A 115,047-nucleotide genomic window follows, 5' to 3' on the forward strand; every position below is an offset into this window, starting at 1 on the left:
GCGCCTTGGTACGGCGTCGAGATGACCTCCAGGAAATGCTGCAGATGGAGCACAACCGCCTGGACGTTGCCGATATCTCGGTCCAGCAAGGGATCAAGGATGTGATCCGGACGTTGGAAGAGCAGATCAAGCAGGTCCAGAAGGCGATTGAGGACCATATCGATAACGATCCGGACCTGCGCCGGCGTCATCAACTGCTTACCAGCATCCCCGGTGTAGGCAACACCAGCAGTGCCCAGCTGTTGGCCATGCTGGGGGATCTAAGCAAATACAGCGACGTGCGCCAGGTGGTTGCCCACGCGGGCCTGAATCCGGCCCAGCGTCAATCAGGAAACTACGAAGGCAAATGCCGGATATCACGCGTCGGCGACGCCAATTTCCGCAAAAAGCTGTACATGCCGGCGCTGACCGGGAAGACCCACAACCCCACACTGAAGTCCTTTGCAGACCGGCTCAGCGCGAAAGGCAAGCCCTTCAAGGTCGTCATGTGTGCAGTGATGCGCAAGCTCATCCATCTGATTTGGGGCGTACTGAGAAGTGGCCGACCCATTGAGCCTGACGTCGCCCTTGCCTAGGCGAGGGCGACACGGTATCTACATGGACGCTGCAGACCGCCCCATACGCGACGGATGGGTGACGTGGCGCCGCCGACCTGTTAACTTGCGCGCCACTTTCGTGGTTTACAGCATTCCCGCATGTCGCTCTCGCCGTACCGCCCCACCCCGTCGCTGCTGTTTCTGGCCGTATCCCTCGGCCTCTCCTCCATCGCCGCCGCGGCTCCGCAGGCCACCACGCTGGATGCGGTGCAGGTCACCGCTGCCGATGCCAGCGCGCAGGCGCGCGATGCGCTGAAGCGCGTACCCGGCGCCAGCAACGTCATCGACGTAGCCAAGGCCGACAGCCGCTTGTCCAGCAGTGCCGATGTGCTGGCCCACCAGCCGGGCATCAGCGCGCATTCGCCGGGTAATGAGGGCACCAAGGTCTCGATCCGTGGCTCGGGCATCAATCGTGGTCCTGGCGCGCATGCCTCGGGTATTGCAGTGTCGATCGACGGTCTGCCACTGACCGGCCCGGGCGGCACGCCCTACGAGCTGCTGGAACCGCTGTGGCTGTCGCGCGTGGAAGTCCTGCGCGGCGCCAACGGTTTCGAGCGTGGCGCGCTGGCGCTGGGCGGTGCCATCGACTACGTCAGCCGCAGCGGCCGTGATTCGGCCGGCGTGCAGCTGCACTACGAAGCCGGCAGCCGTGGCTACCAGAAGCGCGGCATCAGCTGGGGCGGCGTCAATGGTGATGTCGATTACTTCCTGGCCTACACCGATACCGAATTCGATGGTTATCAGCGCCATGCGCGCGGCGATGGCAAAGGCGCGATGGCCAACATCGGCTGGCAGATCACGCCCGACCTGCAGACGCGCTTCTTCGTGCGCTACCGCGAGACCAATCACGAAACGCCCGGTCGCCTGACCCGCGATCAGATCCGCAACGACCCACGTGCCGCGAATGCGGCCAACCTGGCCATTGATGCGCGCCGCCCGCAGCCGGGCAGCACCTGGGTGGGCAACGTCACAACGCTGCAGATCGATGAAAATTCCTCGCTGCAGGCCGGGCTGGTCTATCACACGTACCCGATGGACTTGAACGAGAGCCTGTACCGGCAGCAGCTGGACTACGCCAACCTCAACGCCACGCTGGACTACCGCCGCCGCCACCAGCTGTTCGGCCTGGACAGCGAAACCACGGTCGGCCTGCGCGTCACCCACGATCTGGACGCCGATGTGCGCGAGTCGCTGCGCTTTGCCAGCAACGGCTATGCTGCCGGCACGCGCACACGCGCCTTCCGCCACCACGGCACCGACAGCACGCTGCACGTCGGCAATACCCTCACCTTCAATGACCGCCTGCGCATGCAGACCGGGCTGGCACTGATCAACACCCGTCGCGATGTGCAGGTGACCTGGCCGAGCAGCGGCGGCCGTCTGCGAGACCACGACTGGGACTATGCGCCGCGACTGGGCTTCACCTGGCAGCACAGCGCGCAGACGCAGTGGTTCGGCAACCTCAGCCGCTCGGTGGAAGCACCGCATCCGTGGTCGATGATCTGGGGTTCCAACCAGTACTTCGGGCCGGGCAATGGCCCGTCCAGCGGCCGCCAGCGCGCGCCGGTACCGATGCAGAACCAGACCGCCACAACGCTGGAGCTGGGCGCGCGCGGTGACGCGGCGCTGGGTCGCTGGGAACTGACCGGCTACTACGCGCACGTAAACCACGAACTGCTGAGCGTCGAACTGCAACCAGTGCCGAACCTGTTCATCGCCGAGAACAACGCCAGCCCCACCGTGCACCGCGGCATCGAAGCCGGGCTGGACAGCACGCTGTGGCAGGCCGCGCCGGGCCGTCTGTCGTTGCGCCAAGCGTACACCTTCAATGATTTCCGCTATCGCCATGATGCGCGCTTCGGCAGCAACCGCCTGCCCGGCCTGCCGCAACACGCCTACCAAGCCGAACTCCGCTTTGACCACGCATCCGGCCTGTACGCCGCGCTCAATACCGAATACGCCTCGCGCATCGCCGTGGACTACGCCAACAGCTACTGGGCCGACAGCCATGTGATCTTCGGCAGCCGCATCGGCTACGACGCACCCAACGGACGCTGGCAGGCCTGGGCGGAGATGCGCAACATCGGCAACCGCCACTACGCCGCCACGGTTACGCCGGGCTACGACGACGCCGGCAAGGATGTCGCGCGCTCAACACCGGGCGAAGGCCGTGGCATCTACGCTGGTGTGCGTTTGCGCTTTGACTGATGACCGCAGGCGGCGCCGGGCGTGATCCAGCGCCGCCGTTTCAATGTCAGCTGATGCGCCACGCGGGCAGGCGCTCGCTGCGCTTCCAGATGGAAGGCGCGAAGCCGATCAGCACCACCGACGCCAGCCACTTCGGTGAGGTATTGAGCAGTGTCGAGGTGAGCGAACCATCGACGGGGGCGGCCATTTCCTGCCACGGGTTGTAGCCCAGGTAGACGATGCTGCCAGCCCACCACAGCAACGCTAGGCCGATGCCCACCAGCAGCAGGGCCAGCGTGCGGCAGGTCCATCGTTGCGAGGTGGTGCCCCATTCGCGGGATACTGCCACCAGAAGGCCCACCACCAGCAGCGAAATCAGGGCCACCAGGCCGATATCGACCTTATGCCCGATGCGCTCATAAGTGCAGGCGCGGCAGTCTGTCTCTTCAGCTGCGACGGCAGCTTCGGTGCTATCTGCCTGCCCAGCCGCTGCGGGTGCCGACTGCGCCAGCGCTGCAAACGGCATCAACACCGCCAGCAGCACCATCATGGTCCAACGAAACAACGTCCTGTTGCTGTGTGTAGCGACATCCATGCGCTCTTCCTCGTCAGTGGTGGTTGAAGCCGGACCACATTCTGTGGCCTCGGCGCGGATCATAGCGCAGGGTCGGCCAGGAACGAAAAACTGGGCTCGGCCATCCACATGGGCCGCTACAGCGCCCGAAATGCCTGGGCCAGACTGACTGCACCTGGTGCCAGCTCCTGTGCGAGCCATCCAACAACGGTGAAAAACACCAGCAACCCGAGCAACGGCCAGATCGTATGCGACACGCATACCCGCCACCAGCCTTGCTGCTGCATGCCCTGCATGCGCCGGTACAGGCCACCGGCAATGGCTGCATCCACCAGCAGCTCGGCCATCAGCACCGGTGCCGACCACACCACCCACACGCTGGCCAGCAGAACGGTCGCCGCCAGTGCGACGATGCCGAGAATCGCCAGCAGTGGCAGGCCGGCTTCGTCTTCGGCCAACCCGGTCAACGGCAGCTCTCCGGCATCACCAGCGATCACCGGCGCCGACTCATTCCACGAGGCCGACGCACCACCGCCGCCGGAACGGCCACCGACGCCGCTCCACGGTGATTCCACGGCACTTCCACGAGGCGATGGGCTACCACTGCCCAGATCCGGCGACAGGCCATCCAGCACGTTGTCCCAGCGCCAGCGGATCCAGATCCACATCAGCAGCAGGAATACGCCATACGCCAGCAGCACGGCCATCGGGTAGCGCAGCAGCATCGCGTCGATACCGGCCAGTCGCAGCAGGTGCGAGGCAAGGAAACCGGCCGCACCGGTCAGGGCCACGATCAGCGCCATCTGCAGGCGCGGCCAGCCGTGTTGCTGCAGATCCTGCCGCGCGCGCACGACTTCGCTGCCGCGGTTCAGCGGCAATTTCAGTGGGCCGCGGGAAAAGTGGCCAGAGCGCTTCATGCCGCCGCCAGTGGGCGGGAGACATCGCGGTCAGGGAACTCGGGAACCTTATGTTGCATGCGGACATCCTTGCCGAGCACGCGTAGGTGGTGATGGGCGGATTCTAGCGCGATGGGGCCCCGGATCCATCACCCACGGGCCGGACTGGTGCCTGCCTTGTACCCGCGCGCCAGCGGCTGGATTATGATTTTCCACCAGAAAAAGTATGCGCCGCGGCATGCACGCCTCCCAGTTCACCCGCTCCACCGCCCTCGTGATGTTCGTTCCAATGATTGGCCTCGCCGGTTGGGGTTCGTGGTTTGGTAGCCACTGCTTCAGCGATGGCTGCCTCGGCGTCCTGGTGGCATGGCTTGCCGCCGTGGTTACCTTCGCGGTGCAGGCGTTGCTGGTACTCCCGGTACATGCCTGGGTCATCAAGCGGCAGGGAGCGCCCGCCTCCCGCAGCTACCTTCGTTGGTTGGGCGCGTCGGCCATCGCTGCCCTCCTGCCGATCTTGCTCGGCTGGGGCTACATGATCGTCTTCAGATGACCAGCTACGCGTCTCCCACACACGGATAGCCGGATCAAGGCCGCGCGGCGGCCTTCAGCAACTGCGCGGCCACCTGGTCGAACGGGGCGATGTCCTGCAGTGCGCGGCACATCGCCACCGCACCTTCCACACTGGCAATCACCAGACTGGCCAGCCCACCCGCGGCGGCCGGATCGTGTCCGTCGGCGACGAACGCTGCGGCCAGATGGCCGTGCCAGCGCATGAACACTTCAGCAGCTGCCGCACGGGGCTGGCTCGGCACGGCCTCCACCGGCTCCTCAACCGCAGCGGCCAACACCGGGCAGCCAGCGCGGAACCCGGAGCGCAGCAGGCGCTCGCGCCACATCGTCAGGAACTGCTGCAGGCCCTGCACTGCCCCGCCCTTCAGCAGCTCCACCAGCAACGCTTCGACCTTGTCGCCGGCCATATGGGTGGCGCGCGCCAACAGCTCCTGCTTGCCGCCGGGAAAGTGGTGATAGGTGGAGCCAAGCGGTGCCTCGGCCAGCTTAGTGACCTCACGGATGCTGGTGGCATTGAGACCCACGCGCGCCAGCATCTGTGCCGCAGCATCAATCACGCGTTGTGGCGCATCAGAGGGACGCGGGCTCACGGCAGGCTCCTTGCCAGGACAGTCGTCATAGATTAGCGTACCGACGATTCTATAACAGTCGTCATAACCATGAATCTCTGGTTCCGCCTGCTCCACCTGCTGCTGTGCAGCCTGTTCCGGCCCAAGCTGGAGGCCCCGTTCGGGGTCTCGCGTCTGCAGTTCCGGGTACTGCCCAATGATCTGGACAGCAACCTGCACATGACCAACGGCCGCTACTGGAACATCTTCGACCTGGGCCGGCTGGACCTGATCCTGCGCATGGGCCTGGGCCGGGTGGCGCTGCGCGAGAAGTGGGCACCGATCGTCGGCGCCGGCACCATCCAGTTCCGCCGCGAGCTGAAGCCGTTCCAGCGCTTCACCCTGGAAACGCGGCTGGTGGGCTGGGTCGGCTCGCGCGGCATCATGGAGCAGCGCGTGCTGATCGGGGCCGAGCAGAAGATCGCCACGCGCGCGCTGCTGGTCACCGGCATCTACGACCGCCGCGCGCGGCAGTTCCTGGGCATGCCGAAGATGATGGAAGCGATCGGCGTGGTCGCCCCGCCGTCGCCGCCGCTCAGTGCAGCCGCCGAGGCGCTGCTGGCTGCCGATGCGGCGTTGAAACAGGACGACGCCTGAGGCGCATCAGCCTACCTTCGGCATGTTCTTGGTCACGCAATGGATGCCGCCACCACCACCCGCGATGGCATCGATATCCACCTGCTCGATCACGCGGCCGGGATACATGTCTTCCAGTAGTTCGCGGCAGAATCCATCGGCTTCGTCGTCACCGAACTGCGGCGCGACCACCGCGCCATTGATCGGCAGGTAGTTGATGTAGCCCATCGCCAGATCATTGTTGTCGCGGGTATGCACGTTGTCGCGCCCGTCCAGCGGCGGCGGCAGCGTATGCACCTGCAGGCGACGGCCATCGGCATCGGTGGCCCCGCGCAGAATCCGCAGATGCTCGCGGGTCAGATCGTAATCGTAGGACTCCGGATCGTTGTCCAGATTGGCGATCACCACGCCCGGGCGTACGAAGCGCGCATAGAAATCCACGTGCGCATCGGTGATGTCCTTGCCGGCGATACCGGGCAGCCAGATCACCTTGCGCACACCCAGGTGATGTTTCAGCTCGGCCTCGATATCCGCGCGCGACCAGTCCGGATTGCGGTTGCGGTTGACCCAGCAGCTTTCGGTGAGGATGGCCGTGCCGTGGCCGTCGACTTCGATGCCTCCGCCCTCGCCCACCAGATCGCTTTCCAGCAGCGTCGCACCGGTCACCTGCGCCAGCCACGGCGCCAGCGCGCCATCGTTGCGCGCGCTCTGCTTGCCACCCCAGCCGTTGAAGTTGAAGTCGACCAGGCCCAGGCCGCCCTTGTCATTGGTGACGAAGCAACCACCGTAATCGCGCACCCAGATGTCATCCAAGGGCACGTCCAGGAACTCGATGTTGTCACGGCCACAGCGATCCTGCGCCTGCTTCAACTGCGCCGGACGGCACAGCACGCTGATCGGCTGGTGGCGCGCGATGGTACGGGCCAACCGCGCCACGGCGGTGTTCACCGCATCGGCTTGCGCGCCCCACACCCGCGGCTGCGCGGCGAAGGCAAGGAACACGCGTTCCTGTGGGCCGTGCTCGTCCGGCATGCGCCAAGTCCCCGCACCTGGCCCTGCTGCAGCCACGCGACCCGGCAGCCCGGCCAGGCCCAGAGCAGCCAGGCCGCCAAGGCCGGCGGCGCCCGCCAGCTGGGTGAGGAAGTGACGACGGTTGCTCATGACAGGCTCCATGGCCGGTGTGGGATGGGCGCTATGCTGCGCTTGCCGACACATAAGAACAAACGATAGATTCAGGCATCAATTGAACAGTTTTACTTATTTGAAATGCTCAAGCACTGGCCACCACTGAACGCCCTGCGGGGTTTCGAGGCCGCCGCCCGGCTCGGCAGTTTCCACCGTGCGGCAGAGGAACTGCACCTGACCCAGTCGGCCATCAGCCAGCAGATCCGGGGACTGGAGGCGTCGCTGCAGCAGCCGCTGTTCTTCCGGCAGGGCCGCAGTGTCACCCTCACCGACGCCGGCATCGACCTGCTGGAAACAACGCAGGCGCTGCTGCGGCAGCTGGCCAGCGGCATCCGCCGGCTCGATCAGTACCGCAAGCCCAATCAACTGATCGTCAACACCAGCCCGGCCTTCGCCCGACACTGGCTGGTGCCACGCCTGGCCGGGTTCCACCGCCTGCACCCCGACGCCGATCTGTGGTTGCTGACCAGCGAGGAAGCGCCGGACATGACCACGCAGACGCTGGACGTAGCGGTACGTGATGACCTCGACTCACAGGCGCAGTGCCAGCATCGCGTGCTGCTGCAGGATCGTCTCTATCCAGCCTGCCATCCGGCCCTGCTCGCCACACCGGCGCACGAACGCCTCACCCTGCATGGCGAGCGCGAGATGGACTGGAGCCAATGGCAGGTACAGGGTGGCGCCGATGTCGGCCAGCGCCGCGAGGGAATGAATTTCTCCGAGCCTGGGCAACTATTGGATGCCGCGTGCCAAGGGCTGGGTATCGCCTTGGTCAGCGAGCTGCTGGCAGCCCGAGCCTGCGAACAAGGCCTGCTGCAACCATTGGATGATGCACGCGTGCGCGGCCCACGCTGGAGTTGGCTGGTACATGAGGAGAGTGCAGCCGATCCGCTGGTGATCAGTTTCTGCGAGTGGTTGTTGGCAAGCCTGCCCGGCGGAGCTACTTCTGCTGCAGCGCGCGCTTGACCGCCGCCTCGGCCAACGGCGCCATCACCGCATAGCCCTTCGCCGTAGGATGCACGCCGTCCTCCGCCAACTGCGGGTCCAGTCCGCCGATCGCATTGGCCATCGGCGTGTAGTAGTCCAGATAGACCAGCTGCTGTGCATCGGCATAGCGCTTCAACGCCGTGTTCAATGCACGCACCTTGGGCGCAGGTGCTGTGCCCGGCAGCCACGGGTAATCGCTGACCGGCAGCACTGATGCCAGCACCACGGCGATGCCATGTGCACGGGCCAGGTCCACCACCGCGTGCAGGTTGTCTTCGATCATCGCCTGCGTGGATGGTCCGGTGTTGCCTGCAATGTCGTTGGTGCCGGCGAGGATCACCACCACCTGTGGTTTCAGTGCCAGCACGTCCTGCGGGAAACGCACCAGCATCTGCGCCGTGGTCTGGCCGCTGATGCCGCGGTTGAGCCAGCCCTTGCCGGGGAAGAAACCGGCACTGCCCTCCCTTCCCCAGCCTTCGGTGATGGAGTCGCCGAAGAACACCACGCGCGGCTGGCCCGGCGCCGCCGCAGGCAGTTGCGCGTTGGCATCACGATAGCGTTGCAGCTCCGGCCAATCGGCCAGGCGCTGCTGCATGAAGCGCACTTCGTCGGGACGAAGCTGGTCAATGGGCGTCTGCAGCAGCGGATTGACCGCACTCGTTTCAGCGTCTACGGCCGCAGTCAAGGCGATCCCAAGGACCATGGCGGCAACGCTGGCAAGCACAACAGGAATACGCATGGAGCTCTCCCAAGACACGGGCCCCCAGTCTAGCGCCCTGCCCTGCGCTCAGCGTGCAGCCGTACGCGCCGCCACACCCGTGACTTTCGCCGGCATCCACATGCCCGGCGTCCAGCCGCTGGCGGCCAGGATCGCCTTCGGGTTGTCCTGCTGGATCAGCGCGCGCACCGCGCCCCGCTTGTCCTTGGCCTGCAGGTAATAGGCCTTGGCGATGCGGTAGCCCACCCAGTAACCCAGGTCATAGGGCTCCTGCGAGCCCGGCTTGTAGTTGTACAGCCACGGCGACAGATCGGTGCTGTCCAGATCCAGCGCGAACGCGCTTTCGATATGCACTTCCCGGCCGCGCGTCCACGCCGCGTGGCGCCCATTGCCGACGTTGCCGGAAATCAGTTCGGTGATGAACTCGGCGATGCCTTCGCCCAGCGACACGCGCAGCACGGTCGCGCGCGGATCTCCCGGTTCGAAGTCGCTCAGGCCGGTCTGCTGGATGTGCACGTACTCGTGTGCGATCACGTGCACGAAGCGGTCCTGCACATTGGGATTCATGAAGTCGGCCGCGCACAGCGCTTCCAGGCCGATGATCACCCCACTCTTCGAGGTCAGCCCCACAGGCCGGCCACGGCCCACTGCGATGGTCACCGGCGGGAACCGGGTCTGCGGGTAGATCGCCTGCAGGTTGGCGAACACCTGTACCAGGCGCTGCTTGACCGCCGGCAGCTCGGCCAGGCAGCTTCGCCCCTGCGCATACAGCTCGGGCTGGCTGGCAATGGACTCGGCCATCCGTTCGGGAGTGACCCGACGCGCCTTGGCCAGCTCGGCCAGGCCCGTCGAACCTTCGGCCATGTATCCACGCAGCTGCGCAATGCTGGGCTTACCGCCGGCACTATCGTAAAGCGCATAGAAACGACTGACATCCTCGGTGAGGATCTGCGGCCCCGCCGGAACTGCCGCCGTGGCCACGCCCATCGCCCCGGCACAGGCCAGGGCCAACAGGCCGCGCAGTATCATGGACATCGCTCCGTCCTTGGTGGAGTGCATGCGAAGCGCGCAATCTATCACTCCGCACGGCCAACCGCAGCAGGCGGATGCGGGCACCCCGGCGCTGTGCCAGACTCGCTTTGGCACCTGCCACGGAAGATGGAGCACCGCACGATGATGATCGTTCCCGCGTACTGGGCCGAAGCCCGCCTGCAGGCTCGTTTCCGCGGCCGGCCGGTGGTCGTGCGCCGCTTCGGCTGGTCCGATGAGGGCCCTGCCGAGGCCCAGGGACATGCCGACCGCCGCGCCAATGAAGCCCTCAATGCCATCCTCGCCGGGCAGGTGCTGCCGCGTCGCGAAGTGCGCAGCAACTACGGCGTGGAGGGCGTGCCGATCCGCGAGCAGATCGTGCTGCGCGACGGCGACGTCATCATCACCCGCAACAGCTATGGCGCACTGTGCCTCAACAGCCCGGACGTACTGTTCGCCGACATCGACCATGCGCAGCCGCCAGCCGGCTGCGTGATGCCGGCCATCGTTGCGGCGGTCGTGCTGCTTGCCGGCGCCGTCACCGGCACGCTGCTGTGGCATTGGCTGGTGGGACTGGTGCTGGGCGTGGCCGCGGTGGTTCTGGTCAATGCGGCATTGCTGATGCGCCGCAGGCAGCGCCTGGCCGCTGCCGGCGGTGCTGAAGGGCTTGCGCTGAAGCGCGTGAAAGCCTTCAGCGAACAACACCCCGACTGGCATCTGCGCGCCTACCGGACGCCTGCGGGACTGCGCGTACTGGCGATGCATGCCACGTTCTCCCCGGAGGACGAGCAGCTGCAGGCATTCTTCAAGGCACTGGGCACCGATACCCTGTACGCGCGCATGTGCCGGCTGCAGCATTGCTTCCGTGCGCGACTGACACCGAAGCCGTGGCGCGTCGGCCTGAAGTACCGCATCCGCCCGCCAGTGGCCGCGTGGTCATCCGAACAGGCCAACAATCCGGATCGACTGGCCTGGATTGCCGAGTACGAAAAAAAGAGCGCCGGCTTCGCAGCCTGCGCTTATCTACGCAGTTTCGGCGATACCACCCGGGTGCATGCCAAGGCCGAGCACGTGCGCGACCTGCATGACCGGATGTCGCACGCGCAGGACCGCCTACCGCTGGCGTGAGGGCGGGTGCTCAGTCAGCGCTCTGCACGAACGGCTGCCCTGCCAAGGTAGTGCCCAGCCGCACCGTGATCTGTTGACCGTCCTTTTCGAAGGTCGTCGCACACTGCTTTCCGTCCTTCTGGCATCCGACTTCCGGAAAGCCCTCCAGCGACTCCGGCGCGCCCTGCGCGGGCTTCGCCTGCCAGCCTGCGGCGTCCAGCAGGCGCTTGGCCTTGGCATAGGGCATGCCGGCGACGATGCCCAATTGCGTCAGCTCAGCAGGAAACGACTGAGCATATGCCGTTGAAACCAGGGCCAACGACAACGTTGCAGCAAGGAGAATGGCTTTCATTGCACCGACCTGGAACGAGCGATCAGGTTCAGCCTAGACCATTTGCGTGGCGTGCGAATGTGCCGGTAACACGTCGTTACCGAGTCTCCACAGTTGATTGCAAAGCACGTGCATCTGTTTACATGCGAACAGCAGCCGAGCATGGGCTCGGCTCTACATGATGCAGGAAGGCCGCCCTGAGGCGGCCCTCTGCAACGCAGTCGCGCAAGCTCGACTCTACTTTGCGTTCTTCACGTAAGTGTCGAACCAGTTGAGCATTTCCGCCACCAGCTGTTCGTTCGATTCCAGCGCGGTATACCAGTGCGGTTCGTTCGGCAGCATCACCAGGCGGGTGGTGCCGCCGTTGCCGCGGATCGCCTGGTACAGCTTGCGCGACTGGAATGGCTCGGTGCCCGGGTTGGCATCGTCCTCACCGTGAACCAGCAGCAGCGGCAGCTTGATCTTGTCGGCATAGAAGAACGGCGAGGCCTTCAGGTACACGTCCTGCGCCTGCCATACCGAGCGACGCTCGTTCTGGAAGCCGAACGGGGTAAAGGTCTTGTTGTACGAACCGCTGGTCGCCACCCCGGCCTTGAACAGGTTGGTGTGGGCGATCAGGTTGGCGGTCATCAGGCCACCGTGGCTGTGACCGGTCACGCCGATGCGGTTGCGGTCGACCACGCCCATGTCCACGGCCTTGTCCACCGCCGCCTTGGCGTCGGCTTCCAGCTGCTCCAGGTAGGTGTCGTAGGCGTTCTTCGGGTCACCCACGATCGGGAACGAGGCATTGTCGATGATCGCGTAGCCGGCCAGCAGCATCAGACGGTACGGCTGCAGCCGGGTGAAGGTCTGCTGCGAACCGGACACCTGGCCGGCCTGCGCGGCATTGGCGAAGTCGGCCGGGTACGCGTACAGGATCGCCGGCACGCGCTGGCCCTCCTTGTAGCCCGGCGGCGTGTACAGAGTGAACGACAGGTCCACGCCGTCGGCGCGCTTATAGGTCACCAGCTGCTTCTTGATCTGGCGCACTTCCGGGGTCGGGTCGACCAGTTTGGTCAGCGCGGTCGTGGTGGAGGCGAACTGCGCCTCGCCGGCCTTCGCATCGGCCACTGCCTCACCCTGCTGGCGGATGAAGGCGTTCGGCGGATCGATCACCGACTGGTGCCAGGTCAGGTAGCGCCCCGGCGTGTTGCTGAAGCCGAGGAACTGCTCGTAGGCATCGGCACTGCTGCGGAACAGGCGCTCGCTCTTCAGCGTGCCCAGGTCCAGGCGGTCGAGGAACGGGCGGTCACCCTGCGGTGAGGCGCCACGGCCGCTGAGGAACACGTGGTTGCCATCCTGGCGTACGACCTGCGCGCCATTCGGCAGGCGGGTGAAGACCAGGTTGCCGGGATTGCCGTACAGCTCATCGCTGGACATGTCCCACAGCAGCCGGCCTTCCTTCTTCGGCTGGTCCACATCGACGATGCGGGTCTGCATCCAGTGACGGTTCTCGTCGTTCTCGTACTGGAAGGCTACGGCCGGATCGGCGGTCCACGCAAAGCCCTCGAATCGCTGCGCGGTACGGGTGATCTCGGTCGGCTTGCCGTTGAACGGGGCCTTCAGCATCAGCACGCGGTCACGGTGCGGCACGCTGACTTTCCAGTCGCCCTTGTCCAGCGCTTCGGCATAGACCAGGGTGGCCGGATCGGTGGCACGCCAGTCGAAACCGCGCGGGCCTTCCGGTACGCCGTGCACCGGCACGCGATCCGCCAGCGGCAGGCTGGCGATCGGCGTGCTGCGGCCATTGCTCACGTCCAGTACGGCCACGTCATTGGCGAAGCGCTGGTAGGTCACCGCATGCGAGTACGGTGCCTTGATCGATTCGGTCAGCACGTGCACGCCATCGGGCGCGGCGCTGACCTCGTTGAACAGTGCAGGCTGCCCGACCGGGCGCACGCTGTTGGCGGCGGTATCGACCACGGCCAGCTGCGACGCGCCGTAATAGGCGAACAGTTTCTCGTCATGCACGCTGGTCAGCGTGTCGCGGGCTTCGTAGGTGCTGCTCTCGCCACTGCTGCCCAGCGACTCCTGCGCATCCGGACCGGTCGGCACGCCACCGTTGGACGGCGCCGGACCCTGATTGGCCGGTACCAGCTTCACCAGCAGATTCTGGCTGCCGCCCAGCCATTGCACGGTGTAGCCGAAGATCGGGTTCAGCTGCACGTTCGGCACCTGCTTCACCTGGCCGGTGGCCGCATCGCCGACCCACAGCTGCACGCTGGTATCGACCGCATTCTGGAAGGCGAAATGGCTGCCGTCGGCCGACCACAGCGCGCCGGTGGCGCAGCCCTGTGGCAGGTTGACCTTGGTTTCCTTGCCGCTGCCGATGTCGACCATGGTGAAGTCGGCCACGCAGGCCGGAATACCGTAGCCGCCGGGAGTGTCATGGCGACTGCGGTTCTTCGGCTCCAGGCGTACACCGGCCAGCTTCAGGTACGGCTGGGCCACGCGGCTGATCGACGGGTAGGTCTGCGCGGTGGTCAGCAGCAGGCGCTGGCCGCCCGGGGCCACGTTCGGTGCCGGCGGCGGCGGTGCCTTCAGCACCTTGAGCAGGTGCTCCGGCGGCTTCGCGTAATCGGCAAGCGCCGGGCCAGCGGCCAGCAGGCCGACGGTGGCAACGGCAACGGCCGCTGCCAGAGAGGTTCGACGGATCAGCATCCTTATCCCCTGGGGTGTGAATGGGTACCCGGAATCGGGCATGGCCCCGAATCTAGCACCGCAGGGGTTGTCGTGAATGGGCCGGAAGGGCTAGTGGCCGGATGGGGCAAAGTGCAGCTCCGGCAGGTGCCGGGGAGCTGCCGGCACCTGCCAGGCATGGCCTGGCACTACTGCTGGGCGTGCAGGTCCCAGGCGGTGAGATAGTCCGGGTCGACCACGATCATGCCGCTGTTGCTCATCCGGTACTCTCCCGGCTGGGCCGGCAGGTACTGGTCGAGCATCGGCGGCAGATAACGCTCGTGGCCATCGTTCTCGTCGGCCAGCACCACGCCTTCATCGGCACTGATGCGCAGCACCGTTCCCGCGTACTGCTCCAGTCCCTGCACCTGGCCGTCGCCGCCGTAGCGGGTCACCCCGACCAGCACCAGTTTTCCGATCATTTCCTCGACCTTGGCATCGTCCAGGGCCGGCAGCATTCGTTCGTATTGGTCGCTCATCGGTGCACCTCCAAAGCCTGCAGGATCATCATGGACAAGCCAGCCTCCGCGCTGCGAAGGCCATCGGGCAACGCAGGGGACAATCTGGCGGGCGTATGCCTGTATTGCAGGGCCGGCAAGAGCATGCCGGGACCGCATCGGGTGAACAGTGGCAGATGCTGTGGGTGGCGGCCATCCGTGCCGGCAAAGTGGCCGTATCAGACCAGGGTCAACACCACGCGTTGCATTGCATGCAGGGTAAAGCGTGACAGCTGCGCAGTTGTTGCATGACGGCCTCCTGTTGAAGGTCACACGCGAAGTTGATGCTCCATGGACCCGATGCTGACATCGCGCGCGGAATGGTCAAGTGAAGAATGCGCACCCGTTCACCTTTTGTAACGCATTCGGGTGCCTCGATTACGCTTAACCTCTGCTTCATCCGGCTGGCCCTAGGGTCAGCCTTCAATCTGCAAGGAACGCACATGCCCCGGTACGCATTCATACGGCCGTGGACGCTCGCACTTTCAGCGGCCACGCTCTGCGCCTGCGCACATGCCGCCGACCGCACGCCGACTTCTCAAGGAACCGACACCATGGCCCCCGCCGTATCCGAGACCACTTCGCCCTCCCCGCTCAATGCCGAGCAGTTGCTGCTGCGCCTGTTGGACCTGATCAAGGCCACGACCTCCACCCGCGAGCTCACCGCCGAGCGCCTGTCCGCGGCAATGCAGGCGCCGGCGCAGGTCTTCGGCCCCGGCCACTTCGGCTATGGCGGCACGCTGACACCGGAATGGGGCTATGGACTGGAAGTGCAGCGGGCCGGCACTGCCGACGCGCGGCTGGACCTGAACTTCATGGACACCAGCAGCGATCGCAAGGCCTCGGCTGCGGCGATCTGCCAGGTCGACTTCAACCACTTCGCTTCGGCACTGGATGCCGCCGGCTTCAAGCGCGAGACGGTGCGCGGCGAACACGGCCGGGTGATCTACGACCGCTTCGATCGACTGCAGCTGAGCATCAAGGTCGACACCATGCCGGAGAACCCCCACGCCCTCGGCGACGCCACGCATGCTTGCGTGCGTCTTGTCACCGTGCAGTAAGGGGAGCCATCAATGACAATCCTTTCCGCAGAAACGGAACGCCTGCTGGGCGAATTCGCCGGCAAGACCGACGTCACCAGCGACCAGGTCGACAATCTGCGCAGCGTCATCGCGGGCTCGCCCGTACTGGCAAAGCAGGTGGACGCCGCCATCGCGGCAGGCTATCTGGAACGCTTCGAACTGTTGCCCGCCACAAGCAATGCGGGTGGTACCTACGAGACCGGCACGAAATCCATCAACCTGCCCGCCAGCAGCTTGTCGACCCCGGCTGCGCCGGACAGGTTCGACGCGGCCGAGGTCACCTTTGTGCTCGGTCACGAGATCCAGCATGGCTTCAACGATGCTGATGTCGAGCGCGCCTACGTGCAGTTCGATGCCGACGTGGAGCAGATCGCAGGCCGTACCACCAGCCATGATTACACCGAGGCGATCGGCACCCTGCTCGCGGCCAACCGCCGCGATGAGGCCTCTTCGAACATCGCAGGCTGGAATGCGCTGGTCAGCCAGGTACGTGCCAGCAACCCGGACGCTACCCTGCGCGACCTGTATGAAGCCAGCACCCGCTCGACAGACGTCATCCAGTCGCGACCCGGCCCGCCGATCACCTATGCACCGCACCCGGAGCTGACCCTCAATGCGGACCTGACCATCTCCCCCACCGCAGCCAACATCGAGGGAATGGCCAGGCACTATTACGATCAGGGCGTCAGCACCGGCCTGGGCCATCATGGGAATTCGGACTACCAGAATTTCTACGGTGTCCAGGCGATCGAACTGGCCAGCGGATACGAGGCCGCGAATCCAGCGCCCGACGGCGTCAGCCGGATGGAAGTGAACATGAAGAAGCTGGGCCTGGACGAGCGCCTGCTGGAGCAGAACGGGCTCAACCTCGGTGAGGGTTCGCCCCCGCGCCAGCCTTACTTCGATACCAGTACCTCGCCGTCGACGCTGCATTACTTCGACCACACTGAGGGCACGCATACGCATGTGCCGATCACCACACAGCATGCGGTGGAGGGCGATGGCGTACCGGCGCTGCTTGCGGAAGGGCGTGACCGCTCCCTGCACGAACAGATCCGCGGCAAGGTAGCGGAGCTGGATGCTGCCAATGGGCGTAGCTTCGATGCGTCCAGCGAGCGCCTGAGCGCCAGCCTGCTGGTGCTGGCCCGCGAGAACGGGCTGGACCGGGTGGACCACGTGGTATTGAGCAGGCAGGGCGGCGATGCGGGCGCAGCGCAGAACATCTTCGTGGTGAAGGGGCCGCTGGATGATCCGGCCTCGCTGCGCGCCTCCTCGCCCACTGCCGAGGCCGCACAACGCCCCGTGCAGGAAAGCCTGGACACGCTGGCCGTGGTCAACCGGCAGGCCGATCAGGCATCGCAGGAACAGGCTCGCGTGCAGGAGCAGCAGCGCGGCGCGCTGACGCACTGACGGGGAACGGCATGGAGCCGCCGGGACGCACCCGGCGCTCCCCACGCTAGAATGCGCACATGCGCACCGTACATGCCCTCCGCTACATCACCCCCTTGCGGGAAGGTGGCTCCCTGCCGGCCGTGGTCGAGACCGACGACGACGGCATGGCCGTGCTGAAGTTCCGAGGCGCCGGCCAGGGCCCGAAGGCACTGATCGCCGAGCTGATCGCTGGTGAAATGGCGCGCACGCTGGGCTTGCCGATTCCGGAAATCCTGTTCGTGGAGCTGGACCGCGAGTTCGCCCGCACCGAGCCGGACCCGGAGATCCAGGAACTGATCCGCGCCAGCGAAGGTTTGAACCTGGGCCTGGACTACCTGCCCGGTGCGATCAACTACGACCCGGCGGCGATGCCGGTGGATGCCGACCTGGCCTCGCGCATCGTCTGGTTCGATGCGTTCACCAGCAATGTCGATCGCACCACGCGCAATCCCAACCTGATGGTGTGGCATCGAAAGCTGTACCTGATCGACCACGGTGCGGCCATGTACTTCCATCACGACTGGGCCAATGCTGGCGATGCCTGCGAAAAGCCGTTCGTGCTGATCCGCGACCACGTACTGCTGTCGTTCGCCAACCGCATCGCCGAGGTGGACGCCGAACTGGCCGCACGCCTGACCGATGCCGAGATCGAGCGCATCGTCGGCCTGGTGCCGGACAGCTGGCTGGTGAATGAGCCCGCGTTCGACAGCCCGCAGGCGTACCGCCAGGGCTACATCAGTTATCTCAAGCACCGCCTGAAAGTGCGTGCGGTGTTCGTGCAGGAGGCCATCCGTGCCCACGCTGCACACGTATGACTACGCCGTCATCCGCGTGGTACCGCGGGTGGAGCGCGAGGAATTCATCAACGTCGGGGTGATCGTCTCCTGTCCAGGCGCGCGTCATCTGGAGGCGGCCATCGAGATCGATCCGGCACGCCTGCACGTGTTCGCCCCAGCGCTGGACCAGGAGGCGCTGCAGCCGTGGCTGGATGCGATAGTGGCCATCTGCCGCGGCGATGCCAGCGCCGGGCCGATTGCACAGCTGCCAGCGCGTGCGCGCTTCCATTTCCTCACCGCCAAGCGCAGCTCGGTGGTGCAGATGTCGAGCACGCATGTGGGCCGCACGGCCGACCCGGCGGGTGTAGTGGAACATCTGATGACGAAGATGGTGCGGGTGCCGGAATGACCGGCACCTGCCGCGGTCACAGCGGCACTCTACGCGCGATGTAGTTGACCACGTTGCCGATCGCATCCGGATCGACATTGGCCAGGCCAACGATCACATAGCCCTGTGCGGGCAGCACCACGATGGCGCTGTTGGAGCCGGGCGCACCGCCTTCGTGGCCGTACTGATGTTCCCTGCCCTCGCCCTGCACCACAAAGCCATAGCCATACCAGCCCTTGTGATTCTGCGCCGTGGTGGCATGCTGCAGCAATGCAGGTGAGACCAGCCTTCCACTGCGCAATGCCTCGGCGAATTTCACCATGTCGGCCACCGTGCTGTAACCACCACCGGCCGACATGCCACGCCAGGGCAACGACTTCGTTTCACGGATCCATTGCCCATTCTTCTTCGTGTAGGCGACGGCACGCTGCGGGACGTTCACTGTTTCCGGCTCGAAGCCGGTGCCGGTCATGCCTGCCGGGCGCAGGATGTGTTGCTCCACATAGGCGTAGTACGACTGCCCGGAGACGGCCTCGATGATCCGCCCAAGCACGATAAAGCCATAGTTCGAGTAGCTGTCCTGGCTGCCTGGCGTGAACTGCGGCGAATCCTTGGCAAAGCGCTGCACGTAGTCGTCCAGCGTCCTCAGCGAAGCCGAGTAGCTTTCAAAATCATCGCCGAAGAAATCACCGAGGCCGCTGGTGTGGGTCAGCAGCTGGCGCACGGTCACGGTGCCGGCAACGGCCTTGTTCGGATAGTCCGGCAGATGCTTGCCGATGGTGTCGTCCAGCCCAAGCCTGCCATCCTGCACCAACTGCAGGATGGCCACCGAGGTGAACATCTTGTTGGAGGAGGCTAGGCGGAACTGCGTATCCACGCCCACTGGAATGCCCGCGGCGCGATCGGCATCGCCACCGCGCCAGTCCAGCAGCACATTGCCGTTCTGTGCCACCTGCAACGCACCCGACAGCGCGTCCTGGGCCCGCAGCGCCTCCAGTTTGGCTGTGGCATCGGCCATCAACGCAGGCAAAGCAACCCTCTCCGGCTTGAACTTGTCCGGCGTTTCAGTGCCTTCGATCTGGAACTGCTTCACATGCGCCGGGCTGGTCGCATCCATGACGGCCGTCACCCACATCGCGCGTTCGCTCAGCTGGCCCATTACCAGCAGCTTCGCCTGGCTGGGCGCGCTCTCGAGTGTTTCCAGCACGCGTAGTGGGCCGGTGCTCTCGCGGAACTCGAGATAGTCCCTGGGAGTGCTTCCCTCCCGCTTCGCATATCTGTCGGCGAATGCCTGCAACGCCTCGAGGCTGCCCGCATTGAAGGCCGCCAGCCAGTCGTCGATGGCATCCTGCGCACGTGGATGCGCATGCTCGGCAGATGTTGCGCCAACTGCCGGAAACGCCAAGGCGATCACCAGGACCCCGCAGGCCAGCGCATTGCAGAGAAACAGGCGTCCAACAGCCCTCATGGCAGTTCCTTTGCGGGGATCCCTGGACGCATCCTAGACGAAGGAACCACCCGCCGCATCCACGCTAGGGGCTCTGCCGCAACACCTCGACGGTGACGTTGAATGCCTCGATGCGATGCCATTCGCTCCGCTCGTGCGGCAGCGATTCCGCACCCATGCTGATCTGGTATCTCACCGAATCCGGACCTTCGCGCCAATAATAAGGTGCGCCGTTGCTCCAACCACAACAGACGTAGTGCAATGCAGGCAGGCCGAAGGTTGCATGCAGGAAGGCTTCGACCTTCGCTGCGTGGGCACCCGCAACGCGGTAGTGGGCTTCGATCGGCTTGATGTAGGAGGCATCGTCCTGGCTGCAACCCACGTATTCCAGGCCTTCTGTTTTCCGGCCCATTACCTGCAGAAAGTCCTGGCAGACCGTGTCAGGTCGGGCCAGGCCATCGGCACGACCGTGCGCTTCCCACTCCGCCAGCGCCTGCGCTGGAAGTTCGGCAGCCTGCAATCCGGAGCTGAACAGCAATGCAGGCAGCACCTGCAGCAGGAAGCGCGCGACACGTTGCGGCCATGGAAGCGACATGAGGATGCGATCCTTCGCAGTTGATGGGGACCATGCTAACCGACAGCCTCGCTATCGCCACGCCATGCTCTGTTCGTTGAAACGCGCCAGACAGAAGTCCAGGAAGCTGCGCAGCTTGGGGGTCAGCTGGCGGTCGCGCGGGTACACCAGGTTGATCCAGGTCGACACCGGCACATGGTCCGGCAGCACTTCCACCAGCTCACCACGCGCCAGCGCGGCGGCAAGCATTTCGTAGGGCTGCAGGATCAATCCCAGTCCGCCCACGGCCGCAGTCAGCAGCGGCTCGGCCTGGTTGACCATGAAACGGCTGGACACCGGTACGGTCAGCACGCTGCCGTCGGCATCGCGGAAGCTCCAGCGGGTACGGATGATCGAATGCGCGAAACCCAGGCACTCATGACGGCTCAGATCGGATGGGTGCGCGATGGCCGGACGCGATGCCAGGTAAGCCGGCGATGCGCACAGCACCAGCGGGTACGGCCCCAGCCGTCGCGCCACCAGCCCGCTGTCGGCCAGATCACCTGTACGGAACACCAGGTCGTAACCGTCTTCGACGATGTCCACCAGGCTGTTGGACAGGTTCAGATCGACCTGCACGTCCGGGTACTGCTGCATGTAGGCGACCACCGCCGGACCCAGTGCGTGCACACCGAAGGTGACCGGCGCGCTGATGCGCAGGCGCCCCATCGGCCGCCCGCGCGCCACCTCAGCCAACTGCTCGGCGCCCTCCACTTCTTCCAGGATCACCCGCGCCCGCGCCAGATAGGCCTGGCCGAAGTCGGTCAGGCTCTGCTTGCGCGTGGTGCGGTTGAGCAGGCGCACGCCCAGGTGCTGCTCCAGCGCCTGGATGTGCTTGCCGACCAGCTGCGGCGACAGGTCCAGTGCCTCGGCAGCGGCGGCGAAGGAGCCGACCTCGGCCACCTTGGCGAAGGTCCGCAGGGGAACGATCAGGTCCATTGCAAACAATTGTTTTTCAATGAAACGCCAGATTACCCCTTATTCTGGATGCAGACTACGCGCACAGTAGCGCTCACCCTTTCGCCGGCGCCCTCGCCGGCCCTTCCTCGGAGCCCCCCATGAGCCAGGTTGTCCGCATCCACGAATATGGCACTGCCGATGTACTGCGCATCGACGATATCGACGTTCCCGCCCCCGCCCCTGACGAAGTCCAGATCCGGGTGAAGGCGATCGGCCTGAACCGCGCCGAGGTGATGTTCCGTAACGGCGCCTACCTGCAGGAAGCGCAGTTCCCCAGCCGCCTGGGCTACGAAGCGGCCGGCGTGGTTGAAGCCGTCGGCAGTGCAGTGAGCGGATTCACTGCGGGCGATGCGGTCAGCGTAGTGCCGCCGCTGGATATCGCGCGCTGGGGCACCTACGGCGAACTGGCCAACGTGCCGGCACGACTGGTAGTCAAGCATCCGCAGGCACTGGACTTTGAAACGGCCGCCGCGGTGTGGATGCAGTACGTCACCGCCTGGGGGGCGCTGTTGGAGCAGGCGCACTTGTCCGCCGGGGATTTCGTCATCATCACCGCCGCCAGCAGCAGCGTCGGCCTGGCCGCCATCCAGATCGCCAATGCAGTCGGCGCCACGCCGATCGCTGTGACCCGTGGCCCGGGCAAGCGCCAGGCCCTGCTCGACGCCGGTGCCGCCCATGTCATCGCCACCCAGGAACAGGATCTGGTGGCCGAAGTGGCGCGCATCACCGGCGGCGCAGGTGCCCGCGTGGTGTTCGATCCGATCGGTGGTCCGCAGTTCGTACCGCTGACCGAAGCCATGGCGCGTGGCGGCATCCTGCTGGAATACGGCGCGCTGAGCAGTGAACCCACCCCGTTCCCGTTGTTCAACGTGCTGGGCAAGTCACTGACGCTGAAGGGTTACCTGTACTCGGAAATCGTCTCCGACGATGCCGCGCTGGCACGTGCCAAGGCCTTCATCGTCAACGGCCTGGACCAGGGCACGCTGGCGCCAAAGATCGCCAAGGTATTCCCGTTCACGCAGATCCAGGACGCACACCGTTACCTGGAATCGAACGAGCAGATCGGCAAGGTGGTAGTGACGGTGTGATCCAGCGTCATGCAACGGGGGCGGCCCACCGCCCCCCTTGCGGTTACCTCGGCAACGCAAACGCCATCACGTAATCGCCGTTCGGGGTTTCCATGAAATGGTGGCCGCCGGCCATGATCACCACGTACTGGCGCCCGCCCTGCTCGTACACCATCGGGTTCGCCTGGCCACCGGCAGGCAGCTTGGCGTGCCACAGTTCCTTGCCGGTCTTCAGGTCGATGGCACGCAGCAGATCATCGGTGGCGGCGGCGATGAAGATCAAGCCGCTGGCGGTCACCACCGAGCCGCCATTGTTCGGCGTGCCGATCTCGATCGGCAGGCCGGAGCGGATGCCGAAGGGTCCATTGCCACGTGCACTGCCGAACGGGCGGTCCCACAGCAGTTTGCCGGTGCGCAGGTCGATGGCACGGATGCCACCATAGGGCGGCTGCTTGCACAGCAGACCGGTGAACGGCAGGCGCCAACCGGCATTGACCTGGATGGCATAGGGCGTGCCCACCTGTGGGTCGCCCGCGCCCTCAGCGCCGCCCTTGTCGAACCGGATCTTTTCGCGCGGCAGCCAACCCAGGCGATCGGCCTCGGCACGCGGCACCAGCCGGTTGTAGTTGGGCATGTCGTTGTAGTTGGCCACGATCACGCCACGACGCGTATCGATGGACACGCTGCCCCAGTCCGAGCCGCCGTTGTAGCCGGGGTACTCGATGGAATGGCGGTCACTGCTCGGCGGCGTGTAGAAACCTTCGTAGTAGGCCTTGCGGAACTGGATGCGGCAGACCAGCTGGTCGATCGGGGTGATGCCCCACATGTCGCGCTCGGTCAGCTCATGCTCGCGGCGCAACGTGTGATACAGCGAGAACAGTTGCGTGGGCGAGCGCTGCTCGGGCTCAACACCACCGATGGGCACCTTGCGCTCTTCGGCCGCGGTCAGAAGCTGGCCGTTGCGGCGGTCGAGGATGTAGATGTCGCCCTGCTTGGTCGGCAACAGGATCGCCGGCACTTTGCCGGCAGCGGTCGGGTAATCGATCAGGCTGGCCTGCGAACCCAGGTCGTAATCCCACACGTCCTTGCGCACCGCCTGGAAATGCCAGGCCGGCTTGCCGGTGGCCACGTCGATCGCCACCAGCGAGGTCGAATAGCGGTTCTGGTTTTCGCTGCGTGAGCCACTCCAGTAGTCGCCCGCCGAGTTGCCCAGTGGCAGGTAGACCAGGCCCAGCGCCTCATCGCCGGTCGCGGTGGTCCACATGTTCGGCGTGCCACGCGTGTAAGTCTGCTCGCGCGGCGGCAGGCCGTTGCGCTCGGGCTGGTCCATGTCCCACGCCCAGCGCAGTTTGCCGGTGATCGCGTCGTAGGCCTGGATCACGCCCGAGGGCGCGTCGCGGCGCTGCCCATCCAACACCTGGTGACCGGTCACGATCACGCCTCGCACGATTGCCGGTGGCGAGTTGATCGACACGTAGCCAGGGGGCACTTCGCCCATGCCAAGGGTGATGTCGACCTGGCCGTTGTTGCCGAAGTTGGCGCACGGACGGCCGCTGTCTGCGTCCACCGCGATGATGCGGCCGTCCAGGGTGCCTTCGATGATGCGGGCCCAGCACGCGGGATGACTGCCCGGCGTAGCGCTGCGGGTGACGCTGGGCGGTGGTTCGGGCAGCGCCAGATCGGCCGCGACATCGGCCAGCGCCGCATCGGCCATCGTAGGCGCGCTCGGCTGCTCGTAGTAGCTCACGCCACGGCAGGCGGCGGTGTACGGGATCGAGGCGTCCTTCACCTTCGGATCGAACCGCCACAGTTCCTTGCCACTGGCAGCATCAAGCGCGATCAGACGGTTGCGCGCGGTGCACAGGTACAGGCGGTCGCCGACCTTCAGCGGCGTGGTTTCCGCGCCCCAGCGCTTCTTCGGCAGGTCACCGGTGCGGAACTGCCAGGCCGGCTGCAGCGTGGCCACATTGGCCGGGGTGATCTGCTGCAGGGGCGAATAGCGGGTGCCCGCATTGCTGCGGCCCCACGCGGGCCAGTCGCCCTCGGCGGGCTGGTCAGCCGGCTGCAGACCGGTGGTGTCGCGCGTAGGTTCCAGCCCGGCGCTGACTGCGCCTTCCGGGAACGGCAGGTGCCCGTCCACTTCACCATGCGGGGCGAAAGCCAGGCCAAACGCAGCCACGAACACCAGCATCAGCACACCGGCGACACTGCGCGACAGACGTTTTGAAACCGGCTCGCGCAGCGTCGGCGCCAGCAGCGCCAGCACGATGCCCAGCGCGGTCACCAGGCCCAGCCGTGGCACCCAGCGCCAGTAGTCGCTGCCCGATTCCCACCAGGTCCACAGCAACGTGCCCACGAACACCAGTGCGTACAGCAGTGCGCCACTGCGGCGGTTGCCGAACAGCAGGATGCCACTGACCAGCAGCCCCAGGCCGGCGATGGCGTAGTACGCCGAGCCACCGAGGCTGAGCAGCCACGCACCGAGCCCGCCGATGACCAGGCCGAGCACGACCAGCAGCAGCGACAGCACGGTGACCAGAGGATGGCGGGGCGGAGGCGCGGAAGCAGACTGCGGCGTGGCGGACATCGTCGATCTCCGGGGGCAGCATGCGCCGTTATCCCACCGCCGATGTGAAGCGCGCGCGTATGTGCAGGCATCGGATACGACGACGCCGGCACAGGGCCGGCGTCGTCGGGTACCTCAAGCGCGCGGCAGGATCACTCCTGTGCGGCGTCCTCGCTGCTGGCAGCAGCCGGGGCGCCGTCGGTCGCGGCCGGGGCGGCGACAGCCACCTCGTCCTCGTCCTCGTCGATCGAGGCATCCATGCGCTCCACCGCCTGCAGCTTCTCGTCCTTGGACAGGCGGATCAGGGTCACGCCCTGGGTGTTGCGGCCGACGCGGCTGATTTCCGAGCCACGCGTACGCACCAGGGTGCCACCATCGGAGATCAGCAGGACCTCGTCGCCCGAGCCCATCAGCACCGCGGCGACCAGCTTGCCGTTGCGCTCGGTGGTCTGGATGCCGATCACGCCCTGCGTGCCGCGGCCCTTGCGCGGGTAGTCCGGCAGCGGGGTCCGCTTGCCATAGCCGTTTTCGGTGGCGGTAAGGATGTACTGCACGCTGGCGTCATCGGCGCCGTCGATCACCGCATCGCCATTGGCCGCGGTTTCCTCGACACCGTTGTCGTCCTCGTTCTCGTCCTCGCTGCCACCGGCACTTTCGGCCACGATCAGGCTGACCACTTCCTCGCCGGCCGGCATCTTGATGCCGCGCACGCCGGTAGCGGTACGGCCCATCGAACGGACCTTGTCCTCACCGAAGCGCACGGTCTTGCCGTTGGAGGCGAACAGCAGGATGTCGCGCTCGCCGTCGGTCAGGCCGACGCCGACCAGGGCATCGCCCTCGTCGAGGTTGATCGCGATCTTGCCGCGCGCCAGACGGAAGGCGAACTCGCCCAGCGGGGTCTTCTTGACCGTACCGTTCTTCGTGGCGAAGAACACGAACTGGCCATCAGCGTACTCACGCACCGGCAGTACGGCCTGCACGCGTTCGCCCGGCTCCAGCGGAATCCAGTTGATGATCGGACGGCCGCGGGCATTCGAACCGGCTTCGGGCAGCTGGTAGACCGGCAACCAGAACACCTTGCCCGAACTGGTGAAGGTCAGCAGCGTGTCGTGCGTGTTGACCAGCCACAGCTGTTCGATGAAATCCTCTTCCTTGGTGGACGCTGCACTGCGGCCACGGCCACCCCGGCGCTGCGCGCGGTACACGCTCACCGGCTGGCGCTTGACGTAGCCGGCGTGGGAGACGGTGACCACCACGTCTTCCGGCGCGATCAGGTCGAGGATGTCCAGGTCTTCTTCGCTGTGGCGGATTTCGGTACGACGCTCGTCGCCGAACTCGGCCTTGACGCTGATCAGCTCTTCGCGGATCACCTGCAGCAGGCGATCGGGATCTTCCAGGATGTGGATCAGCCCGGCGATCACTTCCAGCAGCTGCTTGTATTCCTCGGTCAGGCGGTCCTGCTCCAGCCCGGTCAGGCGGTGCAGGCGCATTTCCAGGATCTGGGTGGCCTGGATCTCGGTCAGCTGGTAGCCGCCTTCGATCAGGCCCACACCCTTGGGCAGGTCATCCGGACGCGAGGCTTCGGCACCGGCAGCGCCCAGCATCGAACCGACCAGGCCCGGCTCCCACAGGCGCGCGAGCATGCGCTCACGGGCTTCGGCGGGGTTCGGCGAGGTCTTGATCAGTTCGATCATCTCGTCGATGTTGGCCAGCGCGACGGTCAGGCCTTCCAGCACGTGGGCACGGGCGCGCGCCTTGCGCAGCTCGAACACGGTGCGGCGGGTGACCACTTCGCGACGGTGGCGGACGAACGCCTCCAGCATCTGCTTGAGGTTCATCAACTGCGGGCGGCCATCGACCAACGCCACCATGTTGATGCCGAACACCGATTCCATCTGGGTCTGCTGGTACAGGTTGTTCAGCACAACCTCGGCAGATTCACCGCGCTTGATCTCGATGTAGATGCGCATGCCGTCCTTGTCGGACTCATCGCGCAGCTCGCTGATGCCTTCGATCTTCTTTTCCTTGACCAGCTCGGCGATCTTTTCGATCAGACGCGCCTTGTTCACCTGGTAAGGAATTTCAGTGACGATGATCGATTCGCGGCCGTTGTCGGCCACTTCGATGTCCGCTTTGGCACGGATGCGCACGCGGCCACGGCCGGTGCGGTAGCCGGCGATGATGCCGGCGGTGCCATTGATGATGCCGGCAGTCGGGAAGTCCGGGCCCGGGATGTACTCCATCAGGCCGTCGACATCGATTTCCGGGTTGTCGATCAGCGCGATGCAGGCGTTGATCGACTCGGTCAGGTTGTGCGGCGGGATGTTGGTGGCCATGCCCACCGCGATGCCGGCCGAACCGTTGACCAGCAGGTTCGGGAACCGGGTCGGCATGACCGTCGGCTCCAGTTCCTTCTCGTCGTAGTTGGGCTGGAAATCGACGGTTTCCTTGTCGATGTCCGCCATCAGCTCATGCGCAAGGCGCGACATGCGCGCCTCGGTGTATCGCATCGCCGCAGCGGAATCGCCGTCGACCGAACCGAAGTTACCCTGGCCATCGACCAGCATGTAACGCAGCGAGAACGGCTGCGCCAGGCGCACCAGCGTGTCGTACACCGACTGATCGCCATGCGGGTGGTACTTACCGATGACGTCACCGACGATACGCGCCGACTTGAAGTAGGGCTTGTTGCTGTGCGCGTTCAACTCGTTCATCGCGAACAGCACACGACGATGCACCGGCTTGAGGCCATCGCGCGCATCTGGCAGCGCGCGGCCCACGATCACGCTCATGGCGTAATCGAGGTAGCTCTTGCGCATCTCGTCTTCCAGGTTGACCTGGATGATTTCCTTGGCGGTTTCTGCCATTCGGGTTCCGTTGTCTGGTAGCGGTCCAGTCCGGCGCAGCCCTCTGCGGGAGGGGGTCGTGCCGGAACCTCGATTCAACCTGTGGATACTACCACAACAGGCCGTTCCCTGCCTCCATTTACGGGGATTTTACCGGCACAAATCAGGAACTTAGGGGGGCTGCCGGCCAGCGGCCGGCACTACCGGGGGCGGAGCTCACGCTGCCCCCTCCCCTGTGCCTCAACCGCCGAAGGCGGCGCGCATGTTCCCGGCGGTCGGGTTCAGGATCACGCCACGCTCGGTCACGATGGCGTCGATCAGCTCACCCGGGGTCACGTCGAATACCGGGTTCCAGGCGGCGATGCCCTCGGCCACGGTGCGGGTGCCGCCCACGCCGTACAGCTCGCCCGGGTCACGCTGCTCGATCTCGATCTGGCTGCCATCCACGGTCTCCATGTCCACCGTGGAGGACGGGGCCACGACCATGAACTTCACCCCATGGTGGCGGGCGGCGATGGCCAGCTGGTAGGTGCCGATCTTGTTGGCGGTATCGCCATTGGCGCAGATGCGGTCGGCGCCGACGATCACCCATTGCACCGCGCCGGTCTTCATCAGGTGCGAAGCCGCCGAGTCGGCGATCAGCGTGGCGTCGATGCCATCCTGTTGCAGCTCCCACACGGTCAGGCGCGCGCCCTGCAGCCACGGCCGGGTCTCGCCAGCGAACACGCGGGCGATGCGATGCTGGGCCATGCCGGCGCGGATCACGCCCAGGGCGGTACCGAAGCCAGCGGTAGCCAGCGAGCCGGTGTTGCAATGGGTCAGCACGCCACTGCCCGCTTCGATCAGGCCCGCACCGAGCGCGCCCATGTGGCGGTTGGCGGCCAGGTCTTCCTCGGCGATGGCCTGCGCCTCCGCCTCCAGCAGCGCCTTCCAATCGGCACCGGCGGCACTCAGGCAACGACGCATGCGCGCCAACGCCCAGGCCAGGTTCACCGCCGTCGGGCGCGAAGCATTGAGCCGCTGCAGCGCAGGTTCCAGCTGCTGCAGGGCATGCGCGCCATCGGCAGCCTGCACGTCCCGCGCAGCCAGCACCACACCCCAGGCAGCGGCAATGCCGATCGCCGGCGCGCCGCGCACGGTCAGCGCATGGATCGATGCAGCAACCTCGTCGCTGTCATGGCAGACCACGTGTTCAACCACGAACGGCAGCTTGCGCTGGTCGAGCAGTTGCAGGGCTTCGCCGGTCCACAGGATCGGGCGGATGTGGTCGTAACGGGCGTAGTCGATGTCGGAGGCAGTGTTCATGAGCCCATTGTAGGGCCAGGCCCCGCGTGGTTGGAGCCTGCCCGGACTCAATTCACCGAGAATTCGGCACGGCAGCCGCCGTCTACCCAGATCCCGTTGCGGCTCCAGCCCCAGGTGCTGCCCTCTTCGCACGGCGTGCTGGACAGCTGCTGGGTAACGACCGCTCCAACGGAGATGCTGGCACCGCAGAAGCGGCGCTTCTTCGACTTCGATTCGCAGGTCAGACGCCGCGGCACGTCGACGAAACGACCCTCGTCGTCGGCCACTTCGAAATCGCCCTGGCAGCCACGCGTGGTCCAGACTTCATTGCGCTTGTAGCCCCAACCCTGCCCTTCCCGGCACGGAAGCACCGACAGCTGGCGCAGCAGGCGTACCGGGGCGCCATCGAGCCGCACCGGGCAGCTCTGCGGGCGACCGTTGGACTCACAGCGCACAACCCGGCGCACGAGGCGCTTGCCCTGGGTGCTGGCCGGTGCTGCCGCCCCCTGCGCACGGCGTGCGCGGAATTCGGCACGGCAACCAAGGGTGACCCACACACCACTGCGGTCGGTCCCCCACTCACTGCCGCGGATGCAGCTGTTGCTGGACAGCTGGCGGACCAGGTCGATGCCGTTGCTGACATCGATATCGCAGTGCACCCAGGCCATGTCACGCGATTCGCAGGTCACCACTTCGCCGTCATAGCCGGCCTGCTGGGCCAACGCCGACGACGGTGCGAACACCCCCCATATCGCGAGGGAGTACACCGGTGCAGCGACGACCGCGAACCACTTGACCAAAGGCTTCCCCACGAGACTGGATGAACTGCCATGCCAGTGTGAGGCACGTGGGATGATGAGAGCATCATCCTGCTTGCTGAATCAAGCGCGAAATCCGTCGATTCCGTTCAGCCTGAAGATTTCAGAAAGACCCGAAAAACTCAGGCGCGGGCAAAATCGTAGGCAAGCACATCGGCGATGCGCGGTGTGCGGTTCATCGCCATCAGCAGGCGATCGATGCCCACTGCCACGCCGGCACAGGCCGGCATCGACGGCAGCGCTGCCAGCAGCGCCTCATCCAGCGCCGGCTGCACCTGCCCACGCTCGTGCCGACGCTGCAGATCACGCTGGAAGCGCACACGCTGCTCCTGCGCGTCGTTCAGTTCGTGATAGCCGTTGGCCAGCTCCACCGCCCCCAGGTACAGCTCGAAACGCTCGGCCAACGGCGGCGTGCCGGGGCGGATGCGCGCCAACGCGGCCTGGCTGGCCGGCCAGTCGTGGACCACGGTCATGACCGCGTCATCGAAGTGCGGTTGGATGTGGTGGGTCATCAGCAGGTCCAGCCAGTCGTCGCGGGTCAACCCGACCGGATCGATATGCACGTCGCCCAGTGCGGCACGCAGCGCGGCTTCATCGGCACCGAACGGATCCACGCCTACATGCTGCTGGAACAGCTCGCGATAACTCAACACGCGCAAGCGGGCGCTGCGCCCGACCAGCGCCAGCGCCAGCCCGACCAACTCGGCGGTTTCCTGCACCAGCCTATGGTGATCCCAGCCGACCCGGTACCACTCCAGCATGGTGAATTCCGGATTGTGGCGACCACCCGCTTCGCCATTGCGGAACACACGGCCCAGCTCATAGCAGTCGCCGACGCCCGCAGCGAGCAGGCGCTTGAGCGGATACTCCGGTGAGGTGCGCAACCAGCGGCGGCGGCCACCGGCATCGACATGCCCGGTGAAATCGGTGTGGAAGCTGTCGATGTTCGGCTCGGTGTTGCCGGCCACCGACAGGATCGGGGTTTCCACTTCCAGCACATCGCGCTCGGCGAAGAAGCGGCGCAGCAGCGCGTTCAGCGCGGCGCGCTGCTGCAGCGCGCGCAGCAGGGCCTCGCTCACAGGATGCCCTCCGGGCGCGGATGGTCCAGCGGCAGGGTCAGCAGGTCACGGGTGTCGTCGATGTAGCCGCTGGCCAGGTACAGGCGTCGGGCCAGTTCGTTGTGGTGGTTCACTTCCAGGCGCAGGCGGCTGACGCCACGACCGCGTGCGCGCTGTTCGCAGATCGCCAGGGCCTGTTTGCCGCGACCACGACCGCGCGCGCGATGGCTCAGGTACAGCTCGTCCAGCAGCATGAAGTGACCGCCCTGCTCCAGGCTGAAACCCATCGCGATCACCGCATAGCCGACCACCTCGCCGGCTTCGTCCAGCCACAGCAGTACTTCACCGTTGCGCGGGTCGGCCAGCAGTGCATCCACGCCGCGACGCACGCGGGCGTCGTCGAAGTCGATCTTGTCTTCGGCGTAGAACTCGCGCATCAACGCGATCAACAGTTCCTCATCGGCACGGGTGGCCAGGCGGAAATCCAGCGGGGCGGTCTGCATCGGTGTTCCTTTGTATTTCATGCCGGGCGCAGAAGCGCCCGACGGGGGCTTCATTCGTGTTCGGCGAGATAGGCCAGCAGGCGGTCTTCGTCCCACACCGGCACGCCCAGCGACTGCGCCTTGTCCAGCTTGGAGCCGGCCTCGGTACCGGCCACCACGAAGCTGGTCTTCTTCGAGACGCTGCCGGAAACCTTGGCACCCAACGCTTCCAGGCGCTCCTTGGCGGCATCGCGGGTGAGCTGGGCCAGGGTGCCGGTCAGCACCACGGTCTGCCCATCCAGCGGGCCAGCCACGATCTCCGCAAGCGCGGGGGCCTTGGCCAGAATCTGCCGCATCGCTTTCTCAGCAGCCAGCAGCATCGCGCCATGGCCCTCGGCATCGAGCCACTCGGCCAGTCCGCGTGCGGTGTCGTCGGGCAAGCCGGCGTTGACGAACTGGCCATGCTCGGCGTCGAGCACTGCCTGCGCGCTGGGCAACGCAGCGACCAGTTTTTCCGCACGCAGGCGGGTGATGCCGGGAATCTCCGATTCCACCAGCAACTGCGCCAGGTCCAGGCCCTCGCGCAGCTTGGCGCTGGGGGCATGTGCATCGCTGATGCGCACCTGGCCGACCTGCAACAGATCATCGATGGCCTGCTGGTTGCCCTGCTGTTCGAAGAAATGACCGAGCGAGCGGGCTACTTCGCCACCGATGTCCGGCACGCGCTTGAACAGCGGCCACGGCAGATGGCGGATCAACTCCAGATCGCCAAACCACTGCGCCAGCGCCTTGGCCGTGCTTTCGCCGACGTGTTCGATGCCCAGTGCGAACAGCAGGCGTTCGAGCGTGGCAGCACGACTGGCGTCGATCGCCGCGATCAGGTTGTCAGCCCACTTGGTGGCGATCTTCTTCGTGTTCCATTCAAAGCTGGCCGGCTGCACCAGTGCCTGCGCGCGCCAGCCCGGATCGTTGCCGTCCAGCTTGAGCACGGCATTGAGCACCGCGCCGCTGCCTTCGGCAGGCAGATGCAGCTTCAGTGCGGCAGCCAATGCCGAAGGATCTTCGGCATCCAGCACCAGTTTCAGGTGCAGCAGCTGGTCACGGCTGAGCCGGTACAGATCGGCCACGCCCTTGACGATGCCGGCGTCGACCAGGGTCTCGATGTACTTGTCGCCGAGACCGTCGATGTCCATCGCGCGGCGCGAGGCGAAGTGCGCGATGGCCTCCTTGCGCTGCGCTGGGCAGGACAGCTCGCCCGAACAACGCCACGCCGCCGCTCCCTCCTCGCGCACGATCTCCGAGCCACACACCGGGCACTGCGTCGGCATCTGCCAAGGCGTGGTGCCCTGCGGACGGCGGTCGAGGATGACGCTGACCACTTCCGGGATCACGTCACCGGCACGGCGCACGATCACGCTGTCGCCGACGCGCACATCGAGGCGCGCGATCTGGTCGGCATTGTGCAGGGTGGCATTGGAGACGATCACACCGGCCACGGCCACCGGCGCCAGGCGCGCGACCGGCGTGGCGGCACCGGTGCGGCCGATCTGGATCTCGATCGCTTCCACGGTGGTGCTCTGTTCCTGCGCCGGGAACTTGTGTGCGATGGCCCAGCGCGGTGCGCGCGACACGAAGCCCATCGCCTGCTGCCCGGCGCGGTCGTCCAGCTTGTAGACCACGCCGTCGATATCGAACGGCAGGCCGTCACGGCGCTCGCCGATGTCACGGTAGTAGCCAAGCAGGCCATCGGTGCCATCCACCACCCTGCACAGCGCACTGACCGGGAAGCCCCAGCTGCCGAGCTGTGCCAGCGTGCCCGAATGGGTATCGGGAAGCTCGCCCCCCTGCACCTCGCCGGTGCCGTAGGCAAAGAAACTCAGCTTGCGCTGCGCGCTGATCTTCGGGTCGAGCTGGCGCAGCGAGCCGGCCGCAGCATTGCGCGGATTGGCCAGCACCTTGCCACCCTGCAGGCGCGCACGCTCGTTGTAGGCCTCGAAGTCGGCGCGGGCCATGTAGACCTCGCCGCGTACTTCCAGCACATCCGGCCAGTCCTTGCCGTTCAGGCGCTTGGGGATATCGCCGATCTCGCGCAGGTTGGCCGTCACGTCTTCGCCGGTGCTGCCATCACCGCGGGTCGCGCCCAGTACGAAATGCCCCTCTTCGTAGCGCAGGCTGATTGCCAGGCCGTCCATCTTCGGCTCGGCCGAGAACTGCAGGCTGCGGCGGCCCAGGCGCTCATCGATGCGACGCACGAAATCGGCCACTTCCTCATCGCTGAAAGCATTGGACAACGACAACATCGGCACCGCGTGGCGCACCTCGGCGAAACGGCCCGAGGGACGCGCTCCTACCTGCTGGGTCGGGCTGTCGGCACGGGCCAGTTCCGGATGCTCGCGCTCCAGCGCTTCCAGTTCGCGCACCATCCGGTCGTAGTCGACGTCGGGGATCTCCGGTGCATCCAGCTCGTGGTAGGCGCGGTTGGCCTGGGCGATCTGCCGGCGAAGGTCTTCGGCGCGTTCGGCGGGGCTGGGGCTCATCGGGATCCGGTGGTTCTGGGATGGCCGGGAATTCTACCGCGCCCGGGCGTCAGGCCCTGTAACACCACCGCCTTTGTAGCGTCGAGCTTGCTCGACTGACGCTCCCCCGCTCCGGTAGGTGCCAACCATTCCCCGCTCTGGTAGGTGCCAACCACTCCCCCGCTCTGGTAGCTGCCAACCTTGGTTGGCACATCTGCAGTCGAGCACGGCTCGACTCTACAAAAAACGGGCTTGCCGCCTGCCCCCACCAGCGCTAGCGTGCAGCAGCTACCCTTCGGAATCGCACCCGTGACCCTGCCTGCCTCCCGTCGCCGTTTCCTGCAACTGGCCGGTGCCGGCCTTGCCGTGGCCGGCAGCAGCCTGCCCCGCCTTGCCCAGGCCCAGCCTGCTGCGGCCGCAACGGCGCCGCCCAGCGAGGGCGCGGTACTGCTGAACTTCAATGAATGCCCATACGGCCCCTCGCCCGCCGCCCAGCAGGCGGCGTGCGACAGCATCGCCAGCTGCGGCCGCTACCGCTTCGAGCTGGCGGGCCAGGTGCGCGACGCTTTCATCGGGCAGGCCGGCATCCCGGCCGATCATGTGCGCCTTTACCCCGGTTCCAGCGAACCGCTGAATCGTGCCGCCACGCTGTGGACCGGCCCGCAGGCGGGACTGGTAGTTGCCGACCCGACCTTCGAAACGCTGGGTGAGGTGGCCGCCGCGCACGGCGCGCACGTGCAGAAGGTGCCGCTGCGCGATGACGGCGCACACGACCTGCGTGCGATGGTGGCTGCCGCGCATGCACGCCCGACCGGGCTGCTGTACGTATGCAATCCGAACAACCCCACCGGCTCGATCAGCCCACCGGTCGAGCTCGCCTGGCTGCTGGCCCACAAGCCTGCGGCCACCCGTGTGCTGGTCGACGAGGCCTATCTGCAGTACAGCGAACAGCCCAGCCTGATCGCGCAGGTGGCCCAGCGCGATGACCTGATCGTGCTGCGCACGTTTTCCAAGCTGTACGGCATGGCCGGCCTGCGCCTGGGCGTGGCCGCTGCACATCCGGACCGGCTGCGTGAACTGGCCAGCCTCGGCGACAATCCGCTGCCGGTACCGGCACTGGCAGCGGCACTGGCCAGCCTGCGCGATCCGCATCTGATCCCACAGCGGCGCCTGCAGAATGCCAAGGCACGTCAGGCCACCGTCGCCTGGCTCGGCAAGCGCGGCTTCAACTGCGTGCCTTCGGAGGCGAACTGCTTCGTGGTCGACGTCCAGCGTGACGGCGGCGCGTTCGCCAAGGCAATGGCGGAGAACGGCGTGGTGATCGGTCGCAGCTGGCCGATCTGGCCGCAGCGCGTGCGGGTGACCGTGGGCACCGAAGAAGAGATGGCGGCGTTCCGCAAGGCGTTCGCGAAGGTGGCCGGCGTACCGGCGTAGACCGCATCCACGCATGGCGTGGATCTACTGTTGTGGGTGCCGACCGTTGGTCGGGGTGGGTGCCGACCGTTGGTCGGCACGCCATGGCGCTTACCAGCGCGGGGTCTTGGTCAGCGGCGGTGCCTGGTGCTGGCGATCATAGGCACGCAGCTCGTCGCGGATGTGTGCGATGCGCTGACGACCCAGGGCATTGCGGCCGTCATCCAGCACCACGCCGTCGAGCAGTTCGGCCATGCGCTGCACGGTCGGCAGCATCTTCTCCCAGGCATCCAGCGCGGTCAGCGGTGCCGGCAGGGTCAGGAAGAAGGCGATGGCCGGAGTCTCCATGGCGCGGATGTTGGCCATGTCGAAGCTGCCCGGATTGATGACGCTGGCCATCGAGAAGATCGGTCCGCGCTCGGGGTAGCCCTCCACCAGGCGGTGGAACACGTTCATATGGCCGAAGACCAGGCCAGTCTTCTCTGCGGCCACCACGATGTCCTCGCCGCGCAGCTGTTCGCCGGCTCGGGCCGCCACCAGCAACGAAACGATCTTGTCGAAATCCTGGGTAGCGCGCTTGCCAAGATCGCTGGCTGCGCCCAGGTCGGTGTCGGGAAGACCGAGTTCGGCCTGCTCGCCTTCCCCGCCCATGCCCGGTTCAATGCGGCCATCAGCCACGGGGACGCCGTCATCGCCCAGCACCGGCTCGCGGCGTTCACCGCTGGTCGGTTCCGCGCCTTCCACGCGGCGCCCCTGGGGCTTCTTTTTCGGACGGCCAAACAGGAAGATCGCGGCGATCAACAGCAGGCCGGCGGCCAGGATGCCGATGCGCAACAGTGCCGTGTCGGACATTCGATAGGTTCTCCGGCTAGTTCATTCAGGTAACTAGGATGGCACGTCAGGCCGCGCCCGCCAATCGTGCGGCTTCTTCCAGGTCCACGCTGACCAGGCGGCTGACGCCCGGCTCGCGCATGGTCACGCCCGACAGCTGGTGCGCGGCCTCCATCGTCGCCTTGTTGTGGCTGACGAACAGGAACTGCACCTTCTCGCTCATTTCCTTGACCATGTTGGCCAGGCGGCCGACGTTGGCCTCGTCCAGCGGCGCGTCCACCTCGTCCAGCAGGCAGAACGGCGCGGGGTTCAGCTGGAAGATGGCGAATACCAGTGCCACGGCGGTCATCGCCTTCTCGCCACCGGACAGCAGCGAGATGCTGGACACGCGCTTGCCCGGCGGGCGCGCCATGATGGTCACGCCAGTGTCGAGCAGGTCTTCACCGGTCAGTTCCAGGTAGGCATGGCCGCCACCGAACAGGCGCGGGTACAGGGCCTGCACGCCGGCATTGACGCGGTCGAAGGTGTCCTTGAAGCGGCCGCGGGTCTCGCGGTCAATCTTGCGGATGGCATCTTCCAGGGTCTCCAGCGCAGTGGTCAGGTCCACATGCTGCGCGTCCAGGTACTCCGAGCGCTGCGAGGCCTCGCCGTACTCGTGGATGGCAGCCAGGTTGACCGGCTCCAGCCGGCGCATGCGGCCGTCGATCTGGTGCACGGCCTGTTCCCAGTCGCCCAGGCGAGCTTCTTCGGGCAACGCGTTGAGCACATCCTGCATCACGAAACCGGCCTTCTCCACCGCAGCCTGCAGCGTGTCGGCACTGAGCACCAGCGCCTGCTGGTCCAGCTTGCGCTGGGAAATACGCTCGCGCTGGGCCAGCGCCTGTTCGTCGCGTTGGTGGCGGGTCTGCTCGTAATTGCGCAGTTCGGCATCAATGCCGTCCAGCAGCGTACGCGCCTCGGTCAGCACACGGTCGGCACGCACGCGCTCTTCCAGCGCGTTCTGGTGCTCGGCCTGCAGCGATTCGACCGGCGAATCGCCCTCATCGAGCTGCGAGTGCAGTTCGCCCAGGCGTGAATCCAGCTGGCCACGCTGGGTGCTCATGCGCTCCAGTGCCTGGCTCAACGAGGCGAGCTGTGCACGCTGCGATTCCAGGGTCAGGGCCAGCGAATGCGAACGCTCGCGCACCGCGCGTGCGGCTTCACGGGCCAGGTCGCGCGCGTCGGTCAGCTGGCGTCGTTCGCTTTCCAACCCTTGCCGGGTCGATTCCAGATTGCCCATGCTGCTGACCGCGTTTTCCAACCGCGAACGCGCCTCGCGCACCTGTTCGTTGTTGGCATCCAGCGTTTCCAGCAGCTGCTTCAGCTCGCCCTCGATACGATCGATGCGCGTGCGCGCGGCTTCCACCTTGCCCTGCTGGCCCTGCAGCTGGCCGGCCAGCTCGGACACCGCACGGTGCGCCTGGTACAGCGCCCGTTGCGCATCTTCGCGCTGCTGTTCGGCGGCCCGCAGCTGCTCGCGGAAGCCGGACAGCTGTTCTTCCAGCTCGGCCTCGCGGTCCTGCAGCGCCTCGATCTGCTCACGCAGCTCGTTGATCTCGCGTTCGCGCAGCAGCGCGCCCTGCTGGGCCGCACCGGAGCGCGCGACGCGCAGCCAGCCCTGACCCAGGCGCTCGCCGCCCTGGGTGATGATCGAATCGCCTTCTGGCAGGCGGGCCTGCAACGTTTTCGCTTCGGCCAGATCGCTTGCAGCGTGCAGATGGGCCAGCAGGCGACGGATCGCCGCCGGGCCACGCACACGAGCGGCCAGCGAGGTAGGGGCAACCTTCAGATCTGCGTCGCCGCTGGCAACCAGCGCGATATGGCCATCGCCGAGTTCACCCAGTGCATCGACCAGGCTGGACGGATCGTCCACCAGCACGCCTTCGATCAACTGGCCAAGCGCGCTTTCCACCGCATTTTCCCAGCCGGCGTCGACATCCAGCCGCTCACCGACACGCGCGGCCGAATCCAGCCCGCGTGCCTTCAGCCAGGCCACGGCGGCGCCCTGCTCCTGGCCAAGCGCGGCCTGCTGCAGGGCCTCCAGCGAGGCCAGCCGGCCACGCAGGCCGTTGACCTGCTTGTGCAGCTCGGCCAGCTCGTTCTGTCCGTTGCGCTGCTGTTCCTGCACTGCCGCCACGCCCTGCTTGCGCAGTTCGACGTCTTCACTCAACTCATCCAGCGCGGTCTTCTGCGTGTCGTGCTGCAGGTGCAGCTGTTCGAAGGCTTCTTCCAGCGCATCCACGTCCAGCCCTGCGCGCTCGGCCACCAGTGCCTCGCGACGGCGGTCGGCATCGAGGACCTGCTTGTCCAGGTAGTCCACGCGCGTGCGCTCGACATCGCCGGCACGCGAGGCTTCGGAGCTCTGCGAGGTATGCTGCTCCCAGCGCTGCTGCCAGTGAGCCAAGCGCTCTTCCGCTTCGCGCAGGCTCTCCTGCTTGATCTCGTTTTCTTCCTGCAGCGCTTCAAGCTGCGGAGTCGCGGCGTCCACCGCCTCACGCAGCACCATCAGCTTGGCCTCATCGCCACTGATGTGCTGGCCGAGCTCGGACAGCGCCTGGCGGGTTTCATCACGCGCCTTGTGCAGGCGCTGCGACAATTCGCGCTGATGCTGGATCTGCTGTTCGACACGGGCCAGCGTGCTGCCGACCTGATAGACCGCGGCCTGCGCGGTGTTGAGCGCATCGGCGGCCTCTTCACGGCGCACCCGCGAGGTCTCGATGCGGGCCTCGGCGTCGCGCTGGTCGGCGATCAGCTGCTGCAGCCTGGTCTCTTCCTGCGACAGGCCTTCGCGCAGCTTGGACAGGCGTCCATCCAGGCCACGGAACTCCAACGCCTTCCACTCCGCGTCCTTGACCCGGCGTTCTTCCTGCAGCGCCTGGTACTGCTCGGCCTGCCGGGCCTGGCGCTTGAGGTGCTCCAGCTGCTTGCTGATCTCGTCGCGCAGGTCGCCCAACCGGTCCAGGTTCTCGCGGGTGTGGCGGATGCGGGTTTCGGTCTCCCTGCGGCGCTCCTTGTACTTGGAGATGCCGGCGGCCTCTTCCAGGTACACGCGCAGGTCTTCCGGGCGCGCCTCGATGATCTGGCTGATCATGCCCTGCTCGATGATCGAGTAGCTGCGCGGGCCCAGGCCGGTGCCGAGGAACAGATCGGTGATGTCGCGGCGGCGGCACTTGGTGCCGTTGAGGTAATAGTTGCTGGTGCCGTCGCGGCTGACCGTACGCTTGACCGAGATTTCGTTGAACGAGGCGTATTCGCCCGAGATGGTGTGGTCGGAGTTGTCGAAGATCAGCTCGACGGTGGCCTGCGAGACCGGCTTGCGGGCATTGGAACCGGAAAAGATCACGTCGGTCAGCGAGTCGCCACGCAGGCGGCTGGCCGAACTCTCGCCCATGACCCAGCGCACAGCGTCGATGATGTTCGACTTGCCGCAGCCATTGGGCCCCACCACGCCGGTCATGTTGGTCGGCAGGTGCAGGGTGGTCGGATCGACGAACGACTTGAAGCCGGACAGCTTGATCGTGGAAAGACGCATAGGGTTTCCGGACTGGGGCCGGCGAGCGGCCTGCGTTTACCCTCCAAGTCATTGATCCGATTGGGATCGCTGGCCGTGGAACGGATGTGACGCCCTGAGTATACCGATGTGGCCGTGTTCTACGAATGGGCGTGGAACATTGCCCCGCCGGGGGCGCCGGTCGGGCGTCGCCCGGCGCCACGGATCAGGCATTCGCCCAAAACAAAACGGGCACCCTCGCGGGCGCCCGTTCTGCGGTGATTCCAGGCCTTGCGGCGCGGGATCAGGCCTTTTCGGCTTCGACCACAACCTTGACGGTGGTTTCGACGTCGGCGTGCAGGTGCACCAGGACGTCGTACTCACCGATGTTGCGGAAGGCGCCTTCGCCCAGGATGACTTCGCTCTTGTTCAGCTCGAGGCCGGCAGCGGTGAAGGCATCAGCGATTTCGCGGGCGCCGACCGAGCCGTACAGCTTGCCTTCGGTCGAAGCGTTGGCGGCGATGGTCACACTCGCGCCTTCCAGCTTGGCCTTGCGGGCGTCAGCGTCGGCGTGGATGGCCTGGGCCTTGGCTTCGTAGTCGGCGCGCTTGGCTTCGAACTCGGCCTTGTTGCTCTCGGTGGCCGGAACGGCCTTGCCCTGCGGCACGAGGAAGTTACGGCCGTAGCCCGGCTTCACGTCGACCAGGTCGCCCAGGTTGCCGAGGTTGGTGACTTTCTGCAGAAGGATCAGCTGCATGGTATTGCTCCAGATGAGTTATTCGTTAGCGAGGCGATGGCCCCGCAACAAAGGCTGTCCGAATAGCTGGCACAGGGGGGCGGCACGCGGCCGCCCCGCCGGCATCAGATGTCGTGGTTGTCGGTGTACGGGATCAGGGCCAGGAAGCGAGCGCGCTTGACGGCGGTCGCCAGCTGACGCTGGTACTTCGACTTGGTACCGGTGACGCGGCTCGGCACGATCTTGCCGTTCTCGGTCAGGTACTGGCGCAGGGTGTTGAGATCCTTGTAATCGATCTCCTTGACACCTTCAGCGGTGAACTTGCAGAACTTGCGGCGACGGAAGAACTTGGACATGTCAGTGCTCCTTAGGCGGCCGAAGCGGCGTCGTCGCCGGCATCGTTGTCAGCGGCGGGGGTGGTTTCGCCTTCTTCGTCATCACGACGACGACGCTCACCACGCTCGGGCTTGTCGCCCTTCTCGTCCTTGCTCTTCATGATCAGCGACTGCTCGGTGTCAGCCTCGTCACGCTTGATGACCAGGTTGCGCAGCACGGCGTCGTTGAAGCGGAAGCTTTCGGTCAGCTCGTTCAGCACGGCCTGGTCGGCTTCGATGTTCAGCAGCACGTAGTGCGCCTTCACCAGGTTCTGGATCGGGTATGCCAGCTGGCGGCGGCCCCAGTCTTCCAGACGGTGGATGGTGCCGTTGCCGTTCTCGACCAGCGACTTGTAGCGCTCGATCATGGCCGGGACCTGCTCGCTCTGGTCCGGATGGACCATGAACACGATTTCGTAATGACGACTCATGTTTTTTCTACCTTTCGGATGTGGCCTTGCGGCCGGACAGCCCCCCGCCGTTGATACCGCGGTGGGGCAAGGATTCCCGCCAGTAAGGCAGGAAGCTGCGCATTATGGCGCAGATGGGGTGGCCGGGCAACCGGCGGGTCACAGGGCAACCTGAACCGGGGACCAGCCTTCATGCCAGCCAAGGCTGGCCGCTACCGGAGCCCCGCACAGTCCACGAATCCGCCTGGATTCACCCCAGGTCGACGTGAAGGCGATGCTGGCCGCATTCCAGGCACTGGAACAGGCAGCCGACCATCATCCCGTCCCGGCTCAGGTGCGCCAGCACCCAGTCGGCGTCGCGTGGATTGACTGCCGCCACATCGGGCCGGACCTGATCGAGGATGGGCAGCAGATCTTCGCTGCCGGCGAAGCCGAGGAAGGCACAAGGCCGCTCACAATGGCTCAGCCAGACCGATTGCTGCCAGGACGAGTAGCCCGGGGTGCGCTCGCAGATCTCCAGCAGCAGCTCGCGGGCGATGGTCGGCGGCGGATCGGCCGGATCCGGGGATACCCCCTCGATATCGCTCCAGCCGGTGAATTCCCCCTCGTAACTGGCCGCTGCCCTGCCATCGGCGATACACCAGGGGCACAGGTAATCGGGACGCAGATGTGTGTAGAACGGCCCCCGGTAACGAAGCGTCCGCGCCTGACCGCAGCAGTCACAGATTCCGTCGACCTCTTCGAAGGAGAGGGCGTAGGCATTGGGTTGATAAATGAAAAGCGGTCGTTCCATCCGTGGATCCCTTCCCTGCCGACCAAGGTCGGCATCTACCTGAGCAGGTTCCGATAGCGCCGGACCACGTCCGGCGGACGCCAGAACCGGCGGTCAGGCCTTGTCGGCGTCGGTGGTGAAGCTCTCGCCGCAGCCGCACTCGGCGGTGGCATTCGGGTTGCTGAACGTGAAGGTCTCGCTCAGGCCGTGCTTGCCGAAGTCGATCACGGTGCCGTCCACCAGGGCCAGGCTTTTGGCGTCAACATAGATCTTCACCCCGTCCTGGTCGAACACGGTGTCGTCCGCGCGCTCGTCGCGGGCCAGGTCGGTGACGTGGCCCCAGCCGGAGCAGCCGGTCTTGGTCACGCCAAAACGCAGGCCCAGCGCGCCGGGGGTCTGGGCGACGAAGCGCTGTACGCGCTCGAAGGCAATTGGGGTCAGGCTGACGGCCATGGGGATCACTCCAGAGGTACCGGGACATTATAGGGACCGGAGGAGCGCAGAAATGCCTCGCAAGCAGAACGCTGCAACCGGTAAACTCCCGTGTTCACAGATCGAGTCGATCAGCAGAGGATTCAAGTCATGACGGTGGTCAGCGTTGAACATGCGCTTGCCGGGAAAATCCCGGAAGGCGGCGAAGTCACGGTACGCGGATGGGTGCGCACGGTGCGCGGTTCAGCAAATCTGGCTTTCGTGAATGTGACCGACGGCTCCTGCTTCGCCCCGATCCAGGTCGTGGCCGGCGACGCGCTGGCCAACTTCGACGAGATCAAGCGCCTGACCACCGGCTGCTCGCTGGTGGCCACCGGCACGCTGGTGAAGTCGCAGGGCAAGGGCCAGTCGTTCGAGATCCAGGCCAGCGCGGTCGAGGTGGTCGGCTGGGTCGAAGACCCGCTCACCTACCCGATCCAGCCCAAGCCGATGACGCCGGAGTTCCTGCGTGAAGTGGCGCACCTGCGCCCGCGCACCAACCTGTTCGGCGCGGTCACCCGCATCCGCAACTGCCTGGCCCAGGCCGTGCACCGTTTCTTCCACGAGAACGGCTTCAACTGGATCAGCACCCCGATCATCACCACCTCCGACGCCGAAGGCGCCGGCCAGATGTTCCGCGTGTCCACCCTGGACATGGTGAACCTGCCGCGTGACGCCCAGGGCGGGATCGACTTCAGCCGCGATTTCTTCGGCAAGGAAACCTTCCTGACCGTGTCCGGCCAGCTGAACGTCGAGGCCTACTGCCTGGCGCTGAGCAAGGTGTACACCTTCGGCCCGACCTTCCGCGCCGAGAACAGCCACACCACCCGCCACCTGGCGGAATTCTGGATGATCGAGCCGGAAATCGCCTTCGCCGACCTGGCCGAAGACGCACGCCTGGCCGAGGAATTCCTGAAGTACCTGTTCCGCGCGGTGCTCAACGAGCGCGGCGACGACCTGGCCTTCATCGCCGAGCGCGTGGACAAGAACGCGATCACCAAGCTGGAAGACTTCATCAACGCGCCGTTCGAACGCATCGACTACACCGATGCGGTCAGCCTGCTGCAGAAGTCCGGAAAGAAGTTCGACTTCCCGGTCGAATGGGGCCTGGACCTGCAGACCGAGCACGAGCGCTGGCTGACCGAGGAACACGTCGGTCGCCCGGTGGTGGTGACCAACTACCCCGAGCACATCAAGGCCTTCTACATGCGCCTGAACGATGACGGCAAGACCGTCGCGGCGATGGACGTGCTGGCCCCGGGCATCGGCGAGATCATCGGTGGCAGCCAGCGCGAAGAGCGCCTGGACGTGCTGGATGCACGCATGGCGCAGTTCGGCCTGGATCGCGAGCACTACAGCTGGTACCGCGATTTCCGCCGCTACGGCTCGGTACCGCACGCCGGCTTCGGTCTGGGCTTCGAGCGCCTGGTGGTGTACGTCTGCGGCCTGTCCAACATCCGCGATGCGATCCCCTACCCGCGCGCCCCGGGCAGCGCGGACTTCTAAGCCCACACGCACGACCACGGAGGTACTGCCCCCATGACCCTGTTCTTCGCCCTGTGTTTCGTCGGCGTTGCAGTGGCCGGGTTCAGTGCCTTCGTGATTTTCTGGCCGCTGACCCTGGTACATGTGCGCGATCGCCATCCGGCGCTGGCGCAGCGCTTCGGCAGTGGCGCCTTCCTCAAGCCCGATGCGCTGGGCTGGCTGCTGCGGCGCGAATATCGCACCCAGCCGGACCGCTCGCTGTCCGGGCTGGCGACGCCCGCCTGGGTATCGCTGCTGACCCTGCTGGCCGGACTGGGCATGGCTGCCCTGCTCTGGCTGGCCTCGCTCTGGTAAGACACACATGAACGAACTTTCCCACGTCCGCGACAGCTGGTGGCTGGCCAGCCTCGGCAACACCCTGATCTGGGCACGCCTGCGCATCCGCGAGGCCGGCACCGCCGAAGTGCTGGACAGCGATGGCAATACGCTGAGCTACGACAGCGAAGACACCGCCCGCTCGCAGCTGTTCGATGCCGAGTTCGTCGAGTACGACGGCCTGGATGAAGAAGATGCCCTGGTGCGCGGTTTCTCGCTGCATGAAGTGCAGCCACCGCAGGCAGGCAGCGACGAAGGCCTGCGCGGGCGCATGGTGCAGTCGCTCGGCAGCCGCGCCTGAGGCCAACCGATGTTCACCCCGCGCGCTTTCGCCGAGACCGACCTGCTGTGGCTGGATCGCCTGCTGGCACGTGATCCGTTCGTCACCGTGCTGACCGCCGGTGGCGATGGCCTGCCGGAACTGACCCGGATGCCGGTGCTGTTCCGCCGCGACGGTGATCGCATCGAACTGCTCGGCCACTGGGCCCGCGCCAATCCGCAGGCAGCGCAGAGCGGGCCGGCCAAAGTGCTGGTCGATGGCCCGCACGGCTATGTCTCGCCCAGCTGGTACCCGGACAAGGAACAGATGGCACGCGTGCCAACCTGGAACTACGCCGCCGCCGAACTGCGCGGCCAGCTGCATCACTTCGATGACGAGGACGCGCTGGCGGACCTCGTTGCAGGCATCAGCGACCATTTCGAGGCCAGCGTCGGCCAGGGTTGGCGGTTTGAACCGGCGCGCGACACGCATCGCCGCCAGCTGCGCGGCATCGTCGGTCTGCGCTTTGAAGTCCAGCAGGTGCAGTTGAAGATGAAGCTGAGCCAGAACCATCCCGAAGCCAACCAGCTGGCGGCGATCATCGGACTGGAACGGCTCGGCAATCCCCATTCCACCGAACTGGCGCAGTGGATGCGCCGGTATCGCGACGAAGCCGCCGCAGGCAGCTGAGCGCCCTGTTTCCCGCGACGACGCGACCAGAACGGCCGCGCCTTGCCCCCACCCGACGTCAGGGACCCCGAACATGAAAGACATCCACAAGCTGCTGCAGAACAACCGCGAATGGGCCGACCGGATCGAGAAGGAAGATCCGGACTTCTTCCATCAGCTGGCCAAGCAGCAGCATCCGGAATACCTGTGGATCGGCTGTTCCGATTCGCGCGTGCCGGCCAACCAGATCATCGGTATGGCCCCGGGCGAGGTGTTCGTGCATCGCAACGTGGCCAACGTGGTGGTGCATACCGACCTGAACTGCCTCAGCGTGATCCAGTACGCCGTGGACCAGCTGAAGGTGAAGCACATCCTGATCGTTGGCCATTACGGCTGCGGCGGCGTGCACGCCAGCCTGAACAACACGCGGGTGGGCCTGGCCGACAACTGGCTGCGCCATGTCGGTGACGTGGCACAGAAGCACGCCGCGATCATGGATGCGATCGAGGAGCCGGAGCTGAAGCATGCCCGCCTGTGCGAACTGAACGTGATCGAGCAGGTGGTCAACGCCTGCCGCTCGACGATCGTGCAGGACGCCTGGGCCCGCGGCCAGAAGCTGATGGTGCACGGCTGGGTGTACAGTCTGAAGGACGGCCGCGTGCGCGAAATGGGCATCGACGTGGGCGCACCTGAAGAACTGCAGCCGGCCTACGAGAAGGCCCTGTCCTACGTTCCGCGCCGCGGTCGGCGCGACTGACCCTCCCTTACGGACACCCCCATGCTTGCCTCCCCCATCAACCTGTTGGGCTGGATCGAGGAAAACCGGCATCTGTTGAAGCCGCCGGTCGGCAACAAGATGATCGACAACGGCGATTTCATCGTGATGGTGGTCGGCGGGCCGAACAGCCGCACCGATTTCCACTACGACGAAGGCCCGGAGTGGTTCTACCAGCTCGAAGGCGAGATGGTGCTGAAGGTGCAGGAGGATGGCGCGGTGCGTGACATCCCGATCCGCGCCGGCGAGATCTTCCTGCTGCCGGCGAAGGTTCCGCACTCGCCGCGGCGCCCGCCCGGTGGCATCGGCCTGGTGGTCGAGCGCAAGCGCCTGCCGCACGAGATGGACGGCGTGATCTGGCATTGCGAACTTTGCAACCACAAGCTGCACGAAGAGTTCTTCCCGCTGCAGAACATCGAAACCGACCTGCCGAAGGTGTTCGCGCGTTACCACGCCAGCCTGGAGCTGCGTACCTGCAGCCAGTGCGGGCACGTGGACCCGCTGCCGGCGCCGGCGGCGGGCTGAACGTTCGCCGGGCATGGCCCGGCGCTACCGGGACGTGTGATCTCCGGGTAGCGCCGGGCCATGCCCGGCGAGCGCACCGCGCGGCATCACGCATGCCCCAGGCGCTACACTGGCGGTCCCGTTGCAGCCTGTTGCCCGACCATGTCCGACCTGCTCAGTCGCACCCACGCCATCGCCCTGGACGCCGCCGATCCGCTGCGCCCGCTGCGCAGTGAATTCCTGATTCCGCGCCATGGTGGCGGCGAGCAGACCTACTTCGTCGGCAACTCTCTGGGCCTGCAGCCGCGCGGCGCACAGGCCGCCGTGCAGGAAGTGATGAAGCAGTGGGGCGAGCTGGCCGTGGAAGGCCACTTCACCGGCCCCACGCAGTGGCTGTCCTATCACCGTCTGGTCAGCGCACAACTGGCCCGCGTGGTCGGCGCGCTGCCCAGCGAAGTGGTGGCGATGAACACGCTGAGCGTGAACCTGCACCTGATGATGGTCAGCTTCTACCGGCCAACCGCCGAGCGTCCGGTGATCCTGATGGAGGCCGGCGCGTTCCCGACCGACCGCCACGCCGTGGAAGCACAGATCCGCTTCCATGGTTTCGACCCGGCCGAGTGCCTGGTGGAAGTGCAGCCGGATGAAACCAACGGCACGATCTCGCTGACCGCGATCGAGCGCGCCATCGCCGAGCACGGTCCGCGCCTGGCGCTGGTGCTGTGGCCGGGCGTGCAATACCGCACCGGCCAGGCCTTCGATCTGGATGCGATCACCCGCGCCGCCCGCCTGCAGGGTTCGCGCATCGGCTTCGATCTCGCCCACTCGGTCGGCAACCTGCCACTGCGCCTGCATGACGTGGCCCCCGACTTCGCCGTGTGGTGCCACTACAAGTACCTCAACAGCGGCCCGGGTGCGGTGGCCGGCGCCTTCGTGCACGAACGCCACCATCGCGACAGCAGCCTGCCGCGCTTCGCCGGTTGGTGGGGGCACGAGGAATCCACCCGCTTCCAGATGGCGCCGCAGTTCACCCCGGCCATCGGCGCTGAAGGCTGGCAGCTGAGCAATCCGCCGATCCTCGGCCTGGCACCGCTGCGCGCCTCGCTGGACCTGTTTGAGCGCGCCGGCATGGAGGCGCTGCGCAGCAAGTCGCAGGGACTGACCGGCATGCTGGAAGCATTGGTGCGTGCGCGCCTGGCCAACGTGCTGGACATCATCACGCCGGCCGAACCTCAGCGCCGTGGTTGCCAGTTGTCACTGCGCGTCATCGGTGGCCGCGAGCGTGGCCGCGCCCTGTTCGAGCACCTGCGCGGCATTGGCGTGCTCGGCGACTGGCGCGAGCCCGACGTGATCCGTATTTCGCCGACCCCGCTCTACAACCGCTACCTGGACGTGCACCACTTCGTCGAGGAAGTGGAAGCCTGGGCCGGCCTCTAAGCCAGCCCTTCCCCTACTGCTGGACAGTTCGTTGATCGCACACGCATCCCGCTCGTTGAGCATTATCGGTGCCGGCCTCGCCGGGTCCCTGCTGGCCATCCTGCTGTCACGCCAGGGCTGGCGCATTACCCTGTACGAACGCCGCGGCGATCCGCGCGTGGCCGACTACGAGAGTGGCCGCTCGATCAACCTGGCGCTGGCCGAGCGTGGGCGCAACGCGCTGCGCCAGGCCGGCGTGGAAGACGAGGTGATGGCCCGCGCGGTGATGATGCGCGGGCGCATGGTGCACCCGCGCGAGGGCGAACCGCAGCTGCAGCGCTACGGCCGCGACGACAGCGAAGTGATCTGGTCGATCCATCGCAGGGATCTGAACACCACGCTGCTGGAGCTGGCCGAGCAGGCCGGCGCCACCGTGCACTTCCACCGCCGCCTGCACACCGTCGATTTCGATGCGGGTTACGCACGCTTCATCGATGACCGTGACGACAGCCCTCACGACATCCGTTTCGACACCCTGATCGGCGCCGACGGGGCCGGCTCGTCGCTGCGTGCGGCGATGAACCGGCGCGCACCGCTGGGCGAGGACATCGCCTTCCTCGACCATTCCTATAAGGAGTTGGAGATTCCGCCGGCCGCCGACGGCAGCTTCCGCATCGAGCGCAACGCACTACACATCTGGCCGCGCGGCCACTACATGTGCATCGCCCTGCCCAACCACGAAGGCACCTTCACCGTCACTCTGTTCCTGCCCAACCAGGGTGATCCCAGCTTCGCCACGGTCAACACCGGTGCACAGGCCGAGGCGCTGTTCGCACGCGAATTCGCCGACACCCTGCCGCTGATCCCCGACCTGCGCGCCGACTGGGAACAACACCCGCCGGGCCTGCTTGGCACGCTCACGCTGGAGCGCTGGCATCAGCAGGGCCGTGCCGTACTGATCGGCGACGCCGCACATGCGATGGTGCCGTTCCACGGCCAGGGCATGAATTGCGCGTTCGAGGACTGTATTGCGCTGGCCCGTCACCTGACGGAGGCCGACGACCTGGAAGGCGCGTTCGCCGCGTTCGAGGCCGAGCGCAAACCGAATGCCCGGGCGATCCAGCAGATGGCATTGGAAAACTACCTGGAAATGCGTGACCGCGTGGCCGATCCCGCCTTCCTGCTGCAGCGCGAGCTGGAACAGGAGCTGCAACGGCGCTGGCCGACGCGCTTCGTGCCGCACTACACCATGGTCACCTTCCTGCACACACCCTACGCCGAGGCGCTGCGCCGCACCGACCTGCAACGCGGGATGCTGGTGGCGGCAACCACCGGCCACACCACATTGGACAACATCGACTGGGCCGCACTGGAAGCGCAGATCCACGCGCAGCTGCCGGTCCTGGAGGGCGCGCACTGATGGCCGACAGCTTCCTGTTCTACGACCTGGAAACCTTCGGCCAGGACCCGCGGCGCACGCGCATCTCGCAGTACGCCGCGATTCGTACTGACGCCGACCTCAACGAAATAGACACGCCGGTCAGCTTTTTCGTGCGCCCGGCCGATGATCTGCTGCCCTCGCCGATGGCCACGCTGGTGACCGGTATTACTCCGCAGCAGGCACTGGCCGAAGGCATCAGCGAAGCCGAAGCCTTCGACCGCATCAACGAGCAGCTGTCGCGGCCGGGCACCTGCGCGCTGGGCTACAACACCCTGCGCTTCGACGATGAGTTCGTCCGCTACGGCCTGTTCCGCAATTTCCACGACCCGTACGAACGCGAGTGGCGCAACGGCAATTCACGCTGGGACCTGCTGGACATGCTGCGGCTGATGCGCGCCATGCGCCCGGAGGGTATCCAGTGGCCGCTGCGCGAGGATGGCGCCACCTCGTTCAAGCTCGAACACCTGGCCGAAGCCAACAACGTGCGCGAAGGCGATGCGCACGAAGCGCTGTCCGACGTGCGCGCCACCATCGGCATGGCGCGGCTGTTCAAGCAGTCGCAGCCACGCCTGTGGGACTACGCCCTGAAGCTGCGCGACAAGCGCTTCGTCGGCAGCCTGCTGGACGTGGCCGCGATGAAGCCGGTACTGCACATTTCCATGCGCTACCCGGCCAGCCGCCTGTGCGCGGCACCGGTGCTGCCGCTGTCGATGCATCCCACCGTCAACAACCGGGTAATCGTGTTCGACCTGGACGGTGACATCGACGACCTGCTGGAACTTCCGGCCGAGGTGATCGCGCAGCGCCTGTACATGCGTGCCAGCGAACTGCCCGAGGGCGCGACGCGGGTGCCGCTGAAGGAAGTACAACTGAACAAGGTGCCGGCGCTGATCGCCTGGAACCACCTGCGTGCCGATGACCATGCGCGTCTCGGCCTGGACGTGGCCGCGATCGAGGCCAAGGCCGAGCGCCTGCGTGCGTTCGCCCCACAGCTGGCCGAGAAGGCACGACAGGTCTACAACCAGCCGCGCGTGGCCAATGTGGCCGACGTCGATGCCTCGCTGTACGACGGCTTCCTGGGTGCCGGCGACAAGCCACTGCTGGCACTGGCGCGCACCACCGCGCCGGAGCAGCTGGCCGCGCTCGAAGGCCGTTTCCGCGACCCGCGGCTGCCGGAGCTGCTGTTCCGCTACCGTGCGCGCAACCATCCCGACAGCCTCGCACCGGATGAACGCCAGCGCTGGCAGGATTACCGCCGCCAGCGCCTGCTCGGAGACGGCGGCCTGGGCGAACTCAACCTGCCCCAGTACCAGCAGCAGCTGGATGCACTGGCTGCCGAAGCGCCCGATGACGCGCGGCGCCAGGATCTGCTGCAGTCACTGCGCGACTGGGGCCAGCACCTGCAGGAGACCCTGTGAGCACATATTTTTCGGATGCCAGCTTCAAGTTCCTGCGCAGCTTGGCGCGGCACAACGACAAGGCGTGGTTCAACGATCATCGCCAGCAGTATGAAGACCATGTGCGGCAGCCGTTCCTGCGCCTGCTGGGCGACCTGCAGCCGGCACTGACCGAGGTCAGCGAGCACTTCCGCGCCGACACCCGCGGCGTCGGCGGTTCGCTGTTCCGCATCCATCGCGATGCGCGCTTTTCCAACGACAAGTCGCCGTACAAGACCTGGCAGGGTGCGCGCCTGTTCCATGAGCGCCGCCGCGAAGTGGCCGCGCCCTCGTTCTATGTGCACCTGCAGCCTGGCGAGAACTTCGTGGGTGCTGGCCTGTGGCATCCAGAGCCGGAAACCCAGCGCCGCGTGCGCCACTTCATCCTCGACAACCCCGGCAGCTGGAAAGCCGCCGCGCATGCACCGGCGCTGCGCAAGCGCTTCGACTTCGAGGAAAGCGAGAAGCTGGTTCGGCCGCCGCGCGGCTTCCCGGCCGACTTCGAGTTCATCGACGACCTGAAGCACCGCAACTGGGTGATGTGGCGCTCGCTGGACGATGCCACGATGACCGGCCCGCGCCTGCTGTCCACGCTGGGCAAGGACCTGGCCGCGCTCGGCCCGTTCGTCGACTATCTGTGCGCGGCGCTGGACCTGGAATTCTAGGTCGCATCACCTGCCGTTCACCACTGGCTGCGGCAGTTGCGGCAGTCTGGGCGGCATGAAGAAGCTCAGCGCACTCGTGGTCCTGCTGGTCCTGGCACTGGCCGCCTGGTGGTTTGGCGGCCCGTACATGACCGTGCACGGCCTGTCCAAGGCCATCGAACAGCGTGACACCGCCCGATTGGAGCGCTACGTCGACTTCCCGCGGGTACGCAGCAGCGTGCGCGCCCAGCTCAACGACTACCTGGTGCGCCAGGCCGGTCCGGATGTGGCAGCCAGCCCCTTCGGCGCCCTGCTCTACGGGCTGGGCGACCAGCTGGGCGGTGCGGCGGTGGAGACGCTGGTAACTCCGACTGGCATCGGCGCGATGCTGCAGGGCCATGTGCTGTGGAAGCGTGGCCGCAATGAACTGCAGGGAGGCGATGCATTCGGTCCGACCGAACCGGCGCGGCCGCTGAAGCATGCCGAGCACCATTTCGAAGCACTGGACCGCTTCGTGATCGACGTTGATCGTGGCCCGGGCCAGCCGCCGCTGAAGGTGGTGCTGGAACCGCAGGGCCTGCGCTGGAAGGTGGTGGACCTGCAGCTGGGGATGTCGGCCACCCAATAACCGGTAGCCGCCCACCTTGGTGGGCGCCGTTCAACCGAGGTGCCAACCAAGGTTGGCAACTACCGGAAGCACGGGACTCTGGTAGATGCCCACCTTGGTGGGCGCCGATGCATGGCAGTGCCAACCAACGGTTGGCACCCACCCGGCATGGTTTCAGCCTTCGTTGGCGACGCCGTGCGGCACGTGGCCAGCCGCCACATGCTCGCGGGCACTGTCGATGTTGTGCTGCGAATCATCGAAGAAGATGTCGGCACCAAAAGCCTGCAGGAACGGGCCCTTGTGGCGGCCGCCGAGGAACAGGGCCTCGTCCAGGCGCACACCCCATTCGCGCAGGGTGCGGATCACCCGTTCGTGCGCAGGTGCCGAGCGCGCGGTCACCAGCGCGGTACGGATCGGCGCACTATCACCCGCCGGGAACACTTCCTGCAGCGTATGCAGGGCCGACAGGAAACCGCGGAACGGCCCGCCGCTGAGCGGCTCGCGCGCACGCTCCCGCTCATGGCGACCAAAGGCTTCCACGCCCTGCTCGCGCGAAATGCGCTCACTCTCGTCACCGAAGATCACCGCATCGCCATCGAAGGCGATGCGCAGCTGCCCGGCCGGCCGTGTGATATCGATCTGGTCGGCGGCCGCGGCTGCAGTTTCGCCCGGCGGTTTGGGCAGGATGGTGGCCGCAGCGATCCCATGGCGCAGCGCGCTGCGCACCGATTCCGGGTTGGCCGACAGGAACAGGTCGGTGCCGAACGGCTTCACGTACGGCCAGGTCGGCTCGCCGGCGGTGAACGTCGCACGGATGATGCCCAGGCCGTAGTGCTGGATCGAGTTGAAGATGCGCAGGCCGGTATCGGCCGAGTTGCGCGACAGCAGGATCACCTCGACCCGAGGGTTCTCGGGGCTGGCGCCCTGGTTCAGCGCCAGCAGCTTGCGCACCACCGGGAACGCCACGCCGGGACCGAGGATGTCGTCCTCGTGCTGGCGCTGGAACTCGGCATAGGCCGCCACGCCATCGCTCTCGAACAGCGCGTGGCTTTCCTCGAGGTCGAACAGGGCGCGCGAGGTCACCGCGACGGTCAGCAAACGGGGGGAGTTGTCGCCCATCGGTGGGGGTCCTTCAAAGCGATCGGCGGGGCCGGCGGCCTATTGTCCTCAAAAAACGAACTGTTCGCTCAGGATCCGGTCTTCCAGGTTGTGCTCCGGGTCGAACAGCAGGGTCACGCGCCGGTCCTTGGACTCGCGGATGGTGACTTCGACCACATCACGGGTCTCGTGCGAGTCGGCAGTGACGCTGACCGGGCGCTTGTACGGATCAAGCACGCGGAAGCGCACCTCGGTGTCGGCCTTGAGGATCGCCCCGCGCCAGCGCCGCGGCCGGTACGGGGCCAACGGCGTCAGCGCGATGGTATGCGAGCCCAGCGGCAGCACCGGGCCATGCGCCGAATAGTTGTAGGCGGTGCTGCCGGCCGGGGTGGCCACCAGTACACCGTCACCGATCAGCTCGGCCACGCGCTCCTGGCCGTTGAGATCGATGCCGATATGCGCTGCCTGCCGGGTCTGGCGCAGCAATGACACGTCGTTGTAGGCCAGCGAACCGGTGCTGGTGCCCGATTCGGTCAGCGCCACCATCTCCAGCGGCCGCAGGTTGGCCGGCTCGGCACGGGCGATGCGCGCCTGTACGTCATCGTCGCCGCGGTACTGGTTCATCAGGAAGCCCACGGTACCCAGTTTCATGCCGAACACCGGCTTGCCCAGGTGACCATGCCGATGCAGGGTCTGCAGCATGAAGCCGTCGCCGCCCAGCGGGCACAGCACGTCGGCCTGCTCCGGCGCGTGGTCGCCATAGCGCGAAACCATCGCCGCGCGGGCCATCTGCGCGGGCTCGGTGGTGCTGGCCAGGAAAGCGATGCGGGGGGTGTCGCTCATCGGTGGATCCGGGTGGGTATGCCAACAAGAGCATACCCGGTAGTGCCGGCCGCTGGCCGGCAATCGCCCATGCGCGGAGATGCGGTTGCCGGCCAGCGGCCAGCACTACCCTTAAAAACAAAAAAACGGCCCCGCTTTCGCGGGGCCGTTCTGTCCAACGCACGCCGGGCATGGCCCGGCGCTACATCACTTACGCACCATGTGCAGCCAGTTGGCCCAGGCGCTGCACCGCGACCGAGACGGTCGGATAATCCAGGGTCTTCTGCTCAGCCAGTTCGGCCAGCATCGCCAGGGTGAAGCGCAGGCTGCTGTCGTCACGACCGATCCACGCGGCCACCTTGGCTTCAGCGGTGCTGCCCTTGGTGCCCAGTGCCTGGCCGGCCAGGCTGCGGTGGTGCGCAGCCAGCTCGTCGCGCAGCACGCCACGTGCCACCGCGTGCCAACGGCCATTGACCTCCAGCGCGTCGATCTGCTCGAACAGCCACGGCAGCTGCAGCGCATCGCCCAGGCGGAAGTGAATCTTGGACACATCCACAGGCTTCAGCTTGCGGGTACGGGCCAGTTCGATGATGTCGAACGCCGGCTCCAGGAAGTGCAGCTCGGCCAGCTGCTGCGCCAGCGCAGACGGCAGGCCCTTTTCCTTCCACTCGGCCACAAGGGCTTCGTAGGTCGGACGCTGCGAATCCGGCAGCACACCCGAAGCAACGCGGATGTCGTTGAACGGACCCTGGTAGCGGTTGACCGCCTCGGTGATGCCCGGCATCGGGCCCGGGCGCGACAGCAGCCAGCGCACGAACGAACGCTGCAGCTTCCAGATCACTTCCAGCGCATCGATCTGCACCGACTCCGGCAGGGTGCCGTCGAGGGCGTCGATCTGTGCCCACAGCGCGCGCGCGTCCAGCGTTTCGCGGCTGATGGTGTAGGCCTTGGCGACCTCGGCGATGGAACGGCCGGTGTCTTCCTGCATGCGCATCAGGAAGGTGGCGCCCATGCGGTTGATGGTCTGGTTGGTCACGGCCGTGGCGATGATTTCGCGCTTCAGGCGGTGACGCTCCATCGCATCGGCGTACTTCTTCTGCAGCGGCGTCGGGAAGTAGCGCTGCAGTTCCTTGGACAGGTACGGATCTTCCGGGATGTCCGAATCCAGCAGCTGGGCAAACGCCACCAGCTTGGAATAGGACAGCAGCACCGACAGTTCCGGACGGGTCAGGCCCTGGCCGCGCGCCTTGCGCTGGGACAACTCGGCATCGGACGGCAGGAACTCGATCTGGCGATCGAGCAGGCCCTGCTGTTCCAGGGTACGGATGAAGTGCTGCTTGGAACCCAGGCGCTTGACCGCCATCCGTTCCATCAGGCTCAGGGCCTGGTTCTGGCGGTAGTTGTCGTTGAGCACCAGCGCGGCCACTTCGTCGGTCATCGACGCCAGCAGCTTGTTGCGCTGTTCAACGGTCAGCTTCTTTGCCCGCACCACATCGTTGAGCAGGATCTTGATGTTAACTTCATGGTCGGAGGTATCCACACCGGCCGAATTGTCGATGAAGTCGGTGTTGAGCAGCACGCCGGCCTGGGCAGCTTCGATGCGGCCAAGCTGGGTCATGCCCAGGTTGCCGCCCTCGCCCACCACCTTGCAGCGCAGCTCACCACCGTTCACGCGCAGTGCGTTGTTGGCACGGTCGCCGACATCGCTGTGCTGCTCGCTGGCCGCCTTGACGTAGGTACCGATGCCGCCGTTCCACAGCAGGTCGACCGGCGCCTTCAGGATCGCGCTCATCAGATCGTTCGGCGACAGCGCCTTGACACTCTCGTCCAGGCCCAGCACGTCACGCACCTGCGGGGTGATCTCGATCGACTTCAGGCTGCGCGGGTACACGCCGCCGCCCTTGCTGATCAGCTTGGCATCGTAGTCCGCCCAACTCGAACGCGGCACGGTGAACAGGCGCTCACGCTCGACGAACGTGGTGGCCGCATCCGGGTTCGGGTCCAGGAAGATGTGGCGGTGGTCGAACGCAGCCAGCAGGCGGATGTGGCGCGACAGCAGCATGCCGTTGCCGAACACGTCGCCGGACATGTCGCCGACGCCGACCGCAGTGAAGTCCTGGCTCTGGCTGTCACGGCCCAGCGCACGGAAGTGGCGCTTGACCGACTCCCACGCACCGCGAGCGGTGATGCCCATGCCCTTGTGGTCGTAACCGACCGAACCACCGGAGGCGAAGGCATCGCCCATCCAGAAGCCGTGCGCGATGGCCAGGCCGTTGGCGATGTCGGAGAAGGTCGCGGTGCCCTTGTCGGCGGCCACCACCAGGTACGGATCGTCCATGTCGTGACGGACCACATCCACCGGCGGCACGATCTTGTTGTTGACGATGTTGTCGGTGATGTCCAGCAGGCCCTGGATGAACAGCTTGTAGCAGGCCACGCCGTTGGCGAAGATCGCATCGCGATCGCCGTTCACCGGCGGCATCTTGGCGAAGAAGCCGCCCTTCGCGCCGACCGGCACGATGACGGTGTTCTTGACCATCTGCGCCTTGACCAGGCCCAGCACCTCGGTGCGGAAGTCTTCGCGACGATCCGACCAGCGCAGGCCACCACGGGCCACCGCACCAAAGCGCAGGTGGGTACCTTCCACGCGCGGGCCGTACACGAAGATTTCGCGGTACGGACGCGGCTTGGGCAGGTCCGGCACCAGCGCCGAATCGAACTTGAAGCTGATGACATGGCCGTGCTGGCCATTGGCATCGGTCTGGTAGTAGCTGGTACGCAGGGTCGCATCGATCACGCCCATGAACGAGCGCAGGATGCGGTCCTCGTCCAGGCTCGACACGCGGTCCATCAGCTTCAGCAGCGCATCGCGCGCGGCCTGCATCTGCGCATCGCGGTCACCCTTGCGGGCATCGACCACGGTCTTGAGCACCTTCAGCGTGGCCTCGTCACCTGCAGCCAGCACATCCAGGTGTGCCTTCAGCTGGGCCTGGCCGGCGGCGATGTCGTCCTTGCTTTCGTGGCCGGTGGCCGGATCGAAGCGGGCTTCGAACAGCTCCACCAGCAGGCGTGCCAGCAGCGGGTAACGGGTGAAGGTGCCTTCCACGTAGGCCTGCGAGAACGGCACGCCGGTCTGCAGCAGGTACTTGCAGTAGCCACGCAGCATGGCGACCTGGCGCCAGTGCAGGCCGGCAGCCAGCACCAGGCGGTTGAACGCATCGTTCTCGGCATCGCCGTGCCAGACGCGGGCGAAGGTCTCGCCGAAGGCTTCATCGACGCTGGCGGCATCGATCGCACCAGCGGTCGATTCGACCTCGAAGTCCTGCACGTACACCGGCGCGTTGTCCACCGACAGGCGGTAAGGACGCTCGGCGATCACGCGCAGGCCCATGTTTTCCATCATCGGCAGCGCGTCCGACAGCGGGATGTCATCCAGCTGGCGATACAATTTCAGGCGCAGGCCATCACCGGATTCACGCGGCACCGCCTGCAGGCTCAGGCGCAGGTCGTCCGGGCCGGTCAGAGCATCGAGCTGGCTGACATCGTTGGCGGCAACAGCGGTGCTGTTGTCTTCGATGTAACCGGCCGGCAGCGCCTTGCCGATACGCGCAGCGATACGCAGGCCTTCGGCTTCACCATGGCGGGTAACCAGCGCTTCGCGCAGATCGTCCTGCCAGTTGCGCAGCACCTGGGCCAGCTTCTGCTCCAGTTCGGCGGTATCGACGTCGAGCATCTGGCCCGGCTTCGGGCGCACGATCAGGTGCACCTGGGCCAGCGGCGATTCGCCCAGCACCACCGAGCTGTCCACGTACTCACCGTGCAGCGCTTCCTTCAGCATCGCTTCGATGCGCAGGCGCACGTCGGTGTTGAAACGCTCGCGCGGCAGGTAGACCAGCGCGGAAATGAAACGGCTGTACTTGTCACGGCGCAGGAACAGGCGGCTGCGCACGCGCTCCTGCAGGCCCAGCACGCCCATTGCGGTGCGGAACAGTTCGTCCTCGCTGGACTGGAACAGTTCTTCGCGCGGCAGGGTTTCCAGGATATGGCGCAGCGCCTTGCCGCTGTGGCTCGAGCCGGCCAGGCCGGACTGCTTCATCACGTGTTCGTAGCGCTGGCGCACCAGCGGAATTTCCCACGGGCGACGGTTGTAGGCGCTGGAGGTGAACAGGCCGAGGAAGCGCTGCTCGCCGATGATCTTGCCCTTGGCGTCGAATTCCAGCACGCCGATATAGTCCATATAACCGGCGCGGTGCACGCGCGAACGGGCATTGGTCTTGGTCAGGATCAGCGCGTCCTTCAGCCCGGACGTGGTGTTCAGGCCCTGCGCGGCCAGGGTCTTGACCGGACGTGCGGCAGACTTGTCCTTGCCGCGCATCAGGCCCAGGCCGGTGTCGTTCAGCGGCGCCAGCACGTCTTCCTTGCCCTGCTTCTCGACGCGGTACTCGCGGTAGCCGAAGAAGGTGAAGTGGTTATCAGCGGCCCAGCGCAGGAATTCCTGCGCTTCCTTGCGCGAGGCATCGTCGACCGGCAGCTGGCGGCTGCCAAGGTCGTCGGCCAGCGCCAGCGCCTTGTCCTGCATCGGCTGCCAGTCGCGCACGATCGCACGCACTTCATCCAGCGCCTTGTTGATCGCCTGCTCGATGGCGGCCATGGCCTCGGCCGGCTGGCGGTCGATCTCCAGCAGCATCACCGATTCCAGCTGGCCGTCACCGACCTTGACCAGCTTGCCGGCCTTGTCGCGGGTGAAGCGCAGCACCGGGTGGCCCAGCACGTGGACGCCGACGCCCTGTTCGGCCAGCGACATGGTGACGGTGTCGACCAGGAACGGCATGTCGTCGTTGACGATCTGCAGCACGGTGTGCGGCGATTCCCAACCGTTGACCTTGGCAGTCGGATTGAACACGCGGACGTTGGCCTTGCCGGCCTTGCGGGCACGGGCGAACTCCAGCGTCTCAGCCGCGAGCGCGGCCCACTCTTCAGCGCTGTGGTGCGGGAACTCGTCCGCCTCCATGCGCTTGTAGAAATCAGTGGCGAAGGCCACTGCTTCGGCCTGTGCGGCCGCCGGGTAGCGCTTGCGCAAAGCCGTGTACACCGGCTCCAGGGAGAAACCAGCGGTCACTGCGACCTCCGACTCTGCTGGTTTGGTCTTGTTTTTCACGGTCTTGGCTGCGGTCTTTTGCGGTTTCATGGCAGAGCGGGGCGCTTGCTCAGTTGGGAAAATGAAATTGTAGCCCTACCGCACGAAAAGGCCTTGCTGCAGGACGGAATAAGTAGATTCGGGTTTGCTGCGGTTTAGACGCCTATTCAGTTCGCTCCGGTATGGAGTGATCAAGGCACGCAGCACTGCCGACAGGATCGGCAAAGCGTGTTACCGGAAGACACACGCGGCGACGACTGTGCGATTCCACAATCCTGAACTGGACGGTATAGTCCACCGCGTGAATCCGGCCTACCTCCCCGTTGCCCTCGACGCGCGCGATGAGCGCGTGTTCGACGCCGTGCGCGAACTGCTGGCCCAACAGGGCATGCAGATGAGCATGGACGCGGTGGCGCAGCACGCCGGATGCTCCAAGCAGACCCTGTATTCGCGCTACGGCAGCAAGCAGCAACTGCTGCGCCGGGTGATGCAGCGCCATGTCGGCCACGCCACCGGGGCCATGGTTCGTGCACTCCGCAGTGACGACCTGCGTGCCAGCCTGCTCCAGTTCGCCACCGACTTCCTGGAGCATTTCAACCAGCCGCACGTAGGACAGGCCTGTCGGCTGATTGCCGCCGACGCGTCCCAGTTTCCCGAAGAGGCGCGTACGCTGTACCGGCATGGTGCCGGCGCGTTGACGCTTCATCTTGCTGAATGGATTGAAACCGTTTGCAGGAGTGGTCAGCTCCGGCATGACGACCCGCACTTCATGGCCGAACTGCTGCTGAGCATGATCGCCGGTCAGGATTTCGACAAACAGCGCTTCCATACCCCCCATCGTGATGACGCGCAGCTGCGTCGGCGCTGGGCAGAGTTCTCCGTCGACAGCTTCCTGCGCGCCTTTGCGCCACAGCCGTCGCCGGCCCCGTCTACAAACCAACCCCGGAGTTCCTCCTGATGACCGCCCCACTCCGCACCCTTGCCCTGACGTGCGCCGTTGCTGTCGCGCTGGCTGCCTGCAAGAAGCCGGAACAGCAGATGCCCCCGCCGCCGGAGGTGGGCGTGATCGACGCCAAGCCGCAGACCTTGCCGCTGCAGCGTGAGCTGGTCGGCCGCCTGTCGCCGTTCCGCAGCGCCGACGTGCGTGCGCGCGTGCCGGGCGTGCTGCTCAAGCGCGTCTACCAGGAAGGCTCCCAGGTCAAGCAGGGCCAGACCCTGTTCCTGATCGATCCGGCCCCGTTGCGCGCCTCGCTCAATGCCTCCGAGGCGCAGCTGGCCTCTGCCCGTGCAACCTACGCCAACGCCAAGGTCGCCGCCGACCGTGCGCGCTCGCTGGCCCCGCAGCAGTTCGTTTCCAAGTCCGACCTGGACAACGCCGAATCGGCCGAACGCACCGCGCTGGCCGCGGTCAAGCAGGCCGAAGCGGCAGTGACCTCTTCGCGCATCAACCTGGGCTACACCGAAGTGACCGCGCCGATCAGTGGCGTGGCCAACAAGCAGCAGGTCACCGAAGGCGCGCTGGTCGGCCAGGGCGATGTGACCCTGCTGACCACCGTCGACCAGCTCGACCCGCTGTACGTGAACTTCTCGCTGAGCGTGGATGAGCTGACCCAGCTGCGCGCGCAGCAGGCCAAGGGCGCGCTGGCGCTGTCGGGCGACGGCAAGGCCACGGTCAACGTCAAGCTGGCCGACGGCAGCACCTACAGCGAACCGGGCACCCTGGACTTCTCCTCGACCACGGTCGACCCGGCCACCGGCGCGGTGTCGCTGCGTGCGCAGCTGCCGAACCCGCAGCAGATCCTGCTGCCGGGTGCCTTCGTCAGCTTCCAGGCCAACCTGGGCGAACGCAACAACGCCTACCTGGTGCCGCAGCAGGCGCTGCTGCGCGACACCACCGGCGGCTACGTGATGGTGGTCGGCACCGACGGCAAGGTCGTGCGCAAGAACGTCAAGACCGATGGTGCGCAGAACGGCAGCTGGCTGGTCAGCGACGGCCTGGCCGCCGGTGACAAGGTGATCGTGGCCGGCGTGCAGAAGGTCAAGGAAGGCGCACCGGCGGTGGCCAAGCCGTGGACACCGGGCCAGGATGCCAACGGCAAGCCTGCCGCTGGCGGCGCCGCTCCGGCGGGCGCAGCACCGGCCGCAGCCAAGGCACCGGCCGCATCGGCCAAGCCCGAGCAGGCCGATGCGGCCAAGCCGGCCGCCACCGATTCGAACAAGCAGTAACGGGAACCTTCCGTCATGCCTAAATTTTTCATCGAACATCCAGTCTTCGCCTGGGTGGTTGCGATCCTGATCTCGCTCAGCGGCGTGATCGCGATCCTCAACCTCGGCGTCGAGTCCTATCCCAACATCGCCCCGCCGCAGGTGACCGTCTCGGCCACTTACCCGGGCGCCAGCGCGGATACCACCGAAAAATCGGTCACCCAGGTGATCGAGCAGCAGCTGACCGGCATCGATCACCTGCTGTACTTCAGCTCCTCGTCCGCCTCCAACGGCCGCGCCTCGATCACCCTCACCTTCGAGACCGGTACCGATCCGGACATCGCCCAGGTGCAGGTGCAGAACAAGGTGTCGCTGGCCACGCCACGCCTGCCTTCGGAAGTGACCCAGCAGGGCGTGGTGGTGGCCAAGGCCAACGCCGGCTTCCTGATGGTCATCGCACTGCGTTCCGATACCCCGACCATCAACCGTGACGCGCTGAACGACATCGTCGGTTCGCGCGTGCTCGACCAGGTCTCGCGTATCCCCGGCGTCGGCAGCACCCAGCAGTTCGGTTCCGAGTACGCCATGAACATCTGGCTCAACCCGGAAAAGATGCAGGGCTACGGCCTGTCGGCCAGCCAGGTGCTGGCCGCGGTACGCGCGCAGAACGTGCAGTTCGCTGCCGGTGCGCTGGGTTCGGACCCGTCGCCGGAAGGCCAGCACTTCACCGCGACCGTCTCGGCCGAGGGCCGCTTCAGCTCGCCGCAGGAGTTCGAGGACATCATCCTGCGGGCCAATCCTGACGGCTCGCGCGTGCTGCTGAAGGACATTGCGCGCGTGGCCTTCGGCGCCAACAACTACGGCTTCGATACCCAGTACAACGGCAAGCCGACCGGCGCCTTCGCGATCCAGCTGCTGCCGGGCGCCAACGCCCTGAACGTGGCCGATGCGGTGCGCGCCAAGATGGACGAGCTGCAGCCCAGCTTCCCGTCCGGCGTGACCTGGTTCTCGCCGTACGACAGCACCACCTTCGTCAAGATCTCGATCCAGGAAGTGGTCAAGACCCTGTTCGAAGCGGTGTTGCTGGTGTTCCTGGTGATGCTGATCTTCCTGCAGAACTTCCGCGCCACGCTGATCCCGACCCTGGTCATCCCGGTGGCCCTGCTCGGTACCTTCCTGGGCATGTGGATGATCGGCTTCACGATCAACCAGCTGACCCTGTTCGCGATGGTGCTGGCGATCGGCATCGTGGTCGATGACGCGATCGTGGTGATCGAGAACGTCGAGCGCATCATGACCGAGGAAGGCCTGGCGCCGAAGCCGGCCACGCAGAAGGCGATGACCCAGATCACCGGCGCGGTGGTGGCGATCACCGTCGTGCTGGCGGCGGTGTTCATCCCGTCAGCCCTGCAGGGCGGCGCCGCCGGTGAAATCTACAAGCAGTTCGCGCTGACCATCGCCATCTCGATGGCGTTCTCGGCATTCCTGGCGCTGGGCTTCACCCCGGCGCTGTGCGCGACGTTCCTCAAGCCGACGCACAACGACAACCCGAACATCATCTACCGCACCTTCAACAAGTACTACGACAAGATCAGCCACACCTATGTGGGCCACATCACCTCGGCGGTGCGCCACGCCCCGCGCTGGATGATCCTGTTCGTGGTGCTGACCGCGCTGTGCGGCTTCCTGTTCACCCGCATGCCGGGCAGCTTCCTGCCCGAAGAAGACCAGGGCTATGCGCTGGCGATCGTGCAGCTGCCGCCGGGCTCGACCAAGGGCCAGACCAACGAAGTGTTCGCGCAGATGCGTGGCGTGCTGGAAAAGCAGGATGGCTATGAAGGCATGCTGCAGGTGGCCGGCTTCAGCTTCGTCGGTTCCGGCGAGAACGTGGGCATGGGCTTCATCCGCCTGAAGCCGTGGGAGGAACGCAAGTTCACCGCGCCGGAGTTCATCCAGAACATGAACGGCGCGTTCTACGGCATCAAGGAAGCGCAGATCTTCGTGGTCAACCTGCCCACCGTGCAGGGTCTGGGCCAGTTCGGCGGCTTCGACATGTGGCTGCAGGACCGCAGCGGTGCCGGCTACGAACAGCTGACCCAGGCGCGCAACATCCTGCTCGGCCAGGCCGCGCAGAAGCCGGACCATCTGGTCGGCGTGCGCCCGAACGGCCTGGAAAACGCCCCGCAGCTGCAGCTGCATGTCGACCGTGTGCAGGCACAGTCGATGGGCATGTCGGTGTCGGACGTGTACAGCACCATCCAGCTGATGCTGGCCCCGGTGTACGTCAACGACTTCTTCTACGAAGGCCGCATCAAGCGCGTGACCATGCAGGCCGATGGCCCGTACCGCACCGGCCAGGAGTCGCTGAAGAGCTTCTACAGCCCGTCCAGCCTGGTCAAGAACGCCGATGGCACCAACTCGATGATCCCGCTCAACACGGTGGTCAAGTCCGAGTGGGTCTCGGCACCACCGTCGCTGAGCCGCTACAACGGCTACTCGGCGATCAACATCGTCGGCTCGCAGGCCCCGGGCACCAGCTCGGGTGAGGCAATGCAGACCATGGAGGCAATCGTCGCCGACGACCTGCCGGCCGGCTTCGGCTATGACTGGTCGGGCATGTCCTACCAGGAAATCCTGGCCGGCAATGCCGCGACCCTGCTGCTGGTGCTGTCCATCGTGGTGGTGTTCCTGTGCCTGGCCGCGCTGTATGAAAGCTGGTCGATCCCGGTAGCGGTGCTGCTGGTGGTTCCGCTGGGCGTGCTCGGTGCACTGGCGCTGTCGATGATGCGTGGCCTGCCCAACGATCTGTTCTTCAAGATCGGCCTGATCACCGTGATCGGCCTGGCCGCGAAGAACGCGATCCTGATCGTCGAGTTCGCGGTGGAGCAGCGTGCCGCAGGCAAGAACCTGCGCGATGCGACCATCGAGGCCGCCCGCCTGCGCTTCCGCCCGATCCTGATGACCTCGTTCGCGTTCATCATGGGCGTGATCCCGATGGCGATCTCCAGTGGCGCCGGCGCCAACTCCCGCCACGCCATCGGCACCGGTGTGATCGGCGGCATGTTGTTCGCCACCCTGCTCGGCCTGCTGATGATCCCGGTGTTCTTCGTGGTCGTGCGCCGCATGCTGGGCGACAAGCTGGATGAACCCTCCAAGGAGTTCATGGAACGCCAGCGCGACGCGGAAACCGCACACCGCCCGGATCGTTGATCCGATGGTGAGCTGAAATGAAAAGGCCCCGGAGCGATCCGGGGCCATTTTCTTTGCTGCCTGGTAGATGCCAGCCTTGGTTGGCGCTCTCCGATCCGTGCCAACCAAAGTTGGCAACTACCAGGGCGGTGTCTCAGCGCAGCCCGGTCTCGTTGCGGGCGATCACCAGGCGCTGGATCTCCGAGGTACCTTCGTAGATCTCGGTGATCTTGGCATCACGGAAGTAGCGCTCCAGCGGCATTTCCTTGGAGTAACCCATACCGCCGTGGATCTGCACGGCCTGGTGGGTGATCCACATCGCCGCTTCCGAAGCGGTCAGCTTGGCAATGGCCGCTTCATTGCTGAAGCGCTTGCCCTGGCCCTTCACCCACGCCGCGCGCAGGGTCAGCAGCAGCGCTGCGTCCAGCTTGCACTTCATGTCGGCGATCTTGGCCTGGGTCATCTGGAAGGTGCCGATTGCGGCGCCGAATGCCTTGCGCTCCTTCACATACTCGATCGTCGCTTCATAGGCGGCGCGGGCGATGCCGATGGCCTGCGAAGCAATGCCGATGCGGCCAGCATCGAGCACGCCCATGGCGATCTTGAAGCCCTCGCCTTCCTGGCCCAGCACGTCTTCGGCCTGTGCCACGTAATCGTTGAACTCGATCTCGCAGGTGGCCGATGCGCGGATGCCCAGCTTCGGCTCGGTCTTGCCGCGGCCGAAGCCCGCCTTGTCGGTGTCGATCATGAACGCGGTAATGCCACGCGCGCCCTTGTCCGGCTCGCTCATCGCAAACAACACGATGTACTTGGCCACCGGGCCGGAGGTGATCCAGCTCTTCTTGCCGTTGATGACGAAGGAGCCGTCGGCCTGCTTGACCGCGCGGCAGCGCATGGCAGTGGCGTCAGACCCGGACTGCGGCTCGGTCAGCGCGAACGCGCCAATGGCCTCACCTTCGGCGATGGCACGCACGTACTTCTGCTTCTGCGCTTCATTGCCGTGGGTGAGGATGCCGTTGCAGAACAGCGAATTGTTGACCGACATGATGGTCGAGTGCGCAGCATCACCGGCGGCGACCTCCACCATCGCCAGCACGTACGCAATCGGGTCCATGCCCGCGCCGCCGTACTCGGCCGGCACTTCGATGCCCATCAGGCCGTTCTCGCCCAGCAGGCGGATGTTGTCCAACGGGAATTCGCCGGTGCGGTCATGGTGCTCCGCGCTGGGGGCGATCTTCTCCTGCGCGATGCGCCGCGCCACGTCCTGCAGCATCAACTGCTCTTCAGTAAAGCTGAAATCCACAACACCCTCCCGGGTACATGATGATGTGGGCCGCACACGGCGCGCCCAGGTGCCCAGATTGTAACGGGGCCGAGGGCTTCCGTACGCCAGCGACTTGACCGGGACAGGCAACCTCAGCGAATATATCTCTATATCGCGATAGGTAGATATTTATGGATCTGGAAGACTGGTCGACACGCCTGAAGGTGTTCGCCGATGCCACCCGCGTGCGCCTGCTGGCGCTGCTGGAGCAGGAGGAGCTGACCGTGGCCGAATTGTCGGCGATTACCCGGCTGGCGCAGCCGCGCGTGTCCACTCACCTCGCGCGCCTGAAGGAAGCTGGCCTGGTGCGCGACCGCCGTGCCGGCGTGTCGGCCTACTACCGCTTCGACGAGGCCCAGTTGGACCCGGCGCAGCGTGCATTGTGGCATGCATTGAGCAACGGAAGCGACGACCCGCTGCTGCGCCAGGATGCTGAACGGGTTGCCGCCGTGCTGGCCCACCGTGCCTCCGACCAGAACTGGGCCGACAGCGTGGCCGGCGACATGGAGCGCCACTACTCCCCGGGTCGTACCTGGGAAGCGCTTGCACGCACCGCGCTGCCGCTGCTGGAAACCGGTGACGTGCTCGATATCGCCTCCGGTGACGGCGTGCTGGCCGAACTGGTGGCCCCGCATGCCAAGCGCTACATCTGCATCGACACCAGTGCGCGCGTGGTTGCCGCCGCCAGCGAGCGCCTGCGCCGCCTGCCCAACGTGGAAGTGCGCGAAGGCGACATGCATGCCCTGCCGTTCAAGGACCGCAGCTTCGACCTGGTGGTGCTGATGCACGCGCTGACCTATGCCAGCAAGCCGGCGCAGGCAGTAACCGAAGCCGCGCGCGTGCTGCGCCCCGGCGGCCGCCTGCTGCTGTGCAGCCTGGCCCGGCACGAACACAAGGCCGCGGTGGAGGCCTACGGCCACGTCAACCTCGGTTTCAGCGACAAGGAACTGCGCAAGTTCGTCGACAAGGCCGGCCTGCAGGTGTCGAGCCTGGAGACCGTCACCCGCGAGAAGCGCCCGCCGCACTTTGAAGTGATTTCGCTGATCGCCAATAAGCCCTGAGCCCGAGACCGCCATGCCCGCCCTGCCCTGGTTGCATCCCGATCGTGCCAATGCCCTGCTCGATGCCCTGCGCGAGCGGATCCTGATCATCGATGGCGCGATGGGCACGATGATCCAGCGCCATGGGCTGCAGGAAGACGACTATCGTGGCGAGCGCTTCGCCGGTGGCTTCGACCATGCCCATGGCCCCGGCTGCGACCACGTAGCGCAGGAAGGCCATGACCTGAAGGGCAACAACGATCTGCTGCTGCTGACCCGGCCGCAGATCATCGCCGACATCCACACTGCGTACCTGGACGCTGGCGCGGATCTGGTCGAGACCAACACCTTCAACGCCACCTCGGTCAGCCAGGCCGACTACCACCTTGAACACCTGGTGTACGAGTTGAACAAGGCCGGGGCGGCAGTCGCACGCGCCTGCTGCGATGCCGTGGCCGCGACCACGCCGGGCAAGCCGCGCTTTGTCATCGGCGTGCTCGGGCCGACCAGCCGCACGGCCTCGATCAGCCCCGACGTGAACGATCCCGGCTTCCGCAACACCAGTTTCGACGAGCTGCGCGGCACCTATCGCGAAGCCATCGACGGCCTGATCGACGGTGGTGCAGACACCATCATGGTCGAGACCATCTTCGACACGCTCAATGCCAAGGCCGCCCTGTATGCCGTGGAGGAAGCCTTCGATGCACGTGGTGCACGGCTGCCGGTAATGATCTCCGGCACCATCACCGATGCATCGGGACGCACCCTGTCCGGGCAGACCGCCGAGGCCTTCCATGCCTCATTGGCGCATGCGCGGCCGCTGTCGATCGGCCTGAACTGCGCGCTGGGCGCCGATGCGATGCGCCCGCATGTGGAAACCCTGTCACAGGTGTCGGACTGCCATGTCAGTGCGCATCCCAACGCAGGCCTGCCCAACGCGTTCGGCGAGTACGACGAAACGCCTGAAGAAATGGCCGCGACCCTGCGCGGCTTCGCCGAGGCTGGGCTGTTGAACCTGGTCGGTGGCTGCTGCGGCTCCACGCCCGACCACATCCGCGCGATCGCGCAGGCGGTGGCCGGTCTGCCGCCGCGCGCCCTGCCCGGCGCGCAGGAACAGGCTGCATGAACGTCGCCGCCACCGTCCCGCATTTTCCGCCCTATTGCTGTTGAGCCGCCGCCAACCATGACGCCTGTCCGCCCTACCCGCCTGTCCGGCCTGGAACCTCTGGTCATCACCCCGGACCTGCTGTTCATCAACGTCGGTGAGCGCACCAACGTCACCGGCAGCGCGCAGTTCCGCAAGCTGGTCAAGGAAGGTCGCTACGAAGAGGCGGTGGACGTGGCCCGCCAGCAGGTGGCCAGCGGCGCGCAGATCCTCGACGTCAACATGGACGAGGGCCTGATCGATTCGGAAGCGGCGATGACCCGCTACCTCAACCTGATCATGTCCGAGCCGGACATCGCGCGCATTCCGGTGATGGTCGATTCCTCCAAGTGGAGCGTGATCGAGGCCGGCCTGAAGTGCCTGCAGGGCAAGAGCGTGGTCAACTCGATCTCGCTGAAGGAAGGCGAAGCGCTGTTCCGCGAGCATGCGCGCAAGGTGCTGCGCTATGGCGCGGCCGCGGTGGTGATGGCCTTCGACGAGGCGGGCCAGGCCGATACCTGCGCGCGCAAGGTCGAGATCTGCACCCGCGCCTACCGCCTACTGGTCGATGAGATCGGTTTCCCGCCGCAGGACATCATCTTCGACCCGAACATCTTCGCCGTCGCCACCGGCATCGAAGAGCACGACAACTATGCGGTGGACTTCATCGAAGCCACCCGCATCATCAAGCAGACCCTGCCGCACTGCCATGTATCCGGCGGCGTCTCCAACGTCTCGTTCTCGTTCCGTGGCAACGAGACCGTGCGCCAGGCGATCCACTCGGTGTTCCTGTATCACGCCATTGCTGCCGGCATGGACATGGGCATCGTCAACGCCGGCGCCATGCCGATCTACGACGAGCTGGAGCCGGAACTGCGCGAGCGCGTCGAGGATGTGATCCTCAACCGCCGCAGCGACGCCACCGAGCGCCTGCTGGAGATTGCCGAGCGCTACAAGGGCAAGAAGGGCGCAGCGAAGACCGAGGACCTGGGCTGGCGCGAGAAGCCGGTCGCGCAGCGCCTGGCACATGCGCTGGTGCACGGCCTGGACGCCTGGGTCGAAGAAGACACCGAGCTGGCACGGCAGGCATCGAGCCGCCCGCTGGACGTGATCGAAGGCCCGTTGATGGATGGCATGAACGTGGTCGGCGACCTGTTCGGCGCCGGCAAGATGTTCCTGCCGCAGGTGGTGAAATCCGCGCGGGTGATGAAGAAGGCCGTGGCCTACCTGCTGCCTTACATCGAAGCTGAAAAGGCACGCAGCGGCGATACCGCCAAGAGCAACGGCCGCATCATCATGGCCACGGTGAAGGGCGATGTGCACGACATCGGCAAGAACATCGTCGGCGTGGTCCTGGCCTGCAACAACTTCGAGGTGATCGACCTTGGCGTGATGGTACCGGCGCAGAAGATCCTCGACGCCGCGCGCGAGCACAATGCGGACCTGATCGGCCTGTCCGGCCTGATCACGCCCTCGCTGGAGGAAATGAGCCACGTCGCCCGCGAGATGGAGCGCCAGGGCTTCGACCTGCCGCTGCTGATCGGCGGCGCGACCACCTCGCGCGCGCACACCGCGCTGAAGATCGACCCGCACTACAAGGCGCCCACGGTGTGGGTGAAGGATGCCTCGCGTGCGGTCGGCGTGGCCCAGTCGCTGATCTCGCGCGACCTGCGGGAGGCCTTCGTCGCCGCCAACGAAGCCGACTACGCCGAGATCCGCGCGCGCCACCGCAACCGCGGCGATGCCAAGCGCCTGGTCTCGCTGGAACACGCTCGTGGGCAGAAGTTCCAGGGCGGCTGGGACAGCTATGTACCGCCGGCTCCGAACCAGCCCGGCCTGCACGTGTTCGACGATTACCCGCTGGCCGAACTGGTGCCCTACATCGATTGGACACCGTTCTTCCAGGCCTGGGAACTGGCCGGCAAGTACCCCGCCATCCTCACCGACGAAATCGTCGGCACCCAGGCCAGCGATCTGTACAAGGATGCCCGCGCGATGCTCGAGCGCATCGTCGGTGAGAAGTGGCTCACCGCCAAGGCCGTGTTCGGCCTGTGGCCGGCCAACAGCATCGGCGACGACGTGCGCGTGCAGCACCCCCGGGGCGAGACCACCCTGCACTTCCTGCGCCAGCAGGTGGACAAGCCCGCCGAGCGCCCGGACTTCTGCCTGGCCGACTTCATCGCACCGGCCGACAGTGGCCGCCAGGACTGGATCGGTGCATTCGCGGTCACCGCCGGGATCGGCATCGATGCACACGTGGCCCGGTTCGAGGCCGACCACGACGACTACAACGCGATCCTGCTGAAGGCCCTCGCCGATCGCTTCGCCGAAGCGCTGGCCGAGCGCCTGCACCAGCGCGTGCGTACCAAATTCTGGGGCTACGACCACGCCGAGACGCTGGACAACGAGGCGCTGATCGACGAGCAGTACAGCGGCATCCGCCCGGCTCCCGGCTATCCCGCCTGCCCGGAGCACAGCGAGAAGCGCCGCCTGTTCGACCTGCTGCAGGCAGAAGCCAACGCCGGCATGGAACTGACCGAAAGCTTCGCGATGCTTCCCACCGCAGCGGTATCCGGCTACTACTTCAGCCATCCGCAGAGCCAATACTTCGTGGTCGGCCGGCTCAGCCGCGAGCAGGTGGGCGACTACGCCCGGCGCAAAGGCGTGGATCGCGCCCAGGCCGAGCGCTGGCTGGCCTCCAACCTCGACTACGATCCCGAATGATCCGGTAGCGCCGGGCCATGCCCGGCGTCATCTCCTGTCCACCGGGCATGGCCCGGCGCTACCGTGCATTATTCTGCGATGACCGTTCCCGTTGCCCGTCTTTCCAGCTTCTACCTGTTCTACTACGCGGCGCTCGGTGCGTTCACTCCGTACTGGAGCCTGTTCCTGACCGCGCGCGGCATGAGCGTCACCGCCATCAGCGTGATGATGGGCCTGTGGTATGCCACCCGTGTGGTCGCTCCCAGCACCTGGACCACGCTGGCCGCGGCCTCGCCACGACCGATCCGCCTGCTGCGACTGGGGTGCGTGCTGGCCCTGATCAGTTTCACCGCCTTCCTGCTGCCGCTGCCACAGCCATGGATGTACCCGGCGATGGTGGTGTTCTGCTTCTTCTACAACGCGGTGATGCCGCAGTTCGAGTCGATCACCCTCACCCACCTCGGCAGCGACAGTCATCGCTACGGCCTGATCCGGGTCTGGGGCTCGCTCGGCTTCATCGCCATCGTGACCCTGTTCGGCTGGTTGATCGAGGGCGATGGCAGCGGCAACCGCGCCGCGCTGCTGCCGTGGATGATGCTGCCGTTGTTCGTGTTGATGGTTGCCTCGGCCTTCAGCAACCACTATGCACGTGACATCAGCAAGGCCGACGGCGATGCCACTGGTTTCTGGCAGATCGTGCGCCGGCCACCAGTGCTGGCGTTCTTCCTGGCCGCGTTCATGGAGCAGCTCTCGTTCGGACCGTACTACACGTTCTTCTCGGTCTACATGGACCACCACGGCTACCGCACCTCCACCCTCGGCCTGCTGTGGACCATCGGCGTGGTATTCGAGGTCGGCGTGTTCTTCACCATCGGCCGCTTCTTCCGCCGCTACGACGCCAGCTGGATGCTGCTGATCGCCCTGGTCAGCTCCTGCCTGCGCTGGGCGGTGACCGCGTTGTTCCCGCAGAACCTGCCGGTGATGCTGGTCGCGCAGAGCGCCCATGCGCTCGGCTTTGCCGCCTTCTTCGCGGCAGCGATGCAGATGCTGGCCACTTATTTCCCGGGCCGCCTCAACGGCCATGGCCAGGGCCTGCTGTATGGATTCTCGTCCGGCGTCGGCGGCGTGCTCGGCGCGCTCATCGCCGGCCAACTGTGGAAGATCGACGACGGCCGCACCGCGTTCCTGGCCGGCAGTGCTTTCGCCCTGATAGGTGCCCTGCTGTGCTTCTTCGCGCTGAGCCTGCCGCTGATCCGCGCACGCCGCACCGGCAGCCGCGCCCAGCAATGAAAACGCCGGGCATTGCCCGGCGTTCCCATCAACCAACCGCACTCATTACCAGACCAGGTCGTCCGGCACCTGGAACTGCGGGTCGGCGTACGGATCTTCCTCGGCCGGCGCATTCGGATCGACCTTCAGCGCCACCGATGCGGCAAACACCGCCTCGGACTGCGCCAGCACTTCGGCGGTGACCAGCAGGTAGCGGCCATTGAGCTGGACCACGCCCAGTTCACCGGCATTGAGCGCAGTCAGCTGTTCGGCGGTCACGTAGATGCGCTTGATCTTGCCGCCGTACGGGAAGTGGCGGGCAATATCGGCCTCCTCGGCATTCAGGCCCTTGTCCTTCAGCAGCTCTTCCAGCTTGGCCTTCGCCTCGCGGCGCACGCGCGCTTCTTCCTGCTTCAGGCGCTCGGCCTGGATGCGCTCTTCCTTTTCCTTCTGCGCACGGATGGCATAGGCCTTGGCCAGATCCATCTCTTCGGCACTGCGCGGCTTGCGCGGGCCCTGCTGGCCCTGGCCACGCGCCTGGCCGCCGGGCTTGCCGGCTCCAGCGTGGTGGCCATGGCCACGGCGCTCGCCGGGCTTGTGCTCGCCCTTGCCTGCGCCCTGCGGCTTTCCATTGCCATTGCCACCCTTGCCCTGCGGGCGGCCATCACGGCGGGGGCCATCATTCTTGCGCTCGGGCTTGGGCGCTGGCTTGAAGCCCAGGCCCATCAGCTGGTCGCGGAGGGTATCGCTCATAGAGTTCGGATCAGTAGTGCGGCGGCGGCGGTTCGCTCGCCGGATCGGAAGAATTCAGAGCGTTGCGGACCTTGCCCAGGTCTTCCAGCAGCACGCGCAGGATGCCGGCATTGCGGCTGCCTTCCATGCGCGCGTCGGCCAGTGCATCGCTCAGTTCGGCAAGCGCGTGTTCCTGGAAGGACACGCGCATTTCCAGCTCGACCAGGCGCGCTTCCAGCGCCTGCTCGCGTTCACTCGGCAGCTCAGACATGCAACGAACGCCCCCGGCCGATGCCGTAGTAGGCCAGGCCTGCAGCTTCCACCTCGGCCGGCTCGTACAGATTGCGGCCATCGAACACCGCCGCGTCCTTCAACTGCTCGCGCAGCTTCTGGAAATCGGGGCTGCGGAACTGCTTCCACTCGGTCACCACGACCAGCGCGTCGGCACCCTGCAGCGCTTCGTCGGCACTGCTGCAGAACACCAGGTCGTCACGCTCGCCGAAGATGCGCTGCGATTCGTGCATCGCTTCCGGGTCATACGCCCGCACCGTCGCACCACCTTCCCACAGCTGCGCCAGCAGGCGACGGCTGGAGGCTTCGCGCATGTCGTCGGTGTTCGGCTTGAAGGCCAGGCCCCACACCGCAAACGTCTTGCCGCGCACGCCTTCGTCCTCGCCCTTGTCATAGTGGCGCTGGATGAGGGCGAACAGATGGCCCTTCTGTGCATCGTTGACCGCTTCCACCGCGTTCAGCAGCTTCGGCTCGAGGCCGTACTGCTGCGCGGTGCGGGCCAGCGCCTGCACATCCTTGGGGAAGCACGAGCCGCCGTAGCCGGCACCCGGATAGATGAAGTGCCAGCCGATACGCGGGTCCGAACCGATGCCCTGGCGGACCTGCTCGACGTCGGCACCGACACGCTCGGCGATGTTGGCGATTTCGTTCATGAACGAAATCTTGGTCGCCAGCATCGCGTTGGCCGCGTACTTGGTCAGTTCGGCCGAACGTACGTCCATTTCCACCACGCGGTCGTGGTTGCGGTTGAACGGCGCATACAGGCGACGCATCACCGCCACCGATTCTTCGCTGGTCGCACCGATGATGATGCGGTCCGGGCGCATGCAGTCGGCAACCGCGTCGCCTTCCTTCAGGAACTCCGGGTTGGACACCACATCGAAGGCGATGTCCGCGTTACGCGCAGCCAGCTCTTCGGCAATGGCCGCGCGCACCTTGTCGGCGGTACCCACCGGCACCGTCGACTTGTTGACCACCACGGTCGGCACACTCATGTACCGGCCAATGGTGCGGGCCACGGCCAGCACGTACTGCAGATCGGCGCTGCCATCCTCGTCCGGCGGCGTGCCGACGGCGATGAAAACGACCTGGCCGTGATCGATGGCAGCCTCAGCGTCGGTGGTGAATGCCAGCCGCAAGGCGGCATGGTTGGCCTTCACCATCGGCTCCAGGCCCGGCTCATAGATCGGGATGATGCCCTGGTTGAGGCCATCCACCTTGGCCTGGTCGATGTCGACGCAGACCACCTGATGGCCGACGTCGGCCAGGCAGGTGCCGGTCACCAGTCCAACGTAGCCGGTACCAAAAATCGCAACGCGCATGTCCGTGCAGGCTCCGTGGTCGCTTACGGCAGGACGCCCAGCAGCTCGACGTCGAAGGTCAGAGTTGCGTTCGGGCCGATCGGGCCGCCCGGGGTGCCGTTTTCGCCATAGGCCAGGTTGCCCGGGATCCAGAAGCGGTACTTCGAACCGACCGGCATCAGCGCGACGCCCTCGGTCCAGCCCTTGATCACCTGGTCCAGGCCGAACTCGGCCGGCTGGCGGCCGTAGGAACTGTCGAACACGGTGCCGTTGAGCAGCTTGCCTTCGTAGTTCACGCGCACCTTGCTGCTCGGCAGCGGACGCTCGCCACTACCCGGGCGGATCACCTGGTACTGCAGGCCCGAGGCAGTGGTCACCACGCCCGGCTGGGTCTTGTTCTTGGACATGAACGCATTGCCTTCCTCGCGGTTGGTCTGCGCGGCGGCGGCGGCCTTGGCCTGCATTTCGGCCTGCTTGGCGCCCATGAACGACTGGATGGTGGCGGTCGCGTCAGCTTCCGTCATCTTCGGCTGGCCCTTGCTCAGGCCGGTGCTGATCGCGTCAAACAGCGAGGCGACATCGATGTCGTCCTTCAGCTGTGCCAGCGACGGACCGACCGAATAGGAACCGATCATCTGCGCCACCTTGACGCGGTCCACCTTCGCCGGCTGCGAACCCGGCGCCACACCCGGCACCTGCTGGCCGCTGCGGGCCATCACCACCTGGCGCAGCGCGGCATCGGTGGCCTTGGCCTGTTCCTGGGTGATCTGCGGCTGCAGGCCTTCGAAGGAGCGCTCCACGGCGGTGCGCAGGGCAGCCACGTCGATTTCATCGGCAATCGGAGTGAACGACTTGGCCACGTCCAGGCCGATGGCGTAGCCGAGCTTCTGCTTGGGGGAATTCAAGGTTGCGGTCTCCTTGGCGGCTGCAGGGGCAGCCGGTTGTTGCGACAGAGCGACACCCGAAGTGCCCATTGCCAGAATCAGAACCGACGCCGCGGCGCCGCGCATTCCCATCTTCATTCGCTGCATTCCTGAAAGTGTCCGGGCGCCGACGTCGGCGCGAAAAGAGTCATTGTCGCACGCATGCCGTCGATGTCGAGGCATACATGCCGGATATCAATGCGTGGCGGCAGCGGCCAGCGCCTTGTCGATGGCGGCGGTGAGCTGTGCATCATCCGGCGTCACCTTGCTGGCGAACTGGGCGATGACCTTGCCATCGCGGCCGACCAGGTACTTGTGGAAGTTCCAGGCCGGGGCTACGCCGGTGGCTGCGCTCAGCCGCTGGTAAAGCGGCGTTGCCTGCGCCCCCACCACATGCACCTTCTCGAACATCGGGAACTTGACGCCGTAGGTCAGCGTGCAGAAATCCTGGATCTGCTTCTCGTCACCCGGCTCCTGGCCCTTGAAATCATTGGACGGGAAACCAAGCACGGCGAAGCCACGCCCCGCATAGCGCTTCTGCAGCGCTTCCAGCCCTTCGTACTGCGGGGTATAGCCGCACTTGCTGGCGGTGTTGACCACCAGCAGCACCTGCCCCTGGTAGCGCTGCTGCAGGTTGACCTGCTGCTTGCCGGCCAGCGGCCGGTAATCCAGGTCGAGCAGATCGGCAGCAAGGGCACTGCCGGAACCAGCAGCGCCGGCCACCATCAGGACCAGCAGGGACAGGCCGCGCAGGCGGCGCGAGGAAACAGTCGGCAGGGGCATCAGGAGCGGTCCGCGGTAGCCATTCAACAGGGGCCCGGCCAGCACCGGCCGGGGATCGGCCGAACTATAGCACCGGGCCTTTGCGGCCCAGATTGCGGCAGCCCGCCGCCACTTTGCGCGGCATGGCCTTTGGATGGAGCGTTCTTCAACCCCGGCGGAGTAATGACATGGTATGCACATCACTGAATGCAAGGTCGACCTGGGTTGCTCACCCGAATTATTTTATTTCCCTTCAAAATCAAAATCTTGAATGGATGTTTCAGCACCATGACCACCCCTGCCATCAGTTGGGGCCGGCAAGGACTTGCACGACGGCGTGCCGGTGTTATAGTTGCATACAACACCAGTCACCTGAGACAGGGGGAAGCCATGAACGCCCGGATACGTCGCAACCTCACCGCACCCGCGGCCGCTGCCGTTTCGACCCTGATCGTGCTGGCCTGGCTGGCCGCGCCAACCTCCCCCGCTTCAACCGACAGTGCGCAGGACGCGACCACTTCACCGGCAGGCAATGCTGCCCCCTCCCCCCCCCCCCCGCGTCGGCTGCACAGCTCCCTGTCCATGCCGTACTTCTCGTTCGCCCAGCCGCTGACCCCACGGAGCTGAATATGAGCGACATCCAGTGGAGCGACGGTGCTCCCATCTACCGTCAGTTGAAGGAGCGCGTGATCGCCATGATGCTCGACGGAATCCTCAAGCCGGGCGATGCCCTGCCTTCGGTGCGCCAGGTGGCCGCCGACTACCAGCTCAACCCCATCACCGTTTCGCGCGCTTACCAGGAACTGGCCGACGAAGGCCTGGTCGAAAAGCGCCGCGGGCTGGGCATGTTCATGACCGAACAGGCGGCCACGCAGCTGCGCAGCAGCGAACGCGAACGCTTTCTCAATGAAGAATGGCCAGCGGTCCTGGAGCGCATCCAGCGCCTGGGCCTGAGCCTCGACGAATTGCTGCCCCAGGGGAAATTCTGATGAATGCCAGTCCCACTACTGCTGCATCCGGCGATGCCGTCATCACCGCCAAAGGCCTGCGCAAGGCCTACAAGACCACCGTCGCCCTCGACAATGCCAGCTTCAGCATTCCGAGCGGGCGCATCATCGGCCTGATCGGCCCCAACGGTGCCGGCAAGACCACTGCCCTGAAAGCCGTGCTCGGCCTGACCTCGGTGGAAGGCGAGCTGAGCGTGCTCGGCCGCGATCCGCGGCTGCATCGCGATGAGCTGATGAACGACATCTGCTTCATCGCCGATGTCGCCGTGCTGCCGCGCTGGCTGAAGGTCCGCGAGGCGATCGATTTCGTCGCCGGCGTCCATCCGCGCTTTGACCGCGCCCGCTGTGAGCGCTTCCTGGCCAACACCAAGCTGCAGCCGAAGCAGCGCGTGCGCGAACTGTCCAAGGGCATGATCGTGCAGCTGCACCTGGCGCTGGTGATGGCCATCGATGCCCGTATCCTGGTGCTGGACGAGCCCACCCTGGGCCTCGACATCCTGTACCGCAAGGAGTTCTACCAGCGCCTGCTGGAAGACTACTTCGATGAGCAGAAGACCATCATCGTCACCACCCACCAGGTGGAAGAGATCGAACACATCCTCAGCGACGTGATGTTCATCCGTGACGGCCGCATCGTGCTTGATGCGGAAATGGACGAGGTCGGACGGCGCTACACCGAGCTGCTGGTCAACGCCGATCAGCTGGATACCGCGCGCGCCCTGAAGCCGATCGACGAACGCAGCCTGACGTTCGGCAAGACCGTGATGCTGTTCGATGGCGTGCCGCGCTCCCAGCTTTCCACCCTTGGCGAGACCCGCAGCCCGGGCCTGGCCGACCTGTTCGTCGCCATCATGAAGGGGACCTACGCATGAATGCCGTCAACCACCCCGTCAGCCCACTGGGCACGCTGCGCTGGCTGCTCAAGCGCGAGTACTGGGAAAACCGCGGAGGATTCCTGTATGCCCCGCTGATCGCCGGCCTGATTTCGCTGGTGATGAGTACCGTCGGCATCGCCTTCGGCCTGTTCGCGCTGAATCGCGCCGCGCGCAACGGCGGATTCCATGTCGATGGCGAAAGCGTGAACGTCAACGGCCTGGACCTGGCACTGCTCACCCGCAACATCGACAGCAAGGACCTCACCGACCTCGGCAACGGCCTCGACCTGACCCTGGTGCTGAGCTCGGCATGGCCGTTCCTGGTGCTGGCCTTCGTGGTGTTCTTCTACTGCCTGGGCGCCCTGTACGACGACCGCCGCGACCGCAGCATCCTGTTCTGGAAGTCGCTGCCGCTGTCGGACACCCAGACAGTGTTGTCCAAGGTGATCAGTGCACTGGTGGTGGCACCGCTGATCGCGGTGATCGCCGGCATCATCACCATGTTCGGCTTCATGCTGATCATCAGCATCGTGGCCCTGATGCATGGTGGCAGCCCGATGACCCTGATCTGGGGTCCGGCCAGCCCGCTGACCCTGGCCGCCGGCCACCTGTCCTGGATTCCGGTCTATGCCCTGTGGGCACTGCCTACCGCAGGCTGGCTGCTGCTGTGCTCGGCCTGGGCCAAGAGCAAGCCGTTCCTGTGGGCGGTAATGCTGCCGCTGTTTGCCGGCGTCATCGTCAGCACCACCAAGATCATGCCGCTGTTCGGCCTGAGCACCGGCTGGTTCTGGCAGAACATCGTCGGCCGCCTGCTGCTGGGCGGCGTGCCGGGCATGGACCTGGTGTACCGCCTCAGCGCCGGTTCGCGGCGCGACCTGGATTCGGTGGTCAGCCTGATGTCCCCGGCTTCGCAGCTGAAGTCACTGGCGATGCCGGAACTGTGGATCGGTGCTGCCGTCGGTGCAGTGTTCATCTTCCTCGCCATCCGCCTGCGCAAGCGCGCCGGCGAGATCTGATTCCATCCACCCGGAGGCACCACCCATGCGTTCCCTGCTCGCCTGTACCGCGTTGTTGCTGTTGCCGCTGTCGGCCCTTGCGACCGATGCACAGAACTGCAAGTTCACTGCCGCCCGCACGTTGAAGCTGGACGTGGCCGGTGCCAAGGCGGTGGTGTTCGAGGTCAACCAGCATGACCTGAAGGTGGTCGCCAGCGCTGGCGGCGGTCAGCTGGACGGCCGCGCCTGCGCGTCCAGCCAGGAATGGCTGGACCAGCTGGTGCTGGAGCAGCGCAAGGTCGGCGACAAACTGGTGGTGAGCCTGCGCCGCGACGGCCGCCAAAGCGGCATCAGCTTGGGCAACAGCTACGCCTGGCTGGATATCCGTGGCAGCGTGCCGGACAACATGCCGCTGCAGTTCAAGATCGGCTCGGGCGATGCCAGCGTGGAGAACGCACAGTCGCTGAGCGTGGACGTGGGTTCCGGTGACGCCGTGGTCCGCGGTACCCGGGGCAGCATCCATGCCGCGGTGGGTTCGGGCGACCTCGACATCGATGGCGGCAGCTCCCTGAATCTGCTGTCGCTCGGCTCGGGCGACGTTACGGCGCGCAACATCGGCGGCGATGCCATTGCCGGCACGGTCGGCTCCGGTGACCTGAAGATCACCGACGTGCGTGGCAACGCGCGGCTGGACACCGTCGGCTCGGGCGACATCGAGTTCAAGCGCGTGCAGGGCAATGTCGAGGTGGGCGTGGTCGGCTCCGGCGGCGTCGATCTCACCGACATCGGCGGCAATGTGCACGTCCGCAGCCATGGCTCGGGCGACATCCAGGTCGATGGCGTGCGCGGCAGCCTGACCGTCGACCACAGCGGCAGCGGTGACGTCGGCCACCGCAATGTCAGCGGCAAGGTCACCCTGCCGCGCAACAAGTAACTCTCAGCCAACCGATCCCAGGGGAATACCATGAACCTGTTGCGCCTGCTGCCTGCCACCCTGTTGTGCCTGCCGCTGATCGCCTGTGGCGGCACCTCTTCCTCGTCTGACAAGACCGTCGGCAAGAGTGTTGCCGAGGCCACCAGCGGCGTCGGCGAGACCGTCAAGGACGCCATGAACGATGCCCGCAAGGACATCGCCCAGGGCAACATCAAGATCTCCGCCGACAAGCAGCCGCGCGCGGAAATCACCCCGGACGGCCACCTGCTGATCGCGGGCAAGGACGTCGTTGCCAACGACGCGCAGCGCCGCCAGTTGCTGGAGTACCGCGGCCACGTGGTCGCCATCGCGATGGACGGCATGGACGTCGGCCTGGCCGGTGCCAAGCTTGGCGCCAGTGCCGCCGGCGAGGCGCTGAAGGGCATCTTCAGCGGTGACAGCGAAGGCGTCGAGAAGCGCATCAACGCCGAAGCCGCCAAGATCGAGGCTCAGGCCAAGCGCATCTGCGACCGCCTGCCCGCGATGCTGGCCAGCCAGCAGGCGCTGGCGCGCGAACTGCCGGCATTCAAGCCCTACGCGACGATGGACCAGAGCGACGTGGACGACTGCGGCAAGGACACCGGCAAGGGCCACACCGTCAATCTCTGACTGCGGCAAATGAGCGCACCCGGCCGGCAGCGCGCAAGCGTTGCCGGCCGACGCTGCCTGCGCGGGCTTACAATGGCCGCCCCGGATGCACCCGATCAAACCGCCATGAAGAAACTGTTCCTGCTGCTGGCCGCCCTGCTCTGCCTGGGCCTGGTTGGCTGTGACAAGGATTACCGCAACCACCGCGCCGAGCGCGGCAAGCCCAAGATTTCCGTGAGCGAAGGCATGGTCACCGTGCGTCGCCCACCCGCGCCGAACATCATCATCCTCGCCGATGGCACGATGAAGATGGACGAAATCCAGATTCCGCTGGACGACGCGCAGAAGCAGATGCTGCAGACCATGTTCGGCAAGCTGCAGGTGTTGCGCCAGAACACCCTGGTGGCCGCACCGGCCGATCCCAACATGCAGCCGGTGAAGATCCAGCCGCCCGAAGGCATGGAAGTGATTCCGTCTGACCTGATCCAGCGTATCCCCGAGTTCAAGGACTACACCGACACCTTCGGCAACATCGTCGCTGACCGTCGCTGAAAAAAGAAACGCCGCCCGAGGGCGGCGTTTCTCATTGACCCGGTAGCGCCGGGCCACGCCCGGCGAGCGCAGCGCGCGGCCCTCCGGCGGTTCGCCGGGCATGGCCCGGCGCTACACAACCGGTAGATCAACCGCCCGCGCCACCACCACCGGCCTGGATGCCACCGGCGGTCAGCGCGGTCGGATCCAGCAGGCGGCGCAGCTCGGCTTCGGCCAGGCCACTGTCTTCCAGCGCCACGTCCAGCACCGGGCGCTGTTCCTTGTAGGCGCGCTTGGCAATCGCCGCGGCCTTCTCGTAGCCGATGATCGGGTTCAGTGCGGTGACCAGAATCGGGTTGCGTGCCAGCGCCTCGGCCACGCGGTCCTCGCGCACCTTCAGCCCGGCAATCGCGCTGTCGGCCAGCAGGGTGGACACATTGGCCAGCAGGCCGATGCCATCGAGCAGGTTCACCGCGATCAGCGGCAACGTGACATTGAGCTGGAAGTTGCCGGTCTGGCCGGCCACGGTAATGGCGGTGTGGTGGCCGATCACCTGTGCACAAGCCATCACCGTCGCTTCCGGAATGACCGGATTGACCTTGCCCGGCATGATCGAGCTGCCCGGCTGCAGGGCCGGCAGTTCAATCTCGCCCAGCCCAGCCAGCGGACCGGCGTTCATCCAGCGCAGGTCATTGGCGATCTTGATCAGTGCCACCGCCAGCGCATTGAGCTGGCCGGACAGTTCCACCGCATCGTCCTGCGCGGCCAGGCCTTCGAACTTGTTCTCGGCACTGTCGAACTTGAAACCGGTCTGCTGCTTCAGCGCCTTCGCCACCTGGGTACCGAAGCGCGGATCGGCGTTGATACCGGTGCCGATGGCGGTGCCGCCCAGCGGCAGGCGACGCACGCGCTTGAGGCTGTCTTCGATACGCTCCTGCGCCGACGCCAGCTGTGCCGACCACGCGCCGAACTCCTGCTCGAAGGTCAGCGGCATCGCATCCATCAGGTGGGTACGGCCGGTCTTGACCACCTTGCGCAGGCTGCGGCCCTTCTTGTCCAGGGTCTTGCGCAGGTGTACCAGCGCCGGCAGCAGCTGCTCATGGGTCGCCAGCACCGCCGACACGCGCAGCGCGGTCGGGATCACGTCGTTGGAGCTCTGCCCCTGGTTGACGTGGTCGTTGGGGTGCACGCTGGTCTTGCCCGCCTTGCCGGCACGGTTGGCCAGGGTGGCGATGACCTCATTGGCATTCATGTTCGACGACGTGCCCGAACCGGTCTGGTAGACGTCGATCGGGAAATGCGCGTCCCATTCACCGGTGGCCACTTCGGCCGCGGCGGTCTGGATGGCCTTGGCCACGTTCTTCGGCAGGTGGCCCAGCTCTGCGTTGACGCCCGCGGCGGCGCCCTTGACCAGGCCCAGCGCGCGGATGAAACCGCGCGGCATGCGCTGGCCCGACACCGGGAAATTCTGCACGGCACGCTGGGTCTGTGCGCCCCACAGGGCGTCCGCAGGCACCTGCAGCTCGCCCATGCTGTCGTGTTCGATTCTGAAACCCTTGCTTGCAGCTTTGCTCATTGCATCAACTCCGCACTACTTCAGTTGGGGAAAGGGAAGCGGCGGCTGGCAGGGTGTCGCTTCCCGGGCTGGCGGCTGCGCCAACGATACTCCCTTGCCGGTGACACGGGATGACGGGGACGGGCCAGATCGTTCCGTCCGCAGGGTCGTTTACACGGGTAGCGCCGGGCCATGCCCGGCGAGCGCACAGCTCGGCCACCATCCGCCGGGCATGGCCCGGCGCTACCGAGCATGCGAAAGCCACGCGTCGTAGAATATGGCCCCCGCCGCTCGCCCCAGCCCTGCCGACATGTCCGATTCCGCCCTGCTCGCCCTGTCCCCGCTCGATGGCCGCTATGCCGGCAAGGTCGACGCCCTGCGCCCGATCTTCTCCGAGTACGGCCTGATCAAGGCCCGCATCACGGTTGAGGTGGAATGGCTGCTGGCCCTGGCCGCCGAGCCGGGCATCGTCGAGCTGGCGCCGTTCTCCGACGCCGCCATCGCCCGCCTGCGCGCCCTGGCCGCCAGCTTCAGCCCGGCCCAGGCCGCGCGCGTGAAGGAGATCGAGCGCACCACCAACCATGACGTCAAGGCGGTGGAGTACTTCATCAAGGAACAGCTGAAGGACGACGCCGAGCTGGCCCCGGCGCTGGAATTCGTGCATTTCGCCTGCACCAGCGAAGACATCAACAACCTCAGCTATGGCCTGATGCTGGAACAGGCCCGCCGCGAGGTGCTGCTGCCGACCCTGGACGGCATCGCCAACAGCCTGCGCAGCCTGGCCCACGCCCAGGCCGGCCAGCCGATGCTGTCGCGCACCCACGGCCAGACCGCCTCGCCGACCACCCTGGGCAAGGAACTGGCCAACGTGGTCGCCCGCCTGGAACGCCAGCGCAAGCAGATCGCCGCCGTCGAACTGACCGGCAAGATCAACGGCGCGGTGGGCAACTACAACGCCCACATCGCCAGCTACCCGGACGTGGACTGGCCGGCTTTCGCCGAGCGCTTCGTGACCGGTCTGGGCCTGGTGTTCAACCCGTACACCACGCAGATCGAGCCGCACGACAACATCGCCGAGATCGGCGATGCCGCGCGCCGCGCCAACATCATCCTGATCGACCTGGCGCGCGACATCTGGGGCTATGTTTCGCTGGGCTACTTCAAGCAGCGCCTGAAGGAAGGCGAAGTCGGCTCGTCGACGATGCCGCACAAGGTCAACCCGATCGATTTCGAGAATGCCGAAGGCAACTTCGGCATCGCCAACGCGCTGTTCGAGCACTTCAGCGCAAAGCTGCCGATCAGCCGCTGGCAGCGTGACCTGACCGACTCCACCGTGCTGCGTGCACTGGGTACCGCGTTCGGCCACAGCCAGGTGGCATTGGATTCGCTGGCCAAGGGCCTGGGCAAGCTGGAAGTGAACCCGCAGCGCCTGGACGCCGATCTGGATGCAGCCTGGGAAGTGCTGGCCGAGGCCGTGCAGACGGTGATGCGTCGCCACGGCCTGCCGAACCCGTACGAACAGCTGAAGGCGCTGACCCGCGGCCAGGGCATCACCGCCGAGTCGATGCGCGCGTTCGTGCAGGGGCTGGAGCTGCCGGCGGATGCGAAGCAGCGCCTGCTGGAGATGACCCCGGGCAGCTACACCGGTCTGGCCGAGTCGCTGGCGAAGAAGATTTAAGGGGTTTCCTTTGCGGCGGCGGCCGCGGGCGCTGCCTGCGGCAGGCAACAGCAACAGCAACATCAACGTCAATAGCGGCTCTGGGTTTTTGCCGTGCTTGGCGGGGCGGGTTGGATTCGCGGGACACGCCGTGAACCCGTCCTTGGGGGCTCGATGGCGCCATCCATGGCGCCAACGGTCCCGCGAACCCAACCCGCCCCACCTCTGACAGATTCCCGGTGACGGATCGAAGAGCGGTGGGTTGTCGGGACGGAATTTGAAAGAGGGACGCGGCTTCGCCGCGTCCCTCTTTCGTTTGTCCGATGGGGTCAGATCCCTTTTCCATTGGAAAAGGGATCTGACCCCACGAGCGCAGGAGCATGAGCAAGCGCAGCGCGCGACCCGCTTTTGCCTTGCTTTTCTTCTTCCATTCCGTGGCGGGCCGCGCAGGAAACTGTCAGGGGCCGGGCGGGTGGGCCATGCAGGGGCGTTGGCGCCATGGATGGCGCCATCGAGCTTACAAGGACGTACTTGCAGCGTCCCCTGCATGGCCCACCCGCCCGGCCAAGCGCGGCTTTTGCTTTCAGCGACCAACCCAACCACCCGCCACGAGGGGCTCCGCCGTTGGCCGGACACCCCGCGACAAACCCGCGCACGTGCGCAATCCCGGCGAACGTCGGACAATGGAGGCCTTGGCGGCCCGCCGCGCCGCCCCTCCCGCTTTCCGCTGCAAGGATTCCCCCATGGCCGCCCGCAAGTCCTCCGCCCCCCTCATCGAAGTCACCGCCCGCCCCGGCCAGCCGCTGGGCATGGCGCCGGCCACCTTCCTGCGCGATTTCTGGCAGAAGCGCCCGCTGCTGATCCGCAACGCCTTCCCGGATTTCCAGACCCCGGTGCAGCCGGAAGACCTGGCCGGCCTGGCCTGCGAAGAAGGCGTGCTGGCCCGCCTGATCGAGCATGACAAGACCCAGGATGGCTGGCGCGTACGCACCGGCCCGTTCCAGGAAGAGATCTTCCCCGCCCTCCCCGACCGCGACTGGACCCTGCTGGTGCAGGACGTGGACAAGTGGGACAAGGACGTGCGTGCGCTGATCGAGCACTTCAGCTTCCTGCCGCGCTGGCGCATGGATGACGTGATGATCAGCTTTGCCGCCACCGGAGGCTCGGTTGGTGCCCACGTCGACCAGTACGACGTGTTCCTGCTGCAGGCCCAGGGCCACCGCCGCTGGCAGATCGATGCCAGTGAATCGATCAAGGGCAAGCAGCCGCCGCTGGGCTTCCGCCCCGACGTGGAGCTGAAGCTGCTGAAGGTATTCAAGCCGACCCACGATTGGGTGCTGGCACCGGGCGACATGCTGTACCTGCCGCCGAACGTGCCGCACCACGGCGTCGCCGAAGACCCCTGCCTGACCTTCTCGTTCGGCATGCGCGCGCCAGCGTCGGCCGAGCTGATCAGCGACTACCTGGACACCCTCATCGCCGATGCCGACGAGAACATCCGCTACCAGGATGGCGACCTGAAGGTACCGGCCGACCCGAACGAAATCGACACGGTGGCGATGGCTCGGGTGATCACCGCGCTCAACGCCATCCGCATGAACGATCCGGACAAGCTGGGTGACTGGTTCGGCCGCTTCATCACCACCTACCGTGCCGCCGGCGAAGTGATGCCCCACCAGGCTGCTCCGGCCCCGGAGGAAGTGATCGAGGCGCTGGCCTCCGGCCTGCTGCTGCAGCGCCACCCGTGGGCACGCCTGGCCTGGCGCCGGGCCAAGCGTGGCGCCAGCCTGTATGTCAGCGGCCGGGACTTCGCGCTGCCGGTCAAGGACGCGCAGCGCCTGGCCGGTGCCGAACAGCTGGACGCCGCCGCTTACCGCGGCCTGTCCGACAAGGGCCGCGCTGCGGTCCAGCAGCTGCTGGTCGGCGGTGTGTTCCAGCTGATCGACCCGAACGAGATGTATGAGGCCGAAGACGAGGACGACGGTGAGGATGCCGTGGTGCTCGGCGAAGTCGTCGAAGGCCGTGACCGCGTGGATGCGATCGACGCTGACGCGGTGTCCGACGATGTCCACTCCGTGACCGTGCACGACGACGGCATCGAGGTTATCGTCAACTTCGAGGACGACGAGGAAGACGACAGCGGTGCTGGCCGCGCCTGAGTCGCCACCATGATCCGGGTCCAGCAGGTCAGTCACGCCGATGCCCACGTCGCCATCCACGAGGTACGCCAGCGCGTGTTCGTGCAGGAACAGGGCATCGCCGCCGAGCTGGAACGCGACGCGCTGGACCCGGTCAGCGCCCATGTGCTGGCGCTGGATGGCGACGGGCAGCCGGTCGGCACCGGCCGGCTGGCCTCGGACGGCCGCATCGGCCGCATGGCGGTACTGGCCAGCCATCGCAGCCATGGGGTGGGCGAGGCTTTGCTGGAGGCGCTGGTCGAGGCCGGGCGGCGGCTCGGGCTGGCCGAGCTGCACCTGCACGCCCAGCTGCCCGCCCGCGATTTCTATGCCCGCCAGGGCTTCCTGCCCGAAAGCGAGGTGTTCGAGGAGGCCGGCATCGGTCACCAGCAGATGCGCCGCCGGCTGGACGCCGCCAGCGCCATCGACAGCCGCGCCGAGGCGCTGGCCATCACCACCGCCATCATCCATCGCGCCCGCCGCCAGCTGTGGCTGCACAGCCGCCAGCTGGATCCGGGCCTGCTGGATGCGCCGCCGGTGCAGGCGGCCCTGCGTCGCTTCGCCACCGCCCGCCACGACAAGCAGCTGCGGGTGATCGTGCACGATGCGGCTGCGATCGCCTCAGCCGGAGCGCCACTGCTGGCGCTGGCCCAGCGTCTGCCCAGCGTGATCCAGTTCCGCGAGGTCACCGACCCGGTCGACCGTGCGCTGGCTTCGGCCTGCCTGCTCAATGACGCAGGCGACTTCTACTTTCGTCTGATCGGGCATCGTCTCGACGGCGAAGCCGGCATCGCGCTACCGGCACGTTCGCAGCCGTTCGAGCAGCAATTGCAGCGCATCTGGGACCGTTCACGCGATTGCAGTGAACTGCGCGCGCTCGGCATCTGAGCCAGCGCAGCTGACCCAACCTGTCTGGAAGCGGCACCGGGGGACGCGCGATGCCCTTGGTGGTGCCCCTTCGTGTCCGGTTGGGGGTACAATTTGGCTGTTTGAACGCGCCCGTGCATGGCTATTCATCTTCGTGCCGGGTCCTTCTGAAGCCATACCCCACAAAGCGAATCAGCACCCTCCATCGTGGACAATCAACTGAAGCAGTTTGCGCAATCTTCGCAACTCGCCGGCGGCAACGCCTCCTATGTCGAGGACCTGTACGAGCAGTACCTGGTCTCCCCGGATAGTGTCGATCCCAAATGGAAAACCTACTTCGACGGCTTCAAGGGCCGCGAAGCAGGTGACATTCCCCACTCGGCTGTCATCTCCCACATCGCGGACGCAGCCAAGGATGCGCTGAAAGCTGGCACCGGCACCGGTGCAGGCGACGAGCGTGAGCGCAATGTCGGTCGCCTGATCACCGCCTACCGTTCGCGCGGTCACCTGGACGCCCGCCTGGATCCGCTGGGCCTGGCTGCTCCGGTCAACACCCCGGACCTGGGCCTGCCGTTCCACAGCCTGTCCGATGGCGACCTCAACAGCGAGTTCAGCACCGGTGGCGTCGGCGGCCAGCCGCGCATGAAGCTGCGCGACCTGCTGGCACGCCTGAAGGCGACCTACACCGGCTCGATCGGTGCGGAGTTCATGCACATCTCCGAGGTCGAGCAGCGCCAGTGGATCTACAAGAAGCTGGAACTGGCCGGCGGCAACTACCAGCTGGACGCTGACACCCAGCGCCGCACGCTGGAGCGCCTGACCGCAGCCGAAGGCCTCGAGCGCTACCTGCACACCAAGTACGTCGGCCAGAAGCGTTTCTCGCTGGAAGGCGGCGACTCGCTGATCCCGATGATGGACACCATCATCCGCAGCGCCGGCAAGGATGGCGTCAAGGATGTGGTGGTCGGCATGGCCCACCGCGGCCGCCTGAACGTGCTGGTCAACACCCTCGGCAAGAACCCGCGCAAGCTGTTCGACGAATTCGAAGGCAAGTTCGAGCACGACGAGCACGCCTCGGCCGGTGACGTGAAGTACCACATGGGCTTCTCGGCCGACGTGGCCACCGAAGGTGGCCCGGTGCACCTGGCGCTGGCGTTCAACCCGTCGCACCTGGAAATCGCCGACCCGGTCGTGGCCGGCTCGGTGCGTTCGCGCCAGGAACGCCGCAAGGACACCGCGCGCAAGCAGGTGATGCCGATCCTGATCCACGGCGACGCGGCCTTCTCCGGCCAGGGCGTGGTCATGGAGCTGTTCCAGATGTCGCAGGCCCGCGGCTTCGCCGTCGGCGGCACCGTGCACATCGTGGTCAACAACCAGGTCGGCTTCACCACCTCCAACCCGCTGGATACGCGCTCCACGCGCTATGCCACCGACGTGGCGAAGATGATCGCCGCCCCGGTGCTGCACGTGAACGGCGATGATCCGGAAGCAGTGGTGTTCGCTGCACAGCTGGCCTTCGAATTCCGCCAGAAGTTCGCCAAGGACGTGGTCATCGACCTGATGTGCTACCGCCGTTGGGGCCACAACGAGGCCGACGAGCCGGCGATCACCCAGCCGCTGATGTACCAGGTGATCCGCAAGCACGCCACCACCCGCGAGATGTACGCCGAGCAGCTGGAAAAGGCGGGCGTGATCGCCGCTGGCGCAGGCAAGGCGATGGTCGATGCGTACCGCGAGAAGCTGGATGCCGGTGAAGTGACCACCGAGCTGGCGAAGGTCGAGAAGACCCCGCCGAGCAGCCCGCTGTTCGTCGATTGGCCGAAGCTGCTGGAAGGCAAGCTGTCCGATCCGATCTCGACCAAGGTCGAGAAGAACAAGCTGGTCGAACTGGCCAAGCTGATCAACACCGTGCCGGAAGAAGTGCAGCTGCACTCGCGCGTGTCCAAGGTCTACGACGACCGCCGCAAGATGGCCGCTGGCGAGATCCCGGGCGACTGGGGCTTTGCCGAGAACCTGGCCTACGCCACCCTGCTGGACGAAGGCAATGCACTGCGCCTGGTCGGCCAGGACGTCGGCCGCGGTACGTTCACCCACCGCCACGCGATCCTGCACGACCAGAAGACCGACAACTACTACCTGCCGCTGCGGCAGCTGGTGGATTCGCCGGAAAAGGCCACCATCATCGATTCGCTGCTCAGCGAAGAAGCGGTGATGGCCTACGAATACGGCTTCTCGACCACCGATCCGAACACCCTGTGCATCTGGGAAGGCCAGTTCGGCGACTTCGCCAACGGCGCCCAGGTGGTGATCGACCAGTTCATCGCCGCCGGTGAAGCCAAGTGGGGCCGCATTTCCGGCCTGACCCTGCTGCTGCCGCATGGCTATGAAGGGCAAGGCCCGGAACACAGCTCGGCGCGCCTGGAGCGCTTCCTGCAGCTGTGCGCGCTGGAGAACATGCTGGTGGTGGTGCCGTCGACCCCGGCGCAGGCCTTCCACATGCTGCGTCGCCAGCAGCACCTGACCACCCGCAAGCCGCTGGTGGTGATGTCGCCCAAGTCGCTGCTGCGCCACAAGCTGGCCGTGTCGACCCTGGACGAGCTGGCCAATGGCGAGTTCCAGCACCTGATCGGCGATGCCAATGCCGATGCCAAGAAGGTCAAGCGCGTGGTGCTGTGCTCGGGCAAGGTCTACTACGACCTGCTGGAAGACCAGACCAAGCGTGGCCAGGACGACGTGGCGATCATCCGCGTGGAGCAGCTGTATCCGTTCCCGCGTGCGCTGCTGGCTGCCGAACTGAAGAAGTACGGCAAGGCCACCGACGTGGTGTGGACGCAGGAAGAACCGCAGAACCAGGGTGCGTGGTACCAGATCCGCCACCACCTGCAGTTCTGCCTGGCCGATGGCCAGAACCTGCACTACGCCGGTCGCGCACGTTCGGCTTCGCCGGCTGCCGGTCACATGGCTGACCACGTCCGCGAACAGCAGCAGCTGGTCGCCGATGCACTGGTCAACCCGTTCAACGACTCGTTCGCTGAATAACTCTCCCCCTATTTAGAAGACAAACCAGGAAGCTCCCGCATGGCCACCGAAGTCAAAGCCCCGGTACTGCCCGAATCCGTCGCCGACGGCACCATCGCCACCTGGCACAAGAAGGTGGGCGACGCCGTCAAGCGCGACGAAAACCTGCTTGACCTGGAAACCGACAAGGTCGTTCTGGAAGTGCCGTCGCCGGTCGATGGTGTGATCAAGGAAATCAAGTTCGCCGAAGGCGCGACCGTGACCTCCAGCCAGGTCGTGGCGATCATCGAAGAAGGCGCCGTGGCCGCTGCTCCGGCGCCGGCCGCTGAAGCCGCTCCGGCTGCTGCCGCCGCTCCGGCCGCTGCTGCGCCGGCTGCCGCCGCTGCTCCGGCTCCGGCTGCCAAGTCGGCCGCTGACGCGCTGCCGCCGGGCGCCCGCTTCACTGCCATCACTGAAGGCGTGAATCCGGCTGACGTCGATGGCACCGGCCGTCGCGGCGCGGTGACCAAGGAAGACATCGTCAACTTCGCCCGCAACGGCGGCGCCGGCAAGGCCGGTGGCGCACGTCCGGAAGAACGCGTGCCGATGACCCGCATCCGCAAGCGCATCGCCGAGCGCCTGATGGAGTCGAAGAACTCCACCGCCATGCTGACCACCTTCAACGAAGTCGACCTGTCCAAGGTGTCGGCCGCGCGCAAGGAACTGCAGGACGAGTTCGTCAAGGCCCACGGCATCAAGCTGGGCTTCATGAGCTTCTTCGTGAAGGCCGCTGCCAACGCGCTGCAGCGCTTCCCGCTGGTCAACGCCTCGATCGACGGCGATGACATCATCTACCACGGCTACTCGGACATCTCGATCGCCGTGTCGACCGAGAAGGGCCTGGTCACGCCGGTGCTGCGCAACGTCGAGCGCATGTCGTTCGCCGACATCGAGCGCACCATCGCCGACTACGCCAAGAAGGCCCGTGACGGCAAGCTGAGCCTGGAAGAACTGCAGGGCGGCACCTTCACCGTGACCAACGGCGGCACCTTCGGTTCGCTGCTGTCGACCCCGATCATCAACCCGCCGCAGAGCGCCATCCTGGGCATGCACGCCATCAAGGAGCGTCCGATCGCCCAGAACGGCCAGGTCGTGATCGCGCCGATGATGTACCTGGCGATGTCCTACGATCACCGCATCATCGACGGCAAGGACTCGGTGCAGTTCCTGGTGGACATCAAGAACCAGCTGGAAAACCCGGGCCGCATGCTGTTCGGCCTGTAAGAAACCTCCCGCCCCTCCGCGCCTGCGCGGAGGGGTTCTGGTAATGCATCAAGGAATAATTCAATGGCTGAACAATTCGACGTCGTCGTCATCGGTGCCGGCCCGGCCGGTTACCACGCTGCCATCCGCGCCGCACAGCTGGGCCTGAAGACCGCCTGCATCGACGCAGCGCTGGGCAAGGACGGCAAGCCGGCCCTGGGTGGCACCTGCCTGCGCGTGGGCTGCATCCCGTCCAAGGCGCTGCTGGATTCCTCGCGCCAGTTCTGGAACATGGGCCACATCTTTGGCGACCACGGCATCAGCTTCAAGGATGCCAAGATGGACGTCGAAGCGATGGTTGGCCGCAAGGACAAGATCGTCAAGCAGTTCACCGGCGGCATCGCCATGCTGTTCAAGGCCAACAAGGTCGCCACCTACTACGGCTTCGGTGAACTGCAGCCGGGCAACGTGGTCAAGGTGAAGCAGCACGACGGCTCGGAAGTCGAGCTGAAGGGCACCAACGTCATCATCGCCGCCGGTTCGGATTCGATCGAACTGCCGTTCGCCAAGTTCGACGGCGATACCATCGTCGACAACGTCGGCGGCCTGGACTTCACCGAAGTGCCGAACCGCCTGGCAGTCATCGGCGCCGGCGTGATCGGCCTGGAACTGGGCAGCGTGTGGAAGCGCCTGGGCGCTGAAGTCACCATCCTCGAAGCACTGCCGGAATTCCTGGCCGTGGCCGACGCCGAAGTGGCCAAGACCGCTGCCAAGGAATTCAAGAAGCAGGGCCTGGACATCCGCCTCGGCGCCAAGGTCTCCAAGACCGAGATCACCGGCAAGGGCAAGAAGAAGGAAGTCGTTGTCACCTACACCGACAGCGAAGGCGAAAAGACCCTGACCGTGGACAAGCTGCTGGTGGCCGTTGGCCGTCGCGCCGCCACCAAGGGCCTGCTGGCCGAAGGCACCGGCGTCAAGATCAACGAGCGTGGCCAGATCGAAGTCGATGCGCATTGCCACACCGGCGTCAACGGCGTGTGGGCGGTCGGCGACTGCGTGCGCGGCCCGATGCTGGCACACAAGGGCTTCGAGGAAGGCATCGCGGTGGCTGAGCTGATCGCCGGCCTGCCGGGCCACGTCAACTTCGACACCATCCCGTGGGTCATCTACACCGAGCCGGAACTGGCATGGGTCGGCAAGACCGAAGCCCAGCTGAAGGCCGAAGGCATCCCGTACAAGGCCGGCAGTTTCCCGTTCGCCGCCAACGGCCGTGCCGTGGCGATGATCGAGCCCGCAGGCTTCGTGAAGATCCTGGCCCATGCCGAAACCGATCGCATCCTCGGCATGCACCTGGTCGGCGCCAACGTCTCCGAGCTGGTGCACGAAGGCGTGCTGACCATGGAGTTCAGCGGCTCGGCCGATGACCTGGCCCGCATCTGCCACGCCCACCCGTCGCTGTCGGAAGTGATCCACGACGCAGCGATGGCGGTCAGCAAGCGCGCCATCCACAAGGCGAACTGATCTGCATCCAGGTGGGTGCCGACCGTTGGTCGGCACACTCCAGCCAAGAAAAAACCCCGCCTCGGCGGGGTTTTTTCTTGGCGCTGATGATGTAGAGCCGAGCCCACGCTCGGCTATCCCGGGAGAAGAGCCGAGCATCGGCTCGGCGCTACACCTTTTCAGCCGGCTTCTTCGGCGGATCATCACAGATCCGGTGCTGGACCACGGTTTCACCCGCCTTCCATTCCTTCACTACCCGGCAGTGCTCCTTGGGTTTGACCGCGTTGGCCGCCGCTGCATCCGCCTCGTCGGCAGCGGCAGTCTGCTGGCGCTCCAGCCACACCGATGGCGGTGCTGGAGGTGAAGCCAGTGCCGGCCCCGCGAGCAGCGCCAGCGCGGCCAACAGCACCGCCCTCATGCGGCCACCGGACCGCCACCGAGCAGGCGCGCCGGCAGCATGAACAGCGCGCGCAGGAACGCGAACAGCGCCGAGAAGGTGATGCCGACCAGGCGGAACGGCAGGCTCAGCAGCCAGACGAACGGCCAGGCGATCAGGGCGAGGATCGCCAGCGGCCAGCACAGCACGAACAGCAGGCACCACACACCGAGCGCGAACAGGGTCTTCATCACGGTCTCCTTGTGGCGGCACCTTGCCGCCTGCGGACACCATGGCGCCCTGCCCCCGCCGCCCGCAAACGGTTTGCGACGAAACCGGGCTGGGGGCGATGAAACCGGTGGTGGGGAAACCGGAGATTCATGAGGTTGCCGGCCAGCGGCCGGCACTACCGCAGGGATTTACACCGGGACCGCGCCCGGACTGCCGTGGGTCACCTGGAAACGGGCCGCTGTACGCACCGCCGCATCCGCACGCAGCACGCTGTCGGCGAAGCGCAGCTCGGCGTCCACGGTCTGCCGGTTCAGCTGCAGCTTCCACCAGCCACGGCGGTCGCCGTCGAAATAGCGGATGTGCGGGTTCTGCGGTATCGACGGCCCGTAATACGGTCCATACGGTGTGTCGTCGCCGCCACTGTTGATCGCCGGGGCGATGAATTCGGTGGCCACGACCGACGCACTGGCCGCGTCAAAATCCAGCTTCAGATCGTTGACGAAGGTGGAATGCCAGTCGCCACCCAACACGATGGCATTACCCTGCCCGCCCGCCTGCATTGCCTGCAGCAACCGGATACGTGCGGCAGGATAGCCATCCCAGGCGTCATTCCAGAAGCGCTCGCGTGGCGTACCACCGTCCAGCCGCAGCTGCGCCATCAGCAACTGCTGCACCACCACGTTCCAGCGCGTGCCCTGCGCGGCCGCCATCGACTGCGCGAACCACGCCTCCTGGCCCGTGCCGAGCATGCTCATGCGCGGGTCCAGTGCAGCATCACAGCGTGGCGACTCGCCCACGCCACAGGGATTGGCCGGGCGGAACTGGCGGCAATCGAGCAGGGTCAGCTGTGCCAGATCGCCGTAGCGCAGCCGCCGGTGTACGCGCAGGCCACCATTGCCCGCCGGCGAGCTGCGCATCGGCAGGTGTTCGTAGAACGCGCGGTAGGCGGCGGCACGACGCACGATGAAGTCTTCGGTCGATACACCAGGCTTCTCCGGATGGATGCCGGAATAATCGTTCTGCACCTCGTGGTCATCCCAGATCACCGCGAACGCATGCGCGGCGTGCGCAGCCTGCAGATCCGGATCGAGCTTGTACAGCGCGTACTGGTCGCGGTAGCGCTCCAGGCTGACGGTCTCGCCGCTGAAGCGCTCGGCATCCAGTGCGCGCCCACGTGCGTTCTGCAGCGGGCTGTACTCGTACAGGTAGTCGCCAGCATGCAGCACCAGGTCGATATCGCTCTGGGCGATATCGCGCAGCACCGGGTAGTAGCCGCTGTTCCAGGCCTGGCAGGTACACAGCGCCAACCGCAGCTGCTGCAGCTGCGTGTCCGGCAGCGGCGCGGTGCGGAAATGACCGACCGCGCTTTCCTCATCGCCATCGCAGGCGAAACGATAGTAGTAGTCACGGCCCGGGCGCAGGCCGCTGACTTCCACATGTACCGAATGGGCCAACTCGGGCACCGCTGCAGCAACACCGCGCTGCACCAGCCGGCACATGCCCGGATCTTCGGCCACGAACCAGCGCACCGGCACCGCCCGCGATGGCATGCCACCACCGTTGAGCGGGTCCGGGGCCAGCCGCGTCCACAGCACCGCGCCCTGCGGATCCGGATCGCCGGCGGCAACGCCGAGGGTGAACGGATCGCGCCCCAGCCGCGGCCGAGGGCCGGCCGTGGCCAGCCCCGGCATCGCCGCCAGCGCGATCGCCGCCCCCGTGCCCTGCCACGCCATGCGCAGCAGGCGACGACGGCTTTCCGGATCGACAGGCCCGCGCATCAGAAATGCACGGTGGCGGTGGCCATCACCTGGCGCGGCGCGCCGACTTGCATGGTCGCCAGGCTGCGGGTCGGGTCAGCGGCGTAGGTGCCATTGGTGTTGATCGAGGACAGGTAGCGCTTGTCGGTCAGGTTGGTCAGGTTCAGCGCAACAGTCAGGTTCTGCGCCGGACCCAGCTTGCCGAAGTCATAGGCCACCGAAGCGTTCACCAGCCAGTAGCTCGGCACCGACACGTCATTGGTGTAGGTCACGTAGCGCTTGCCGACGTGGTTGGCGGCCAGGCGCATGTCCCACGGGCCTGGGGTCCAGGCCAGGGTGCTGGCGAACATCCATTCCGGGGTATCGACGGTCTTCTTGCCACGGGTCGGCACCACGCCGTTGTTCACATAGTCGTTGTCGTAGGTACTGTCATTCCAGGACAGCGCATTGGACCAGGTCAGGTCCTGCATCGGCTTCAGCTGCAAGGTTGCCTCGGCGCCACGGCTGGTCACCGAACCGACGTTGGAGAACAGCGCCGGGCAACCGAGGATGCCCACGCACTGCGCGATGGCCAGCAGGCGGTTGTCGAACTTGACGTCGTACACCGCCACCGAGGCTTCATAGCCGCGGCCGTAGCCACGCCAACCGAGCTCGATGGTGCGCGACTGTTCCGGCTTCAGGTTCTTTGCGCTGCTGTCGAAGGCGGCCTGCGGCACATTGAACGGACTGCCGACACCCAGTGCATAGGCGGCGATGTTCTTGGCGAACGAGCCGAAGATCTCATTGCCTTCGTTGAGCTTGAAGTTGAAGCCGGCCTGCGGCAGCAGCCCCTTCTTCGAGGTCAGGCTGCTGTTGTTGGCGTAGCTGCCCAGCGGCGTGCGCACGCTGGTACGGGTGTGCGGCGACTTCGCACCGATGTCGATGGTCAGGCGATCATCGAACAGGCGGAAGCGATCCTGCACGTAGAACTGGCGGGTGATGGTGGTATAGCGCTGGTGCCACACACGCTGGTCCGGATTGCGCAGGAAGAAGTCGTCGGTGATCGGGCCGTCGATGTAGTAGAAGTTGCGCTGCACGCTGTGGCCGTTGTCCTCGTACCACAGGCCGGCCTCCAGCTCGTGCCCGCCCACATTCCAGGTGAACGCCGAGGTCACGCCGGTGCGGTCGATCGCGTACTCGGTGGTGCGAATCGAGATCGGAATCTCGCGGCTGGTGCCCGGGTTGGACGGATTGGACGGGCTGAACCAGTGGCCCTGGCCGCGGTTGCTGTGGTTGTAGACATTGACCTTCAACCGCATCGATTCATTCAGGCCGAAATCGCCGGCGATGCTGGACAGGTCATCGTTGCGCAGGCCGTGGCCGGAGTAGTACGCATCCCATGGGCTGTTGACGCCGCCGCTGAATTTGCCGCGTGCGGCGGCGACCGCGCGATCCCAGTCCGGCGCGTAGTTGTCCCAGTCCCAGCCGAGGCGGTCGATCATCTCCAGCGACAGATCCTGGTAGTCGGCCTCGACGCGGCGAGACGCATTGAACAGCGCGGTGATCCTGCTGTCCACGCCGAAGTTGTAGGTGGCCTTGCCGTTGAACTGCTTCAGTTCCTGCGAGCCCTTGCCCTTCCACTTGTCGCCTTCGGAATAGACGCCTGACAGGTAGGCAGCGAAGCCTTGATGGTCGCCGGTATCCAGCCGCGCATAGCTGCGGCGCGCACTGTCGCTGCCGAAGCTCTGTGCCAGCACCACGCCGTACTCGGTGGACGGATCGATCGAATAGAACTGGAACACGCCGCCGAGGTTGCTGGTGGACGGCGTGCCCAGCGCACCGATGCCGGTGGAGACCTCGGCACCGCCCAGGTTCTCGCTGATCACCGCGCGGCTGATATGCAGGCCGTTGCTGTTGCCGTAGGCCATGTTGCCCAGCGGGATGCCATCGAGGGTGTAGCCAAGGCGGTTCTGGTTGAAGCCGCGCAGGCTGATGGTGGTCGACCATTCGTAGGCGCCGGTGGCATCGGCCGACTCAAAATGCACGCCCGGCTTGGTTGCCAGCAGCTTCAGCGGGTTGGCACCGGGCGGCAGCACCTTCATGTCCTCGGCAGTGACGCGCTGCACCTGGCGTGCTTCGCCGCGGCCGATCACCGAGACCGAATCGAGGGTGGTGGCCGACTGCACGTCGGCGGCGGGGGCGGTTTCAGCGGCAGCCAGAGACGGGAGCGAAGCACAGACCAGCAGGGCCAGCAGATTGCGGCGGAGCGGAGCGCGGGACGGCATGGAGGCGGATTCCTTGGGCACGCTGGACGCCGAAGGGCGGCGTCGAAGGGCAGCAGCGGCGGAATCGTAAAAGCGTCGCGTTACATGTCATTTACACGCCACATACGGAACGTTGGCGTTCCGAATGGTTGGGGCCGGCCTGTGTCCGTGCCCCAAACGAACGTCCGTTACTCGAACGAACCGACCGAATCGTGGGCCAGGTTGTCGAAGCGGGTGTACTCGCCGAAGAACTTCAGCTTGCACGAGCCGGTCGGACCACCACGGTGCTTGCCGATGATGATCTCGGCCAGGCCCTTGTCCGGCGAATTTTCCTTGTTGTAGTAATCGTCGCGGTAGATGAACACGATCATGTCCGCGTCCTGCTCGATAGCGCCCGATTCGCGAAGGTCGGCCATCACCGGGCGCTTGTCGGTACGCGTTTCCAGCGAGCGGTTGAGCTGGGACAACGCGATCACCGGTACGTGCAGCTCCTTGGCCAGGCCCTTCAGCGAACGCGAGATTTCCGAGATTTCGGTCGCGCGGTTCTCGCTGTTGCCCGGCACGCTCATCAGCTGCAGGTAGTCGATCACGATCAGGCCAAGATCATGTTCACGCTTGAGGCGGCGGCACTTGGAACGCAGCACTTCCGGCGACACGCCCGGCGTGTCGTCGATGAAGATCTTGGTTTCCTTCAGCATCTTGATCGCGCTGGTGACGCGGCTCCAGTCCTCGTCTTCCAGCTGGCCGGTACGCAGGCGCTGCGCGTTGATGCGGCCGTTGGAGGAAATCAGGCGCATCGCCAGCTGCGAGGCCGACATTTCCATCGAGAACACCGCCACGCCCTTCTTCGACTTGATCGCCGCATACTCGGCGATGTTCAGCGCGAAGGTGGTCTTGCCCATGGCCGGGCGCGCAGCGAGGATGATCAGGTCGGTCGGCTGCAGGCCGGCGGTCATCGCGTCGAAGTCGTTGTAACCGGTCGGCAGGCCGGTAATGTTGCCGCCGTTCTCGAAGCGGTTGCGCAGTTCCTCGAAGGCATCCTTCAGCGCGCCAGGCATGGCCACGAAGTCGGTACGGCCGCGCGCGCCCTGCTCGGCGATGGCGAACACGCTCTTTTCCGCCGAGGCCAGCAGCTCGCTGCTGTCGCGGCCTTCAGGCTGGAAGCCATCGTTGACGATGTCGGTGCCGACCTGGATCAGCTGCCGCAGCACCGCCTTGTCACGCACGATTTCGGCGTAGGCCACGATGTTGGCCGCCGACGGCGTGGTGCTGGCCAGTTCGATCAGATAGGCACCATCGCCGACCAGCTCCAGCTTGCCCTGCGATTCGAACCACTCGCCCAGGGTCACCGCATCGAACGGACGTTCACGTTCGGACAGCTCCCGGATCGCGCGGTAGATCATCTGATGGTCGCGGCGATAGAAATCGCCCTCGGTCAGCTGGTCGTTGACCCGGTCATAGGCCTCCGGCGCCAGCATCAGCCCACCCAGCACCGCCTGCTCGGCTTCCACCGAATGCGGCGGCACACGCAACTGATCGATGCGCGACTCGTCGCGATCACGATCAAAGCCATCACCGCGCTCTCTGCGGTTGGAACGGAAGCCGGAACGGGCGGACATGCTGCGGTGTTTCCTACGAAAGTGGCCAGACGAGTGTAGGCATGCACCGACCCCGGCGACCATGGACAAGCTTGTGGATAAGCCGTGGAAAAACGGGGGATATCCGCCGGTGCCTGGCCAGACTGGCATGGGGGCGTCGCACTGCCTGCGATGAACGCCGTTGCGGCGCCCAAGCCGCGCATTATCGCAGATCAACGCTCCAGGGTCGGATCCCGTACAACGCACGGGCTCCGGCCCGCCCAGCTGGACGTGGGGTCAGAGCCCGCCACTGCGCGACGGGATCCGACCCCGGGCATGGCTGGGGTCGGATCCCTCTGCAAAGCAGAGGGCTCTGCCCCCTCGGTCTCAACCGCCCTTGGCGTGCACCGCGATCAGCGCCAGGAAGCGGTCCACGTAGCCCTGGAGGAATTTCTGCGTGCCCTCGTTGTGGACCGTGCCATCGGCATCGATCAGTCCGTCCTTGAAATGGATGAACGCCTCGGGCTGGCCGAGCACGTGCATGTCCAGGAACGCCAGGCTGTTGCGCAGGTGCTGCTGGGCCACGGCGGTACCGATCTGGCCGATGGAGGCGCCGATCACCGCCGCCGGCTTGCCAGCAAACGCGCTGTCGCCATACGGGCGGGAGCCGATGTCGATAGCGTTCTTCAGCACGCCCGGCACCGAGCGGTTGTATTCAGGGGTCACGAACAGCACGGCTGTGGCGGCGCGTACCTGGTCTTTCAGGCGCGTACCCTGCGCCGGATAGTGCGCATCGAAATCCTGGTCGTACAGCGGCAGATCGCCGATCTGCACGTACTGGAAGCGCGCGCGGTCGCCGGCGATCTTCTCCAGCGCATGGGCCAGCTTGCGGTTGCAGGAATCCTTGCGCAGGCTGCCAACGAACACGGCGATGGTGGGGACGGACATCGGGACAGACTCCTCACGGTGCGGGAGGCCCAGCCTAGTCGCCGGGCCCGTGCAGGCCGGTGAAGATCAGCCGCCGGTGACAGTGGCGCGCACCTGCCGCCAATGCGCCTGCCACGCCTGGAACATCAGCACGTTCCACAGGTGGGTATGCCACTTGCGCTGGCCGCCGAGGAACTGCTGCCACAGCGGCTGCACGGCCGCCGCCGACAGCACGCCCTCGCGCTCCAGCCGCGCCGGCTGCAACAGATCTTCGGCCCACGGCCGCAGGTCGCCCTTCAGCCAGTCGCTGACCGGCGCGCCGAAGCCACGCTTGGGCCGGTGCACCATCGACTGCGGCACGTAACGGCCCAGCACGCGCTTGAGCAGCACCTTGCTGGTGGTTTCACTGCGCTTGAAGCCCAGCGGCAATGACCAGGCGAACTCGGCCACGCGCCAGTCCAGCAGCGGCGCGCGCGCCTCCAGGCTGACCGCCATCGAGGTGCGATCGACCTTGCACAGCAGATCGTCTGGAAGGTAGGTCACATAATCGGCCAGCATCATCGCGTCGGCCGGGGTGCCTGCACCGTGCAGCGGGTCGGCCAGGTCGTAGAAACTGCCTGCCGCCTGCGCGCCCGGCACCGCAGCGGCCGGGTCACGCCAGCGCGAAATACGGTTGCGGTACACATCGCCAATGCCACGCGCGCCGGACTCGGCCAGCAGCGCGGCCAGGCCACCGGTACGCGAGGCCTCGCCCTGCTGCTGCGCGCGTGCGCCCATCCAGCGCCGCAGCGGGCCCGGCACACGGCCCAGCATCTGCCAGTTGCGCAGCGCACGCACATAGCGGGTGTAGCCGAAGAACAGCTCGTCGCCGCCGTCACCGGACAACGCCACGGTCACGCCCTGCCGTGCCAACCGGGCGACCAGCGCGGTCGGCACCTGCGAAGCATCGGCGAAGGGTTCATCGAACATCGACGGCAGCTGCGGAACCACCGCCAGCGCATCGGCGCCACTGACGTAGAGTTCGGTGTGATCACAGCCCAGATGCGCAGCCAGCTCCCTGGCCAACGGCGCCTCGTCGTGGCCGGAGCCGGTGAAGCCGATGCTGAAGCTGTGCACCGGCTGCCCGCTCTGTGCCTGCATGAGTGCCGCCACCAGCGAGGAATCGGTGCCGCCGGACAGGAACACGCCCACTGGCACATCGGCCACCATGCGCAGCGCAACTGCATCGCGCAGCAGCGCGTCCAGCTGTTCCTCGGCCTCTTCGATGCGGCCCTGGAACGGCGCGGCCAGCGCCGCCTGCATGCGAGCACGCGCATCCCAGTATGGGCGCTGCGCCTGCTCCGGGCGATGCGCGGCCGCACCCGCCGCTACGGCTTCGGCGTCCAGGCGCAGCACGCGGCCCGGCATCAATTTGTAGCAGCGCTGGTGGATGCTGTGCGGTGCCGGGATGTAGTCCAGCCGCAACAGCAGGGTCAGTGCGTCGCGGTCGATGTCGTTGTCGAAGGCCGGGTGCTGCCACAGCGCCTTCAGTTCCGAACCGAACACCAGGGTGTCGCCGGCCCAGCCGTAGTACAGCGGCTTCTTGCCGACGCGGTCGCGGGCCAGCCACAAGCACTGTTCCTGGCGGTCCCACAGGGCGATGGCAAACATGCCGTTACAGCGCTGCAGGGTGTCTTCGATACCCCACTGCAGGATCGACGCCAACAGCACTTCGGTATCCGAGTGGCCACGGAAGGTGTGGCCCAGCGGCTCCAGTTCGGCGCGCAGCGCGGCGAAGTTGTAGACCTCGCCGTTGTAGGCCATCACATAGCGGCCATCGGCCGAGGCCATCGGCTGATGGCCCAGCGGGGACAGGTCGAGGATGCTCAGGCGGCGGTGTGCCAGCGCGATGCCGGTACCGGCATCGACCCAGCTGCCACCATCATCCGGCCCGCGGTGGTGCAGCGCCTCGCCCATGGCCAGGACCTGCGCCTGCAGCACCTCGGCCGACGCCACCGGCGCCGGCAACAACATTCCCGCCAATCCACACATGCATCAGGGTTCCTGCGCCAGTTCAAGGGCGGCGCCAATCACTGCATTGTCGCTTGGAAGCCCGAACATTGCTGCCCCCGCCAGCGGCGTATAGGTATCGGCTCCACAGACCCGGCGCAGCGGCAGGTGGCCGAAGCCGGCCTCGACCAGTGCGGTGACCACGCCCTCGCCCACCCCGCCGCTGTGGCGGCCCTCGTCCAGCACCAGCACGCGCCGGGCGCTGGCGGCCTGTGCGGCGATGAAGCCGGCATCCAGCGGCACCAGCCAGCGCAGGTCGACCACCCGCACCTGCCAACCCAGCTGCTGCTCGATTGCCCGTGCCGCACGCAGCGCCATCGGCACGCCGTTGCCATAGGTGTAGACCACCAGGTCGCCGGCGTCCGGCGCGTAGACCCGGCCCTCGCCCGGCACCAGCGCCTGGCCGGGCGCGGGGTAGTCGAACAGCCACTGGCCATCGCCCGGTTCGTGCAGGTCCTTGCTCATGTACAGCGCGATCGGCTCCAGGAATACCGCCACCCGGCCATCCACCCGCGCCAGCGCTGCCAGCGTACGCAGCATCATCACCGCATCGTCGCCACGCGACGGGCAGCCGACCACCAGGCCGGGGATGTCGCGCAGCGCAGTGATCGAATTGTCGTTGTGGAAGTGGCCGCCGAAGCCCTTCTGGTAGCCCAGCCCGGCCACGCGCACCAGCATCGGGTTGCGGTACTGGTCATTGGAGAAGAACTGCAGCGAACACGCTTCGCCGCGCAGCTGGTCGATGGCGTTGTGCAGGTAGGCCAGGTACTGGATTTCCGGGATCGGCAGCATGCCCATGTTGGCCAGGCCCTGCGCCATGCCCAGAATCATGGTTTCGTCCAACAGGGTGTTGAACACCCGGCGCGGACCGAAGCGGCGCTGCAGGTCCTTGCTGACCGTGTAGACACCGCCCTTCTGCGCCACGTCCTCGCCGAACAGCAGGCTCTGCGGATACTTCGCCAGCAGCTCCTGCAGGCCGTGATTGATCTGGATTGCCAGATGCCGTGGCGGTTGCCGTTCCGGCAGGGCGTCGGCACCGCCATACAGCGCCTCGCGCGCGTCGACGGGCGGCCCTCGCTCGGCTTCAACCTGCACCGCTGCCGGCGTGTACGGAGCCAGCGGCGCCATCACTTCTTCCAATGACTGCAGCCGGGGTCGCCCTTCAGCCTCTGCAGCAGCGGCCATGCAGCGCGCGCGCATCGTCTCGTAGGCAACCTCGATCGCCGCCGCATCCATCCAGCCGGATTCCAGTGCGATCTGCGCCGAGCGCAGCAGGGGATCCTGCGCCTCGGCCGCACACAGCTCCGGCAACGCCCGCCATTCCACTTCGAAGTCGGTACCGGCGTGGCCCATCAGGCGCGTGGTGCGCAGGTGCAGGAAGGTCGGCCGCCGCGTGCGCCGGCAGTGCTCCACTGCGGCCTGCACCTGGGCGTGGCCGACCGCCAGATCCAGGCCATCGGCGAAGAAATAGTCCAGCCCCGGCTGATGGCTGAAGCGCTCGGCGATCCACCCTTCGGGCGTCTTAACCGAGATGCCCAGGCCGTTGTCCTCGCAGACGAACAGGATCGGTGCCGGAAGCTTCTGGTAGGCCGACCACATTGCGGTATTGAACGCGGTCTGCGCGGTGGCATGGTTGGACGAAGCATCGCCGAACGAGCACAGCACGATGCTGTCGGCCGGGATCGGCAGCGGCTGCCCCAGCCGCTTGCCACTCTCGATGGCCAGCGCAGTACCCAGCGCCTTGGGCAGATGCGAGGCGATGGTCGAAGTCTGCGGCAGCACCCACAACGGCTTGCTGCCCCACACCTTGTGGCGCCCCCCGCTGGCCGGATCATCGGCACTGGCGGCGAACGACAGCGCAGCGTCGCGCAGCGGGTCGATGCCCGGAACCTGGCGCGAACGCTCGGCCATGAACGCGCCGGAGCGGTAGTGCAGGAACGCTGGATCGGTATGCCGGCAGGCGCGCGCCAACAACGCATTGCCCTCGTGGCCGGAGGAACCGATGGTGTAGAAGACCTTGTTCTGCACGCGCAGCACGCGCGCCATCAGGTCCAGCTGGCGACTGGCCAGCTGCGAATCGAACAGGTCGTCGAAGGCAGCGGCGGTGAGCGTGCTGCCCGGCAGAATCGGCGCGTCCGGGGCCGGTCGCGGGCGAGGAGTCCCGCGCCAGCCACGCACTGCATCCAGGAAATTGACATCGCACACTTCGGCGCGGTTGAGCACGCGCATGCGTGCGGGAATCGGATCTGGAACCACAGCGAACATCGAACACCCTCCGTGTCGTTGTTGCATTCCGCCGGGCATGGCCCGGCGCTACCCTGTGGGGGTCACCTTGGCGAGAGTCACGCGGCCTCGAATCGTGAGCGCACTTCGGCGGTCACTGCCGGCATCGGCAGAAAGCGCGGTTGCGCGCGCACGCGCTGCAGCCAGCCGCGCACCTCCGGGAAGAGATCCAGCGCGATGCCACCCTCGCCCGCCACATCGGTGTAGGCGAACAGGGCGATGTCGGCGATGCCGTATTCGCTGCCCGTGAACCACTGCGCCTGCCGCAGGTGCTGCTCCATCACCGCCAACGCGTTGGCGGCGCGCTCGTGCAGGCGCGGCAGTTCAGCGCGGCGCGGTGAATCCAGTGCGGTCCAGCCACGGATGAAGCGCGCCACTGCCACGCAGGGCTCGTGCGTGTACTGCTCGAAGAACATCCAGCTCAACGCCTGCGCACGCTCCCAGCCGTCGCTGGGCAGGTAAGGGGTACCTTCGGCCAGCCAGAACAGGATCGCATTGGATTCAGTCAGCACGCGGCCATCGTCGCGGACGATCAACGGCACCTTGGCGTTCGGATTCAGCGCGAGGAATTCAGCGGTGTGGGTCTGGCCATGGGCGCTGTCCACTTCCACCCAGCGGTAACGGCTGCCGAGCTGCTCCAGCAGCAGGCGGACCTTGTGGCAGTTACCCGAGACCGACATGCCATGCACCGTCAGCGGGATGCGCTCTTCCAGCATTGCCTGCTCCATCGAATCCGGCCGGCGGCCGGCTGCGGGCAGTCTGGCAAGCGCACCGGTGAATGCCAAGCGCGGGTGCAGCATGGCACCCTGGTAGTGCCGGCCGCTGGCCGGCAATCGCACGAATCCTGCCAAGAGGTTGCCGGCCAGCGGCCGGCACTACCGGGCAACGCTCAGCGTGCGCGCTGCCGCCACTGCTCGCGCGACTGCCCCCAGATCTGCATCGGCTTGTCGTTGTACGGCGGCGGCAGCTCACCCATGCGCAGCAGCGTGCTGCCCAGCTTGCGCGCGACCACGCGGGAGTTCTCGTTGTCCTCGGCGATGGTGTGGACCACCTCATCCCAACCCAGCGTGTCGAACGCCCAGTCGATCGCGGCCGTGGCAGCTTCCGGCGCATAGCCCTTGCCCCAGCTGGCGCGACGGATGCTCCAGCCGACCTCGGTGCCCGGCCAGTCCTGCGGCTGCCACGGTCCCATCCGGCCGACCCACTCGCCGCTGGACTTCTCGATCACGCTGAACATCGAGAAACCAAACAGCTGCCAGGCACCCGCAAGGCTGCAGAAGCCCCGCCACGCGACCGAGGGCGGCTGCACACCGCCGAGCGTGCGCATCACCTCTTCGTCGGCGCAGAAGGCCAGGTACGGCTCATAGTCGTCACGCTGCGGTGGACGCAGGATCAGGCGCTCGGTTTCCAGGCGCAGGTCGAAGATGCTCATGCCGATTCCATGTCGCAGTGATGGGAAGGCCCATGATGGTAGACCCACATCCGGCGCGGATGAACATCGGCGTCCCCAACGAAACGGGCCGGCATGTGCCGGCCCGTCAGGTACTGCGTGGTGCGGATGGATTACTGGCGGGTCGCGGCGGTAGCACCGGCGGCCGCGGTCTGCGTGACCAGCTGGCCATCGACCACCGGCAGGCGATCGCTGGCCGGCTTGTTGTCCAGGCGCACGGTCTTCTCTGCACCGTCATAGCGATAGGTCACGTTGTAACCCTTGACCACATCGTTGGTGCCCATGGCGATGCGGTTGCCCGGCTTGCTGGCCATGCGCATGGTGCCGGTGGTGCCGTCCTCGTTGCGGTAGGTCACGTTGTAGCCGGTGACGCGGCTCGACTCGGACGTTGCGGTCTCGGTGTGGCACTGGCGCTCGGTGCGGTTGACCACACGGCCACCCACATGGCGCTTGTCGATCTGGTTGCCGATGAAGCCACCGGCCACGGCGCCAGCCGCGGTCGCGGCCTTCTTGCCGTTGCCACCACCGACCTGGTTGCCGAGCAGGCCACCGACCACGGCGCCGACCACGGTGCCACCGACGTTGCCATCACGCTCCGGCAGGCGCTCCTGCACCGTCACGTCCTGGCAGACTTCATGCGGGGTCTGTGTGGTGGAGGTCTCACGCACCGCATCGGTACCAATCACAGTGGCATAGGCCTTCTGCTTCTCAGTGATCGGGTCGACCTTCAGCACGTCGGCGTATTCCAGGCCGCGCGGCGCCGACGGGTCGAGCGTGTCAGCACGTGCGCCATCGTCAGCGGCGTTGCCGTCGACCAGGCGCGATTCACCATTGGGGGTTCCGGCGCTGATGGAATCGGGCGACGTGTCGCCGCTCTTCATGAAGGCGGCGGTGGCGATGCCACCGACCAGCAGCGCGCCCGCTGCGACCAGGACAGTTGTAGTTGTGCTTTTCATGACCTGCTCCTTGCGGACCGTCCGCAACGTTCTCGGGGCAGATTGCAGCATGCGCTGCCTGAACGGAATCTCCACATTTCCTGCTCATTCTCGTAACCCATTCAGCATCGGGAAATGCTGGGCCCGTGGTAGCGTTTGCATATTCCCCACGAGGACCCCGCGATGGCCAACCCGATGCTGCTGCCGGTACTGCAATGGGCGCGCCGGCTGCGCTACCCCACCCTGTTCAAGCTGACCGCCGGGTTGTTCGTGCTGACCCTGTTCGTTCCGGACCCGATTCCGTTCATTGATGAGCTGGTGCTGGGCTTCGGCACCCTGCTGCTGGCCAACTGGAAGAGCCGCAACACCTCCACGGCGCCTCCGTCGCTGGAACAGCGTTGAGCCTGCTGGTCGACAGCCACTGCCACCTGGACGCCAGCGAGTTCGACCGTGACCGCGCCGCCGTGGTCGAGCGTGCGCAGGCGGCTGGCGTGCACCAGCAGGTGGTGCCGGCGGTGACCGCGGCCAGCTGGCCGAAGCTGCGCGAGGTCTGCCAGCAGGCCCCGGGGTTGTACCCCGCTTATGGCCTGCATCCGATGTTCCTGGCCGAGCACCGGCCCGGGCACCTGCCCCAGCTGCGCGAATGGATCGAGCGCGAACGCCCCTGCGCGATCGGCGAATGCGGCCTGGATTTCTTTGTCGAAGGCCTGGATGCAGAGACGCAGCAGGCGTACTTCATCGGCCAGCTGGAACTTGCCCGTGAGTTCGAGCTGCCGGTGATCGTGCATGCGCGGCGCGCGGTGGATGCGGTGATCGCCGCGATCCGTCGCATCGGCGGCCTGCGCGGCGTGGTGCACAGCTTCTCCGGCAGCCCGGAGCAGGCTGCGCAGCTGCACAAGCAAGGCTTCCTGCTCGGCCTGGGCGGGCCGCTGACCTACGAGCGCGCGCAGCGCCTGCAGCGACTGGTGCGCGAAATGCCGCTGGAACAACTGCTGCTGGAGACCGACGCCCCGGACCAGCCCGACGCCGGCATCCGCGGCCAGCGCAACGAGCCGGCGCGGCTGGCAGTCATCGCCCGCCATGTGGCGGCGCTGCGCGGAAGGGACCTGGATGCGCTGGCGCAGGCCACGACGGAAAATGCTCGGCGGCTGTTCAACCTGCCCACCTGACCGGTAGCGCCGGGCCATGCCCGGCGGCATTGTGCTGGTCGCGCTGTTCGCTCGCCGGGCATGGCCCGGCGCTACCGATCACGCGTCGGCGTGATCCTCGACCGCTTCGGCCTTGACCTTCTTCGGCTCCAGCAGCATTTCCAACGCCTTGCCCACCGCCGCGAAGGCGAACGCGCCGGTGATGTGGGTCGCCGCGCCCAGGCCGGCACCGCAATCCAGCTTCAGTGCCGCATCGGCCCCCAGGTTCGGGCGGAGGCCACAGACACTGCCGTCGGCCTGCGGGTACTTCACGTTCTCCAGCGAGTACACCGCCGGCACGCCGAAGTAGCGCTTGGCGTTCTTCGGGAAGTTGAACTCGCTGCGCAGCTTCTTGCGGATCAGCGCCAGCATGGCGTCGTGCTCGGTGCGCGAGACATCGCGGATCCGCACCAGGGTCGGATCGGTGCGGCCACCGGCGGCGCCCACGGTCAGCAGCGGCAGCTTGCGGCGGCGGCACCAGGCGATCGTCTCGACCTTGACCCGGAAGCTGTCGCAGGCATCGATCACCAGATCGAAACCACGGTCCAGCAGCTCGGTCATGTTGGACACGGTCAGGAACGCCTGCACCGCTTCGACCTCGATCTCCGGATTGATCGCGCGGCAGCGCTCGGCCATCGCCTCGGCCTTGTTGCGCCCGTAGTTGCCTTCCATCGCCGGCAGCTGCCGGTTGGTGTTGGACACGCAGATGTCATCGGCATCGATCAGGGTCAGGTGGCCGACCGCCGAACGTGCCAGCGCCTCCACCACCCACGAGCCGACGCCGCCCATGCCCACCACCGCCACGCGGCTGCCCTGCAGGCGCTCGAGCGCGCCCACGCCATACAGCCGTTCGATGCCGGCAAAGCGTTGTTTGACCTGTTCGTTCATCGGGCTATTTTAACGTGCAGGCGCCGGTGCCTACAGCGCGCTGGCATCGAACCCACCGTTGCACCGGAGAGCCCGCCATGAACGCCAGCCCGCCCCGCCCCCCGTCCACTGCCTATCGATACCTGTTCGTGCTGTGCCTGGGCCTGCTGATCGGGCTGATTGCCACGGTGATGGTGGGCCGTGCCCTGCAGGCCCGCCGTGACCCGTTCCCGGACAGCCTCATGCAGGTGATGCAACGGCAGTCGCAGCTGCTGCAGCAGGCCCAGCAGCAGAACCGCTGCAGCCTGGCCGACAGCGTTCCGCGGCTGCAGGCCATACGCCTGTTGTCCAACGATCTGGACCTGGCCTTTCCCGGGCTGAAGGACAGTGCGCAGTTCCAGCAGCACGCCAGCCAGCTGCGCGGCAACCTCAACAGCGCGCTGGCTGCGCCGCCCAGCGACTGCACCACCTTGGCCAAAGTGGTGGAAACACTGCAGGCGGACTGCCGTGCCTGCCACCAGGACTTCCGCTGACGCGCATTCATCCTGCAGCCGGTCAGGGCACGCATGGTTGGCGCGTTGTTCACGTTCGAAAGGAGAGGATTCGTCCACCCTGCTGCATGACGCAGTACCACCCAACGCACCCGCCTTCACGGCCAGGAGACGCCCCATGAAGATCCAGCTCATCGCTGCCAGTGCCATCGCAACCCTCGCCCTGGCTGGCTGTGCCACCCCCGGCGGCTACGGTGGCGGCGGTTACAACAATGGCTACAACAACGGCGGCTACGGCAACAACGGGGGCTACAACCAGGGCCGTTGCGCCGACTGCGGCATCGTCACCCGCATCAACACCGTGCAGTCCGGCCGCACCGCGCCCAGCGCCACCGGCGCGATCCTCGGCGGCATCGTCGGCGCCGTGGCCGGCCACGAGATCTCCGACCATACCGGCGGCAGCCGTGGCAACAAGAACATCGCCGCCGCTGCAGGCGCGGTCGGTGGCGCCCTGGCCGGCAACCAGATCCAGAAGAACGTGACCAGCGACACCTACGACATCAGCGTGCGCATGGACGATGGCCGCACCATCGTGGTCAATCAGCGTGACCTCGGCGGCATCCGCGAGAACACCTATGTGCGCGTGGTCAACGGCAAGGTCATCCTGCGCTGATCCACGGCGGGCCTTGGCCAGGGAAAACCAGGCCAACGAAAAAGGCCCGCTTGCGCGGGCCTTTTTCATGCCGACTGGCGGCGGGTATTACACCGGCTGGACCTTGTCAGCCTGCAGGCCCTTCTGGCCCTGCACGACTTCAAAGCTCACAGCCTGGCCTTCCTTGAGGCTCTTGAAGCCCTGGGTCTCGATGGCACGGAAGTGCACGAACACGTCCTCGCCATTCTGCCGGCTGATGAAGCCGAAGCCCTTCGCATCATTGAACCACTTTACGGTACCGGTCTCGCGATCAGCCATCTCACTAACTCCCTTTGACTCTCTCTTGTTGTTGGAAACGCCTGTTGGGCGGCTGACAAGCAAGGGGGAAGCGAGGTGCATCGATGCAGCGGATCGGGAAGATCTTGCTTCATCAGGCCACGATCCACGGTGACCTTGCCAAGCTCAGCGACTGCAACTTAACCCGCCCAAAACGAAAAAGCAACTGGCAAAATCTTTCACTGTCAACCCCAAAACGGCGACCATACGGGACAGCATGGGACTCTCATTCATCTTATATCTGCTAGCGGTCATTTTTGTCCTCGTCGGCATCGCCGGGATCATCCTGCCGGCCCTGCCCGGCATCCCGCTGGTGTTCATCGGACTGCTGCTGGCGGCCTGGGCCGACGGCTTCGCGCACGTCGGCTGGCCCACGCTGGTCGCGCTGGGCGTACTGACCCTGCTGTCGCTGCTGGCCGACGTGCTGGCCACCGTGGTCGGCGCGCAACGGGTCGGCGCCAGCCGCAAGGCGTTGTGGGGCACCTTCTTCGGCAGCATCGTCGGCCTGTTCTTCATGCCGATCGGCCTGTTCGCCGGGCCGTTGATCGGCGCCCTGCTGGGCGAGTACTGGCACACCCGCGAACTCGGCCGCTCAACCAAGGTCGGGCTGGCCACCTGGCTTGGCATCCTGCTCGGCCTGGCGCTGAAACTGGCCGTGGTGATCGCGATGCTGGGCCTGTTCGCCTTCGCCTGGTTCCTGTGAGCGCCTCCGTCTTCACGCCCTGCGCACGCCGTGGCCGTGCATAAACCGTGGGGGCTGGCCGTGATCCGGTGCAGCCGCCACACTGTGCGATCCCCGTATTCACCGAAGGGCCTGCTGGAATGACCCTCCCCCCGCTGCTTCCCCGCCTTGCGCCGTTGGCGCTGGCCCTGGCCAGTGCTCCGCTGGCCGCGCAGGAATTCGCGCCCGGCACCGACACCTCGCCGGCTGCCTGTGCCGCCATCACCACCGACGCGGCACGCCTGGCCTGCTATGACCGCCTGTTCGCACACACCCCGCAGGCTACCGCTGCGGCCGACGCCGCTGCCGAGGCGGCCGCGCAGGCCCGTCGCGAAGAGCGCCAGACTGCGCGTGTGAGCCAGGGCGAGGAGAAGCTGCGCGAACGTGTCAGCGACCTGTTCCGTCCGGCAACACCGGACAGCGCACTGGCCAACGCCGGCCGCGGTTCGCTGCTGGACAGCCGCTGGGAACTGGCCGAAGACTCCAAACTGGGCCCGTTCCAGCTGCGTGCGTACAAGCCGGTGTACCTGCTGCCCGCGTTCTGGACCAGCGACCGCAACACCACGCCGCATTCGCCGAACCCGGCCAACACGGTCACCACGCCGCAGGTGCTCGACAGTGCCGAGCTGAAGTTCCAGATCAGCTTCAAGACCAAGATCGCCGAGAACCTGTTCGGCGACAACGGCGACATCTGGGCCGGCTACACCCAGAGCTCGCGCTGGCAGGCCTACAACGGCGAGGATTCGCGCCCGTTCCGCGAAACCAACTACGAGCCGGAAGTGATGATGGTGTTCCGCAACGGCTACTCGATCGGTGGCTGGCGTGGGCGCATGACCGGCATCGCGCTGAATCACCAGTCCAACGGCCGTGCCGACCCACTGTCGCGCAGCTGGAACCGGGTGATGCTCAACATCGGCCTGGACCGCGAGAACTGGGCGCTGGTGCTGCGCCCGTGGTACCGCATTCCCGAGACCCGCAGCGACGACAACAATCCGGACATCGAGGACTACATGGGCCGCGGTGATGCGACCCTGACCTGGAACCGCAACGGCCACGAAGTCTCGTTGATGGCACGCCATTCGCTGCGTACCGGCAGCCGCTCACACGGTGCCCTGCAGCTGGATTACGGCTTCCCGATCAGCAACCTGCTGCGCGGCCACGTGCAGATCTTCGACGGCTACGGCGAAAGCCTGATCGACTACAACCACAAGGCCACCTACGTGGGCGTGGGCGTGTCCCTGCTGGAGTGGTTCTGATGGACGTGACGATCTGGCACAACCCGGCCTGCAGCAATTCGCGCGGCGCACTGAAGCTGATCCGCGATGCCGGCTTCGAGCCGGAGGTGATCGAGTACCTGGGCAACCCACCCGACGTGGCCACGCTGCGCCAGGTACTGGCCGAATCCGGGCTGGACGCGCAGGCGCTGGTGCGCAGCAAGGAAGCGCAGTTCACCGAACTGGGCCTGGAAGATGCGGACGAGGCCACGCTGCTGGCGGCGATGGCCGAGCACCCGCGGCTGATCAACCGCCCCGTGGTGCGCACACCCAAGGGCACGCGGCTGTGCCGCCCACCGGAAACGGTGCTGGAGATCCTGTAACGGAAAAGGGGACGGAGGGGATTAAGTCGTTTGTGCACAAACGACTTAATCCCCTCCGTCCCCTTTTCTGGTTACAGCCAGTCGGTGATGCCTTCGCGGCGGTACACCTCGGAGAACGCCGGGCGCGCCTTCATTGTCGTGGCGTGCGCCTTCAGCACCGGCCAGGTGTCGCTGGGCCTCGGCATATTGCGCGACCAGCGCATCAGCATCACCAGCATGTAGTCGACCACGCAGGGCGTGGCACCCAGCAAGTACGGTCCGTGCGCCTGCAGGTGCGTGGCCACATGCTGCCAGGCAGCTTCCAGACGCTGCCGTGCCATCTCGCGGGTGGCCTCCACGTTTGCCTCGCCCGCCATTTCGTGCGGATAGAACCAGGCCCGATAGGCCGGCTGCAGCGTATTGGCACACCAGAACATCCAGCGGTAGGCATCGGCGCGCTGCGGCGTACCCAGTGCCGGCAGCAGGTTGGCTTCCGGATGGCGGTCAGCCAGATACAGTGCGATCGCCGCCGCTTCGGTCAGTACCAAGCCATCGATCAGCAGCGTCGGCACAACGCCGGCCGGATTCAGCGCCAGGTACTCCGCCGACTTGTGCTCGCGCGCGTCGAAATCCAGCAGCACCAGTTCGTGCTCGATACCCAGCTCGATCAGCAGCCAGTGCACCACAAGCGCGGCGGTACTGGTTGAACCATACAGCGTGGTGCTCATGCGGAAGATCCTGTGCAGGTGGATCAGCCGATTATGCGCCCACGCGCGCAATCGTCGCTCAGCCGCAGCTGCTCATGCAGGTATCGCGGCCTTCGCTACAGGACATGATCGGCGTGCGTATCGCGCAGTCGTGCGTCTTCAGTTCACAGGAACGGCGCAGCTCGGGGTTGGCAACGTCCTTGCAGCGTTTGTCCGGCGCCGGCACCACCTGCTGTTCGCAGCTGAAGTCATTGCTGCCGATACTGCCCCGCGCCATGCAGCTGCGATAGTCGGCCTGGCACTGCATGCGGCACTGCGAGGAGGCGGAGAAATCCGCACCTTCATAGGATGAGGTTGTACTGCAGCCGGCCAGGGCCAGCAGGGTCGCAACGGCGATGAATCGATGCAGGCCCATGAACACGTCCTGTGTGAGGTCGCGCCGAGCCTAGCAGAGCAGATGCTGCAGGTTCGTTAACCCTCACCACACAACAACGGCGCCACACGGGCGCCGTTGTCTGAAACGAAACGTGCGGAATTACTCCACCACCACCGGAATCTTGCCGATGCGGGCCTGCCATTCGCGCGGGCCGGTCTTGTGCACCGACTCGCCGGTGGAATCCACCGCCACGGTCACCGGCATGTCCTGCACGGTGAACTCATAGATCGCCTCCATGCCCAGGTCAGCGAAGCCGACCACCTTGGCCGCCTTGATCGCCTTGGACACCAGGTAGGCCGAACCGCCGACCGCCATCAGGTAGGCCGACTTGTTGTCACGGATCGCTTCGATCGCCGCCGGGCCGCGCTCGGCCTTGCCGACCATGCCCAGCAGGCCGGTCTGCTCCAGCACCTGGCGGGTGAACTTGTCCATGCGGGTCGCCGTGGTCGGACCGGCCGGGCCCACTACCTCGTCGCGCACCGGATCGACCGGGCCGACGTAGTAGATGAAGCGGCCCTTCAGATCGACCGGCAGTTCCTCGCCCTTGTTGAGCATGTCGACCATGCGCTTGTGCGCGGCGTCGCGACCGGTCAGCAGCTTGCCGTTGAGCAGCAGGGTCTGGCCCGGCTTCCAGCTGGCCACGTCCTCCGGGGTGATCGTGTCCAGGTCCACGCGGGTGCCCTTGGACGAATCGTAGGTCAGCTTCGGCCAGTCCTCCAGCGACGGCGGGTCCAGCATCACCGGGCCGCTGCCATCCAGGGTGAAGTGCGCATGGCGGGTGGCCGCGCAGTTCGGGATCATCGCCACCGGTAGGTTGGCCGCATGGGTCGGGTAGTCGTTGATCTTGATGTCGAGCACGGTGGTCAGGCCACCCAGGCCCTGCGCACCAATACCCAGCGCGTTGACCTTCTCGTACAGCTCCAGGCGCAGCTCTTCAATGCGGTTGGACGCACCACGGGCCTGCAGCTCGGTGATGTCGATCGGCTCCATCAGCGCTTCCTTGGCCAGCAGCATCGCCTTCTCGGCGGTGCCGCCGATGCCGATGCCGAGCATGCCCGGCGGGCACCAGCCGGCGCCCATGGTCGGCACGGTCTTCAGCACCCAGTCGACGATGGAGTCGGACGGGTTGAGCATGGCGAACTTGGTCTTGGCTTCCGAACCACCGCCCTTGGCGGCGACGATCACGTCGACAGTGTTGCCCGGCACCACCTTGACGTTGACCACGCCCGGGGTGTTGTCCTTGGTGTTGATGCGCTTGCCG

At 66.1% G+C, this 115,047-nt stretch carries 101 protein-coding genes (2 of these 101 only partly in view); 49 read left to right on the forward strand and 52 right to left on the reverse strand.

Features of this window, described 5'->3' with window-relative positions; translation table 11 throughout:
- Both SMAL_RS12995 and SMAL_RS13000 read left to right on the forward strand, forming a co-directional pair.
- On the forward strand, positions 1–575 hold the 3' portion of the coding sequence (locus SMAL_RS12995) for an IS110-like element ISStma4 family transposase (protein WP_012511526.1). 391 nt of this gene lie to the left of the window's left edge; the window shows 575 of its 966 coding nt (coding positions 392–966); its start codon lies off the left edge, out of view; its stop codon occupies positions 573–575.
- A gap of 120 nt (positions 576–695) precedes the next feature.
- Positions 696–2,804, forward strand: coding sequence for a TonB-dependent receptor family protein (locus SMAL_RS13000; protein WP_012511527.1), 2,109 nt, complete (start codon positions 696–698; stop codon positions 2,802–2,804).
- 46 nt (positions 2,805–2,850) lie between these two features.
- Here SMAL_RS13000 and SMAL_RS13005 read toward each other — a convergent pair whose 3' ends face one another.
- Together SMAL_RS13005 and SMAL_RS13010 are read right to left on the reverse strand one after the other, a co-directional pair.
- On the reverse strand, positions 2,851–3,378 hold the full coding sequence (locus SMAL_RS13005; protein WP_006376195.1) for a hypothetical protein: 528 nt from the start codon (positions 3,376–3,378) through the stop codon (positions 2,851–2,853).
- Positions 3,379–3,494: 116 nt separating this feature from the next.
- Positions 3,495–4,274 (reverse strand): hypothetical protein, encoded by a 780-nt coding sequence (locus SMAL_RS13010; protein ID WP_012511528.1) that lies wholly within the window; start codon positions 4,272–4,274, stop codon positions 3,495–3,497.
- A 217-nt stretch (positions 4,275–4,491) separates the two neighbouring features.
- On the opposite strand from SMAL_RS13010, the gene SMAL_RS13015 reads away from it, so the two are divergent.
- Entirely contained in the window at positions 4,492–4,803 is a 312-nt protein-coding gene (locus SMAL_RS13015; protein ID WP_232273990.1) for a hypothetical protein, read from the forward strand.
- Positions 4,804–4,837: 34 nt separating this feature from the next.
- On the opposite strand, the gene SMAL_RS13020 is transcribed toward SMAL_RS13015, so the two are convergent.
- Positions 4,838–5,413, reverse strand: coding sequence for a TetR/AcrR family transcriptional regulator (locus SMAL_RS13020; protein ID WP_012511530.1), 576 nt, complete (start codon positions 5,411–5,413; stop codon positions 4,838–4,840).
- 69 nt (positions 5,414–5,482) lie between these two features.
- On the opposite strand from SMAL_RS13020, the gene SMAL_RS13025 reads away from it, so the two are divergent.
- Positions 5,483–6,028: a thioesterase family protein gene (locus SMAL_RS13025; RefSeq protein WP_012511531.1), complete on the forward strand. Its 546-nt coding sequence runs from the start codon at positions 5,483–5,485 to the stop codon at positions 6,026–6,028.
- A 6-nt stretch (positions 6,029–6,034) separates the two neighbouring features.
- Here SMAL_RS13025 and SMAL_RS13030 read toward each other — a convergent pair whose 3' ends face one another.
- Positions 6,035–7,168, reverse strand: a complete 1,134-nt coding sequence (locus SMAL_RS13030; protein WP_012511532.1) for an agmatine deiminase family protein — start codon at positions 7,166–7,168, stop codon at positions 6,035–6,037.
- A gap of 105 nt (positions 7,169–7,273) precedes the next feature.
- On the opposite strand from SMAL_RS13030, the gene SMAL_RS13035 reads away from it, so the two are divergent.
- Positions 7,274–8,158, forward strand: a complete 885-nt coding sequence (locus SMAL_RS13035; RefSeq protein WP_006376243.1) for a LysR family transcriptional regulator — start codon at positions 7,274–7,276, stop codon at positions 8,156–8,158.
- Here SMAL_RS13035 and SMAL_RS13040 read toward each other — a convergent pair.
- Together SMAL_RS13040 and SMAL_RS13045 are read right to left on the reverse strand one after the other, a co-directional pair.
- Positions 8,133–8,918, reverse strand: a complete 786-nt coding sequence (locus SMAL_RS13040) for an SGNH/GDSL hydrolase family protein (protein ID WP_012511533.1) — start codon at positions 8,916–8,918, stop codon at positions 8,133–8,135. The two genes, SMAL_RS13035 and SMAL_RS13040, sit on opposite strands and share 26 nt — an antisense overlap.
- A 48-nt stretch (positions 8,919–8,966) precedes the next feature.
- A complete protein-coding gene (locus tag SMAL_RS13045; RefSeq protein ID WP_041864558.1) occupies positions 8,967–9,932 on the reverse strand; it encodes a DUF2268 domain-containing putative Zn-dependent protease in 966 nt (321 codons plus the stop codon).
- 138 nt (positions 9,933–10,070) lie between these two features.
- On the opposite strand from SMAL_RS13045, the gene SMAL_RS13050 reads away from it, so the two are divergent.
- Positions 10,071–11,054 (forward strand): hypothetical protein, encoded by a 984-nt coding sequence (locus SMAL_RS13050; RefSeq protein WP_012511535.1) that lies wholly within the window; start codon positions 10,071–10,073, stop codon positions 11,052–11,054.
- Positions 11,055–11,064: 10 nt separating this feature from the next.
- On the opposite strand, the gene SMAL_RS13055 is transcribed toward SMAL_RS13050, so the two are convergent.
- The 3 genes from SMAL_RS13055 to SMAL_RS13065 form a co-directional block, all read right to left on the reverse strand.
- Positions 11,065–11,385 carry a hypothetical protein gene (locus tag SMAL_RS13055; protein WP_012511536.1) on the reverse strand — a complete coding sequence of 107 codons (321 nt, stop codon included), beginning with the start codon at positions 11,383–11,385 and terminating at the stop codon, positions 11,065–11,067.
- Positions 11,386–11,601: 216 nt separating this feature from the next.
- Positions 11,602–14,064: a S9 family peptidase gene (locus SMAL_RS13060; protein ID WP_012511537.1), complete on the reverse strand. Its 2,463-nt coding sequence runs from the start codon at positions 14,062–14,064 to the stop codon at positions 11,602–11,604.
- 167 nt (positions 14,065–14,231) lie between these two features.
- Positions 14,232–14,561, reverse strand: a complete 330-nt coding sequence (locus SMAL_RS13065) for a hypothetical protein (RefSeq protein ID WP_006376346.1) — start codon at positions 14,559–14,561, stop codon at positions 14,232–14,234.
- 572 nt (positions 14,562–15,133) lie between these two features.
- Here SMAL_RS13065 and SMAL_RS13070 point away from each other — a divergent pair.
- Genes SMAL_RS13070 through SMAL_RS13085 form a run of 4 tightly spaced genes read left to right on the forward strand, consistent with a single transcriptional unit; the run spans position 15,134 to position 18,277 of the window.
- Positions 15,134–15,640 (forward strand): hypothetical protein, encoded by a 507-nt coding sequence (locus SMAL_RS13070; protein WP_232273991.1) that lies wholly within the window; start codon positions 15,134–15,136, stop codon positions 15,638–15,640.
- A 12-nt stretch (positions 15,641–15,652) separates the two neighbouring features.
- On the forward strand, positions 15,653–17,071 hold the full coding sequence (locus SMAL_RS13075) for an XVIPCD domain-containing protein (protein WP_012511539.1): 1,419 nt from the start codon (positions 15,653–15,655) through the stop codon (positions 17,069–17,071).
- Between the two features lie 59 nt (positions 17,072–17,130).
- Positions 17,131–17,907 (forward strand): HipA family kinase, encoded by a 777-nt coding sequence (locus SMAL_RS13080; RefSeq protein WP_006376352.1) that lies wholly within the window; start codon positions 17,131–17,133, stop codon positions 17,905–17,907.
- A complete protein-coding gene (locus SMAL_RS13085) occupies positions 17,885–18,277 on the forward strand; it encodes a DUF3037 domain-containing protein (RefSeq protein WP_012511540.1) in 393 nt (130 codons plus the stop codon). The genes SMAL_RS13080 and SMAL_RS13085 overlap by 23 nt, the downstream gene beginning before the upstream one ends.
- 16 nt (positions 18,278–18,293) lie before the next feature.
- Here SMAL_RS13085 and SMAL_RS13090 read toward each other — a convergent pair whose 3' ends face one another.
- From SMAL_RS13090 to SMAL_RS13100, 3 genes are all read right to left on the reverse strand, one after another.
- Positions 18,294–19,724, reverse strand: a complete 1,431-nt coding sequence (locus SMAL_RS13090; RefSeq protein ID WP_012511541.1) for a serine hydrolase domain-containing protein — start codon at positions 19,722–19,724, stop codon at positions 18,294–18,296.
- A gap of 64 nt (positions 19,725–19,788) precedes the next feature.
- Positions 19,789–20,298, reverse strand: a complete 510-nt coding sequence (locus SMAL_RS13095; protein ID WP_012511542.1) for a DUF4952 domain-containing protein — start codon at positions 20,296–20,298, stop codon at positions 19,789–19,791.
- A gap of 51 nt (positions 20,299–20,349) precedes the next feature.
- Complete coding sequence (locus SMAL_RS13100; protein WP_012511543.1) at positions 20,350–21,255, reverse strand: LysR family transcriptional regulator; 906 nt, start codon at positions 21,253–21,255, stop codon at positions 20,350–20,352.
- A 119-nt stretch (positions 21,256–21,374) separates the two neighbouring features.
- Between SMAL_RS13100 and SMAL_RS13105 the strand changes: the two genes are divergently transcribed.
- A complete protein-coding gene (locus tag SMAL_RS13105) occupies positions 21,375–22,364 on the forward strand; it encodes a zinc-dependent alcohol dehydrogenase family protein (protein ID WP_012511544.1) in 990 nt (329 codons plus the stop codon).
- Positions 22,365–22,407: 43 nt separating this feature from the next.
- On the opposite strand, the gene SMAL_RS13110 is transcribed toward SMAL_RS13105, so the two are convergent.
- The 7 genes from SMAL_RS13110 to ligA all read right to left on the reverse strand — a co-directional run bounded on the left by SMAL_RS13110 (position 22,408) and on the right by ligA (position 33,934).
- On the reverse strand, positions 22,408–24,930 hold the full coding sequence (locus SMAL_RS13110) for a membrane-bound PQQ-dependent dehydrogenase, glucose/quinate/shikimate family (protein WP_012511545.1): 2,523 nt from the start codon (positions 24,928–24,930) through the stop codon (positions 22,408–22,410).
- A 131-nt stretch (positions 24,931–25,061) separates the two neighbouring features.
- Positions 25,062–27,776 (reverse strand): DNA gyrase subunit A, encoded by a 2,715-nt coding sequence (gene gyrA / locus SMAL_RS13115; protein ID WP_012511546.1) that lies wholly within the window; start codon positions 27,774–27,776, stop codon positions 25,062–25,064.
- A 219-nt stretch (positions 27,777–27,995) separates the two neighbouring features.
- Positions 27,996–29,060 (reverse strand): S-methyl-5-thioribose-1-phosphate isomerase, encoded by a 1,065-nt coding sequence (gene mtnA / locus SMAL_RS13120; RefSeq protein WP_012511547.1) that lies wholly within the window; start codon positions 29,058–29,060, stop codon positions 27,996–27,998.
- A gap of 47 nt (positions 29,061–29,107) precedes the next feature.
- Complete coding sequence (locus SMAL_RS13125) at positions 29,108–29,839, reverse strand: DUF3011 domain-containing protein (RefSeq protein ID WP_012511548.1); 732 nt, start codon at positions 29,837–29,839, stop codon at positions 29,108–29,110.
- 140 nt (positions 29,840–29,979) lie between these two features.
- Entirely contained in the window at positions 29,980–30,936 is a 957-nt protein-coding gene (epmA, locus tag SMAL_RS13130) for an EF-P lysine aminoacylase EpmA (protein ID WP_012511549.1), read from the reverse strand.
- Positions 30,933–31,418, reverse strand: coding sequence for a GNAT family N-acetyltransferase (locus SMAL_RS13135; protein ID WP_006376440.1), 486 nt, complete (start codon positions 31,416–31,418; stop codon positions 30,933–30,935). Before SMAL_RS13135 ends, epmA begins: the two co-directional genes overlap by 4 nt.
- A 50-nt stretch (positions 31,419–31,468) precedes the next feature.
- Complete coding sequence (gene ligA / locus SMAL_RS13140) at positions 31,469–33,934, reverse strand: NAD-dependent DNA ligase LigA (protein WP_012511550.1); 2,466 nt, start codon at positions 33,932–33,934, stop codon at positions 31,469–31,471.
- A 288-nt stretch (positions 33,935–34,222) separates the two neighbouring features.
- Here ligA and SMAL_RS13145 point away from each other — a divergent pair, with 288 nt between their 5' ends.
- A complete protein-coding gene (locus SMAL_RS13145; RefSeq protein WP_012511551.1) occupies positions 34,223–35,347 on the forward strand; it encodes a pyridoxal phosphate-dependent aminotransferase in 1,125 nt (374 codons plus the stop codon).
- 90 nt (positions 35,348–35,437) lie between these two features.
- Here the strand turns inward: SMAL_RS13145 and zipA are convergent, their stop codons facing one another.
- From zipA to SMAL_RS13180, 7 genes are all read right to left on the reverse strand, one after another.
- Positions 35,438–36,178: a cell division protein ZipA gene (gene zipA, locus SMAL_RS13150; protein WP_012511552.1), complete on the reverse strand. Its 741-nt coding sequence runs from the start codon at positions 36,176–36,178 to the stop codon at positions 35,438–35,440.
- Between the two features lie 46 nt (positions 36,179–36,224).
- Positions 36,225–39,728, reverse strand: a complete 3,504-nt coding sequence (gene smc, locus SMAL_RS13155) for a chromosome segregation protein SMC (protein ID WP_012511553.1) — start codon at positions 39,726–39,728, stop codon at positions 36,225–36,227.
- 262 nt (positions 39,729–39,990) lie between these two features.
- Positions 39,991–40,443, reverse strand: a complete 453-nt coding sequence (rplI, locus tag SMAL_RS13160; RefSeq protein WP_006376492.1) for a 50S ribosomal protein L9 — start codon at positions 40,441–40,443, stop codon at positions 39,991–39,993.
- A gap of 104 nt (positions 40,444–40,547) precedes the next feature.
- Positions 40,548–40,778, reverse strand: coding sequence for a 30S ribosomal protein S18 (gene rpsR / locus SMAL_RS13165; protein WP_005926280.1), 231 nt, complete (start codon positions 40,776–40,778; stop codon positions 40,548–40,550).
- Positions 40,779–40,789: 11 nt separating this feature from the next.
- The gene (gene rpsF, locus SMAL_RS13170; protein ID WP_006376493.1) at positions 40,790–41,227 is read right to left on the reverse strand and encodes a 30S ribosomal protein S6; all 438 of its coding nucleotides are present in this window, start codon (positions 41,225–41,227) and stop codon (positions 40,790–40,792) included.
- Between the two features lie 229 nt (positions 41,228–41,456).
- On the reverse strand, positions 41,457–41,999 hold the full coding sequence (locus SMAL_RS13175) for a CbrC family protein (protein ID WP_012511554.1): 543 nt from the start codon (positions 41,997–41,999) through the stop codon (positions 41,457–41,459).
- Between the two features lie 93 nt (positions 42,000–42,092).
- Entirely contained in the window at positions 42,093–42,431 is a 339-nt protein-coding gene (locus SMAL_RS13180) for a HesB/IscA family protein (RefSeq protein WP_012511555.1), read from the reverse strand.
- A 129-nt stretch (positions 42,432–42,560) separates the two neighbouring features.
- Between SMAL_RS13180 and asnS the strand changes: the two genes are divergently transcribed.
- The 11 genes from asnS (at position 42,561) to SMAL_RS13235 (ending at position 52,081) form a co-directional block, all read left to right on the forward strand.
- Positions 42,561–43,955, forward strand: a complete 1,395-nt coding sequence (gene asnS / locus SMAL_RS13185) for an asparagine--tRNA ligase (protein WP_012511556.1) — start codon at positions 42,561–42,563, stop codon at positions 43,953–43,955.
- 33 nt (positions 43,956–43,988) lie between these two features.
- Positions 43,989–44,288 (forward strand): hypothetical protein, encoded by a 300-nt coding sequence (locus tag SMAL_RS13190; RefSeq protein WP_006376524.1) that lies wholly within the window; start codon positions 43,989–43,991, stop codon positions 44,286–44,288.
- 7 nt (positions 44,289–44,295) lie between these two features.
- On the forward strand, positions 44,296–44,610 hold the full coding sequence (locus SMAL_RS13195; RefSeq protein WP_006376526.1) for a hypothetical protein: 315 nt from the start codon (positions 44,296–44,298) through the stop codon (positions 44,608–44,610).
- Positions 44,611–44,619: 9 nt separating this feature from the next.
- Positions 44,620–45,258, forward strand: coding sequence for an FMN-binding negative transcriptional regulator (locus tag SMAL_RS13200; RefSeq protein ID WP_012511557.1), 639 nt, complete (start codon positions 44,620–44,622; stop codon positions 45,256–45,258).
- Between the two features lie 73 nt (positions 45,259–45,331).
- The gene (can, locus tag SMAL_RS13205) at positions 45,332–45,994 is read left to right on the forward strand and encodes a carbonate dehydratase (RefSeq protein WP_006376530.1); all 663 of its coding nucleotides are present in this window, start codon (positions 45,332–45,334) and stop codon (positions 45,992–45,994) included.
- A gap of 21 nt (positions 45,995–46,015) precedes the next feature.
- Positions 46,016–46,537, forward strand: coding sequence for a 3-hydroxyanthranilate 3,4-dioxygenase (locus tag SMAL_RS13210; RefSeq protein ID WP_012511558.1), 522 nt, complete (start codon positions 46,016–46,018; stop codon positions 46,535–46,537).
- Between the two features lie 141 nt (positions 46,538–46,678).
- On the forward strand, positions 46,679–47,953 hold the full coding sequence (gene kynU, locus SMAL_RS13215) for a kynureninase (protein ID WP_006376546.1): 1,275 nt from the start codon (positions 46,679–46,681) through the stop codon (positions 47,951–47,953).
- A gap of 31 nt (positions 47,954–47,984) precedes the next feature.
- A complete protein-coding gene (locus SMAL_RS13220; protein WP_012511559.1) occupies positions 47,985–49,352 on the forward strand; it encodes an FAD-dependent oxidoreductase in 1,368 nt (455 codons plus the stop codon).
- Positions 49,352–50,791 (forward strand): exodeoxyribonuclease I, encoded by a 1,440-nt coding sequence (sbcB, locus tag SMAL_RS13225; RefSeq protein WP_012511560.1) that lies wholly within the window; start codon positions 49,352–49,354, stop codon positions 50,789–50,791. Before SMAL_RS13220 ends, sbcB begins: the two co-directional genes overlap by 1 nt.
- Positions 50,788–51,474 (forward strand): DUF2461 domain-containing protein, encoded by a 687-nt coding sequence (locus SMAL_RS13230; protein ID WP_012511561.1) that lies wholly within the window; start codon positions 50,788–50,790, stop codon positions 51,472–51,474. Before sbcB ends, SMAL_RS13230 begins: the two co-directional genes overlap by 4 nt.
- A 55-nt stretch (positions 51,475–51,529) precedes the next feature.
- Positions 51,530–52,081 carry a DUF2939 domain-containing protein gene (locus tag SMAL_RS13235; RefSeq protein ID WP_012511562.1) on the forward strand — a complete coding sequence of 184 codons (552 nt, stop codon included), beginning with the start codon at positions 51,530–51,532 and terminating at the stop codon, positions 52,079–52,081.
- Between the two features lie 153 nt (positions 52,082–52,234).
- Here the strand turns inward: SMAL_RS13235 and SMAL_RS13240 are convergent, their stop codons facing one another.
- From SMAL_RS13240 to SMAL_RS13250, 3 genes are all read right to left on the reverse strand, one after another.
- The gene (locus SMAL_RS13240; RefSeq protein ID WP_012511563.1) at positions 52,235–53,179 is read right to left on the reverse strand and encodes a 5'-nucleotidase; all 945 of its coding nucleotides are present in this window, start codon (positions 53,177–53,179) and stop codon (positions 52,235–52,237) included.
- Between the two features lie 48 nt (positions 53,180–53,227).
- Positions 53,228–54,001, reverse strand: coding sequence for an NAD kinase (locus SMAL_RS13245; protein WP_006376667.1), 774 nt, complete (start codon positions 53,999–54,001; stop codon positions 53,228–53,230).
- Positions 54,002–54,191: 190 nt separating this feature from the next.
- Positions 54,192–59,168 (reverse strand): NAD-glutamate dehydrogenase, encoded by a 4,977-nt coding sequence (locus tag SMAL_RS13250; RefSeq protein ID WP_012511564.1) that lies wholly within the window; start codon positions 59,166–59,168, stop codon positions 54,192–54,194.
- 250 nt (positions 59,169–59,418) lie between these two features.
- Between SMAL_RS13250 and SMAL_RS13255 the strand changes: the two genes are divergently transcribed.
- The 3 genes from SMAL_RS13255 to SMAL_RS13265 are packed head-to-tail and all read left to right on the forward strand — an operon-like array spanning position 59,419 to position 64,532.
- On the forward strand, positions 59,419–60,075 hold the full coding sequence (locus SMAL_RS13255; protein WP_012511565.1) for a TetR/AcrR family transcriptional regulator: 657 nt from the start codon (positions 59,419–59,421) through the stop codon (positions 60,073–60,075).
- Positions 60,075–61,343 (forward strand): efflux RND transporter periplasmic adaptor subunit, encoded by a 1,269-nt coding sequence (locus tag SMAL_RS13260; RefSeq protein WP_012511566.1) that lies wholly within the window; start codon positions 60,075–60,077, stop codon positions 61,341–61,343. The genes SMAL_RS13255 and SMAL_RS13260 overlap by 1 nt, the downstream gene beginning before the upstream one ends.
- Before the next feature lie 15 nt (positions 61,344–61,358).
- Positions 61,359–64,532: a multidrug efflux RND transporter permease subunit gene (locus tag SMAL_RS13265; protein ID WP_006376733.1), complete on the forward strand. Its 3,174-nt coding sequence runs from the start codon at positions 61,359–61,361 to the stop codon at positions 64,530–64,532.
- A gap of 133 nt (positions 64,533–64,665) precedes the next feature.
- On the opposite strand, the gene SMAL_RS13270 is transcribed toward SMAL_RS13265, so the two are convergent.
- Positions 64,666–65,814 carry an acyl-CoA dehydrogenase family protein gene (locus tag SMAL_RS13270; protein ID WP_006376774.1) on the reverse strand — a complete coding sequence of 383 codons (1,149 nt, stop codon included), beginning with the start codon at positions 65,812–65,814 and terminating at the stop codon, positions 64,666–64,668.
- Between the two features lie 152 nt (positions 65,815–65,966).
- On the opposite strand from SMAL_RS13270, the gene SMAL_RS13275 reads away from it, so the two are divergent.
- The 4 genes from SMAL_RS13275 to SMAL_RS13290 all read left to right on the forward strand — a co-directional run bounded on the left by SMAL_RS13275 (position 65,967) and on the right by SMAL_RS13290 (position 72,012).
- The gene (locus SMAL_RS13275; RefSeq protein ID WP_006376775.1) at positions 65,967–66,896 is read left to right on the forward strand and encodes an ArsR/SmtB family transcription factor; all 930 of its coding nucleotides are present in this window, start codon (positions 65,967–65,969) and stop codon (positions 66,894–66,896) included.
- A 13-nt stretch (positions 66,897–66,909) separates the two neighbouring features.
- Positions 66,910–68,001, forward strand: coding sequence for a homocysteine S-methyltransferase family protein (locus SMAL_RS13280; RefSeq protein ID WP_012511567.1), 1,092 nt, complete (start codon positions 66,910–66,912; stop codon positions 67,999–68,001).
- A gap of 57 nt (positions 68,002–68,058) precedes the next feature.
- Positions 68,059–70,743, forward strand: a complete 2,685-nt coding sequence (gene metH, locus SMAL_RS13285) for a methionine synthase (protein WP_012511568.1) — start codon at positions 68,059–68,061, stop codon at positions 70,741–70,743.
- Between the two features lie 78 nt (positions 70,744–70,821).
- The gene (locus SMAL_RS13290) at positions 70,822–72,012 is read left to right on the forward strand and encodes an MFS transporter (RefSeq protein ID WP_012511569.1); all 1,191 of its coding nucleotides are present in this window, start codon (positions 70,822–70,824) and stop codon (positions 72,010–72,012) included.
- Between the two features lie 45 nt (positions 72,013–72,057).
- Here the strand turns inward: SMAL_RS13290 and SMAL_RS13295 are convergent, their stop codons facing one another.
- The 5 genes from SMAL_RS13295 to SMAL_RS13315 all read right to left on the reverse strand — a co-directional run bounded on the left by SMAL_RS13295 (position 72,058) and on the right by SMAL_RS13315 (position 76,021).
- Complete coding sequence (locus SMAL_RS13295) at positions 72,058–72,744, reverse strand: DUF2058 domain-containing protein (RefSeq protein ID WP_012511570.1); 687 nt, start codon at positions 72,742–72,744, stop codon at positions 72,058–72,060.
- 10 nt (positions 72,745–72,754) lie between these two features.
- Positions 72,755–72,994 (reverse strand): SlyX family protein, encoded by a 240-nt coding sequence (locus tag SMAL_RS13300; RefSeq protein ID WP_006376881.1) that lies wholly within the window; start codon positions 72,992–72,994, stop codon positions 72,755–72,757.
- Positions 72,987–74,336, reverse strand: a complete 1,350-nt coding sequence (locus SMAL_RS13305; RefSeq protein ID WP_006376882.1) for a UDP-glucose dehydrogenase family protein — start codon at positions 74,334–74,336, stop codon at positions 72,987–72,989. Before SMAL_RS13305 ends, SMAL_RS13300 begins: the two co-directional genes overlap by 8 nt.
- A 23-nt stretch (positions 74,337–74,359) precedes the next feature.
- Entirely contained in the window at positions 74,360–75,337 is a 978-nt protein-coding gene (locus SMAL_RS13310; protein WP_006376884.1) for an FKBP-type peptidyl-prolyl cis-trans isomerase, read from the reverse strand.
- Positions 75,338–75,433: 96 nt separating this feature from the next.
- Positions 75,434–76,021, reverse strand: coding sequence for a glutathione peroxidase (locus SMAL_RS13315; protein ID WP_012511571.1), 588 nt, complete (start codon positions 76,019–76,021; stop codon positions 75,434–75,436).
- Positions 76,022–76,629: 608 nt separating this feature from the next.
- Here SMAL_RS13315 and SMAL_RS13320 point away from each other — a divergent pair.
- From SMAL_RS13320 to SMAL_RS13345, 6 genes are all read left to right on the forward strand, one after another.
- On the forward strand, positions 76,630–76,989 hold the full coding sequence (locus SMAL_RS13320; RefSeq protein ID WP_012511573.1) for a GntR family transcriptional regulator: 360 nt from the start codon (positions 76,630–76,632) through the stop codon (positions 76,987–76,989).
- Positions 76,989–77,879, forward strand: a complete 891-nt coding sequence (locus SMAL_RS13325; RefSeq protein ID WP_006376922.1) for an ABC transporter ATP-binding protein — start codon at positions 76,989–76,991, stop codon at positions 77,877–77,879. The genes SMAL_RS13320 and SMAL_RS13325 overlap by 1 nt, the downstream gene beginning before the upstream one ends.
- The gene (locus SMAL_RS13330; RefSeq protein ID WP_006376924.1) at positions 77,876–78,898 is read left to right on the forward strand and encodes an ABC-2 transporter permease; all 1,023 of its coding nucleotides are present in this window, start codon (positions 77,876–77,878) and stop codon (positions 78,896–78,898) included. Before SMAL_RS13325 ends, SMAL_RS13330 begins: the two co-directional genes overlap by 4 nt.
- A 25-nt stretch (positions 78,899–78,923) precedes the next feature.
- Positions 78,924–79,811, forward strand: a complete 888-nt coding sequence (locus SMAL_RS13335) for a GIN domain-containing protein (protein ID WP_012511574.1) — start codon at positions 78,924–78,926, stop codon at positions 79,809–79,811.
- Between the two features lie 30 nt (positions 79,812–79,841).
- Positions 79,842–80,459, forward strand: a complete 618-nt coding sequence (locus tag SMAL_RS13340; protein WP_006376929.1) for a YggN family protein — start codon at positions 79,842–79,844, stop codon at positions 80,457–80,459.
- 105 nt (positions 80,460–80,564) lie between these two features.
- Positions 80,565–80,990: a hypothetical protein gene (locus tag SMAL_RS13345; RefSeq protein ID WP_041864559.1), complete on the forward strand. Its 426-nt coding sequence runs from the start codon at positions 80,565–80,567 to the stop codon at positions 80,988–80,990.
- Between the two features lie 127 nt (positions 80,991–81,117).
- Here SMAL_RS13345 and SMAL_RS13350 read toward each other — a convergent pair whose 3' ends face one another.
- The gene (locus SMAL_RS13350; protein WP_012511576.1) at positions 81,118–82,545 is read right to left on the reverse strand and encodes a class II fumarate hydratase; all 1,428 of its coding nucleotides are present in this window, start codon (positions 82,543–82,545) and stop codon (positions 81,118–81,120) included.
- Between the two features lie 289 nt (positions 82,546–82,834).
- On the opposite strand from SMAL_RS13350, the gene purB reads away from it, so the two are divergent.
- From purB to lpdA, 6 genes are all read left to right on the forward strand, one after another.
- Positions 82,835–84,202, forward strand: coding sequence for an adenylosuccinate lyase (purB, locus tag SMAL_RS13355; protein ID WP_012511577.1), 1,368 nt, complete (start codon positions 82,835–82,837; stop codon positions 84,200–84,202).
- 722 nt (positions 84,203–84,924) lie between these two features.
- The gene (locus tag SMAL_RS13360) at positions 84,925–86,340 is read left to right on the forward strand and encodes a ribosomal protein uL16 3-hydroxylase (protein ID WP_012511578.1); all 1,416 of its coding nucleotides are present in this window, start codon (positions 84,925–84,927) and stop codon (positions 86,338–86,340) included.
- 9 nt (positions 86,341–86,349) lie between these two features.
- Positions 86,350–87,246 carry a GNAT family N-acetyltransferase gene (locus tag SMAL_RS13365; RefSeq protein WP_012511579.1) on the forward strand — a complete coding sequence of 299 codons (897 nt, stop codon included), beginning with the start codon at positions 86,350–86,352 and terminating at the stop codon, positions 87,244–87,246.
- Positions 87,247–87,432: 186 nt separating this feature from the next.
- Entirely contained in the window at positions 87,433–90,264 is a 2,832-nt protein-coding gene (locus SMAL_RS13370; protein WP_012511580.1) for a 2-oxoglutarate dehydrogenase E1 component, read from the forward strand.
- 39 nt (positions 90,265–90,303) lie between these two features.
- Positions 90,304–91,506, forward strand: a complete 1,203-nt coding sequence (sucB, locus tag SMAL_RS13375; RefSeq protein WP_012511581.1) for a dihydrolipoyllysine-residue succinyltransferase — start codon at positions 90,304–90,306, stop codon at positions 91,504–91,506.
- Positions 91,507–91,569: 63 nt separating this feature from the next.
- Entirely contained in the window at positions 91,570–93,006 is a 1,437-nt protein-coding gene (gene lpdA, locus SMAL_RS13380) for a dihydrolipoyl dehydrogenase (protein WP_012511582.1), read from the forward strand.
- 148 nt (positions 93,007–93,154) lie between these two features.
- On the opposite strand, the gene SMAL_RS13385 is transcribed toward lpdA, so the two are convergent.
- The 11 genes from SMAL_RS13385 to SMAL_RS13435 all read right to left on the reverse strand — a co-directional run bounded on the left by SMAL_RS13385 (position 93,155) and on the right by SMAL_RS13435 (position 106,834).
- Complete coding sequence (locus SMAL_RS13385; RefSeq protein WP_012511583.1) at positions 93,155–93,403, reverse strand: hypothetical protein; 249 nt, start codon at positions 93,401–93,403, stop codon at positions 93,155–93,157.
- Positions 93,400–93,612: a hypothetical protein gene (locus tag SMAL_RS13390; RefSeq protein WP_005410275.1), complete on the reverse strand. Its 213-nt coding sequence runs from the start codon at positions 93,610–93,612 to the stop codon at positions 93,400–93,402. Before SMAL_RS13390 ends, SMAL_RS13385 begins: the two co-directional genes overlap by 4 nt.
- A 168-nt stretch (positions 93,613–93,780) precedes the next feature.
- Positions 93,781–95,370 (reverse strand): alkaline phosphatase D family protein, encoded by a 1,590-nt coding sequence (locus SMAL_RS13395; RefSeq protein ID WP_012511584.1) that lies wholly within the window; start codon positions 95,368–95,370, stop codon positions 93,781–93,783.
- A complete protein-coding gene (locus tag SMAL_RS13400) occupies positions 95,370–97,613 on the reverse strand; it encodes a TonB-dependent receptor family protein (RefSeq protein WP_012511585.1) in 2,244 nt (747 codons plus the stop codon). The genes SMAL_RS13395 and SMAL_RS13400 overlap by 1 nt, the downstream gene beginning before the upstream one ends.
- 167 nt (positions 97,614–97,780) lie before the next feature.
- Positions 97,781–99,211: a replicative DNA helicase gene (locus SMAL_RS13405; protein ID WP_006377195.1), complete on the reverse strand. Its 1,431-nt coding sequence runs from the start codon at positions 99,209–99,211 to the stop codon at positions 97,781–97,783.
- Between the two features lie 345 nt (positions 99,212–99,556).
- Positions 99,557–100,117, reverse strand: a complete 561-nt coding sequence (locus tag SMAL_RS13410) for an NADPH-dependent FMN reductase (RefSeq protein WP_006377197.1) — start codon at positions 100,115–100,117, stop codon at positions 99,557–99,559.
- Between the two features lie 66 nt (positions 100,118–100,183).
- Positions 100,184–102,127 carry an asparagine synthase (glutamine-hydrolyzing) gene (asnB, locus tag SMAL_RS13415; protein WP_012511586.1) on the reverse strand — a complete coding sequence of 648 codons (1,944 nt, stop codon included), beginning with the start codon at positions 102,125–102,127 and terminating at the stop codon, positions 100,184–100,186.
- Positions 102,128–102,130: 3 nt separating this feature from the next.
- Entirely contained in the window at positions 102,131–104,410 is a 2,280-nt protein-coding gene (locus SMAL_RS13420; protein ID WP_012511587.1) for a thiamine pyrophosphate-dependent enzyme, read from the reverse strand.
- 77 nt (positions 104,411–104,487) lie between these two features.
- Complete coding sequence (locus SMAL_RS13425) at positions 104,488–105,144, reverse strand: glutathione S-transferase family protein (protein WP_012511588.1); 657 nt, start codon at positions 105,142–105,144, stop codon at positions 104,488–104,490.
- A gap of 173 nt (positions 105,145–105,317) precedes the next feature.
- Positions 105,318–105,860, reverse strand: a complete 543-nt coding sequence (locus SMAL_RS13430) for a GNAT family N-acetyltransferase (protein ID WP_012511589.1) — start codon at positions 105,858–105,860, stop codon at positions 105,318–105,320.
- A gap of 131 nt (positions 105,861–105,991) precedes the next feature.
- Entirely contained in the window at positions 105,992–106,834 is an 843-nt protein-coding gene (locus SMAL_RS13435; RefSeq protein ID WP_006377367.1) for a glycine zipper 2TM domain-containing protein, read from the reverse strand.
- 162 nt (positions 106,835–106,996) lie between these two features.
- Between SMAL_RS13435 and SMAL_RS13440 the strand changes: the two genes are divergently transcribed.
- Together SMAL_RS13440 and SMAL_RS13445 are read left to right on the forward strand one after the other, a co-directional pair.
- Positions 106,997–107,215 carry a DUF6116 family protein gene (locus SMAL_RS13440; protein ID WP_006377368.1) on the forward strand — a complete coding sequence of 73 codons (219 nt, stop codon included), beginning with the start codon at positions 106,997–106,999 and terminating at the stop codon, positions 107,213–107,215.
- The gene (locus tag SMAL_RS13445; protein WP_012511590.1) at positions 107,212–107,982 is read left to right on the forward strand and encodes a TatD family hydrolase; all 771 of its coding nucleotides are present in this window, start codon (positions 107,212–107,214) and stop codon (positions 107,980–107,982) included. The genes SMAL_RS13440 and SMAL_RS13445 overlap by 4 nt, the downstream gene beginning before the upstream one ends.
- A 78-nt stretch (positions 107,983–108,060) precedes the next feature.
- On the opposite strand, the gene SMAL_RS13450 is transcribed toward SMAL_RS13445, so the two are convergent.
- Positions 108,061–108,888: a tRNA threonylcarbamoyladenosine dehydratase gene (locus tag SMAL_RS13450; protein ID WP_006377415.1), complete on the reverse strand. Its 828-nt coding sequence runs from the start codon at positions 108,886–108,888 to the stop codon at positions 108,061–108,063.
- 77 nt (positions 108,889–108,965) lie between these two features.
- On the opposite strand from SMAL_RS13450, the gene SMAL_RS13455 reads away from it, so the two are divergent.
- Positions 108,966–109,400: a cytochrome c gene (locus tag SMAL_RS13455; RefSeq protein WP_006377416.1), complete on the forward strand. Its 435-nt coding sequence runs from the start codon at positions 108,966–108,968 to the stop codon at positions 109,398–109,400.
- A 136-nt stretch (positions 109,401–109,536) separates the two neighbouring features.
- A complete protein-coding gene (locus tag SMAL_RS13460; RefSeq protein WP_006377417.1) occupies positions 109,537–110,031 on the forward strand; it encodes a glycine zipper 2TM domain-containing protein in 495 nt (164 codons plus the stop codon).
- An 87-nt stretch (positions 110,032–110,118) separates the two neighbouring features.
- On the opposite strand, the gene SMAL_RS13465 is transcribed toward SMAL_RS13460, so the two are convergent.
- A complete protein-coding gene (locus SMAL_RS13465; RefSeq protein ID WP_006377459.1) occupies positions 110,119–110,328 on the reverse strand; it encodes a cold-shock protein in 210 nt (69 codons plus the stop codon).
- Between the two features lie 235 nt (positions 110,329–110,563).
- Between SMAL_RS13465 and SMAL_RS13470 the strand changes: the two genes are divergently transcribed.
- From SMAL_RS13470 to arsC, 3 genes are all read left to right on the forward strand, one after another.
- Positions 110,564–111,049, forward strand: coding sequence for a DUF456 domain-containing protein (locus SMAL_RS13470; protein WP_006377462.1), 486 nt, complete (start codon positions 110,564–110,566; stop codon positions 111,047–111,049).
- Positions 111,050–111,168: 119 nt separating this feature from the next.
- Complete coding sequence (locus SMAL_RS13475; RefSeq protein WP_012511591.1) at positions 111,169–112,323, forward strand: phospholipase A; 1,155 nt, start codon at positions 111,169–111,171, stop codon at positions 112,321–112,323.
- On the forward strand, positions 112,323–112,664 hold the full coding sequence (gene arsC / locus SMAL_RS13480) for an arsenate reductase (glutaredoxin) (protein ID WP_012511592.1): 342 nt from the start codon (positions 112,323–112,325) through the stop codon (positions 112,662–112,664). Before SMAL_RS13475 ends, arsC begins: the two co-directional genes overlap by 1 nt.
- 71 nt (positions 112,665–112,735) lie before the next feature.
- Here the strand turns inward: arsC and SMAL_RS13485 are convergent, their stop codons facing one another.
- From SMAL_RS13485 to SMAL_RS13495, 3 genes are all read right to left on the reverse strand, one after another.
- Positions 112,736–113,371, reverse strand: coding sequence for a glutathione S-transferase family protein (locus tag SMAL_RS13485; RefSeq protein ID WP_012511593.1), 636 nt, complete (start codon positions 113,369–113,371; stop codon positions 112,736–112,738).
- 58 nt (positions 113,372–113,429) lie between these two features.
- Positions 113,430–113,765 (reverse strand): hypothetical protein, encoded by a 336-nt coding sequence (locus SMAL_RS13490; RefSeq protein ID WP_006377485.1) that lies wholly within the window; start codon positions 113,763–113,765, stop codon positions 113,430–113,432.
- A gap of 120 nt (positions 113,766–113,885) precedes the next feature.
- Positions 113,886–115,047: the 3' portion of a fumarate hydratase gene (locus SMAL_RS13495; RefSeq protein WP_006377486.1), read on the reverse strand. 356 nt of this gene lie beyond the right edge of the window; only the last 1,162 of its 1,518 coding nucleotides appear in the window; its start codon lies off the right edge, out of view; it ends in the stop codon at positions 113,886–113,888.

The organism is Stenotrophomonas maltophilia R551-3, from assembly GCF_000020665.1.
GTDB lineage: Bacteria > Pseudomonadota > Gammaproteobacteria > Xanthomonadales > Xanthomonadaceae > Stenotrophomonas > Stenotrophomonas maltophilia_L.

Bases quoted from the DNA above. Each gene is read 5' to 3' on its own strand.
- SMAL_RS13000 (WP_012511527.1), top strand. From the start codon at position 696: ATGTCGCTCTCGCCGTACCGCCCCACCCCGTCGCTGCTGTTTCTGGCC.
- SMAL_RS13005 (WP_006376195.1), bottom strand. From the start codon at position 3,378: ATGGATGTCGCTACACACAGCAACAGGACGTTGTTTCGTTGGACCATG.
- SMAL_RS13010 (WP_012511528.1), bottom strand. From the start codon at position 4,274: ATGAAGCGCTCTGGCCACTTTTCCCGCGGCCCACTGAAATTGCCGCTG.
- SMAL_RS13015 (WP_232273990.1), top strand. From the start codon at position 4,492: ATGCACGCCTCCCAGTTCACCCGCTCCACCGCCCTCGTGATGTTCGTT.
- SMAL_RS13025 (WP_012511531.1), top strand. From the start codon at position 5,483: ATGAATCTCTGGTTCCGCCTGCTCCACCTGCTGCTGTGCAGCCTGTTC.
- SMAL_RS13030 (WP_012511532.1), bottom strand. From the start codon at position 7,168: ATGAGCAACCGTCGTCACTTCCTCACCCAGCTGGCGGGCGCCGCCGGC.
- SMAL_RS13035 (WP_006376243.1), top strand. From the start codon at position 7,274: ATGCTCAAGCACTGGCCACCACTGAACGCCCTGCGGGGTTTCGAGGCC.
- SMAL_RS13040 (WP_012511533.1), bottom strand. From the start codon at position 8,918: ATGCGTATTCCTGTTGTGCTTGCCAGCGTTGCCGCCATGGTCCTTGGG.
- SMAL_RS13045 (WP_041864558.1), bottom strand. From the start codon at position 9,932: ATGTCCATGATACTGCGCGGCCTGTTGGCCCTGGCCTGTGCCGGGGCG.
- SMAL_RS13050 (WP_012511535.1), top strand. From the start codon at position 10,071: ATGATGATCGTTCCCGCGTACTGGGCCGAAGCCCGCCTGCAGGCTCGT.
- SMAL_RS13055 (WP_012511536.1), bottom strand. From the start codon at position 11,385: ATGAAAGCCATTCTCCTTGCTGCAACGTTGTCGTTGGCCCTGGTTTCA.
- SMAL_RS13060 (WP_012511537.1), bottom strand. From the start codon at position 14,064: ATGCTGATCCGTCGAACCTCTCTGGCAGCGGCCGTTGCCGTTGCCACC.
- SMAL_RS13065 (WP_006376346.1), bottom strand. From the start codon at position 14,561: ATGAGCGACCAATACGAACGAATGCTGCCGGCCCTGGACGATGCCAAG.
- SMAL_RS13070 (WP_232273991.1), top strand. From the start codon at position 15,134: ATGGCCCCCGCCGTATCCGAGACCACTTCGCCCTCCCCGCTCAATGCC.
- SMAL_RS13075 (WP_012511539.1), top strand. From the start codon at position 15,653: ATGACAATCCTTTCCGCAGAAACGGAACGCCTGCTGGGCGAATTCGCC.
- SMAL_RS13080 (WP_006376352.1), top strand. From the start codon at position 17,131: ATGCGCACCGTACATGCCCTCCGCTACATCACCCCCTTGCGGGAAGGT.
- SMAL_RS13090 (WP_012511541.1), bottom strand. From the start codon at position 19,724: ATGAGGGCTGTTGGACGCCTGTTTCTCTGCAATGCGCTGGCCTGCGGG.
- SMAL_RS13095 (WP_012511542.1), bottom strand. From the start codon at position 20,298: ATGTCGCTTCCATGGCCGCAACGTGTCGCGCGCTTCCTGCTGCAGGTG.
- SMAL_RS13100 (WP_012511543.1), bottom strand. From the start codon at position 21,255: ATGGACCTGATCGTTCCCCTGCGGACCTTCGCCAAGGTGGCCGAGGTC.
- SMAL_RS13105 (WP_012511544.1), top strand. From the start codon at position 21,375: ATGAGCCAGGTTGTCCGCATCCACGAATATGGCACTGCCGATGTACTG.
- SMAL_RS13110 (WP_012511545.1), bottom strand. From the start codon at position 24,930: ATGTCCGCCACGCCGCAGTCTGCTTCCGCGCCTCCGCCCCGCCATCCT.
- gyrA (WP_012511546.1), bottom strand. From the start codon at position 27,776: ATGGCAGAAACCGCCAAGGAAATCATCCAGGTCAACCTGGAAGACGAG.
- mtnA (WP_012511547.1), bottom strand. From the start codon at position 29,060: ATGAACACTGCCTCCGACATCGACTACGCCCGTTACGACCACATCCGC.
- SMAL_RS13135 (WP_006376440.1), bottom strand. From the start codon at position 31,418: ATGCAGACCGCCCCGCTGGATTTCCGCCTGGCCACCCGTGCCGATGAG.
- ligA (WP_012511550.1), bottom strand. From the start codon at position 33,934: ATGAGCCCCAGCCCCGCCGAACGCGCCGAAGACCTTCGCCGGCAGATC.
- zipA (WP_012511552.1), bottom strand. From the start codon at position 36,178: ATGTCCGACACGGCACTGTTGCGCATCGGCATCCTGGCCGCCGGCCTG.
- smc (WP_012511553.1), bottom strand. From the start codon at position 39,728: ATGCGTCTTTCCACGATCAAGCTGTCCGGCTTCAAGTCGTTCGTCGAT.
- rplI (WP_006376492.1), bottom strand. From the start codon at position 40,443: ATGCAGCTGATCCTTCTGCAGAAAGTCACCAACCTCGGCAACCTGGGC.
- rpsR (WP_005926280.1), bottom strand. From the start codon at position 40,778: ATGTCCAAGTTCTTCCGTCGCCGCAAGTTCTGCAAGTTCACCGCTGAA.
- rpsF (WP_006376493.1), bottom strand. From the start codon at position 41,227: ATGAGTCGTCATTACGAAATCGTGTTCATGGTCCATCCGGACCAGAGC.
- SMAL_RS13175 (WP_012511554.1), bottom strand. From the start codon at position 41,999: ATGGAACGACCGCTTTTCATTTATCAACCCAATGCCTACGCCCTCTCC.
- SMAL_RS13180 (WP_012511555.1), bottom strand. From the start codon at position 42,431: ATGGCCGTCAGCCTGACCCCAATTGCCTTCGAGCGCGTACAGCGCTTC.
- asnS (WP_012511556.1), top strand. From the start codon at position 42,561: ATGACGGTGGTCAGCGTTGAACATGCGCTTGCCGGGAAAATCCCGGAA.
- SMAL_RS13190 (WP_006376524.1), top strand. From the start codon at position 43,989: ATGACCCTGTTCTTCGCCCTGTGTTTCGTCGGCGTTGCAGTGGCCGGG.
- SMAL_RS13195 (WP_006376526.1), top strand. From the start codon at position 44,296: ATGAACGAACTTTCCCACGTCCGCGACAGCTGGTGGCTGGCCAGCCTC.
- SMAL_RS13200 (WP_012511557.1), top strand. From the start codon at position 44,620: ATGTTCACCCCGCGCGCTTTCGCCGAGACCGACCTGCTGTGGCTGGAT.
- can (WP_006376530.1), top strand. From the start codon at position 45,332: ATGAAAGACATCCACAAGCTGCTGCAGAACAACCGCGAATGGGCCGAC.
- SMAL_RS13210 (WP_012511558.1), top strand. From the start codon at position 46,016: ATGCTTGCCTCCCCCATCAACCTGTTGGGCTGGATCGAGGAAAACCGG.
- kynU (WP_006376546.1), top strand. From the start codon at position 46,679: ATGTCCGACCTGCTCAGTCGCACCCACGCCATCGCCCTGGACGCCGCC.
- sbcB (WP_012511560.1), top strand. From the start codon at position 49,352: ATGGCCGACAGCTTCCTGTTCTACGACCTGGAAACCTTCGGCCAGGAC.
- SMAL_RS13235 (WP_012511562.1), top strand. From the start codon at position 51,530: ATGAAGAAGCTCAGCGCACTCGTGGTCCTGCTGGTCCTGGCACTGGCC.
- SMAL_RS13240 (WP_012511563.1), bottom strand. From the start codon at position 53,179: ATGGGCGACAACTCCCCCCGTTTGCTGACCGTCGCGGTGACCTCGCGC.
- SMAL_RS13245 (WP_006376667.1), bottom strand. From the start codon at position 54,001: ATGAGCGACACCCCCCGCATCGCTTTCCTGGCCAGCACCACCGAGCCC.
- SMAL_RS13250 (WP_012511564.1), bottom strand. From the start codon at position 59,168: ATGAAACCGCAAAAGACCGCAGCCAAGACCGTGAAAAACAAGACCAAA.
- SMAL_RS13260 (WP_012511566.1), top strand. From the start codon at position 60,075: ATGACCGCCCCACTCCGCACCCTTGCCCTGACGTGCGCCGTTGCTGTC.
- SMAL_RS13265 (WP_006376733.1), top strand. From the start codon at position 61,359: ATGCCTAAATTTTTCATCGAACATCCAGTCTTCGCCTGGGTGGTTGCG.
- SMAL_RS13275 (WP_006376775.1), top strand. From the start codon at position 65,967: ATGGATCTGGAAGACTGGTCGACACGCCTGAAGGTGTTCGCCGATGCC.
- SMAL_RS13280 (WP_012511567.1), top strand. From the start codon at position 66,910: ATGCCCGCCCTGCCCTGGTTGCATCCCGATCGTGCCAATGCCCTGCTC.
- metH (WP_012511568.1), top strand. From the start codon at position 68,059: ATGACGCCTGTCCGCCCTACCCGCCTGTCCGGCCTGGAACCTCTGGTC.
- SMAL_RS13290 (WP_012511569.1), top strand. From the start codon at position 70,822: ATGACCGTTCCCGTTGCCCGTCTTTCCAGCTTCTACCTGTTCTACTAC.
- SMAL_RS13295 (WP_012511570.1), bottom strand. From the start codon at position 72,744: ATGAGCGATACCCTCCGCGACCAGCTGATGGGCCTGGGCTTCAAGCCA.
- SMAL_RS13300 (WP_006376881.1), bottom strand. From the start codon at position 72,994: ATGTCTGAGCTGCCGAGTGAACGCGAGCAGGCGCTGGAAGCGCGCCTG.
- SMAL_RS13305 (WP_006376882.1), bottom strand. From the start codon at position 74,336: ATGCGCGTTGCGATTTTTGGTACCGGCTACGTTGGACTGGTGACCGGC.
- SMAL_RS13310 (WP_006376884.1), bottom strand. From the start codon at position 75,337: ATGAAGATGGGAATGCGCGGCGCCGCGGCGTCGGTTCTGATTCTGGCA.
- SMAL_RS13315 (WP_012511571.1), bottom strand. From the start codon at position 76,021: ATGCCCCTGCCGACTGTTTCCTCGCGCCGCCTGCGCGGCCTGTCCCTG.
- SMAL_RS13320 (WP_012511573.1), top strand. From the start codon at position 76,630: ATGAGCGACATCCAGTGGAGCGACGGTGCTCCCATCTACCGTCAGTTG.
- SMAL_RS13325 (WP_006376922.1), top strand. From the start codon at position 76,989: ATGAATGCCAGTCCCACTACTGCTGCATCCGGCGATGCCGTCATCACC.
- SMAL_RS13330 (WP_006376924.1), top strand. From the start codon at position 77,876: ATGAATGCCGTCAACCACCCCGTCAGCCCACTGGGCACGCTGCGCTGG.
- SMAL_RS13335 (WP_012511574.1), top strand. From the start codon at position 78,924: ATGCGTTCCCTGCTCGCCTGTACCGCGTTGTTGCTGTTGCCGCTGTCG.
- SMAL_RS13340 (WP_006376929.1), top strand. From the start codon at position 79,842: ATGAACCTGTTGCGCCTGCTGCCTGCCACCCTGTTGTGCCTGCCGCTG.
- SMAL_RS13345 (WP_041864559.1), top strand. From the start codon at position 80,565: ATGAAGAAACTGTTCCTGCTGCTGGCCGCCCTGCTCTGCCTGGGCCTG.
- SMAL_RS13350 (WP_012511576.1), bottom strand. From the start codon at position 82,545: ATGAGCAAAGCTGCAAGCAAGGGTTTCAGAATCGAACACGACAGCATG.
- purB (WP_012511577.1), top strand. From the start codon at position 82,835: ATGTCCGATTCCGCCCTGCTCGCCCTGTCCCCGCTCGATGGCCGCTAT.
- SMAL_RS13360 (WP_012511578.1), top strand. From the start codon at position 84,925: ATGGCCGCCCGCAAGTCCTCCGCCCCCCTCATCGAAGTCACCGCCCGC.
- SMAL_RS13365 (WP_012511579.1), top strand. From the start codon at position 86,350: ATGATCCGGGTCCAGCAGGTCAGTCACGCCGATGCCCACGTCGCCATC.
- sucB (WP_012511581.1), top strand. From the start codon at position 90,304: ATGGCCACCGAAGTCAAAGCCCCGGTACTGCCCGAATCCGTCGCCGAC.
- lpdA (WP_012511582.1), top strand. From the start codon at position 91,570: ATGGCTGAACAATTCGACGTCGTCGTCATCGGTGCCGGCCCGGCCGGT.
- SMAL_RS13385 (WP_012511583.1), bottom strand. From the start codon at position 93,403: ATGAGGGCGGTGCTGTTGGCCGCGCTGGCGCTGCTCGCGGGGCCGGCA.
- SMAL_RS13390 (WP_005410275.1), bottom strand. From the start codon at position 93,612: ATGAAGACCCTGTTCGCGCTCGGTGTGTGGTGCCTGCTGTTCGTGCTG.
- SMAL_RS13395 (WP_012511584.1), bottom strand. From the start codon at position 95,370: ATGCGCGGGCCTGTCGATCCGGAAAGCCGTCGTCGCCTGCTGCGCATG.
- SMAL_RS13400 (WP_012511585.1), bottom strand. From the start codon at position 97,613: ATGCCGTCCCGCGCTCCGCTCCGCCGCAATCTGCTGGCCCTGCTGGTC.
- SMAL_RS13405 (WP_006377195.1), bottom strand. From the start codon at position 99,211: ATGTCCGCCCGTTCCGGCTTCCGTTCCAACCGCAGAGAGCGCGGTGAT.
- SMAL_RS13410 (WP_006377197.1), bottom strand. From the start codon at position 100,117: ATGTCCGTCCCCACCATCGCCGTGTTCGTTGGCAGCCTGCGCAAGGAT.
- asnB (WP_012511586.1), bottom strand. From the start codon at position 102,127: ATGTGTGGATTGGCGGGAATGTTGTTGCCGGCGCCGGTGGCGTCGGCC.
- SMAL_RS13420 (WP_012511587.1), bottom strand. From the start codon at position 104,410: ATGTTCGCTGTGGTTCCAGATCCGATTCCCGCACGCATGCGCGTGCTC.
- SMAL_RS13425 (WP_012511588.1), bottom strand. From the start codon at position 105,144: ATGCTGGAAGAGCGCATCCCGCTGACGGTGCATGGCATGTCGGTCTCG.
- SMAL_RS13430 (WP_012511589.1), bottom strand. From the start codon at position 105,860: ATGAGCATCTTCGACCTGCGCCTGGAAACCGAGCGCCTGATCCTGCGT.
- SMAL_RS13435 (WP_006377367.1), bottom strand. From the start codon at position 106,834: ATGAAAAGCACAACTACAACTGTCCTGGTCGCAGCGGGCGCGCTGCTG.
- SMAL_RS13440 (WP_006377368.1), top strand. From the start codon at position 106,997: ATGGCCAACCCGATGCTGCTGCCGGTACTGCAATGGGCGCGCCGGCTG.
- SMAL_RS13450 (WP_006377415.1), bottom strand. From the start codon at position 108,888: ATGAACGAACAGGTCAAACAACGCTTTGCCGGCATCGAACGGCTGTAT.
- SMAL_RS13455 (WP_006377416.1), top strand. From the start codon at position 108,966: ATGAACGCCAGCCCGCCCCGCCCCCCGTCCACTGCCTATCGATACCTG.
- SMAL_RS13460 (WP_006377417.1), top strand. From the start codon at position 109,537: ATGAAGATCCAGCTCATCGCTGCCAGTGCCATCGCAACCCTCGCCCTG.
- SMAL_RS13465 (WP_006377459.1), bottom strand. From the start codon at position 110,328: ATGGCTGATCGCGAGACCGGTACCGTAAAGTGGTTCAATGATGCGAAG.
- SMAL_RS13470 (WP_006377462.1), top strand. From the start codon at position 110,564: ATGGGACTCTCATTCATCTTATATCTGCTAGCGGTCATTTTTGTCCTC.
- SMAL_RS13475 (WP_012511591.1), top strand. From the start codon at position 111,169: ATGACCCTCCCCCCGCTGCTTCCCCGCCTTGCGCCGTTGGCGCTGGCC.
- arsC (WP_012511592.1), top strand. From the start codon at position 112,323: ATGGACGTGACGATCTGGCACAACCCGGCCTGCAGCAATTCGCGCGGC.
- SMAL_RS13485 (WP_012511593.1), bottom strand. From the start codon at position 113,371: ATGAGCACCACGCTGTATGGTTCAACCAGTACCGCCGCGCTTGTGGTG.
- SMAL_RS13490 (WP_006377485.1), bottom strand. From the start codon at position 113,765: ATGGGCCTGCATCGATTCATCGCCGTTGCGACCCTGCTGGCCCTGGCC.